Annotated in this window: 40 protein-coding genes and 2 pseudogenes; 13 read left to right on the top strand and 29 right to left on the bottom strand. The window is 66.5% G+C overall.

The features are described from left to right. The 7 genes from AB0L58_RS38590 to AB0L58_RS38560 all read right to left on the bottom strand — a co-directional run. Window positions 1-1,808: type I polyketide synthase (locus AB0L58_RS38590; RefSeq protein WP_364395404.1), on the bottom strand; the 1,808-nt coding region annotated here is incomplete at its 3' end. Window positions 1,809-1,829: 21 nt separating this feature from the next. Then, entirely contained in the window at window positions 1,830-7,181 is a 5,352-nt protein-coding gene (locus tag AB0L58_RS38585) for a type I polyketide synthase (RefSeq protein ID WP_364395402.1), read from the bottom strand. Beyond that, window positions 7,178-12,856: a type I polyketide synthase gene (locus AB0L58_RS38580; RefSeq protein ID WP_364395400.1), complete on the bottom strand. Its 5,679-nt coding sequence runs from the start codon at window positions 12,854-12,856 to the stop codon at window positions 7,178-7,180. Before AB0L58_RS38580 ends, AB0L58_RS38585 begins: the two co-directional genes overlap by 4 nt. Before the next feature lie 118 nt (window positions 12,857-12,974). Beyond that, window positions 12,975-18,209, bottom strand: a complete 5,235-nt coding sequence (locus AB0L58_RS38575) for a type I polyketide synthase (protein ID WP_364395398.1) — start codon at window positions 18,207-18,209, stop codon at window positions 12,975-12,977. Between the two features lie 64 nt (window positions 18,210-18,273). Beyond that, window positions 18,274-24,564: a type I polyketide synthase gene (locus AB0L58_RS38570; protein ID WP_364395396.1), complete on the bottom strand. Its 6,291-nt coding sequence runs from the start codon at window positions 24,562-24,564 to the stop codon at window positions 18,274-18,276. 37 nt (window positions 24,565-24,601) lie between these two features. Next, a complete protein-coding gene (locus AB0L58_RS38565) occupies window positions 24,602-36,367 on the bottom strand; it encodes an SDR family NAD(P)-dependent oxidoreductase (protein ID WP_364395394.1) in 11,766 nt (3,921 codons plus the stop codon). A 256-nt stretch (window positions 36,368-36,623) separates the two neighbouring features. Further along, the gene (locus AB0L58_RS38560) at window positions 36,624-39,125 is read right to left on the bottom strand and encodes an FtsX-like permease family protein (RefSeq protein WP_364395393.1); all 2,502 of its coding nucleotides are present in this window, start codon (window positions 39,123-39,125) and stop codon (window positions 36,624-36,626) included. 270 nt (window positions 39,126-39,395) lie between these two features. On the opposite strand from AB0L58_RS38560, the gene AB0L58_RS38555 reads away from it, so the two are divergent. After that, window positions 39,396-39,764, top strand: coding sequence for a hypothetical protein (locus AB0L58_RS38555; protein ID WP_364395391.1), 369 nt, complete (start codon window positions 39,396-39,398; stop codon window positions 39,762-39,764). Between the two features lie 827 nt (window positions 39,765-40,591). Here AB0L58_RS38555 and AB0L58_RS38550 read toward each other — a convergent pair. Then, on the bottom strand, window positions 40,592-41,746 hold the full coding sequence (locus AB0L58_RS38550; RefSeq protein WP_364395389.1) for a hypothetical protein: 1,155 nt from the start codon (window positions 41,744-41,746) through the stop codon (window positions 40,592-40,594). A 443-nt stretch (window positions 41,747-42,189) separates the two neighbouring features. Beyond that, window positions 42,190-42,534, bottom strand: coding sequence for a hypothetical protein (locus tag AB0L58_RS38545; RefSeq protein WP_364395406.1), 345 nt, complete (start codon window positions 42,532-42,534; stop codon window positions 42,190-42,192). Here AB0L58_RS38545 and AB0L58_RS38540 point away from each other — a divergent pair. Next, window positions 42,498-42,998 carry a tetratricopeptide repeat protein gene (locus AB0L58_RS38540; RefSeq protein ID WP_364395387.1) on the top strand — a complete coding sequence of 167 codons (501 nt, stop codon included), beginning with the start codon at window positions 42,498-42,500 and terminating at the stop codon, window positions 42,996-42,998. The two genes, AB0L58_RS38545 and AB0L58_RS38540, sit on opposite strands and share 37 nt — an antisense overlap. A 261-nt stretch (window positions 42,999-43,259) precedes the next feature. Here the strand turns inward: AB0L58_RS38540 and AB0L58_RS38535 are convergent, their stop codons facing one another. The 3 genes and pseudogenes from AB0L58_RS38535 to AB0L58_RS38525 all read right to left on the bottom strand — a co-directional run. Continuing rightward, window positions 43,260-43,763 (bottom strand): hypothetical protein, encoded by a 504-nt coding sequence (locus tag AB0L58_RS38535; protein ID WP_364395385.1) that lies wholly within the window; start codon window positions 43,761-43,763, stop codon window positions 43,260-43,262. A 198-nt stretch (window positions 43,764-43,961) separates the two neighbouring features. Then, entirely contained in the window at window positions 43,962-44,360 is a 399-nt protein-coding gene (locus AB0L58_RS38530; protein WP_364395383.1) for a DUF4870 domain-containing protein, read from the bottom strand. 11 nt (window positions 44,361-44,371) lie between these two features. Then, window positions 44,372-44,979 (bottom strand): annotated as a pseudogene (locus AB0L58_RS38525) (transposase); the annotation flags it as partial. 461 nt (window positions 44,980-45,440) lie between these two features. Between AB0L58_RS38525 and AB0L58_RS38520 the strand changes: the two are divergent. Together AB0L58_RS38520 and AB0L58_RS38515 are read left to right on the top strand one after the other, a co-directional pair. Continuing rightward, on the top strand, window positions 45,441-46,877 hold the full coding sequence (locus AB0L58_RS38520) for a trypsin-like peptidase domain-containing protein (protein WP_364395381.1): 1,437 nt from the start codon (window positions 45,441-45,443) through the stop codon (window positions 46,875-46,877). A gap of 224 nt (window positions 46,878-47,101) precedes the next feature. After that, window positions 47,102-47,251 carry a hypothetical protein gene (locus AB0L58_RS38515; protein ID WP_364395379.1) on the top strand — a complete coding sequence of 50 codons (150 nt, stop codon included), beginning with the start codon at window positions 47,102-47,104 and terminating at the stop codon, window positions 47,249-47,251. 27 nt (window positions 47,252-47,278) lie between these two features. Here AB0L58_RS38515 and AB0L58_RS38510 read toward each other — a convergent pair whose 3' ends face one another. The 10 genes and pseudogenes from AB0L58_RS38510 to AB0L58_RS38465 form a co-directional block, all read right to left on the bottom strand. After that, window positions 47,279-48,169 (bottom strand): helix-turn-helix transcriptional regulator, encoded by an 891-nt coding sequence (locus tag AB0L58_RS38510; protein WP_364395377.1) that lies wholly within the window; start codon window positions 48,167-48,169, stop codon window positions 47,279-47,281. Window positions 48,170-48,235: 66 nt separating this feature from the next. Further along, complete coding sequence (locus AB0L58_RS38505; protein ID WP_364395375.1) at window positions 48,236-48,790, bottom strand: hemerythrin domain-containing protein; 555 nt, start codon at window positions 48,788-48,790, stop codon at window positions 48,236-48,238. Between the two features lie 394 nt (window positions 48,791-49,184). Further along, window positions 49,185-49,349 carry a hypothetical protein gene (locus AB0L58_RS38500; protein WP_364395373.1) on the bottom strand — a complete coding sequence of 55 codons (165 nt, stop codon included), beginning with the start codon at window positions 49,347-49,349 and terminating at the stop codon, window positions 49,185-49,187. A 178-nt stretch (window positions 49,350-49,527) separates the two neighbouring features. After that, on the bottom strand, window positions 49,528-51,186 hold the full coding sequence (locus AB0L58_RS38495) for a protein kinase (protein ID WP_364395371.1): 1,659 nt from the start codon (window positions 51,184-51,186) through the stop codon (window positions 49,528-49,530). A 574-nt stretch (window positions 51,187-51,760) separates the two neighbouring features. After that, window positions 51,761-53,176, bottom strand: coding sequence for a S8 family serine peptidase (locus AB0L58_RS38490; RefSeq protein ID WP_364395369.1), 1,416 nt, complete (start codon window positions 53,174-53,176; stop codon window positions 51,761-51,763). Between the two features lie 979 nt (window positions 53,177-54,155). Then, complete coding sequence (locus AB0L58_RS38485; protein ID WP_364395367.1) at window positions 54,156-55,583, bottom strand: aldehyde dehydrogenase family protein; 1,428 nt, start codon at window positions 55,581-55,583, stop codon at window positions 54,156-54,158. A 29-nt stretch (window positions 55,584-55,612) separates the two neighbouring features. Further along, the gene (locus tag AB0L58_RS38480) at window positions 55,613-57,019 is read right to left on the bottom strand and encodes a carotenoid oxygenase family protein (protein ID WP_364395365.1); all 1,407 of its coding nucleotides are present in this window, start codon (window positions 57,017-57,019) and stop codon (window positions 55,613-55,615) included. Window positions 57,020-57,043: 24 nt separating this feature from the next. Beyond that, window positions 57,044-57,829, bottom strand: coding sequence for a lycopene cyclase domain-containing protein (locus AB0L58_RS38475; protein WP_364395363.1), 786 nt, complete (start codon window positions 57,827-57,829; stop codon window positions 57,044-57,046). Continuing rightward, the gene (locus AB0L58_RS38470) at window positions 57,826-58,383 is read right to left on the bottom strand and encodes a squalene/phytoene synthase family protein (RefSeq protein WP_364395361.1); all 558 of its coding nucleotides are present in this window, start codon (window positions 58,381-58,383) and stop codon (window positions 57,826-57,828) included. The genes AB0L58_RS38475 and AB0L58_RS38470 overlap by 4 nt, the downstream gene beginning before the upstream one ends. After that, window positions 58,380-58,589 (bottom strand): annotated as a pseudogene (locus AB0L58_RS38465) (phytoene desaturase); the annotation flags it as partial. The pseudogene AB0L58_RS38465 and the gene AB0L58_RS38470, both read right to left, overlap by 4 nt. Window positions 58,590-59,790: 1,201 nt before the next feature. Between AB0L58_RS38465 and AB0L58_RS38460 the strand changes: the two are divergent. The 3 genes from AB0L58_RS38460 to AB0L58_RS38450 are packed head-to-tail and all read left to right on the top strand — an operon-like array spanning window position 59,791 to window position 62,786. Next, window positions 59,791-61,269: an NAD(P)/FAD-dependent oxidoreductase gene (locus AB0L58_RS38460; protein ID WP_364395359.1), complete on the top strand. Its 1,479-nt coding sequence runs from the start codon at window positions 59,791-59,793 to the stop codon at window positions 61,267-61,269. Beyond that, window positions 61,266-62,150 carry an SDR family oxidoreductase gene (locus tag AB0L58_RS38455; protein ID WP_364395357.1) on the top strand — a complete coding sequence of 295 codons (885 nt, stop codon included), beginning with the start codon at window positions 61,266-61,268 and terminating at the stop codon, window positions 62,148-62,150. Before AB0L58_RS38460 ends, AB0L58_RS38455 begins: the two co-directional genes overlap by 4 nt. A gap of 12 nt (window positions 62,151-62,162) precedes the next feature. Next, window positions 62,163-62,786, top strand: a complete 624-nt coding sequence (locus tag AB0L58_RS38450; RefSeq protein ID WP_364395355.1) for a TetR/AcrR family transcriptional regulator — start codon at window positions 62,163-62,165, stop codon at window positions 62,784-62,786. Here AB0L58_RS38450 and car read toward each other — a convergent pair whose 3' ends face one another. Next, window positions 62,787-66,266, bottom strand: a complete 3,480-nt coding sequence (gene car / locus AB0L58_RS38445; RefSeq protein ID WP_364395353.1) for a carboxylic acid reductase — start codon at window positions 66,264-66,266, stop codon at window positions 62,787-62,789. It lies immediately after the preceding gene. 166 nt (window positions 66,267-66,432) lie between these two features. On the opposite strand from car, the gene def reads away from it, so the two are divergent. Then, window positions 66,433-67,089, top strand: coding sequence for a peptide deformylase (gene def / locus AB0L58_RS38440; RefSeq protein WP_364395351.1), 657 nt, complete (start codon window positions 66,433-66,435; stop codon window positions 67,087-67,089). A gap of 92 nt (window positions 67,090-67,181) precedes the next feature. Here the strand turns inward: def and AB0L58_RS38435 are convergent, their stop codons facing one another. The 5 genes from AB0L58_RS38435 to AB0L58_RS38415 are packed head-to-tail and all read right to left on the bottom strand — an operon-like array spanning window position 67,182 to window position 73,539. After that, window positions 67,182-69,659 (bottom strand): Hsp70 family protein, encoded by a 2,478-nt coding sequence (locus AB0L58_RS38435; RefSeq protein WP_364395349.1) that lies wholly within the window; start codon window positions 69,657-69,659, stop codon window positions 67,182-67,184. Then, the gene (locus AB0L58_RS38430; protein ID WP_364395347.1) at window positions 69,656-70,066 is read right to left on the bottom strand and encodes a hypothetical protein; all 411 of its coding nucleotides are present in this window, start codon (window positions 70,064-70,066) and stop codon (window positions 69,656-69,658) included. Before AB0L58_RS38430 ends, AB0L58_RS38435 begins: the two co-directional genes overlap by 4 nt. Next, a complete protein-coding gene (locus AB0L58_RS38425; RefSeq protein WP_364395345.1) occupies window positions 70,063-71,718 on the bottom strand; it encodes a hypothetical protein in 1,656 nt (551 codons plus the stop codon). Before AB0L58_RS38425 ends, AB0L58_RS38430 begins: the two co-directional genes overlap by 4 nt. A 37-nt stretch (window positions 71,719-71,755) precedes the next feature. Then, window positions 71,756-73,015 carry a DUF4328 domain-containing protein gene (locus AB0L58_RS38420; RefSeq protein WP_364395343.1) on the bottom strand — a complete coding sequence of 420 codons (1,260 nt, stop codon included), beginning with the start codon at window positions 73,013-73,015 and terminating at the stop codon, window positions 71,756-71,758. Next, window positions 73,012-73,539 (bottom strand): hypothetical protein, encoded by a 528-nt coding sequence (locus AB0L58_RS38415; RefSeq protein WP_364395341.1) that lies wholly within the window; start codon window positions 73,537-73,539, stop codon window positions 73,012-73,014. The genes AB0L58_RS38420 and AB0L58_RS38415 overlap by 4 nt, the downstream gene beginning before the upstream one ends. Window positions 73,540-73,646: 107 nt before the next feature. Here AB0L58_RS38415 and AB0L58_RS38410 point away from each other — a divergent pair, with 107 nt between their 5' ends. Then, the gene (locus tag AB0L58_RS38410; RefSeq protein ID WP_364395339.1) at window positions 73,647-74,312 is read left to right on the top strand and encodes a sigma-70 family RNA polymerase sigma factor; all 666 of its coding nucleotides are present in this window, start codon (window positions 73,647-73,649) and stop codon (window positions 74,310-74,312) included. 26 nt (window positions 74,313-74,338) lie between these two features. Here AB0L58_RS38410 and AB0L58_RS38405 read toward each other — a convergent pair whose 3' ends face one another. Beyond that, a complete protein-coding gene (locus AB0L58_RS38405; RefSeq protein ID WP_364395337.1) occupies window positions 74,339-78,499 on the bottom strand; it encodes a trypsin-like peptidase domain-containing protein in 4,161 nt (1,386 codons plus the stop codon). Between the two features lie 161 nt (window positions 78,500-78,660). Between AB0L58_RS38405 and AB0L58_RS38400 the strand changes: the two genes are divergently transcribed. The 4 genes from AB0L58_RS38400 to AB0L58_RS38385 all read left to right on the top strand — a co-directional run bounded on the left by AB0L58_RS38400 (window position 78,661) and on the right by AB0L58_RS38385 (window position 84,390). Further along, window positions 78,661-80,112 carry an MFS transporter gene (locus AB0L58_RS38400; protein ID WP_364395335.1) on the top strand — a complete coding sequence of 484 codons (1,452 nt, stop codon included), beginning with the start codon at window positions 78,661-78,663 and terminating at the stop codon, window positions 80,110-80,112. Between the two features lie 132 nt (window positions 80,113-80,244). After that, window positions 80,245-81,312, top strand: a complete 1,068-nt coding sequence (locus AB0L58_RS38395; protein ID WP_364395333.1) for an LLM class flavin-dependent oxidoreductase — start codon at window positions 80,245-80,247, stop codon at window positions 81,310-81,312. Beyond that, window positions 81,312-82,673, top strand: a complete 1,362-nt coding sequence (locus AB0L58_RS38390; protein ID WP_364395331.1) for an NtaA/DmoA family FMN-dependent monooxygenase — start codon at window positions 81,312-81,314, stop codon at window positions 82,671-82,673. The genes AB0L58_RS38395 and AB0L58_RS38390 overlap by 1 nt, the downstream gene beginning before the upstream one ends. A 118-nt stretch (window positions 82,674-82,791) precedes the next feature. After that, window positions 82,792-84,390 carry a GMC family oxidoreductase N-terminal domain-containing protein gene (locus tag AB0L58_RS38385; protein WP_364395329.1) on the top strand — a complete coding sequence of 533 codons (1,599 nt, stop codon included), beginning with the start codon at window positions 82,792-82,794 and terminating at the stop codon, window positions 84,388-84,390. Window positions 84,391-85,181 lie beyond the last annotated feature (791 nt).

Below are 85,181 nucleotides of genomic sequence, written 5' to 3'. Positions count from 1 at the left end.
GGATCACAAACCTGACGAACTGATTCCGCGAAAACCGGGAACGCCTCGTACAGTTCGCGTCCCATCCCGGCATACTGCGCACCTTGCCCCGGGAACACGAACACGGTCTTGCCGCCGGTCACACGCACCGGCACGACGTCAGCCAATTCGGACCGATCCAAAACCGCCGCCCGCCACGGCAGATGCGCCCGTGTCGTCGCCAACGAAAAGCCCACATCCAACACGGACATCTCCCCCAACGCCGACAGCCGGTCCGCCTGTGCCACAACAGCATCGGCGGACCGTCCGGAAATCAGCCACGGCACGGCCCCACCCTGTGGCGATTCGGTCCCCACCGCCGATGGCGCCAACCCGGCCCCGATCAGCGGCGCCCGCTCGGTCCCCGCTTCCGGCCCCCACGATTCGGCCCCCACCTGCGGCCCCGAGTCGGCCGGAGCTTCCTCCACGATCACATGCGCATTCGTCCCGCTGATCCCGAACGACGACACCGCGGCACGCCGAGGCTCCGCGGACTTCCACGCTCGTGCCTCGGTCAACAACCGCACGGCCCCGGCCGACCAATCCACCTGCGAACTCGGCGCGTCCACATGCAACGTCGCAGGCATCATCTCGTGCCGCATCGCCTCGACCACCTTGATCACCCCGGCAACCCCCGCCGCCGCCTGAGTGTGCCCCATATTCGACTTGATCGAACCCAACCACACCGGCTCACCTCGACCCTGACCATAGGTGGCCAACAACGCCTGAGCCTCGATCGGATCACCCAGCGTCGTACCCGTCCCATGCCCCTCGATCAAATCCACATCCGAGGCCGACAACCCCGCATTCTCGAGCGCCGCCCGAATCACCCGCTCCTGCGACGGACCATTCGGCGCCGTCAAACCATTCGACGCACCATCCTGATTCACCGCACTACCACGAACCACACCGAGAACCCGATGCCCCTCAGCACGAGCATCCGACAACCGCTCGAGCACCAACATGCCGACACCTTCACCCCAGGACACACCGTCGGCAGCGTCCGCGAACGACTTACAGCGACCATCCGGCGCCAGACCACGCTGACGCGAAAACTCCAGGAACATCGCGGGTGTAGCGAGCACGGTAACGCCACCAGCCAATGCCAGACCACACTCCCCCATGCGCAAGGCTGTACAGGCCTGGTGCAAGGTCACCAGCGAGGACGAACACGCCGTGTCCACCGAGATCGCCGGTCCGACCAACCCGAGGACATAGGCGATGCGCCCCGACACCACACTGCCCCCGCCACCCGCACTCAGGTAGCCCTCCAGCTCGGCGCCGCGGTCGCTCGTCGCGGCGGCGAACAGGTAGTCGTGGTACATGACTCCGGCGAACACACCGGTGTCGCTGCCGCGCAACGACATCGGATCGATGCGGGCGTCCTCGAGTGCCTCCCAGGCGACTTCCAGCAGCAACCGTTGCTGCGGGTCCATCGCCAACGCCTCGCGCGGCCCGATCCCGAAAAATCCGGCATCGAAATCACCTGCGTCGTAAAGGAACCCACCGGACCGGGCATAGGACTTGCCGCGCACCTCGGGATCCGGGTCGAACAGTCCCTCGGCATCCCAGCCTCGATCGCGCGGCAACTCACCGATGACGTCGCGACCTTCGGCCACCAACTCCCACAACGCTTCCCGCGACTCGATGCCGCCCGGGAAACGGCAACCCACACCCACGATCGCCACCGGCTCGCGGCCCTGCTGCTCGACCTCCTGGAGCCGGCGCCGCAGATTGCGCAATTCCAGCGCGGAGCGCTTCAGGTAGTCGATGTGCTTGTCGTTGTCCATGGTTTCCTTCTCGGGGCGGCGCTAGCCGAGTTCACCGTCGAGCAGTTCGAACAGCTCGTCCTCGGTCGCGCTTCGAATGTCGTCGTCAGGGTCACCGGTCGGTCCGGATCCTCCGTTCTCGATATCGGCGAGCAAACGGCGCAGGCGTTTCCCGGCCCGCCGCCGGTCGTCGATGGTCATGGGTACGGTGTCGAGCCGTGCGGCAAGCGCTTCGAGCGCATGCTCGAACGACTGCTCCGGATGGCCGGTCGACAGTTCCGCTACGAGGTGAGCGGTGAGGTCGGTCGGGGTCGGGTAATCGAACGCGACGGTCGCGGGCAGGGTGATGCCGGACGCATGGGCCACTCGATTGCGCAACTCGACCGCGGCCAGCGAGTCGAATCCGAGTTCCTGGAAGGACAATTCAGGATCGACTGCCGCAGGCCCAGGATGGCCGAGCACCGCCGCCACATGCGTGCACACCAGATCCGACAGCAGGCGTTGTCGCTCATCGCCGGACAATCCGGAGAGCCGTTCGGCCAGCTGCGCCGCAGCTTGCGCGGTTCGGGCGCCGTCGAGCCTCGGCGCCGCGGGCGCACGGACCAGTCCGCGCAGCATCGGCGGCACCAACCCCATCGCCGCCGCCTGGGCTTGCATGCCGGGCCGATCGAATCGTGCCGCCACGATCGCCGCACGTCCGCCCGTCATCGTCGCATCCCAGAGCGCCATGGCCTCCGACGGCGTCATCGCGGCCAGACCACCTCGGCGCAGCCGTTCCCGGCCGGTCCCGTCGAGGCTGCCGGCCATCCCCTCGGTCAGGTCCCACAGTCCCCATGCGATCGAAAGTCCCGGGAGCCCTTGGGCCCGCCGGTGTTCGGCGAGGGCATCCAGAAATGAGTTCGCCGCGGCGTAATTCGCCTGTCCGGGCGCGCCGACGGTGCCCGCCACCGACGAGAACAGCACGAACCCGGCCAGCTCGAGATCAAGCGTCAGTTCATGCAGATGCCAGGCGCCCGCGATCTTCGGGGCCAGGACCTTCTCGATTCGGTCGGGCGTGAGCGTCGCGATCACCCCGTCGTCGAGGACCCCCGCGGCATGTACGACAGCCGTCACCGGATGTGCCGCATCGACATTCGCCAGGGTCCGCGCGATCGACGACCGGTCCGTCACATCGCAGGCCGCCCACTGGATCTGTGCTCCATACTCGGCCAGTTCGGCCATCAGCTGTCCGGCGCTGTCCGGTGCCTCGCCGCGCCTGCTCGCCAGCACCAGGTGCCGCATGCCGTGCTCGAGCACCAGGTGACGTGCGACCGCGAGGCCGAGCGCACCGCCTCCGCCCGTGATCAATACGGTGCCCCTGGTGTTCCATTTCGCGCTCGCGTCCGGCTGGATTTCGGCCGGCAGCAGGCGCGGCGCCAGGACTCGTCCGTTCCGTACCGCCAGTTGCGATTCCACGCCCGATACCGCGATCGGCCAAACGTTCTCGACCCCGGCACCGTCGACGATGACGAACCGGCCTGGATACTCCAGTTGCGCGCTGCGCAACAAACCCCAGGCCGCGGCCTGGGCGATACTCGGCAGAGTGTCGTCGGCACCGGTCACGACCGCGCCCTCGGTGACGACCACCAACGGGATCGACGCGAGGCTCGGATGCCGCATCCACTCCTGTAACAGCTGTGCCGTGGCCACCACGATGTCGCGTGCCACACCCGCACCGAAGCCCTTGCGGCACGGCAGCACGACCGCAACGGGAGGCGATGCGTCCGGCACCGCAACGGCCACGCTCGCGACGTCCGCGAACCACCGCACCTCCGCGCCGAGATCCGGGGACGGAGCGCCGATACCCCACACCGGTCCCGACAGTGCGGCCGCGGCCGGGACCGGAGTCCATTCAACGGCGAACAGCGCGTCTTGATTGCCGTACGCCGCCAACTGTTTCCGCGACACCGCGGCCACAATCGCCGATTCGATCGTTGCCAGCGGCTGCCCGACACCGTCGGCCACTGCGGCCGCCAGCCGATCGCCGTCGCGCCGCAGCCGCACCCGCAAACGCGAACCGCCGGTGCGGACAATCGATATGCCCTGGAATGCGAACGGCAGCAACACCTTTCCCGGTTCGAGCAGATCGTCGGCAGCGGCGATCGCGACGTGGAATGCCGCATCGAGCAGCGCCGGATGAACCCAGCCCCCCGTTTCGAGCCCTGCCGATGGCGCCTCGACCTCGACGTAGATATTGTCGCCGCATTGCCACGCGGCGCGCACACCGTGGAACGCGGGACCGTAGTCGTACCCCAGGTCGGCCAGGTCGGCATAAAGATCCGCCACCGGCACAGGCATCGCATCGGACGGAGGCCAATCCGCTTCCGGCAAAGACATGCCCACGTCAGGTGCGACGGTACCGGCGGCGTGGCGGGTCCAGGATGCCGGTTCACCGTCGATATCGGGCCCCGAGAAGACCACCACCGCGCAGCGGCCACGCTCGTCCGGTGCGGTGATATTGATCTGGACGGCCACCATTACCCCGGTGTCGAAGACCAGCGGTGATTCGAGCACCAGTTCCTCGATGCGTGGACAGTCCACCAACCGACCAGCCGCCGAAACCAACTCGACCAGCCCAGTACCCGGCAGCAACACCGAACCGAATACGACATGGTCAGCCAGCCAAGGCTGCGACGCCACGGACAACCGACCGGTGACGACGCGCTCACCGGACCCGGCCACCGACACCACCGCCGACAGCAACGGATGATCGACACGTTCCAGCCCGAGCCCCCCCACGTCCCCGACCGGTGCCGACGGCGACAACCAGAAGCGTTGCCGCTGAAACGCATACGTCGGCAGGTCCACTCGCCGGGCACCAGTCCCCGCATAGAACCGCGACCAGTCGACATCGACACCGGCGCAGTGTGCTTCGGCAACCGCACGAACGAGGGTTTCGACCTCCTGGCGGCCGCGGCGCTGGGTCGCGATCACCGCGGGCACATCGATCAATCCGGCCAGAACGGCGTCGGGTCCGATTTCGAGGAATCGGGTGCCGCCCGCCTGCCGCAATGTGGTGATGCCGTCGGCGAACCGGACCGGCTCGCGCACCTGCCGCACCCAGTACCGTGGGTCACACAGCAGCTCCGGCTCGAACGCGCCGGTCAGGTTGGCTGCGATCGGGATCTGCGGTGGCTGTAGCGTCAAATCCGCGACCACACGGCCGAATTCGTCGAGCATCGGTTCCATCAACACTGAATGGAACGCGTGACTCACCGTCATCCGACGGGTGCGGCGATTCGCCCACCGTGCCTCGAGTTCGGCGATCCCCGCCTCCGGGCCCGACACCACCACCGAACCCGGCGCATTGATCGCGGCCACCGACACACCGTCCGGCAGATCGTCCACCTCATCGATCTCGACTGCCAGCATCGCCCCACCGGCCGGTAGCGCAGCCATCAGCGTTCCCCGGGCTCGGACAAGACGCACCGCGTCCGCGAGCGACAACACCCCAGCCACATGCGCAGCAGTGATCTCACCAACCGAATGCCCGATCACCAAATCCGGCCTCACACCCCACGACTCGAGCAACCGAACCAACGCAACCTCGAACGCGAACACACCCAACTGCGTATTATCCGTACGATCCAAATCGGTACCGGACGCGAAAAGCCATCCCGGATCACAGATCTCGCACACCGCGCCAGCGAACACCGGGAACGCCTCGAACAACTCACGGCCCATCCCCACGTACTGCGCGCCCTGCCCCGGGAACACGAAAACCGTCTTACCCCCGGTCACTCGCACCGGCACCACATCAGCCAACTCGAGGCGATCCAAAACCGCCGCCCGCCACGGCAAATGAGCCCGCGTCGCCGCCAACGAAAAGCCCACGTCCAACGCCGGCACCTCACCCAGCGCCGACAGCCGGTTCGCCTGTGCCACAACAGCTTCGGCCGATCGACCGGAAATCAGCCACGGCACCACCACCCCCGCCGCAGCGAGCGGCGCCGATTCGGCCCCCACCTCCGACGGCGCCATCTCGGTCCCCGGCGATTCGATCCCCACCTGCGGCCCCGACCCAGCCGGAGCTTCCTCCACGATCACATGCGCATTCGTCCCGCTGATCCCGAACGACGACACCCCCGCCCGCCGTGGCCGCCCCACCGACTCCCACGACCGAGCCTCACCCAACAACGCCACACCGCCGGAATTCCAATCCACGTGCGAACTCGGCGCGTCCACATGCAACGTCGCAGGCATCATCTCGTGCCGCATCGCCTCGACCACCTTGATCACCCCGGCGACCCCCGCAGCGGCCTGGGTGTGCCCCATATTCGACTTGATCGAACCCAACCACACCGGCTCACTACGCCCCTGACCATAGGTGGCCAACAACGCCTGAGCCTCGATCGGATCACCCAGCGTCGTACCCGTCCCATGCCCCTCGATCAAATCCACATCCGAGGCCGACAACCCCGCATTCTCGAGCGCCGCCCGAATCACCCGCTCCTGCGACGGACCATTCGGCGCCGTCAAACCATTCGACGCACCATCCTGATTCACCGCACTACCACGAACCACACCGAGAACCCGGTGACCACGAGACCGGGCATCCGAAAGACGCTCCAGCACAAGCAAACCCGCACCCTCGGCCCACCCCACCCCGTCAGCGGCCTCGGCAAACGACTTGCACCGGCCATCCGTGGAAAGCGCTCGCTGCCTGGTGAATTCGACGAACAGCCACGGTGTGGCCATGATCGTCACACCGCCGGCCAGCGCGGTCCCGCACTCACCCCGCCGCAGGGCCACACACGCTTGATGGATCGCGACCAATGACGACGAGCACGCCGTATCCACCGACACCGCCGGTCCTTCGAGCCCCAGAACGTAGGCGAGCCGGCCCGATACGAGCGATCCGGCGCCACCGACACCGGCATAGTCATGGTGCATGACGCCGGTGAACACCCCGGTATCGCTGCCCCGCAACGACACCGGATCGATCCCCGCATCCTCGAGCGCCGCCCACGCCACTTCGAGCACGACACGTTGTTGCGGGTCCATCGCCTCGGCTTCGCGCGGCCCGATCCCGAAGAATCCGGCATCGAAATCACCCGCGTCGTAAAGGAACCCGCCCGACCGAGTAGACGACCGCCCGGGGCCGCCGGCCGGGTCGTACAGGTCCGGACCCCAGCCGCGGTCTCGCGGGAACGCGTCCACGACGTCACGCTTCGCTGCGACCAGCTCCCATAGCGTCGCGCGTGAATCCACGCCGCCGGGGTAGCGGCAGCCGATGCCGACAATCGCGATCGGTTCGGCGTCGCGTCGGCGCAGCGCCGCGATCTCCTTCTGCAGATACGCGTTCTCCTTCGCGGCGACGCGCAGCGCGTTCAGCAATTCGTCGGTCGCGGTCATGATTGCTCCCGGTCCGGTCGTTGCTGCGAGGTGAGGATATGGCGGATCAGCTCGTCGGAATCCATCTCATCGATCGACGGCTCGTCGCCGGTCTCGGGTTCCACCGGTTCGCCCGGTGTCGCCAGCCGTAGCAACGCGTCGAGCATGCCGCTGCTGCGCAGCGTCGCGATGGGAATCGTGGCCAGCCGCTTGCGGATATCGGCGTCGGTCGCGCGGTCGTCCTGTCGCTCGTCGCCGAATCCCAGGCTCTGCGCCAGCCACCCGGACAGTTTGGTGACCGTCGGGTAGTCGAACACCACCGCGACGCCGGCATTGAGACCGGTGGCGGCCCTGAGTTTGTTCCTCAGCTCGATAGCGGCCAGCGAGTCGAAACCCAGCTCGCTGAAGGCGGTTTCGGGATCGATGTCCGATGCTGAGCCGTGCCCGAGTACGTCGGCGACCATTCGGCGCATCAGCTCGATCAGGTGGTCGCGGCGCTCACCGCTCGGCACCGCAGCCAGTTTCGCCCGCACGGCAGCGGGCGCGTCGTCGGATTCGGCCCGCCGTCGGCCGGCGGGCACCAGACCGCGAAGCAGTGCGGGCAGTTCCGCGGTGCTGCGGCGCAGCGCCGAGCGATCGATGTGCGCGGGCATTACCACCGCGTCGGGTCCGGTGGCCGCCGCGTCGAACAGCCGCATCGCGGTCTCGGGCGCGAGCGGCAGCACGCCGCTGCGGCGGATGCGCTGCAGCTGTAAGCCGGTGAGCGCCAAACCCATTCGTGTGTCCTCCCACGGACCCCACGCCAGCGAAGTCGCGGGCAGGCCCGCGGCCCGCCGATGCGCGGCGAGGGCGTCGAGGAATACGTTGGCCGCCGCGTAGCCACCCTGACCGGTCGGCAGAATCAGCCCGCCGACCGATGAGAACAGCACGAACAGCTCGAGCCTCGCGTCCTCGGTCAGCTCGTGCAGGTGCCAGGCGCCGTCGACTTTCGCCGCGAACACGGTGTCCAGTCGCTCGTCGGTGAGCGAGCCGAGGACTCCGTCGTCGAGCACACCCGCCGCGTGCACCACGCCGACCAAGGGTCGCGTCGCCGGCATGCCGGAAAGCAACGCGCGCAAGGCATCTCGATCGGCGGCGTCACACGCGGCGATATCCGCATCGGCGCCGAGCTCGCGCAAACGGTCCAGCAGTTCGTCGGCACCATCGGCTGCGGCGCCACGACGGCCGACGAGCAACAGGTGCCGCGCACCGTGTACCCGTACCAGGTGCTCGGCGACCTGTGCGCCCAGCGCGCCCGTACCGCCGGTGACCAGCACGGTGCCCGCCGCGAGTCCCGAACCCGCTGTTTCCTCGCTGCCGACCGCCCGCACGACGCCCTCGGCGACCTGCGCCCCGAACCCGTCGGCGACCGAAACAGTGCCCGCCGCACGTCCCGAACCCGCCGCTTCCTCGGTACCGACCGCCCGCACCACACGCTCGGCGACCTCCACCCCGAGCACACCAGCGCCAACGGTGACCGACACGGTGCCCACCACATGACCAGAACCCGCCGTTTCCTCGCTGCCGACCGCCCGCACTTCGCGCTCGGCGACCTGTCTCCCGAGCGCGTCGGTCCCACCCGCGACGGGCACGTGGCCCGCCGCATGTTCCGGACCCGCTGTTTCCGAGTTGTCGACCGGGACGAGCCGAGGCACGAAGTATCGCCCCGCGCGGATGACGATTTCGGGTTCGTCCGTGGCGACCAGCGCATCGATCGGCGCGTCGATTTCGACGTCGGCGAGCATGATCCGGCCGGGTTGCTCGGCCTGCGCCGCGCGGACCAAGCCCCAGGCCGCCGCGGCGGCGAGATCCGCGATGTCCTCGCCGGGCAGCGCCACTGCGCCGTGGGTCAGCACCACCAAGTGGCTGTCGGCGAACCGGCCCTCGCTCAGGAACGCTTGCAGGATGGTGAGCATCCGCCCTGCCGTCGCGCGGACCTGCGCAGGCACGGTGGCTGATCCGCCTGCACAACGAACGACGACCACCGGCGCGACCGGGTCGGATGCCGCGGCCTCCTCCCACGGCTGCCACGCCGCGCCCGCGTCGACACCCGGATCGACCGGACGCCATTCGATTCGGAACAGCGAATCCCGTTCCTGTGCTCGGCTGTTCAGCTGGTCCAGCGAGATCGGCCGCGCAACGATCCGGCGCGCGGAAAACACCGGGCGTCCGGCTTCATCGGTAACGAGGACCGAGATGCCCGCATCACCGGTCGGGCTGATACGAACCCGGACAGTGCTCGCTCTGACCGCGTGCAGGGCAACGTCCTGCCAGGCGAACGGCAGCGCGGTGGCCTCGCTTCGCAATGCGAGCAAACCTGCGTGCAGTACGGCGTCCAGCAGTGCGGGATGGATGCCGAACCCTTCGGGATCGCCCGCAGCGGACGGGAGGACGGCCTCGGCAAAGATCTCGTCGCCGAGTCGCCACAGCCGTTGCACCCCGCGGAAGGCGGGGCCATAGCCGTACCCGCGCTCGGCGAGGTGCTCGTAACCGGCCGTGACATCGAGCGCCGTCGCCCTGTCCGGCGGCCAGGCAGACGACGGTGGCACCGAGTGTGCTGCCGCCGAATTCGCCTCCCTCGCCCCGTCCGGCGGCCAGGCGGACGGTTGTGGCGCAGACGACGCCGTCGACTTCACCAGCGTACCTTCGGCATGCAGCGCCCAGTCCGGTGCATGGTCGCGTCGCGAGTAGACCGCGATCGCGCGGCGACCGTCGGTGTCCGCGCCGTCGACGACGACCTGCACAGCAACGCCGCCGGTCTCCGGAATCGGCAGCGGTGCCCGAATCGTCATGTCCTGTACGACGGAACAGTCGACTTCGTCGCCGGCGCGCATCAGCAGTTCGGCGAATCCCGCACCGGGCAGCAAGGCGCGGCCGAAGATGCGGTGGCCGGCCAGCCACGGCTGCGATTGCAGCGACAGCCGGCCGGTCAGCACGACGCCACCGGAGGCAGGCGAGGCCACCACCGCGGCGACCAACGGGTGCCCGGAGGAATCCAGACCGGCACCCGTCATGTCGCGGCCCGTGCTCACCGCCCAGAAGCGTTCTCGCTGGAATGGATACAACGGCAGGTCGACGCGGCGCGCGTTCGTACCGGCGAAGTAGCTGGTCCAGTCCACGGTACCGCCGGCGACGTCAAGGCGGCCGAGCCCCGCGACCAATGATTCGACCTCGTCGCCGGCACCGCGCAGCAGCGGCACCGATACGACCGCAGCGTCGACAGCGGCGATCATCGCGGTCAACGCAGCGCCAGGGCCCACTTCGACGAACCGCACCGCGCCGTCGGCGGCCGCGGTGGCGACACCATCGGCGAACAGTACCGGTTGCCGCAGATGCCGCCGCCAGTACTGCGGGCTACCGAAATCCTCGGGTGCGAACTCGCCGGTCAGGTTCGAAACGACCGGCAACTGTTGGGGGCCGACGGTGATGTCCGCGACGGTTGCGGTGAACTCGTCGAGGATCGAATCCATTGCCGCCGAGTGAAAAGCGTGCGAGACCGAGAGTGTGGTGGTCTTCCAGTCGCGGCGGGCGAATTCCGCTGCCGCCGTGGCCAATTGGTCGGCATCACCCGAGAGGACCACGGCGGCTGGTCCGTTCACCGCGGCGATCTCGACACCGTCCGGTAGGAGCGGCAGCACGTCGCCCGCGGTCGCCGCGACGGCGAGCATCGCGCCGCCTGTGGGCAGAGCCTGCATCAGCGTGCCACGCGCCGCCACGACCTTCGCGGCGCCGTCCAGCGTGAGGACCCCGGCGACGTGCGCGGCGACGACCTCACCGACCGAGTGACCGAGCACGAGATCCGGCCGCACACCCCACGATTCGAGCAGCGCGGCGAGTGCTACCTCGACCGCGAACAAGCCGCTCTGCGCGAACATCGTCCGCGTCAGCGCCTGCTCGTCGACACCCCATAGCACGGGCCGCAACTCGGCGGACAGGTGCTGCTCGACAGCAGCCACAGCGTCGTCGAAGGCAGTGCGGAACACCGGGAACGCAGCGTGCAGCCTGCGTCCCATCGCCACTCGCTGCGAGCCCTGGCCCGGAAAGGCGAACGCGGTCTTCCCCGACATCGCCTGGCTCACGATCGGATGAGCGAGGGCAGCAAGCAAGTCCGTGCGGTCGGTGCCGAGCACCACGGTCCGGTGCTCGAGCCGGGCACGGTCCGCGAGGGACACGCCGACATCGGCCGCAGCGGCCTCTGGTGTGGCCACGACCCAGTCGCGGATCCGGTCCGCCTGCGCGGTGACCGCTTCCGCGGTCTTCCCGGAGATCACCCACGGCACGACCGGCGGTGCGGGCATGTCGCCGGCCGCGACCGGCTCCGCCGGCGGCTCTTCCAGGATCACGTGGGCATTCGTACCGCTGATGCCGAACGACGACACCGCGGCCCGCCGCGGCCGCTCCCCCGACGGCCACGGCTGTGGTTCGGTGAGCAGGCGCACCGTGCCGGCGGACCAGTCCACGTGCGGGCTCGGCGCATCGACGTGCAGCGTCGAAGGCATTGTCTGGTGCCGCATCGCCATTGCCATCTTGATCACGCCGGTGACACCCGCCGCCGCTTGCGTGTGACCGATATTGGACTTGATCGAGCCCAGCCAGAGCGGCCGATCCCGCTTCCTGCCGTACGTCGCGACGAGCGCTCGCGCCTCGATCGGGTCCCCGAGCGTGGTTCCGGTGCCGTGACCCTCGACGACGTCGACATCCTCGATGCCCAGCCCGGCGTTGGCCAGCGCGGCCTGGATAACCCGTTCCTGCGCTGGTCCGTTCGGTGCCGTCAGCCCGTTGCTGGTGCCGTCCTGATTCACCGCGGATCCCCGGACGACGGCCAGGATGCGCCTGCCGTTGCGCCGGGCACTCGAAAGCCGTTCGACGACGAGCATTGCCGCACCCTCGGACCAGCCGACACCCTCGGCAGCGGCGGCGTAGGACTTGCAGCGCCCGTCCCGCGATAGCCCGCGCTGCCGCGACATCTCGACGAAGACACCCGGCGTCGCCATCACCGACACACCGCCGACCAGGGCGAGACCGCACTCACCTGCCCGCAACGCCGCTACCGCCTGATGCAGCGCCACCAGCGAGGAGGAGCATGCGGTATCGATGGTGACCGCCGGACCGGTCAGGCCGAACGAGTAGGCGATTCGGCCGGAGACGATCGAGCCGAGTTGGTTCATCTGCCCGTAATCGTGGTACATCGCCCCCACGAACACACCGGTGTCGCTGTCCCGCAACGAGTTCGGATCGAGTCGCGCATCCTCGAGCGCCTCCCACGAGACCTCGAGTAACAACCGCTGCTGCGGGTCGGTGGCGCGGGCTTCCCGTGGACCGATGCCGAAGAATCCGGCATCGAAATCGCCTGCGTCGTAGAGGAACCCGCCCTCGCACACATAGGACCGGCCGACCGCTTCCGGGTCGGGGTCGTAGAGGTTGGGGTCCCAGCCGCGGTCGATCGGGAACTCGCCGATCGTGTCGCGGCGGTCGGCGACCAGGTCCCACAACTGATCTCGTGACGCCACGCCACCGGGCAGGCGGCAGGCGGCTCCGACGATCGCGATGGGCTCGGCGAGTGCGGCCGTCAACCGCTGATTCGTTGCCCGCAGTTCGTCGTTTTCCAGGACCGAGCGCCGTAGCGCCGCTACCAGTCGGGTATCCGAGCCGCTCACGTTGTGTCCATTCCGGCATGCGCGTGGCTGCGCACCTGACCACGCATGGCTGCGCCCATATCGACGTGAGCGGGGCGCTGTATGGCTACGCTCCGCTGCCACCTACCCGCCGCGCCGCTCATGCCGGGTCGTCCGAATCGCCGAGGACCATGCGAATCAAGCTCTCCTCGTCCATGTCTCGGATCTGCTCGGCTCGACTGCCGTCCACCGCGCCGGGTGCCGACCCGCCTCCGGCCAGTTCGAGCAGCCGGTCGAGCAACCCGGCCTGGCGCAGCTGCTCGAGCGGGATAGCGCCGATCGCCGCGCGGATCCGTTCGTCCTCGCCGACAGCCGGATCGATGTCGCGCCCGGCGAATTCAGCCGCGAGATATGCACCGATCGCCGCGGGCGTCGGGTAGTCGAAAACGACCGTAGCCGCGATATCGACGCCGGTCACCGCTCTCAGTCGGTTGCGAAGCTCTACCGCCGCGAGCGAGTCGACACCCAACTCCTGGAACGGCCGGTCCGCTGCGATCGCGGCCGGGCCGGGATGCCCGAGTACCGCTGCGGTGTGTATGCGGACGAGCTCGAGGATCTTCGCACGACGTTTCGCGGGCGAGAGGCCGGCGAGTTCGGCTGTGGGCTCGGCTGCGACCCGCGCGATGGCGCGCCGTGCCGGCGCCAGTGCGGCGAAGATCGGCGGCAGCAGCGAGGCGACGTCCGCGGCCGCGAGATCCAGGCGGACCGGCACGACCACCGGATGCGGTGCGCGCAGGGCTTCGTCGAAGGCGAACAGCGCGGCCTCAGCGGCCAGATCACGAATACCGGTGCGGGCGAATCGCTTCCGCGCTGCGTCGTCGAGCCGGCCGCTCATACCGTCCGGGCTCCGCCATGGTCCGAACGCCATCGCGACACCGACCGCACCGCGTGCCCGGCGGTACGACGCGAGCGCATCGAGATATGCGTTCGCGGCGGCGTAGTTGCCCTGTCCCGGCCCGCCGAGCACGCCTGCGGCCGACGAGATGAGCACGAACATCGACAGATTCGACCGCGCGGTCGCCTCGTGCAGGTGCCATGCGCCCGACACCTTCGGCGCCAGGACCGCGTCGACTCGATCCGGGGTCAGGGACGTGATGACACCATCGTCCAGGATACCCGCGGCGTGGACCACGCCGACGAGCGGCCGTTCGGCGACAATCTCGGACACCAACCGTTCCACCGCATTCCGGTCCGTGACGTCGCAGCGCTCGACGCGCACGCGGGCACCCACCGCGCGGAGTTCGTCGGCGACGGAGGATACCTCGCCACGGCGGCTCGCCAGCACGATGTCGCGAACACCGTGCTTCGCGACAAGATGCCTCGCGACCGCAGTACCGAGATCTCCTGTTCCGCCGGTGATCAGCACCGCACCGCTGGTGAGCGGCTCGAGTGACCTCGGTTCGTCCGAATCCATCCGTACCAGGCGTATGGCACGGATTACATTGCCGCGCAATATGACCTGCGGTTCCCTCGCGCCGGTCACCCGCGCGATCGATTCGTCATCGATATCGATGTCGAGATCGGCGAGCACGAATCGATCCGGGTGTTCGGCCTGCGCGGACCGTACCAGTCCCCATACCGCGGCACCGGCGAGATCGGTGACGCCCGCACCGGCAGGGGCGACCGCGCCGGATGTCACCACGACGAGTCGCGCGTGCACGTACCGCTCGTCACTCGTCCACTCCTGCAACATCGTCAGCGCGTTCGCTGTTGCGGACCGGACATCGGACGGGAGCGCCGGAGCCGGATCGGTTCGCCGGAAATCCGCGACCACGACATCGGGTACTGTGTCGTCTCCCCATGCCGCCCAAACCACCGGTGCGGCCGAGGGCGCCTCGACCGGCCGCCAGTCCACCACATGCAGCGTCCGCTCGATTCGGTCGACCGACGCCCGACGCATCGTCAACGACCGCACCGACAGCACCGGGACGTCCGCCTCGTCGGTGATGTCGATCGCCACGCCACCCTGCCGCACCGGAGTGAGCCGGGCGCGCACGACGCCCCGGCCGACCGATCGCACCACGATGCCTTCCCAGGCGAACGGCACCATCGGTTCGAGCCGGTCTATTCCATCGGCGAGGGCTTGCGTATGCAGCACCGCATCGAACAAGCCCGGATGCATCGCGAATTGCTCTGCACCGGTGATGGTTTCGTCCACCGATGCCTCGGCGAACAAGACATCGTCACGCCGCCACACCCGACGCAGCCCGCGAAATGCGGGGCCGTATTCGAGGCCAGCGTCGGCGAGCCTTTCGTAGGTGTCGGCCGCATCGACCTCGATTGCCCCGGCAGGTGGCCAGGCGTCGAATCCCGCGAAGCTCGCATCCGCTGGTTGCTCCGCGACCACACCTTCCGCGTGGCAGGTCCAAACACCGGCGGAGTTCGCGTAAACGGCGAAGGCACGCTCGTCGGTCCCGTCATCGTCACGCACCGACACCTGCACCGTGACCGAACCCGACTCCGGAATCGCCAACGGTGCCCGCAGTGTCAGCTCACGCACCACGGGGTACCCGCAGGCCGCGCCCGCCTGCAGTGCCAGCTCCACGAAACCCGTTGCCGGATAGATCGCGTGCCCCAGAATGCGATGATCGGCCAGCCACGGCTGCGCTGTCGAGGACAGCTGTCCGATGAGGCGCAACCCGCCGGATTCGGGTTCCTCGATCATCGCCGTCAGGATCGGATGCGACAGCCCGGCATCCGAGCGGCCGTGCGCCGACGATGCCATCCAATAGCGTTGCCGCTCGAAGGCGTACAGCGGCAGATCGACCCGGCGCGCGCGTGTGCCCGCGAAAACGGCCGCCCAGTCCACCTCCGCGCCTGCGGTGAACAGCCGGCCGACACCGGCCATGACCGACCTGGCCGCGGAGTGCTCGCGCCGCAGCAACGCGACTGTCACGACATCGGGATCAACCGTCCCGGCGACCATCGCCGACGCCGAACTGCCCGGCCCGATCTCGACGAACCGGGCGCCACCGGCCGCCACCGCCGCTGCCACCCCGTCGCCGAATCGAACCGGCTCCCGTACCTGCCGCACCCAGTAGTTCGGATCGGTGAACAGTTCGGACTCGAAGCGTCCGGTCACATTCGACGCGACCGGTATCCGCGGCGGCCGCAACGTCAATTTCCCTACCACCGCCGCGAATTCGGGCAGCATCGGCTCCATCGACCCGGAATGGAATGCGTGCGACACGCGCAACCGCCGCGTGCGACGGTCGGCCCACCGCGACTCGAGTTCCGCGATGGCGGCCGCCGAACCGGACACCACGACCGACCCGGGCGCATTCACCGCCGCCAGCGAAACTCCGCTCGGCAGCGCGCCGATCTCGTCGATTTCGACGGCCAGCATGGCACCGTCGGCAGGCAACTCCGCCATGAGCCTGCCGCGCGCGGTCACCAATTCCACGGCATCCTCGAGCGACAACACCCCGGCGACATGCGCCGCAGTGATCTCGCCGACGGAATGCCCGATCAGCAGATCCGGTGTGCTGCCCCAGGATTCGAGCAGCCGGAACAAGGCGGTCTCGACGGCGAACAGTGCGAGCTGGGCATGGTCGGTGCGGTCGAGATCGGTACCGGGATCGAACAACCATCCGGGGTCGCAGATCGTGCGGACCGTGTCCGAGAACACCGGGAATGTGTCGAAGAGCTCCTTGCCCATCCCGGCCCACTGCGCACCCTGCCCGGGAAAGACGAATACCGTTTCGCCCGAAGGACCCCGTGCCGCAACGATTTCGAACAGTTCCGCAGCCAGTTCCATGCGATCGGCCCCGATCAGGACCGCCCGCTGCTCGAGGCGCGACCGTCGGGCCAGGGCCGCGCCGACATCCAGCGCCGACGCTCCCGGGTTGTCGGCGAGCCACCGGCGCAGCCGATCGGCTTGCGCGGCCACCGCGCCCGCACTCCGACCGGACAGCACCCACGGCACAACCGGCAACGACCGGGCCGATTCGGATTCGGGCACCGGTGTCGGCGCCTCCTCCACGATCAGGTGCGCATTCGTGCCGCTGATCCCGAACGACGACACCCCCGCGCGCCGTGGCCGACCGGCCACGGGCTCCCATGGTCGTGCCTCGGTCAGCAGCCGGACGTCGCCTGCGCGCCAATCCACATGCGACGACGGCGCATCCACATGCAGCGTCCGTGGCAGCATCCGATGCCGCATCGCCTCGATCATCTTGATCACGCCCGCCATGCCGGCCGCGGCCTGCGCGTGCGCGATATTCGATTTCACCGAACCCAGCCATATCGGCTGCTCCCGGCCGCGGCCGTAGGTGGCAAGCAGGGCCTGCGCCTCGATCGGATCACCGAGCGTCGTTCCGGTGCCGTGCCCTTCGACAATGTCGACGTCCGCGGGCGACAGTCCGGCATTCGCCAGCGCGGCTCGGATCACCCGTTCCTGTGACGGGCCGTTGGGCGCGGTCAAGCCGTTGCTGCTCCCGTCCTGGTTGACCGCACTGCCGCGGATCACGCCGAGCACCCTATGCCCGTTGGCTTCGGCGTCCGAAAGCCGCTCCAGGACAAGCACTCCAGCGCCCTCACCCCAGGAAACGCCGTCGGCGGCATCGGCGAACGACTTACATCGGCCGTCGGGTGCGAGCCCGCGCTGTCGGCTGAAGTCGGTGAACATCGTCGGCATCGTCAGGACGGTCACCCCGCCCGCCAGTGCGAGGCCGCATTCGGCCGAGCGCAATGCGGCACACGCCTGATGGATCGCGACCAGCGACGACGAGCACGCGGTATCGACCGATACCGCGGGCCCGACCAAACCCAACGTATAGGCCACCCGCCCCGACACGATGCTCGGGAGATTACCGCTTATCCGGTAACCGTCGAGCGTGTCGTCCTCGCTGACCACGCCGTATACGCAGCCGCTTACGCCCGCGAATACGCCGGTATCGCTGCCCCGCAACGACATCGGGTCGATGCCGGCATCTTCGAGCGCTTCCCAGGTGACCTCGAGCAGCACCCGCTGTTGCGGATCCATCGCGGTCGCCTCACGCGGGCTGATCCCGAAGAATGCGGCATCGAATTCCGCTGCGTCATAGAGGAATCCACCGGCTCGGGAGTACGTTTTTCCGTGCGAATCAGGATCCGGGTCATACAGGTCGCCCCAGCCGCGGTCGGTCGGGAAATCACCGACGACGTCGCGTTCGTCGGCGACCAACTGCCATAGCGCATCCCGCGACCCGGCGCCACCCGGGAACCGGCAGCCGACGCCGACGATCGCGATCGGGCCGTGCAACTGCTCGAACTGCTTGAGCCGCCGTCGCGTGCTCTGCAGTTCGAGGGTCAGGCGTTTGAGGTAGGAGAGGGTCTTCTCATCGCGATCGGTCATAGCTGCGCCTCGCTTGCGCCCGGCTCCGCTGCGACCGTTGGTGCTGTGTTGTCGGTTCGCTCGCTCACATCAGCTCCTCGTCGATGAGGTCGAACATCTCGTCGAAGCCTGCCTCCTCGATCGCATCGGCGGAGATCGCGTCGCCGCGCTCGCCGTCGAGTTCGTTCAACGCGCGGACGAGACTGGCCGAGACCGCCTTTCGGGTGTCGTTGTCGAGCGATCGGTCACGCAGCAGCGCCAGCGTGCGGTCGAGCGCCGACATGATTTCGGTGTCGTCGTCAACGGTGGCCGTGTGTCCGAGTCGTGTCATCAGGTACTCGGCGATTGCGGTCGGCGTGGGCTGATCGAAGACGGTGGTCGCCGGAAGCTGGAGCCCGGTCGCCGCCGCGAGGCGGTTGCGGAGTTCGACCGACGTCAGCGAATCGAGCCCGAGATCACGGAAGTTCGCGTCGACATCGACCTGCTCGGGGTTGCGGTGCCCGAGCACGGTCGCAACCTGCGAGCGGACCAGTTCCATTAAGCGCTTGGCCTGCTGCTCGGGCGTCAAACCGGCGAGCTGCATTCCGTGATCCGCCTCCGTGCTGGTGTCGGCGGTCGGCCGCCCGCCCAGCGACTTACCCAACATCGGATGCAACGCAGTCACCTCTGCCGACGCGCGCAATCCGGCGAGATCGAAACTGGCGGCCACGATCGACGGCGCGGGCTGCCCCACGGCGGCATCGAACAGCGCCAGACCGGCTTCGACGTTCAACGGTGCCAGGCCACCTCGGCCGAACCGGGCGGCATCCGCGGTGTCCAGCGTGGCGCCCATCCCGGTTTCGGCCGTCCACAGGCCCCAATCGATCGACACCGCCGGTAGGCCCGCCGCCTGCCGCTCGACTGCCAGTTCATCCAGAAAAGCGTTCGCCGCGGCGTAATTGGCCTGCCCCGGTGAACCGAGTACGCCCGCGACCGAGGAGAACAGCACGAACCACGCCAGATCCATATCGCGCGTCAACTCGTGCAGATGACGGCCGCCATCGACCTTGGGTGCCAGCACCTTTCGCAGTCGCTCGGGCGTCAACGCCGCCACAACTCCGTCGTCGAGCACGCCGGCGGCGTGTACTACGGCGGTCAACGGATGTGTGGCCGGTATCGCGGCCAGCAGGTGCGCGCATGCGTCACGATCGGCCACATCGCATGCGACCACCTGCACGGTCGCGCCCGAGGCGGTCAATTCCGCCTGCAATTCCATCGCTCCGGTCGCATCCGGCCCTCGGCGGCTGGCCAGGATCAAGTGGCGCAGCCCGTGCGCGGTCACCAGATGCCGCGCCAACAACGCACCCAACCCACCCGTACCGCCGGTAATCAGCACCGTCCCGTCCGGATCCGGTCGCCGAGGCACCGTCAACACGACCTTGCCGACGTGACGGGCCTGCCCGAAATACCGGAACGCCGCACGCGCCTGCCGCACATCCCACGCCGACACCGGCAACGGAACCAGTACACGCTTGTCGAAGAGCTCGCTCAACTCGCCGAACATCCCAGCGATCCGATCAGCATCGACACGAGTCAAATCGACCGCCCGGTAACGCACACCCGAATAGACCGCCCCAACCGTTTCCGAGTCCCGGATATCGGTCTTACCCATCTCCACGAACCAGCCACCCCGCGGCAGCAACCGCAACCCCGCATCAACGAACTCACCCGCCAGCGAATCCAACACCACATCCATCCCCGCACCACCGGTCGCGGCCAGGAACTGCCGCTCGAAACCAGTAGTCCGCGAATCACCGATCCGACCAGCATCCACACCCAACCCACGCACCGTCGCCCACTTACCACGACTCGCCGTCGCAAACACCTCGAGCCCGAGATACCGCGCCAATGCCACTGCCGCCATACCCACCCCACCAGCAGCCGCGTGGACCAACAGCCGCTGCCCCGCCCGAACCCGCGCCACATCCACCAACGCCAACCACGCAGTCAAATAAACCGTCGGAACACCCGCAGCCTCACCGAACGACCAACCCGACGGAACACGCACCAACAGACGACGATCCGTAACCACCGATGACCCACCCGACGGCGCAAGCCCCATCACAGCATCGCCCACCCGCAGATCCGCCACCCCCGAACCGACCTCGACCACCACACCAGCCACATCCGAAACCAGACCCACCCCGTCCGCGACCACACCCAAACACACCAACACATCCCGGAAATTCACCCCCAACGCCCGAACCGCCACCCGCACCATCCCAACACCCAGCACCGATCCGGACACCGAAACCCCCACCACCCCAACACCATCCAACACACCACTATTCGACACCACCAGCCCCCACTCCCCCGCCGGCAGCGCAAGCGCACCACTGCCTGCCGGCGCCAATCTCGGCACCGATACTTCGCCGTCGCGGACCGCGACCTCCGGTTCGCCCAGCTCCCGCAGCCCCGCGAAATCCAGCTCGCCCGCATCGCCGCGCAGGTGCACCAACAGGATTCGCCCCGGCTCCTCTGCTTGGGCAGATCGCACCAGACCGCGCACCGCACCGCCGGCGAGTCCACCGGTCACAACGACCAGCCGCGACCGGTTCAACCGCTCGTCCGCCAGGAACCCCTGCACGAGTCCCAAAGTGTCGACGACCGCGTCCGAAACGCTGTCCTCATCAATACAATTCACCACGAACAAGTCCGGCGCCGCGCCATGTACGGCCGAGCGCCAGTCCGCCAGGTCCACGACTCGAACGGATTCGCCGCCGGCCCCGTCGTGGCGACCGGTCACCGCGAGCCACTGCACCTGTTGCAGCGCAGTCGATTTCCGATCGACACCATAGCCGAGCTGCTCCACGGTCACCGGCCGCGTCACCAATCGCTGCACCGACACGACCGGACGTCCCGCACCGTCGAACGTATACAACCGCTCGATACTGTTGCCCGACAGTCCGATTCGGACGCGAAGGCGACGCGCGTCACCGGCCGACAACGCGGTCCCCTCCCACCCGAACGGCACCTGCAACTCCGTGCCCGTATCCGCCGACCCCAGCGCGGCCGCATGCACCGCCGCATCCAGCAACGCCGGATGGATGCCGAACCCGGCCACCGCCACCGAATCGGGCAGGGCCACCTCTGCGAAGACCTCGTCCTGGTTGCGCCAGATACGCTGCACCGCACGGAAAGCCGGACCGTACCCGTATCCGGCTGCCGCCAGCCGCTCATACCCGGCCCGCACGTCCATTTCGACCGCATCCACGGGCGGCCATGCCGCCGGGTCCATGCCGACCGATACCGTCTGTTCCGCGACCAGCAGCCCCTCGGCGTGACGCACCCACCCGTGGTCGCTGCTGCCTTCGACTCTCGAGTAGACCGACAGCGAGCGCTCGCCCACACCGGCATCGCCGCCGACGACCACTTGCACCGCAACCGCGCCCTGATCCGGAATCACCAGTGGTGCTTGCAATATCAGCTCACGCACAACCGGGCAGTCGCACGCCGAACCAGCCTGTAACGCCAGCTCCACGAAACCCGTCGCGGGAAACAGCGTGTACCCCAGCATCCGGTGATCGGCCAGCCACGGTTGCCCCGCCAGCGAAAGCCGGCCGGTCAGGCGCAGCCCACCCGAATCCGGTTCCGCCAGTGCGGCGGCCAACACCGGATGCTGCCACCGGGCCAACCCGGAACCCGACACATCACCTCGCGACGCGGTCAGCCAATAGTGCTGCCGCTGAAACGCATACGTCGGCAGGTCCACCCGCCGCGCCCCCGTTCCCGCGAAGTAGGCGCCCCAGTCGACCGCACCACCTGAGGTGAATAGCCTGCCGACTCCGGCCACCACCGAGCGCGCTTCCGGTCGGCCGTGTCGCATCAGCGGGATCGTCACCGCCGCAACGGGATCCACTGTTTCGGCAACCATCGCTGATGCCGAGCTGCCCGGCCCGATCTCGACGAACCTGGTGCCGCCGGCAGCCACCGCCGCCGCCACGCCGTCGGCGAACCGAACCGGCTCCCGCACATGCCGCACCCAGTATTCGACTGTGCCGTACTCGGCGTCGGCCAACCGACCGGTCACATTCGACACCACCGCGATTCGCGCCCGCGCCGGCGAGATCCCGGCGATTCCGGCCGCGAACTCGCCGAGCATCGGCTCCATCAGCGCGGAATGGAATGCGTGACCGACCCGCAGCCGCTTGGGCCCGCGGTCCGCCCACCGCCGCTCGAGTTCGGCGATCCCGGCCTCCGGACCCGAAACCACCACCATCCCAGGCGCGTTCGCCGCCGCTATCGACACTCCCGCAGGCAGCTCACTGATCTCGTCGACAGTCACCGCGATCGATGTCATGGCACCGCCGCCGGGCAGCCCGGCCATCAACCGCGCACGTACGCCGACCACGCGTGCCGCATCCTCGAGCGACAAGACCCCGGCGATGTGGGCGGCGGTGATCTCACCCACCGAGTGCCCGAGCACCAGCGCAGGCTGGACTCCCCACGAGGCCAGCAGCCGCGATAGTCCCACGCCCATCGCGAACAGCCCGCATTGCGCGACGATTGTCGCAGCGACCGCTTGCTCATCGTTGCCCCACAGCGTATTTCGCATGGAAACACCGCCGACAATTGGATCTACCGCTGCCAGCGCGGCGTCGAAGCCGACCGCGAACACCGGGAACACGTCGGCGAGAGCGCGGCCCATGCCCACCCACTGCGCGCCCTGGCCGGGGAAGACGAATATTGTTTCGCCGGAAAGACCACGCGCCGTGGCGATTTCGGTCAACCCGGTGACCAATTCGGCGCGGTCGGTGCCGACTATTACCGCGCGATGCCCCAGCTGCGCTCGTCCGGCGAGCGAGACTCCGACGTCGAGTGCCGACGCCGTGGGGTTGGCCGGCAGCCAGCTCCGCAGCCGATCAACTTGCGCGCCAATCGCTTCCGGCGATCGGCCCGACAGCACCCACGGCACTACCGGCAGCGCCGCCACCGGTTCCGTATCGGACTGCGTCGGCGCCTCCTCGACGATCACATGCGCGTTCGTGCCACTGATCCCGAACGATGAAACAGCCGCCCGCCGCGGCCGCTCCGGCGACTCCCACACCCGCGACTCGGTGAGCAGCTCCACATTGCCCGCGCCCCAATCCACATGGGAGGTCGGCGCGTCCACATGCAGCGTGCGCGGCATCACCCGATGGCGCAGCGCCTCCACGATCTTGATTACGCCGGCGATACCGGCAGCACCCTGAGTGTGGCCCATATTCGATTTCACCGAACCCAGCCACACCGGCTGATCCCGGTTTCGCCCGTAGGTGGCCAGCAACGCCTGCGCCTCGATCGGATCACCCAGGCGCGTCCCGGTCCCGTGTGCTTCCACGAGATCGACATCGCCGGTCGCCAGACCCGCATTCGCCAAGGCCGTCCTGATGACTCGTTCCTGCGACGGGCCGTTCGGCGCGGTCAAACCATTACTCGCACCGTCCTGGTTGACCGCACTTCCACGGATCAGGCCCAGTACCCGGCGCCCCTTCGCTTCGGCATCCGAAAGCCGTTCCAGCACAACGAGCCCCGCGCCTTCGGCCCACGCCACGCCGTCGGCGGACTCAGCGAAGGACTTGCACCGCCCGTCGGGCGCCAGCGCGCCCTGCCTGCTGAACTCGACGAACATCGGTTCGGCAGTGGCCATCACCGTGACTCCACCGGCCAGCGCCATGGCACAGTCACCGGAGCGCAGCGCCTGACATGCCTGATGCAGCGCCACCAACGAGGATGAACACGCGGTGTCCACCGTTATGGCCGGGCCGATCAAGCCGAGCGCGTAGGCAATTCGCCCCGAGACGACGCTTGCCGTCGCGCCGACGGTGATATAGCCCTCCACTTCATCGCGACGCTCACTGCGCAAGGCCGCGAACCCATAATCATGCTGCATGACACCGGCGAATACGCCGGTGTCGCTATCGCGCAACGAGTTCGGGTCGATATACGCGTCTTCGAGTGCCTCCCAGGCGGTTTCGAGCAGCAGTCGCTGCTGTGGGTCCATCGCCGCCGCCTCGCGTGGGCTGATGCCGAAGAAATCGGCATCGAATTCGGCTGCGTCATAGAGGAATCCACCGGTCTTGGTGTACGACTTGCCGCGTGCTCCGGGATCCGGATCGTAGATGTCGTCGGCCCAGCCGCGGTCGACCGGGAACTCGCCGACGACATCGCGGCCTGCGACGACCAGGTCCCACAAGCCGCTGCGCGACGACACCGCGCCCGGGAAACGGCAGCCGATGCCGATGATCGCCACCGGCTCACGCGCGGCGTCGATGAGGTCGCGCTCGCGCTGGCGAACCTTGCGCAGCTCGGCCGTGACCCACCGAAGATTCTCGAGGAGCTCGTTCTCGGTAACCACTACGGTGCACTCGCCTTTCCCATGGCTCGCACGCAGCTCATGATTTCCCGAACTCGCGTCGGATGAAGTCGACGAGTTCGTCCGCACTCGCCGACTGCAGATGTTCGTCGTCGGCCGGTTTCGGCCGCCCGCGCGAACCGACGGCACCTACCAGCGCCTCCAGCCGTGCGGACACCTCGCCCAGGACTTCGTCGCCCGGCTCGAGCTGTGCCAGCGACGCTTCCAGCCGAGTCAGCTCCCGCAATACCCCGTCGGACCGATCGCCGTTGACCTGCCGGTGCAGGAACTGCGCCAGCGCGGTGGGTGTCGGGTGGTCGTAGACCGCGGTCGCCGGAAGTTGCAGCGCGGTCACGGATTTGAGTCGGTTGCGGAGTTCGACCGAGGTCAGCGAGTCGAATCCGAGGTCGCGGAAGTTCGCGACCGGATCGACCTGGTCGGAACGCCGATGCCCGAGCACGATAGCGATCTGCGCCTGGACGGTCGCCAGCAATCGCTTGGCCTGATCGTCGGCCGTCAGCCCGGCAAGCTGCAACGGAGCCTGCGAAACCGACCCCGGCTGCGCAGTTGGTCGACCTCCGACGAAATCTTCGAGCAGCGGCGGCACACGGGCGGCATCGCGGAGCGCGGACCGATCGAAGTCGGCGGCGACCACCGCGGCATCAGCCTGTGCCACGGCTGCATCGAACAAGGCCAGCCCCGCCTCGGTCGACAGCGGCCGTACGCCGTCACGACCGATGCGGGCGGTGCCGCCGGTATCGAGGGTGCCACCCATGCCGGCTTCGGCCGTCCACAGACCCCAATCGATCGACACCGCCGACAACCCCGACCGCCGCCGGAATGCCGCCAGGTCGTCCAGAAAGGCGTTGGCCGCCGCGTAATTGGCCTGCCCCGGTGAACCGAGTACGCCCGCGACGGACGAGAACAGCACGAACCAGGCCGGATCCAGGTCGCGGGTCAACTCGTGCAGATGCCACGCAGCCTCGACCTTCGGCGCCAATACATTCCGCAAACGCTTCGGATTCAGTGCACCGAGGATGCCGTCGTCGAGCACACCGGCCGCGTGAACAACGGCGGTCAACGGGTGCTCCCGCGGGATCTGCGATAGCAGCTGGCGGCACGAATCACGGTCGGCGACATCGCATTCCACAATGCGCACCTGCGCGCCCAGCTCGGTCAGTTCGGTGTGCAACTGTTCGGCGTCCGGTGCCCCCCAGCCTCGGCGGCTGGCCAGGACCAGGTGGCGCAATCCGTGCGCGGTCACCAGATGCCGCGCCAGCAGCGCACCCAACCCACCCGTGCCACCGGTAATCAGCACCGTCCCGCCCGGATCGGGCTGCCGGGGAACGGTCAGTATGATCTTGCCGACGTGACGGGCCTGCCCGAAATACCGGAACGCCGCACGCGCCTGCCGCACATCCCACGCCGACATCGGCAAGGCTCTCATGTCACCGTTGCCGAAGAGTTCGCTCAGCTCACCGAACATCCGAGCGGTCCGATCAGCATCGACACGAGTCAAATCGACCGCCCGGTAACGCACACCCGGATAGATGGCTGCGATCGTTTCCGGGTCGCGAATGTCTGTCTTGCCCATCTCCACGAACCAGCCGCCACGCGGCAATAACCGCAATCCCGCGTCGACGAACTCACCCGCCAGCGAATCCAATACGACATCCATCCCGGCACCATCGGTCGCGGTCAGAAATTGCTGTTCGAAGTCGGTTGTCCGTGAATCACCGATCCGATCACCATCCACGCCCAGGCCCAGCAGAGTCGGCCACTTGCCACGACTCGCTGTCGCAAATACCTCGAGACCAAGGTGCCGCGCCAACGCCACTGCCGCCATACCCACCCCACCAGCAGCCGCGTGGACCAACAGCCGCTGCCCCGCCCGGACCCGCGCCACATCCACCAACGCCAACCACGCCGTCAGATACACCGTGGGGACACCAGCGGCTTCGCCGAACGACCAACCCGACGGAACACGCACCAACAGGCGACGATCGGTGACCACCGTCGACCCACCGGAAGGCGCGAGCCCCATCACGGCATCGCCCACCCTCAGATCCGCCACCTCCGAACCGACCTCGACCACGACACCGGCCACATCCGAAACCAGTCCTACCCCGTCGGCGACCACACCCAAAGACACCAGCACATCCCGGAAATTCACCCCCAATGCCCGAACTGCCACCCGCACCATCCCAGCACCGAGCTCCCGAACGGACTCCGAAACCTCCACCACCCCAACACCATCCAGCACACCGCTGTTCGTCACTGTCAGCTGCCAGTCCCCCTCGGGCAGCGCCAGCGCGTCGGCGTCAGCGGCACCTAGTCGCGGAACGAAGACCTCACCATCCCGAACCGACAGCTCCGGCTCGTCGAGCGCCGATAGGTGTGCGAAATCGACTCCTTGTGCAGAGCCGTGCAAGTCCACGACCGTCATTCGGCCCGGCTCCTCGGCTTGCGCGGATCGCAGCAGGCCCCGCACCGCGCTCCCCGCCAGTCCGCGCGTGAGCATCACCAGTTGCGAGCGGTCGAACCGGCTATCGGCGACGAAACGCTGCACGAGCCGCAACGCGTCATCGAGCAACACATGCGCTTCGGCCACGACATCGGAAGCGGCCACCCGGAGAACGCATTCCACGACAAGCACGGCAGGAACGTCCGTTGCGGCTGTGACCACGGTGAGCGCGTCCGCTAGACCGAGGATGGGTACAGCGCTCTCGCCACCACGATCCGGCACCGCGATCCAATGTAGCGCCTGCAGACTCGAAGATCGGCGCGTGACCGTGCGCATCAGCTGCGCGAGCGGGACGGGCCGCGCGACCAACCGACGCACCGTCACCACCGCGCGCCCCGACGCATCGAATGCCTCGAATCTCCCCGCGTCACCGCCGGTCACGCCGATCCGCGCCCGCAACCGCCGGGCACCGGTAACGTGCAACGCCACGTCCTCCCACGCGAAAGGCAACATCACTTCGCCATCGGCCGATGCCTCGTCCGAGCCGAGCACCCGCGCATGCACGATGGCGTCGAGCATCGCCGGATGGATGCCGAATCCGGCGTCGTCGACCGAATCGGGCAGCGCGATATCCGCGTACAATGTGTCGTCGTGCCGCCAAAGGCGTTGCACACCAGCGAATGCAGCGCCATACCGATATCCCGACGCAGCCAGTCGTGCGTAGCCTGTGGAAACGTCCACCTCGGTCGACCCTGACGGTGGCCAGGCGCCCGACTCGAGGCGGGCCACGACAGATGGCCGCGCGGCCATCGCACCCTCGGCGTGCAAAACCCACTCGGTATCGGAGCGTTCCGGTCGCGAGTACACCGAGACCGACCGCTCGCGCAGCACCACTTGTACCGCGACCGCACCGTCCTGCGGCAGCACCATGGGTGCCTGCAGCGTCAGCTCCTCGAGCTGCCCGAACCCGCCTTCGTCGCCGGCGCGAATCACCCATTCCACCAGGGCCGCAGCCGGCAACAGGATCGCGTCGCCGATCATATGATCGGCCAGCCACGGCTGTGCTGCCACCGACAGGCGACCGGTGAACACCAGATCGCCGCCCGGGACCCCGGCCATTGTGCGGAGAATCGGATGGTTCACCTCGGTGAGACCCAAGCTGCCGACGTCACCGAATGCCTCGGACGTCGTGAGCCAGTAGCGTTGTCGCTGAAATGCATACGTGGGCAGATCCACCCGCCGGGCACTGGTCGGCGCATAGAACCGTGACCAGTCGACATCGACACCGGCGCAATGCATTTCACCGACCGCACGAACCAGGGTTTCGACCTGGCCACGGTTACGGCGCTGCGTCGCGACCACCGCCTCCGCATCAATCAACCCCGCCAGCACCGCATCCGGGCCGACCTCGACGAACCTGGCACCACCGGCCTGCCGCAACGCGGCAATACCATCAGCGAACCGCACCGGCTCACGCACCTGACGCACCCAATACCCCGGATCAGCCAACAACTCCGCCTCGAGCTCACCAGTCACATTCGACGCGACCCGGATCCGGGGCGACTCCCACACTAGTTCTGCGCACACCGCGGCGAATTCGTCGAGCATCGGCTCCATCAACACCGAATGAAACCCATGACTCACCGCCAGCCGCTTGGTCCGGCGGTCAGCCCACCGTGCCTCGAGTTCGGCGATGCCCGCCTCCGGGCCCGACACCACAACCGAACCCGGCGCATTTATCGCGGCCACCGAAACCCCAACCGGTAACTCACCCACGGTGGCCACCACATCAACGCGTGCTGCCGAGCCGACGCCCATCTCACCGATCTCGCCGACCTGACCTACCGTGCCGCCCGCGCCGATCTCGTCCACCACGCCGAGTTCGGCGGCTAGCATCGCCCCACCCGCCGGAAGCGCAGCCATCAGCGTTCCCCGGGCTCGGACAAGACGCACCGCGTCCGCGAGCGACAACACCCCAGCCACATGCGCAGCAGTGATCTCACCAACCGAATGCCCGATCACCAAATCCGGCCTCACACCCCACGACTCGAGCAACCGAACCAACGCAACCTCGAACGCGAACACACCCAACTGCGTATTATCCGTACGATCCAATTCCGTATCGGGACCGAAAAGCCATGCCGGATCACAGATCTCACGCACCGCATCAGCGAAAACTACGAACCGGTCGAACAACTCGCGGCCCATCCCCGCATACTGTGCACCCTGCCCCGGGAATACGAACACGGTCTTACCCCCGACCACCCGCCGCGGCGCTACCTCAGCCAGCTCGGAGCGGTCCAGTACGGCGGCGCGCCACGGCAGATGCGCGCGCGTCATCGCCAATGAAAATCCCACATCCAATGCCGAAGAATCCAGCGTTTGCAACCGATCCGACTGCGCCACAACAGCTTCAGCGGATCGACCAGAAATCACCCACGGCACTACCAAACCCGCCCCAGCCCGCAGCGCCGCCTCGTCCCCTACCTCCGACGAAGCCAGCCCGACCGGAGCCAGCGGCACCGACTCGACCTCGAACGGCGCCGATCCTGCCGCAACCAACGGCCCTGACCGGACCCCAACCTCCGACAGCGTCGACCCGGCCCCTGCCCGCGACTCCGACCCCGACTTCAACTCCGACGAAGCTTCCTCCACGATCACATGCGCATTCGTCCCACTGATCCCGAACGACGACACCCCCGCCCGCCGCGGCCGCCCCACCGACTCCCAGACACGGGCCTCAGCCAATAACCGCACATCCCCCACTGACCAATCCACATGTGACGACGGCACATCCACATGCAAACTGCGCGGCATCATCGCGTGCCGCATCGCCTCGACCACCTTGATCACCCCGGCGACCCCCGCCGCCGCCTGAGTGTGCCCCATATTCGACTTGATCGAACCCAACCACACCGGCTCACTACGCCCCCGACCATAGGTCGCCAACAACGCCTGAGCCTCGATCGGATCACCCAGCGTCGTCCCCGTCCCATGCCCCTCGACCACATCAACATCCGACGCCGACAAACCCGCATTCTCGAGCGCCGCCCGAATCACCCGCTCCTGCGACGGACCATTCGGCGCCGTCAAACCATTCGACGCACCATCCTGATTCACCGCACTACCACGAACCACACCGAGAACCCGGTGACCACGAGACCGGGCATCCGAAAGACGCTCCAAGACCACCATGCCGACACCTTCACCCCAGGACACACCGTCGGCAGCTTCCGCGAACGACTTACAGCGACCATCCGGTGCCAGACCACGCTGACGCGAAAACTCCACGAACACTGCCGGTGTACCCATCACCGTCACGCCACCGGCCAACGCCAGACCGCACTCCCCCATACGCAACGCCGCACACGCCTGATGCATGGCGACCAGTGACGACGAACACGCCGTGTCCACCGAAACGGCCGGTCCGAGCAGCCCGAGCGAATAGGCGACCCGGCCGGTCACCAGCGATCCGGCAGGCGTCTGCGCCCCGTAGTCGTGGTACATCACGCCCGCGAACACGCCGGTGTCGCTGCCCCGCAACGAGATCGGATCGATTCCGGCGTCTTCGAGCGCCTCCCACGCCACCTCGAGCAGAATGCGCTGCTGCGGGTCCGTCGTCAACGCCTCGCGCGGGCTGATTCCGAAGAATGCCGCATCGAAATCACCTGCGTTGTAAAGGAATCCACCGGCACGAGTGTAGGACTTGCCCTGTGCATCCGGATCCGGGTCGTACAGGTTCTCGGCCCAACCGCGATCGACCGGGAATTCGCCGATCACGTCGCGCCCGTCGACGACCAACTGCCACAGGTCTTCCCGAGATGCCACGCCGCCGGGATAGCGACATCCCACACCGACGATCGCGATCGGCTCCGCCATTTCGACGACCCGCACCGCATCGGTACGGACCGGTTCACCAGCGCCACCGAGCCGTTCGATGACGTGCTCGGCGAGCGCGGTGGGCGTCGGGTAGTCGAAGATCGCCGTTGCGCGCAGCGGTAGGCCGATCGTCTGGACGAGTCGGTTGCGGACTTCGAGCGCCGTCAGCGAGTCGAATCCGAGGTCCCGGAAGTTCCGATCGGCTTCGACGCGGTCCGGTCCGCTGTGCCCGAGCACCGTCGCGATTTCGGTCCGGACCATGTCGAGCATCCGCGAAAGCTGCTCTGCCGCAGTGCCGTTCGTGTCAGCGATGTACCGACGGGATTGCGCCGTGGGTCGCCGGACCGCAGCGATGGTATGCCAGATCGGTGGTCGAACCTGGCTGGGCCGCATATCGATTGCCGCGGCGACTACCTCGGGGGTGCCCGAGCCGATCGCGGCATCGAACAGTGCCAGCCCGTCGCGCTTCGACATCGGCGTGAACCCGAGGCGCTGGAGGCGGGCGGTATCGCTCGCACCGAGCGCGGCCGTCATCCCCTGATCGGTGGTCCACGGCCCCCATGCGATCGAGATCGCCACCGCACCGGCCATGCGACGATGCCGGGCGAGAGCATCGAGAACTGCGTTCGCCGCAGCGTAATTCGCTTGTCCGGGAGAACCGACGACGCCCGCGGCTGACGAAAACAGCACGAACAGACGCAAGTCGCCGGTGAGCGTATGCAGGTGCCAGGCCCCGTCGACCTTCGGGCGCAGCACGCGATCCAGCTGGTCGGAGCCGAGTGTGTCGAGCACACCATCCGCGAGCACGCCGGCGGCATGCACGACACCGATCAACGGCACATCGTCAGGTACCGAAGCCAGGAGCTCGGCGACTGCGGCGCGATCGGCGATATCGCACGCGACGATCCGCGTGTCGGCCCCGGCGGCGGTCAGTTCGGCCTGTAGTTCGACCGCACTCGGCGTCGCCGCACCGCTGCGGCTCACCAGCAGCAGGTGCCGAACGCCGTACTCCCGCACCAGATGTCGCGCGACGACCGCACCCAGGCCGCCGGTACCGCCGGCGATCAGCACGGTTCCGGTTGTCAGGTCCGGTACGGACGGGTCGGTCGGCGCGGCGGTGCGAGCCAGCCGCGGTACGTACACCGTCGCGCTCCGCAGTGCGAGTTGCGGTTCTTTCGAAGCCGCGGCGACGGCGACGATCTCGGCGAGCTCCGCTGCTTCTGTGTCGACGAGTACAACCCGCCCCGGCTCTTCTGCCTGTGCCGATCGCACGAATCCCCAGACCGCGGCCGCGGCAAGGTCGGCCGGTTCGGTGTCGGTGACGGACACAGCGCCACGCGTCAACACGACCAGACTGCTCTCGCCGAATCGCTGATCGCCCAGGAAGTCTTGCAGCACAGTCAGTATCGCCCGCGTCGTCGCGTGGACGGCCGCGACAGTGCCGGTGTCGGCAGGGTTGCCCGTGTCAGCGACGTTGCCAATGCCGCCGGCGTTACCGATCCCAGTGACATTGCCAGTCCCAACGGCGCTACCGGTGTCGGTGTCGGCGGTGTCGGCGGTGTCGGCGGTGTCGGTGCCGGCGTCGGCGTCGGCGTCGGCGTCGGCCGCGATGCCAGCGACCGTCTCGACGGCGGCGATGTCGACGGTGCAGGCGGCGACTGTATCAGCGACAGCGCTGCCGGCGTCGGCAGTAGGAGCGGCGGCACCAGCAGCGGCGGCATCGACGGTGCCGACGGCGTCAGCAGCAGCAGCAGCGGTGTCGGCGACGGAGCCGGAAGCGGCGACGGGTCGAAGATCCACGACGACGAAGGCCGGTACCGAACCGTCGCCCAGCCGCTCCCACTCGACGTACGACACCGGCTTCGCCGATATCTCCCTCGGCTGCCATTCGATGCCGACCAGCGCTGCCGGATGCACCCCGGCTCGTTCGGTCGGCGCGGGCCATGCCGTGAACTCGCCGATCGACAGCACCGCATTACCCTGCGGATCGGTGATCTGCACTGCCATCCCGCCGTTCGCCGTCGGCGCGATGCGTGCGCGCACCGCCGCCGCACCGGATGCGTGCATCGTCACGCGTTCCCAGGTGAACGGCAATAGCACCGCATCGTCGGCCGGACGGGTCACCAGGTGCGCGTGCAGGACCGCGTCGAGCAGGGCCGGGTGCAATCCGAATCGACTCGCGTCCGCCGAATCCGGAAGTGCCGCTTCGACGAACAGTTCATCGCCGCGTTGCCATACCGCGGTCAGACCGCGAAAAGCGTTGCCGTAGTGGTACCCGGCGGCGGCGAGTCGCTCGTACGCGCCGGTCAGATCGACCGGATCGACATCCGCGGGCGGCCATGCGATCGGCTCGGCCGCCGCGGCGTGGTTGTCGGGAACGAGCGTGCCATGCGCATGCAGGGTCCAGTCGTCCGCAGACCCGTCGGCCCGCGCGTACACCGAAACCGGCCGGCCGCCCGATTCGCTCGTCCCGCCGACGATCGCGTGGACGATCACGCCGCTCTCATCGGGCAGATACAGCGGTGCCGTCACCGACAGCTCGCGGATGGTCGGGCAGCCCACCTCGTCACCAGCCCGGACGGCGAGCTCGACGAAGCCGGTACCGGCGAGCATGACGCGGTCGCCGATCCGATGGTCGGCCAACCACGGCTGTGTCGCAGTCGAGAGCTGCCCGGTCAGTACCACGCCACCCGAATCCGGGTTTGCTACCAGCGCGCTCACCAATGGATGGCCGGTGGCGCGCAACCCGGCCGGCGAATTTTCGGGCCGGCCCGGCACGGCCCAATAGCGTTCGCGCGCAAAGGCATACGGCGGCAGTGGCACACCTTGCGCGCCCCGGCCGTCGAGCACCGCGCGCCACTGCACACCTGTACCGCTGACCGCCAACGCCGCCACGGCAGCGACGGTCGCCATGACGTCGCCGCGGTCCTTGCGCAGCATCGGCACCGACACCACCTCGCCCGACCGCACCGATTCCGCTATCAAGGCGGCGAATCCGCCGTCGGGACCCGGCACAAGGAATCGAACGGCGCCGGCGTCCTCGAGTGCACGCACTGCGTCGGCGAATGCGACCGGCTCGCGCACCTGCCGGACCCAATGGTCCGCCGTCGCGATGTACTGTCCCCACGCGGCGCCGGACATGGTGCTGACGATCGGAATCGACGGCACCGCGTAGCTGATGGCGCTGGCGGTCACAGCGAACTCGTCGAGCATCGGTTCGACGAGCGCCGAATGGAATGCGTGCGACACCGGCAGCCGAGTCACCCTGTGCCCGCGTCGTTCCAGTTCCGCGACCACATCGTCGACCGACGCCGCCGACCCGGAGACCACCACCGACCTCGGTCCGTTGATGGCCGCGATCTCGGCACCGACGACGAGCGCCGACCCGACCTCGGCCGCGGTGGCATGCACGGCGACCATCGCGCCACCGTCCGGGAGCGCCGCCATCAAGCGCCCCCGCGCCGACACGATCCGGGCAGCGTCGGCGAGACCGAACACACCGGCGACATGGGCGGCCGCGATCTCGCCGATCGAATGTCCGGCCACGAAATCCGGCCGCACGCCCCAGGATTCGATCAGCCGGTACGCCGCGACACCGATCGCGAACAAAGCCGACTGCGCGAAATCGGTGCGGTTCAACAGGTTCCGATCGGCGCCCCACAGCACGTCGCGGATCGGCTGCGCCAGCGCGGCCTCCGCCGCGTCGAATGCTGCCGCGAACACGGGAAACATGGCGTACAGCTCACGTCCCATACCGAGGTACTGGGCGCCCTGGCCCGGAAAGACGAATGCCGTCTTACCCGCGACCGCACCGACCAGCGACCGTTGCCCGGCAAGCGCGTCGAGTCCATCGAGCAGTTCGGTTCGGTCTGCTCCGACGACGACCGCCGTACGTTCCTGGCTCGACCGGTTCGCGAGCGACCACGCGATATCGACGGCAGATGCGTCCTCATGCGCTCGCAGCCAGCCCCTCAGCCGCGCGGCCTGCCGGGCGAGCCCGGCCGTGTCCCGGGCCGTAACCACCCACGGCAGTACCGGTAACTCGGGACCGCTGGCATCTCGCGCCGCCAGCGGTGCCGGCTCCTCCAGGATGAGATGTGCGTTCGTCCCGCTGATGCCGAACGATGACACCGCCGCACGCCGAGGCCGGTCACCGGCGTCCCACGGCGTGGCTTCGACCGCCAGTTCCACTGCGCCGGTGGACCAGTCGATCTGCGGACTCGGCGCATCGATGTGTAGCGATTTCGGCAGCATACGGTGCCGCATCGCCTCGATCATCTTGATCACGCCCGCGACACCGGCCGCCGCTTGGGTGTGGCCGATATTCGACTTGAGCGATCCGAGGATCAGTGCCTGGCTCGATCCGCGGTCCTGACCGTAGGTGGCCAGCACCGCGTGCGCCTCGATCGGATCGCCTAGCGGCGTCCCCGTTCCGTGTGCCTCGACGACGTCGACATCACGCGCCGCGAGACCTGCCGCGTCCAGTGCCGCCCGGATAACCTGCTGCTGCGAAAGCCCGTTCGGCGCGGTCAGCCCGTTGCTCGCGCCGTCGTGGTTTATCGCGCTACCGCGTATGACGGCGTGCACCGTGCGCCCGTTTCGCTGGGCGTCCGAAAGCCGTTCCAGCAGTAGCACGCCGACGCCTTCGGACCACGCGACACCGTCGGCCGCGGCCGAGAACGACTTACACCGACCGTCGGCGGCGAGTCCACGTTGACGCGAGAAGTACTGGAACATCCCGGGAGTCGCCAATACTGTCACACCGCCGGCGAGCGCGATGTCACACTCCCGTGACCGCAGCGATTGGCTCGCCTCGTGTATCGCCACCAGCGATGACGAGCACGCGGTATCGATGGACAGTGCTGGACCGTGCAGGCCCAGGTGATAGGCGATGCGGCCGGATACGACACTGATCGTGCTTCCGGTCAGCCAATGGCCCTCGATCTGCGGCCACGCGTCGGTATCGAGCAGCCGCGCCGCATAATCGTTGGCGCTCGCGCCTGCGAATACACCAGTTCGACTACCGCGCAGCGACTCCGGATCTATGCCGGCATCTTCGATTGCCTCCCATGAGGTCTCCAGCAGCACCCGCTGCTGCGGATCCATCGCGAGCGCCTCGCGAGGTGAGATGCCGAAGAAAGCGGCGTCGAATTCGGCAGCGCCGTCGAGGAAACCGGCTTCGCGCGCGTAGACCCGTCCGGGTGCGTCCGGGTCCGCATCAAACAGGTCGGCCAGATTCCAGCCGCGGTCGCGCGGGAACGGGCCGATCGCGTCATGCTCGCCGACCACGAGGTCCCAGAGCTCGGCGGGCGTCGTCACACCGCCCGGAAACCGGCACGCCATCCCGACTATTGCGATCGGCTCGGAGCGCTCCGCACGCAGGCGGCTCAACTCGCTTCGCGCCTCGCGTGCCTCCCCCAGCGTCCGCTTCAGATACTCCCTGAGCTTATCTTCGTTCGACACGACGTCGTCAGCCAGTCATTGGGCACGGCGGGAGGCCGTCACCGATCCGACGTCACGCAGAATAATCGACCTCCATCTTCGCGGGCGGCACAAGATCATCAACGCTGCCAGAGACACCGCGTCCGCATCGTAACTCAGCTCATCGGCCGCGAGGCACACATCGTGCAAACCCGCGTACCGCAATTTGCGGACCGGCACCTGTCGACCACGGAGTCGCTTGCGGCGGCGTTGCTTTCGATGTACCGCACCGCACGAATCATTCGATCTCCACCGCATCGATGATGTTGAGCCGGGCCGCGTGCAAGGCTGGTGGAATCGCCCCTGCCAGGCACAACAACAACGCTCCCAGTCCGAAGACCACGGTCGCCGGCGTGAGCCCGAAGGCGATATCCAGCCCGAGGACATGAGTGAACGCAACCGTGTTCACGTATTGGTTCGCCACACCGATCACCAGACCGCAGCTGCCGCCGACTACCCCGATCCCGACCGCCTCCGCGAGCACCATGCGCATCGTGAACCGCCGTGACGATCCCATCGCTCTGAGGACACCGATCTCGCGGCGGCGTTCGAGCACCGACAGCATCAACGTATTCACCAGGGCGACAGCCGCGACGAATACCACGATCCAAGTGATGGCACTGATCAGGACGGTTGCCTGCTGCAGGCTCGAGGTAGTCCCGGCCAGCTCCTCGGCCCCCGAGTACACGTGCACCGACGTCGGGACGGTGGCCCCGATCGCATGCTGCACCGCAGCCCGGTCCGCTCCCGGCCACACGGTCACCTCGAGCAGGGTCGAACCGGGTCGGTCGAACCACTGCTGCAGCCGGGACAGGCTCATCCCGACGAATCCGGTCAGTGCGGAGAAGTAAGGGAACACCTCGAGCACCTGGACGTGCTGGAAACCGTGCGGCGTCGGCATCGTCAGGTCGTCGCCGGCTCCGACGCCGAGCGTGCGCGCGATGTCGCGCGACAAAACCACCCCGTCTCCGGCCAGCATCCCCGCGCGCGCCCGATCGCTCAACGACTCGTAGAGCGGATGCCGGGTTCCCGCCGCGAGACCCTGAACGATCACCTTCGCCCCGTTGATCGACGCATACGCCATCTGTCCCGGCACGACACCCGCGACGCCGGACACCGCGGCGATCGTCTGCTCGATTCCGTGCGGGAGCAACGGTCCGGTCGGAAATACCTCGTTGGAGGTCGGCTGGACCCACACGTCGACCGCGGCTGCCGGGCGGAACGCGTCGACGGCCGAATCGATCCCGTTCTTGTTCGATCCGGTGATCGACACGGTCATCGATACGGCGATCAGAACCGAGATCACGGTGACCCAGCTCCGCCGTGGCGCACGCTCGATGGTGGCCGCCGCGAGTGCGCCCGGCGCTCCGAAGAACCTGGCGACCGCGACGGTCGCCGCGACCAACTGGTCGAAGAACGCGAAGCAGAGGAAAACGGCGCCGTCGAGGAACAGCGCCACCGCGCCGATCGACCAGAGGCCGAGATCGATTGCCGCGGCGGCAATCGACACGACAATGGAACCCACGCCGACGACCGCCGCGACGATCCGCAATGACGGGCGGATCCGGTCCGCCGACGAGACGCCGACGGGCGCGAGCGCTTCGATCGGCGCCACCTTGTACACCTGTCGCGCCGCGACCGCCGCCGCACCGACGCACGAGACCACGCAGGCGGCGAGCACCAGCGGCACGGTGAACCGCGGTAGCGAGTATCCGATCTGTATCTGCAAGGACTGGATGAGAGCCGCAGGCAGCAGACTGATCGTCCAGCGGCCCATGAGAATCCCGATGCCGACGCCGATCACCCCGCCGATCGCGCCGAGCACCGCGGCCTCGGCGAGCAGGTCGCGAACGATGACCTGCTTGCGGCCACCGATGGCGCGCAGCATCGAAATGACGTTGCGGCGCTGGTTGATCGCCATACTCATCGCGTTGTAGATGAGGAATCCCGCGACGACGAGGCCGAGCCCGGCGGCCATCAGCGTCGTGGATTTCAGCACCGCGATGACGCCGCCCGCCTGCACGGCGCGGAAGCTCGGGTCGGCCACCACCGCGCGTCCGGCGACCACATTGTCGACCGCGGACCGCACCCGCCCCACATCGGCACCGGGCTCGGCGACCACCAGTAACGAGTCGATCGCGCCGGTGCGGCCGGTGATCTGCTGTGCCAGGCCGAGCGTCGCCATGATGAAGTGGCCGTTGTTGATCCCTTTCGCCGCTGCGGCGTCGACCACCGCGGCGACGGTGACGTCGGTATCGCCGACCGCGAAGGTCTGGCCCTCGGACCGGCCGGTGCCGGACCCGACGACCACACCGTTGGGCACCGTGATCAGCTTCGCGCCACCACCGGTCTGCGCGAAAACGGCACGTTGTAGTTCGCTGTGCAGCGACGCGGCCGAGAAAGGATCGACTCCGATCAGCAGCACGTGGGTGTCCCCGGACCCGACATCGGCACGGATCATCGGCACGGCCGCGGCCACGCCCGACACCCGCGCGACCTCCGACTGCAGCGCCTGGCCGAACCCGGCATCGGTAACGCCGGACACCTCGAGCGCCGCGTTCCCGGCGATATCGGCGCCGAGCCGATTCACCGACTCTGTAATAGACCCGGAGATCCCGAACACCGCCACCAGCAACGCAGCCGATACCGCGATCACCGCCACTGACATCGCGGTTCGACTCCGGTGCACGAATAGTTCACGAATGTTGAACAGCCGCAGCCGATCCACCGTCGCGAACATCACGCATTCCCGACTTTCGCTACCGCCCCATAGCCGACGTCCGCCATCGTGACAGACAGTGGCACTGAACTCCCGACGACATCGACCGCTGGCGGCATGGTTCGGAGCATGCCACACCTGAACCACGGGTAGCCGGCCGAAGCCGGGTCCTCGACGAACTCGAGCATGGGTGGCCAGCCTTCACCCCTCGGGTGGCTTTCGCCGCGTCGCGCCGACACCCGAAACTATCGATGTCGGGACCCACGATCGAAGTAGAGAGGATTTTGCGACATGCCGATTCTGGAGTTCGAGGTCGAGGAGGTAACTGTCATCTTCGAGTTTTCCGACGATCCCGATGATGGTGTGCACAGCGGCGGGTTCGGCGGTGGTACGGGCGCAGGAAACGCGGTTGCTGTCGGCGGTGGATCCGGAGCGGATGGTGGCGGCAGTGCGCCTCCTCCCACGCCCCGCGTGATGGTATTTCGGCCGGGGACGAAGATCGCGCAAGGTGAAGGCGGTTTCGGTACGTGGCGGTTTTCCGCTGAGGTGAACGGGCGGGTCGGACTCATCAGTTGCATTGCAAAGAGCGAGGCCGACGCCGCCGACTGTTGCAAGAGAGCTCTCGAGACGAACCCCGACCTCATCCAAGGCATATCGTGAGCCTCGATGTCGACGCTGTCGCCTCGGCCGCGTCCCGACGTAACGTCTCTAGGCTCCCTTCGGGCAACCAGCCCTGGGCCTATGGGGGCTACTCCGGTCCTAACTACGGTCAGTGAACGCGAAGAGCGCGAACCGGGCGGCGGCGGAGGTCTCGAGCGAACGAGGCGGTGGCCGTAGGAGATTCCTTCTCGACGACGAATAGCCTGTATCTGGTCATCCGACGACGGCCACCATCGCACCGATACCCACCAAAAATGCCCTCCAATACATCCCATAACAAAGCCGCTCACCCGAACGACCCGCATCAAACCTTTTGGAGTGGCTGGAATCGCATCCCCGTGACGGTCTCACGTTCTGGAAGCCAGGTGAGGCCCATGACCGCCCGGCGTGACGAGAGCTGATTGTGGGTTCTCGAACCATCCTGGAGGGCAACCGGTTACGGTGTCCGGGTGCATTCGGATCGGTGCTGTCCAACTCGACGCCCTGCTCGCAGAGCACCGGCGCAGACATCGGAGATGGCCGTTCGGCTGGATACTCCGGTGAACAGTGTCTGCTGTCGAGGCGCAACGGTACTCACAACTGCGACGCGCCGAAGCATGGTAAAGCTGAACATCCGGTAATCGGCCATGAGGGTGCGTTCGGCGTCCGCGTGGGGAGTGCCGGTGCTTGGTGTCGCGTCGCAGTCCAACCTCTGGCGAGTTCTGTGGTGCACCCGCTGCAGGCGACGCCGACAGCTTGTCATTCATTGATCCAGTGAGTTCCGCAGCAGCGCTGGCCTTTTCGGGAGTAACGGGCCGCATACGAGTTCACGCCGGGGCGCGGGCCGCTCAGCGGTGCCCGCCGGTGTGATCGTGGGAGCAGGTGTCGGTGCGGCGGCCGTCCACGGTGGTGGCTGCCTGCCCTGCGCCGTGGCCTTCGAGGGCCGCGAACGGTCCGCACTGGTTGGCGGTGATCCAGACATGGATCATCGGATTGCCCGCGCCGGGGTTGATCGAGTTGGGTGGGCAGTTGCCCTGGGCGTCGGTGACACCGGCGACCTGAGGACCGTCGGCGCCGGTCTTCCAGCAGAGGTTGTCGTGGACGTGCCACTGCATCAGGGGCCCGCCGTAGTCCACCAGATCGGTGTCGTCGATCTTCTTGCCCTTGGCGATGTACATCGCCGAGACCAGGGTCCGATCGGCGCCGTCGACCCGATAAACCAGCGACTCCGGGTGGGTGGCGTCGAGGAATCGGTCGTCGCGGATGTAGCCGGTGTTGATGTAGTGCTCGTAACCGGTGGCCGAGTCGCCGATGGAGCGAAAGCCCAGTGCGCCGATGGAACCGACGTCGGCGAACGCGGGCAGCTGGTCGAGGGTGCTGCGTATCAGGGCGGTCGCGCGCTGCTCCTGCGCGGCGGTCACGCCCGGCACGCCGGACATATCGACCGGGGTCGCCGGATCCCACGGCCGCGGCCATGCGGTGCCGGTCCCGTGGTCGGTGTGGTCGCCGCCGGCATGGGTATGGTCGCCGGCGTCGTGGCTGTGCACGTGTCCGGCGCCGCCGAGCATCGCCGCCACGGCGAGGGCGCCGGCCAGACCGGCGGCGGTCGCGGTCGATGCCGTGGGCAGTGTCGCTCCGGGGCGCGCCAGGGCGACGGTTGCACCGGCGATCGCGAGCAGCCCCAGCGCCGCGCACGTGCTGTCGAGGAACTGCGGCGCCTCCGCCGTGTCGAGGCCGTCGGGCCATGGCAGCCCCGCGAACCGGGTGTACCCCCAGATCGCGATCGCAACGAGGTTCACCCCGATCACCGTGACCGGCATAGCCTTTCGCGTGCTCACCGACGCCAGCAGCCCGGCCGCGCATTGTGCTGCCGCGAGCACGACCATCAGCCGGGCGAGGGTGGCGTGCTCGGTATGCAGTCCCGCGGCGAACAGGTGCAACGCACCCGCCCCGACCGACGCCGCACCACCGAGCAGCAGGAATCCGTTGCGCCCACCAGTCATGTCCGATCTCCTTCGTTCGCCCTGGACGCTACTGGGCCGGGTCGGGCCTCGCTCCCATGACTTGTGAGAGATCTCTGTGGTTTCGAGCCCTGTCACGGCGCCAGGCCGCGGTACACGATCCCGAGACGGCGACCCTCCTGCGTGCGCGGTCATCGGCATCACCGCGCGTTCGTCGGACGCTTCCGTCGCTGACACGACTTTCACTGACTCGGCCATCCCTGAACGTCCGCTCGGCGACATATGGGCCAGCCGGTCCGACGCCGGGGCACCAGCACGGCTTCGCCGGGAATAGCCGCACTCCCCGAATACATGACCTTCACCCAGTGGCTGCGCCGCTAACCCCATCGGACCAGGAGCCCCATCGTGCAGGAGTACTACGCCCCCTGGGATATCGACGTCAGCGCTGACGATCCTGTCTCGGCAGCGTTCGCGGCGTTCGACATCTATCGTGCGCCCGACTCGAAAACCACTGTTTCGACGTCATCGAACCCGACGGCGACACCTACCGCGCCGACCCGATCACCGCACATCCGATCAGAAAACGCGCGCGCCGACGACCAGTAGCGCGGCGTCTGGCCCGGATACCACCCGCGCGGGCGCCGCTGGGCTGCCGCCTGGTGCACTGCGGTGTCCACCGTCTTGCGGCAGCACGGCTGATCACCCGAGTCCCGCCACACCCCGAACTCGTCCACCTCCAGATAGGCGGGGGCGGCGGGCCCGTACGCCGACTTCTCTACGGTCGTCGTCGATCGTGATCGCCTCACCGTCGGCGCGGCATGGTTCGACACCCTCCTCCATCACGACTGGGCTTCCCGCGCTGCGCCTGCGGGCCCGCGGCCCGTCAAGCGCTGGACCTATTCGTGGAGTTCGGGGTCGGCACGGCACCGCGAGCACCTACCACCAGCTGGGCATCGTGGCTCAGAATCAGGGGCGTTTCGGGCAGACCGAGGACCACTACCGCCGAGCCCTGCAGGCATACCGGGATAACGGCGACGTCCGCAGCGCCTCCTGGGCGGCCGCCGCACTGGGCCGGTTGCTGGCCGAGATCGGCCGCCGTGGCGAGGCGTTCACCGTGCTCCTCGACGCCACCCTCAGCTGGCGGGACCTGACCGGCAACTTCGACCCCCGTGATATCCGCCTGCTCACCGAGCAACGCCGACATCTCCCCGACCACACCGTGCAGACTGCACTCGATGCTCTCGACCCCGCCACCGCCCTCCGCCAACACCTCGACCAAGCCAGAGAACCGTAACCGAACTACTCACCACGACCGCCATCCGTGCTCCTGCCGAACGTCCGTATTCGGCAGGAGCACGCGTGCACGTGGCTGAGATGATCTCGCCGCGTTGACCTTTGGCCCTACAGCGACAGTTCGAGCCGCGCCTCGAGCTCGAACAGAAACCACTACCTCATCGGCAATCGCGACCGGCTGCCTCCACCCCTAGCTGAACCGGGTTCAGCGAATCGGGCCGGAAACACCTTTGGATCCACCGTCCCGCACCCAGGCTCCGCGTCAACCTGCCGCCGCCACCGCCCTCCACGCCTTTCTGGCACGTGAGCGGACCCGCGGAGCGGCGAATTCGATTCGCCGACGCGCCTCGGAGGCACTGATCCGCAGCAGATCACTCAAGAGCTCCGCTGTGTCCCGGTAGCCGGTGTCGGCGGCGAGACCACGGCGCTCGGCCTCGGCGACGGCCGCGACCATGGCCGCACCCAATCGACGCTGGCGGCGTTCGGTTTCGACGAGGGTGCGCAGCAAGTCGACATCGGCCAGTTCTGACCATCCTCGCGCCGGAGCATCCGGTGCCAATGCAGTCGAATGTGTGTTCACCCGAGCCAGCCTACCCCATTCTCGAACATTTGTTCGATACTTGGCTTGGATGGGTCCGCCATGTTCGAGCAGCACCCCGACGGAGTATTGGTGATGGCCGGGCCGGATGCTCGAGCTGTAGTCACGCACCGTGCCGAGTTCACCCGAATCCGACCCCGCCGCTTCGCCGATCGACAGAACGCACATCGGGAAACGTTGCCGGCCAACCCATTTCGGGTAGTCAGTGGCCATGCAGTAATCGGCAGTTCCGCACGTTTCGCGTGGACGCCAACGGCCCGAGATAGCCTCGGGCCGTTGATCTTCGGACTGTTGCATCTGGCCGCCGGCAGGGCTGCCGACGGCATCCTCGATGACGAAATCCAGCTGGGGACTTCGAATATGCCGCTACTTGATCGAGTTGGCCAAGTGATCGGCATATGGGGCGGTGAATTTTCCGATAATGGGGAGCTCTGCGCGGACACCGCCGGTGTTGTTCGCCTGGACCATGGCCATGATCCAGACGACGAGCGCGAAGACCGCGACTGCGAGTCCGGCGAGGCTGAAGATGATCCCGAGGGCTCCGAGGAGCGAGCCGACGATGCTCAGCACAATATTGACCACCGAGACCGCCCCGAAGAAGACGATCGATTGCGAAGCATGGAATTTCACATCGGGATCGTTCTTTCCCACGAATAGGAAGATGATTCCGGTGAGCCACCCCAGTGCGTAGGACAGGATCGCGCTGGTCTTTTTGTCCAAGCCGGCGGGCTGTGGTTGGTTCGTGGGAGGTTGAGAAGATGTCATGGGGTAAGTAGATGCCGCGCGCGCCTCCTACCGATCCCAGGTTTCAGCACGAAACCTTCCTCGCGCCAGAGCCGGTGCACCCGTTTCTTGTTCACCTCGCTGCCCTCGTCGAACCGCAGCGCCGCCCAGGCCCGACGGAACCCGTGACCCGGATGTTTCACCGCGTAGTAACGCAGCCAGACCCGCAACCCGGCATCCGGATCGGCGAGGGTCAGCGCGACCGGCAGCCGCCGATACGTGGACCGAGCCAGCCCAACCACCTTGCACGCGAACCGTTCCGACATGCCCAACACCTGCCTGAGCATCTCAACAGCCCGCCGCTTGCCAGCCGGGCCTAAAATTTTCCCTTCGCGATCTCCCGCAACGCGTCCTTCTCCAGCTCCGCGTCCGCCAGCAGCCGCTTCAACCTGGCGTTCTGCTCCCGCAGCTCTTTGAGTTCCTTCGCGGCGTCGGTGTCGACCCCGCCGTACTGGCGGCGCCAGTTGTACAACGTCGCCGCCGACACCCCCCCCGATCAGCCGCGATCTGCTCACCCGTCTGCCCGGCAGCGGCCAACTCGTCGGCACGGCGCAGCTTCGCCCACGATGTCCTCCGCGGAATGCCGCTTACGTCCTGCCATGTCCCTCAATGTCCCCTCCAACCCTCACCAGGGCCAACAGGACTCTAAAACCGAGAGGTCTCATTCAATGGGAACAGGCCACCACGACATCTCGCCGCGCCACCGAGAAGTATCCCGCAATATCGGAGACACGATGAAGACTGGGACGAAACAATTCGACGCGCGGCCCTTGCTCGACAGATCACTCTCCTATCGGGCATGCGTGTAGCCGGCAGTAGTCCGAGCAGGGTAGGGATATCACCACCTAGGGTCCGTTTTCTCGGTGCCGATTGTTCTCGACCATAGATGTGCAGGCCGACACCCCTTGGAAATAAAAGCGCGACCACAGTTTCCGGCAGCACCGCGATGCTGCTGCAGGGTCATCGGTAGGCCGGCCGATCAGCCGCTCCTGCTCCGGATGTCCATCCGGCGAGCGCAGTTCGATCGTCGAATTCGCATAGAACCCACCCCGAGGAGAATCCATGTCCCGTCGTTGGTCGCGGTCCAAGATCGCCGCCGTTTCGACTCTATCGCTGCTGTTGCTGGGTGCCGGCACGGCATGCTCCACCACCGACGTCGGCGCCAGGCCCGCCGATCTGCATCCGCCCAATCAGATGGAGAAGGCCACCGCGTTGATTCGGCCGGCGATCACGTCCATCGACATGCACGTCAGTGGCTACGTCGTCGATGAGCAGGGCAACGTGTTCAACAGCGGACAGCCGTACACGTTCGATGGGAGCTGCACCGGGTTCGTAGTCAACCCCGATGGTTATATCGCCACAGCCGGACATTGCGTCGACACCGGACCCGGATCGCAGTCCCTCCGCGACGCCTACATTCAGCAGGCCGCGCTGGATGCGCACGGCCGCCGCCCGCAGGTCAGCGCCGAAGAATTCTACGAGTTCGGCTCGAAGAACTGGACCGTGGAAGGCGATTCCAAGGGGTCGCCGCTCGATCTTCAGATGACGGTGCATCTCGGCCGCGGGAAGGGCGAGGCGTTGCCCGCCCGTGTCGTCGATTACCGCTCGCTCGGCCAAGGCGATGTCGCCCTGTTGAAGGTGGAGGCGCACAACCTCGCCTCGGCCGAGCTCGCAACGGACACTGATGTCAGGATCGGCGATCAGGTGATGTCGGTCGGCTACCCCGCCAGCACCAACCTGGTGACGGACGAGTCCTCGGAGCCGTCGAACAAGGAAGGTGCGGTCAGCTCGAAGAAGACCCAGGGCAGCGTGCCGGTGTACGAGATCAGCGCCCCCGTGTCTCCAGGCATGAGCGGTGGTCCGACCGTTGGAGACGACGGTCGAGTGATCGGGGTGAACAGCTTCACCATCGTCGGCGAGTCTCAGCCGTTCAACTTCATCGCGCCGGCCACCGGGTTGTCGGAATTGATGAAGCGCAACGGCGTCCAGCCGGCACGGGCAGCAGTGGACACCGCCTACCGTGACGGGTTGACCGCGTACTACTCCGGCAAGTACACCGACGCGATCACGGACTTCTATCAGGTGTCGTCATTGTCGCCGAATCACCCGAAGGCGGGCGAAATGCGGACATCGGCCGCGCAGATGCGCGACAAGTTCGGCGACTGGGGCAACCCGTCCCGGAACAACATGCTCTGGTACCTGATCGCCGGTGGCACCGCGGCGGGCGTCGCAGCGATCGGCGGGATCGTGCTGCTGATCCGCGGTCGTCGTCGGCCGGCCGAACAGAACCAGTACCCGGTCGCACAGTCCGGGGCACCGGGCACCGGGGTGGCCGCGGGTGTTGCGGAAACGCCGTGGGCGAGCGCGCAGGCCGTGCCGTCGAACGCCGGGGTGGCGACCATGCAGTCGCCGACCACACACCCCGACTTCTGCGGGAACTGTGGAACCAAGGCGGAGCCCGTCGCCAAGTTCTGCCGCTCCTGCGGTCAGGTGCTCTAACCGTGTAACTCTGTGTCCCGCCCTGCCGGAACAAGTCCGGCAGGGCGGCGGACCGGCTGTCTCAGCACGACTGGTCGGTCCACCGCGTCACCCCCTTCGACCTGGCCGTCACCTACGGTCGCCCGAGCGCCGGCCTGCCCGCCGAGCTGCTCGACCGTATGCGGCAGGCGTCTTATATATCCGCCGAGAAGAGCCGGTGAACGCAGCGCCTTGATGGTGACGCGGTGGACCAGCGCTGGGCTCCTGGATATCTCGAGATCGATGTGGTTCGGTCTGGAGTCCTCGAACGGTACCGCAAGAACAGCGTCGTGCCCGAACCCGCTTCGGTCGATGAGCTGTCCGATAGCACAAAGGAAATCAAGGATCTGCGCTGAGACGCGGACGGATGAACGACTCCGCCGCTACCCCGCGGCGGCGTGGTACTGCTCGCGATGCTCGATCCAAGGCCGTTGCCGCTCCTCCTCGCTCATCGCCAACAACTCCCGCAACTTCCCCCAAGCCACCTCATCGGTCGGGGTATAAATCTGTATCCACGCATGCGGAACCGACGGCAACGACATACTCGTCAAATACATTTCGAGCTCACCGACCGCCAAATTACGGACCTGCTTGGTCCGACTCGCCGGAACAGCCACATCATTCCTGGCCCACAAAGACGCGAAAGCCTCACTCTCCGAACACAAATCGGCGATGAAACCCTCCCAGCCAGGATCACCCAGATTCTTCGCGTACGCACCACGCAGATAGCCGACCATACGACGCAGATCATCCCAATTGTGGTGATAGGTATTGCAGCATTGCGGGGTCAAGAAAATACGACGGGCAACGTTGCGCTCACCGAGCAGGAAACCCGGACACAGAGCCTCGTACGGCTTGTTATGGGCGAGCACATCATAACGCGCACTCAACACCACACCAGGCAACGGCTCCAAATGATCCAGAATCACCTGAAGCTCCTCCGGCAAAGCGGTTCCCGTATGCGCGGTCGGCACCGTCGGCACATCCGCGAGCCGATACAGGTGAGCCTTCTCCGCAGCATCCAGAGACAAGGTCCGCGCCACCGCATTCAAAACCTGCACACTGACATTGATCTGGCGGCCCTGCTCGAGCCACGTATACCACGTCACGCCTATCCCGGCCAGTTGGGCGACCTCCTCGCGGCGCAGGCCAGGGGTACGACGACGAGGGCCGGGCGGGAGGCCGACATCCTCGGGCGTAATCCGGGCGCGCCGTGATTTCAGGAAGGCGCCCAGCTCAGCACGCCGAGCCTTGCGTACGGCCCGCACATCCACAACATCCGTCATCCCCTGATCGTCCCGTACCGGGCTACAGGTATCCAGGTGCTGTCAGTAATAGTTTCAGCGCGAGCGCATATCGCGCAGGGCGTCCCTGGCTCGGTCGAATACGGCCAGCGGCGGGCTCGTCACCAGGTTCGCCAGACCGGTTTCGCCGGCATGCGGATGTGGTCGGGTCGGGGCGACTCTCTCGGCGGCGCGCACCATGCCCGCCCAGCGCTCGAGTTGGTTCACCGAGAACTGTTTGAGCAGGAAGGGGAATTCCTCGGTCTCCTCGTGTGCGGCGTGGTCGGTGACCTTATCGGCGAATTCGGCGAGTTTCGCTTCGAAATCGGGATGGTCCACACCCATGTCGTACAGTTCGGCCAGCGCCTGCTTGACCGCGTTTTCCTCGGCCAATCTGGGTCTGATGATGTCGTCGGCGCCGAAGGACGCGCGTCGTGCCACCGAGTGCACGACCTCCTCTTCGGCGGTTTCGTGCACGGCCATCAGGCGCACCAGCTCGGTGAACAGTTCCCGCTTGTCGTCCTGGCCCGATTTCAGCTTGTCGAGCAGGCGCCGGATCTGCTCGTGCTGGGCAGTCAGCAGATCGATCACATTCTGATCCAGCTTTCCCATCGTGCACCTCATTTCTGCGGCGGAGTACTACACATCTTCCTCCGAAGGCCGACCAGCGCGCCACGGGCAAACCCGCCAGCCGAGCCGTTCGCCCGCTGCATCCCTGGGTAGGCCCACACTATGGACCGTGCCGGAGCTCCTCTAGTCGATGCCCTGGCCGAATGCTATGACCTGGGCCTATACGGTTTCACCCCGCCCGGCCACCGACAGCGGCGCGGCGCGGACCCGCGCGTGCGGCGAATCCGTCGTCGCGGACCGACGCACCGATCAACTCGGATCGATCCGACGGAACAGGGTGAGTGTCGCGGGGCGGCTGGTGAAGGTGAAGTCATTGCCACGGGTATCGACCTCGCCGTCGGCGGCCAAGGCGACCGGGCCGTCGTCGACGTGCAGGTCAGCCGATCGGCGCGACGGTCGACGTAGGTCGCGGAGCGATTCCGGCGAGGTTGTCGGCCTCGGCGAAGCCGTCGTCCTGCGCCGGCTCGCAACAGTGCTGGGCCTGCCGGTAGATGTCGAACAGGCCACTGCGCGGGTCGGCGACCGCAACGGCCTCAGCCACCCGACCCACCAATCCGCTACGCGAGGAGCCGACGCATCGGTGGTCCGCCGCGATGTCGCGTCCAGAACCAGCTGGGGCCGAGCGGATCTTCTGGTGGCGGTCCCATTGCCGAAGCCCTGCTCGACGCTGCCGCACACTCGACAGCGAACTGCGCCAACGCCTTCGGGGCGGACGTGCGTCACATACTGAGCGGCATGGACTTCCAGAGAGACAGCTTCTGATCGTCGTCGGAGGGGGTCTCGTACTGCTGGATTTCCACCGTGAACCGGTTGCGGTCGGAATCCATGCTGAATCCGGTGTAGATCACGCTGGCCCGATTGTACCGATCCGTGGGGTCGGTGAATATCAGCTTCATCGGTTCGGGGACGTCGGGGTGGATTTCGGTGCGCGGCTGTTCGTGCGTGGACGGCGCGTGGATATCCTGGTCCGCGGCCTCGGGGGTGTCGAAATAGCGCAGGGTGAGGCGGAAATTCTTGTCCGCGCTGACGCAGTAGATTTCTGCCTTCTCATAGTTGTCAGAGGACCCCGCGCAGGTGGTGTCGTGCCAGCCGGGCTGTTTCGGCTTGCCGGGCGCCAGTTTCGGGAAGGCTGCTGCGATGCGCTGCTGGTCACTGTTCCAACTGGGATGCTTCGAGTCGTACACCGCGTACCCCACAACACCCGCCACGGCCAGCGCCAGTACCGTCACAACGGATCCCAGTCCGATGATCAGAGAGCGACAACCGCTGGCCTCGCGCGGGGGTGCCGCTGGGAACGGGGTGCCGGGGATCGCGGTGGACAGAATCGCTCCTGCCGGAACCGCCGCTGCCGGAAGCGATCCGGGTGGAGTCTGCCTCGAACGCATGGCCGCGGTAGGGGTCTGCGCAACCATAGGTGACCCGGCGCCGATTACCGTTGGCGGTGTCGTGACATGCCGCGCCGCCGTGGCTTGCTGCGATGCGGTCGGATACCCCTGCGCCACAATGGTTTCCGCCATGCGCGCAGCTTCCGCCGCCGGCCGTCCTCGCAACGCATTCTGCACGGCCGCGGCGAATTCCACGCAGCTGCCGAACCGCTGCTCGCGCTCCTTGGCCATGCCCCGGGCCAGCACCTGATCCAGCGTGGGCGGCAGATCGGGGCGGAATCGGGTTACCGGCGGTGCCGGCATGCTCAGGTGTCCGGCGATGACCTGCGCGGGATGTTCGGCATCGAAGGGCGTGCGGTGGGCCAGCAGCGTGAAAAGCGTACAGGCCAAGGAATATTGGTCGGTGCGATGATCCACTTCGGAACTGGCCAGCTGTTCCGGCGCCGCGAAAGCGAGGGTGGCCGTGAAGGTTCCGGTCGCGGTGAGCCGGGTGGCGGCGCCCAATACCCGCGCGATCCCGAAATCGGTGAGCACCGCGCGTTCCTCGAGCCCGGTCTCCGGGGCGGCGAGCAGAATGTTCGCCGGTTTGATGTCGCGGTGCAGCACAGCGCGCGAGTGCGCGTAATCGAGCGCGGCGGCGCAGCCGGTGAGGATCCGCAGCACTCGCTCGATAGTCAGCTGATCCGGTGACAGTTGCGCGGCATCGGTACCGTGGATGTACTGCATGGCGATCCACAGCTGTTCGTCGTGGATCCCGCGATCGTAGATCCCCACGATTCCCGGATGTTCCATGCGGGCAACGACACTGGCTTCCTGCTCGAAGCGGCGGCGCATCTCCGGGTCGGCACAGACCTCCCGATTCAGCAGCTTGAGCGCGAGTTGCCGCGGCAGCCGCGGATGCCGGGCCAGATACACCGAGCCCATGCCGCCTCGGCCCAAAACCCCCTCGATAGCGAAGTCCGCGAAGGTCGATCCGATATCAAGTTGCGCCACCAACTCCCCCGTTTCCTACACCGCACGGCGTCGCGAGCATATCCGAACCCGGCCGTGCTGGGCGCCCGGTCGAGCCGGTCCGCGATCCGGGGCACCCGCAAACGGGCTGGGCGTCAACGCGATCTCGCGACCCGCGCCGAGCAGATCCAGACCGCGCTACGCGGCGAGCACCTACCCGCGACCGGCACGGCCACCACCGCAGACGAGCCGGACCAGCTCGGATATCGGCAGGGTGGACGGCTACCAGACGATAGATTCCCAGGGTTGTGGTGCGTTGCTGGGCGGCGTATGCCGCCTGGATGACGGTCGTCGCTGATGGTTGCGAGTGGTGGGTGACGCGAAATAGATTGCCAGGCAACATATTCGGCGGATCGAGGTGATAGGCGGGCGAGGGTGTCGTAGATCCAGGTTGTGAGCAATGACGTAGACGCGCCTCGCCACCGCTCTGTATGTCAGAACCGACGATCTGTTGAAACTTCGCCCGGACAGGAAACCAGGCTCGCTTCTCCCGCGTACGCCGAGCGCGCAATGAGGATTTTCGGTACTCCCGCGGTCAGGCGCCCGGTCGGTCTCGCTACTGGCCGCCCGACCGGCCATATCCGGCGGGTGGACCGTGATCTGGCGGCTCGAGAGACGGCCTCGATCCGTCGCGTGGGGGCTCCTGCGTCTCCGACGGTCCGAATGCGGGCGGAGGTCCCTGATTCGACGGCCCGTACGCCGGGTGCGGGCCGGCGCCCGGCAGTGGACCCGACTGCTGTGGTCCGAATGGCGGCGACCCCTCTGCCGGGTATCGGCCGTAGCCGGATGAGAAGGGGCCTGGTGCTGGAGGCGACGGCGGCCGACGGCTGCTCTTGATGACGGTGGCGATCACGATGCCCAGGATGATGACTGCGAAAACGACGACGAAGGTGAGGACGGTGGAAAGCGGCGACGAGCCATTTGTATGCGACGCAGCGGGCGTGCTCGTGCCGGCGACCGGTGTCGTGCCCTGCGCGGCGAGTGCCTTGTCCAGGCGTTCGTAGACCGGGTTGGGCGCGGTGGTCGGAACGTTCTGCCGCAACGCATTGCGCAGGCTGAGGGCTCCATAGCCCGTCTGATCGTCCCTGCCGGAGGGGCCCACGTCGGTGACTGTCGCCGTGATCCGCTGCACGATCCGCCGTGCGGACTCGTCAGGGAACTCCGAGCGGATCAACGCCACCGCACCCGCGACGAGCGCCGTCGCCTGGCTGGTCCCGTACCCGTGGTGGTAGAGCCGGCCGTCCTTGCCGATCGACCCGACATCGACACCCGGTCCGGCGACCGTGACGTAGTCCTGCCGCTGTGTCTTCTCCCACGCATCGCCCTCGTGGTCGTACGCGCCGACCGCTACGACGCCGGGACAGGCGGCCGGATATTGAGGGTCGTTACCGCCGTCGCCGTCATTCCCGGCGCCGGCAACGAGAACGGCATCCTTCTTCGCCGCGTACGCGACCGCATCGAGAACCTGGGGAGGGCAATGATCGGGGTAGGCGGTCGCGATGTCGGCGTGCGACATGCTGACGACCTTCGCCCCATGGTCTACGGCATAACGAATGGACCGGGCTTCCACGTCGGGTGACGATTCTCGGTCGACGACTGGGAGGATCCGCGCTTCAGGGGCGATCCCCACCCAGTTGGTCGGTCCCCCAACTTGCGCGGCGATCAGACTCGCCATGCCGGTACCGTGGCCGCTCTCCGGATCGATATCCCGCCTGCCGTCCGTCCCGGTCCCTTCGAAATCGGCACCGGGCAGCACCACACCGTCGAACTCGGGCAGATCCGCGTTCACGCCGGTGTCCAATACGGCAACGGTGACGCCGGCGCCCGTCGTCAGCGGCCAGACGATGCTCTCGATGGCGAAGGAATCGAACCACCACTCTTCCGAGTCCGGCCCAGGGGTCGCTTCAGCGGGACTGCCGAGGGGCGTCAGGAGGGCACAGCTCGCCAACACCGCAAGCACTGATCGCATCATCCGTCGCACTGACTCACCTCGATCGACTCGCCGGTCTCGAGACTGCCGTCCCAGAGGTCGTCGCCGTGCTGCAGCCACATGGACGTTCGCGCCCCTTCTCCCCCCGGCCGCGGCCGGGATGCATCGGCGGCATCATTTTGCCGGACCCAGCGATGCGCCCGGCCGCGGCCGCGCCGGCTCCGACACCCACCCAGCAGGCGTTCTCGTTGTCCTCGCTCATCGTTATCCTCTCACCGCTCGACTTTCGCACTTTCGAGAAAGTCGGCGACCGGGCGGTGACGGCGGCTTCGCCGTCAGGATTACTGCGACGTAACAGCGTGTCGTGCAAGTATTTCGGGGTTTGACTGGTGGAGCGTCGGCGGTGCATGTACAACCCGTCGCTGACGATAGCGTGTTCCACCGATGCTCTGGGCCCTCACCATACCGGGCACCCATATGCGTGTCCTGGCTACATTCCGGATGTGTTTCACCGCACCGACTTTCGAGACGTTCACGATTATGTTGGCCGGCCTGTGCGCCAACCGGGTGGAGCAGACCGTGTGCGGATGCGCACCCGGGGGTGGCCCGGATATGGCGCCACAGCCGCGCCCTCCGATTCTTCTCCAACGCGCGGTGGAACCCTCAGTATGTCGCCCTCGTTATGGCGGAACTGATTGTGTCCCAGCTACTTACCATTGGTGCGCCGATCACGGTCGCGGTCGACGACACGCTGTCTCGCCGTCGTGCCCGCCGTGTTCACGCGGCGGGCTGGTTCCACGCCGGGCAAGGCGAAACTCGGGTTCGGCAATAACTGAGCGATGCTGGCCATCGTGGTGTGGTTGCCGGTTTGGTTCCCAGGTCGGGATTCGCGGTATAGGCAGCGGCCAGGGTTCGGCTGCGCCGGGTGCGGATCTGGCGGGCTCTGCCGTCGTGAACCGTTGCAGGAGTGTGTAATCCGATTTCAGAATGTCAGTGGTGGTCGTCGTAGTAGCTTTCCGGTTCAGCGGCGGAATCGACGGCGGCCGGTGGCAGCGAGGGCTCGCAGGGTGCGGCCGAGCACGTTGGTGCGGAAGTCGGTGTATGGATACCAGAGGAGGTGCCGCTGGAGCGGGATCGGGGCGCGGGGTTTCGTGATCGTCTGGGGGCGGCAGTATTTGACGATGCCGTCGGCGCCGCCGAGGCGGCTGCCCAGTCCGGATTCCTTCCAACCAGCCATGGGTGCGGCGAAGAAGAACAGGTTGGCGTGGACGTCGTTGATATTCACCGCACCCACGTCGAGCTGGGCGGCGACCCGTTCGGCATGCCGGATATCGCGCGACCACACGCTGGCCGATAACCCATAGGTGGTGGTATTGGCCAGGCGCACGGCCTCGCTCTCGTCGCCGACACGAACGATGGGGATGAGTGGGCCGAAGGTTTCCTCACGTAGGCAGGTCATGGTCTGGTCGACGTCGACCAGCACAGTAGGTTCCACCCATCGCTGCGCGGGTTCTGTCCCACCCCCAGCGAGCACTCGAGCACCGGAAGTCGTCGCGTCGGCGAGATGGCGGCTTACCACTTCGAACTGCTCGGCAGTCACCAATGAACTGACGTCCAGGTCGCGCCGCAGGGAGCGGACATGCGTGGCAAGGGTTTCCACGAACGAGTCGTAGATCGAATCCATGACGTACACCCGTTCAACCGAGGTGCACATCTGTCCGGCGTTGATCAGCGCACCCCAGGCGATGCCGTGGGCGGCCAGTTCCACATCGGCGTCGGCGAGCACGATCGCCGGATCCTTACCGCCGAGTTCGAGCCCACACGGGATCAGCCGTTCGGCACATCGCTGTGCGATCTTCCTGCCGGTCGCGGTGGACCCGGTGAATTGGACGTAATCGGCCTCGTCCACCAATAGGCGCCCGGCGTCGTCATCTCCGGCGATCGCGGTGAACACCGGGGGCGCACCGATTTCCGCCCATCCTTCGACGGCGGCGACAACCGTGTTCGGAGTGGCCGGCGCGGGTTTCACCACCACCGCGGCCCCGGCCAGCAATGCCGGAATCGCATCGAGGAGAGATAACCCCAGGGGGAAGTTCCACGGCGTGATCACCGCGACCACCGGGTAGGGCCGGTGCACGACATCGACGCGTTTGACGGCGTTGAGCAGATTCGGGGGCGCGGGATGCCGAGTACGCAACGATTTTTCGGCCTGCCGACAGTAATACTTGATGATGTCGATCGGAACGGTGACTTCGACCTTCGCTTCCACCAAGGGTTTCCCGCACTCGGAGACGAGCGACTCGGTGAGACGATCGGCGTTGTCCAGCAGCCAGTTCGCGTATCGGCGCACCCAGCGCACGCGACCGGTGACACCGAGGGACTCCCAATCGGATTGCACCACACGCATTTCGGAAACGCATTTGGACACATCGATGAGTTCGTCGGACATGTCAGGCCCTTTCAGTTGTCGGTAGTCGCTCATTGCGAGGAAGTGTCGGTGCGGTCGAAGTCGTCCGCTTCGATCCAGGAACAGTGGAAGCCCACCGGGATCCGGATCGGCAGCACGATGGTGGCGACGGGTTCGCCGGCGAAGTCCGCGGCATGCAGCCAGACCAGCTTCGTGGTGTCGGTGTTCGGGTCGTGCTGGTAGTACGCCACCCAGCCCTCGTCCTCTCCCGGCCGGTCCGGGTGGGGGACGAAGACGGGTTCGGATGCAGCGTGGCCCGGTGGTAGTCGGCGTACCAGCGGTTCTCCGGTGTGGAAGTCGTGCCGGAGCAGCGCATGCGGGTGATATACCGGCGCATCGGTCGCACCATCTACCGTGAGGGCGTAGTAGTGGCGCATCGGTTGGCCGACCAGTCGCGGGTCGCTGCGCGGCAGTTCATTCGGACGATCACCGATCTGATCGGCGGTGGCAGTGCCCTGATTCAGATCGACGGTCCAGCGCCACAGGTGCCCGCGGTTGGCGATCGGGTCCTCCTCGGCGCCGTCGAAGAGGCGGTCGTAGCAGATTGCCGTGAGTTCGATATGCGCCGGATCCGGCTCATGGGCTCCCACCATGTGAAAGACGAACCCGTCCGGGATGTCGAACCAGCGCAACCGGGCATCGACGCCCGGCCTCGGCAGTACACCCAACCGTGTCCGATGCCCGTCGTGCCACGTGTAGGGGAGAGCGCCGCGAACGGCCGCCTCGAGGCTGAACCGCACTGGCGTGTCGAAGAACAGAACGTAGTGTGGCGTCAGAGCGATATCGTGCACCATCGGCCGGCCACCCAACGGGACGCGTTGGCGATGGCAGACAGTGCTGTCGGGGGTGAGCACCAGGTATTCGGCCCATCGGCGCAGCGCCGAGTAGGCCAAGAGGTGAAGCTCTCCGGTCACCGGGTCGAGCTTCGGATGAGCGGATACACCGTGTTGCAGGCCGCCACCGAGATCGGTGTACTCCATCGTCTCGAGCGTGCTGCTGAGGTGCGCTGGCAGACAGCCGGTTTCCACAAGGGCGAGCAAGAGTCCGTTGTGGGCGATGACGTTGGTGTTGACGGTGTCGACCGGAAAGTGTCGCGGTCCGGGTGGCCGGCGTTCACCGAGAGCCCTGACCACGCGGCGGGAACGCACCCATCGGTTACGGAACCAACGGGCACCGCCGTCCTGGATGCGCACGCCGCTCACCATCCCGTCCTGGGCGAACCAGGAATACCGTTCGAGCGTCGAATGCTTCGGTGGTTGCACGGGGTTGGGGCCGATCTGTGTGAACAGGCCGTCGAGTTCTGCGGGAATCCGGCCTTCGACCGGCAGATCGTAGGCTGTGACCTCGCGGTCGACCGGAGCGAAGGCACCCTGCAGGTATGGGCTGACTGTGCCGGCTCGGCTGATTGCGGTGGACACGGGTAACTCCTCGGGGTGTCGGAATCAAGCCCGAATGGCTTGCCGCGCAGGGCGTTTCGGGTATCGCGCACGCAGTCGAGCGTGGACCGCGGGGTCGGTGGTGAGCATCAGGGCGTTGGTCACCAGCACGGAAGTGATGAGGAAGAACACAATCTCTTCGAACGGCAGTCCCTGGATCTCGATCCCGTAGGTCGAGGCAGGCGAGATGTGCCAGACACCGGCACCGATGGCGATACGGTCCGTCACACACAGATAGGCAAGCAGCGGAATCAACGTCCACACTCGCGTTCGGCGTCGGGACATCAGGAGATCGGCCCCGACGGCACTCTGGAGAGCGAGCGGTGGGGCGAACCACAGCAGCGTGGCGCCGAGATACGTGCCATGTCGGTCGACCAGCACCAGGCCGAGACCTGCCGCAGCGGCTGCTGCCCAGGCGACCGCGAAGGACACCCGCCAGGTGCGATGCGGTTCGCGAGGCGGCGGCTCGGGTGTGCGTGCGAGGTTCCACGTCGTCCACAGCCCCGCGACGGCTGCCTGAGCGGCCATGAACACGAACTCCTCGTATGGAACGTGGAACAGGGCGGCGAGGAATCGCCCCTGCCCGTACGACCACACCCCATGCCGAATGATCCAGCTGTCCCACGGCACGGTCCACACCCAGGCGGTCGGTATGAGTAGCGCCAGGGTGAGTGGACCGAACCGCCGCAGCGGGGTTCCCGGCTCCTGCTGCCGTAGCGCGCGGACCGCCAGCGTTGCCGTGAGCACCAGCGGCGGCAGGAGGAAAAAAGCGAGGAACTCGAAATATGTCATCGGCCGGCCTCCCAGCTGCGCAGCTGGAATGCCTCACCCAACGCGCGGACGCGCGGATATGCCTCGTCATGCAGGGGACCGAGGAAGGGAACCATCTGCAGCCCGATGACTGCCGCCGAGCCGTACATGTACCGGTTGAAATCCTCGATCGTCTCGTAGGCGCTTACTGTGCGATCAGCCCACATCGAGCCGAGAAACGCCGTGACGTGCTCGATCGGAATATCCCAGCGCCGCATGGTGTCTCGCAATGCCATCGTGACGTCGTCGGCCGATCCGTTTCCGTCGGTCGGCGCATCGAGCACCTGTCGTGACCAGCCGGCGAAATGCGCGGCGCGACTGGTCGCCGATTCGGTGTCGACTATCTCATCGGCAAATCGCGCGAAGCCGTACAGTGCGTGCGCATACGGCCGCTTCCACGGCGGCAGCAACAGAATCGCCAGATAGTAGCTGCGCCCATGGCGCGCGTGTAGGCGGCGGCAGCGTGCATATGCTTGCCGCAGTCCAGGATCGGTGATCCTTGCGGCGCCGAGGATGCGGCGGTCGGTGCGATTCATCGGTGTCTGCCCGGCGCGGTACGGGCGACGGGCACCGAGGTGCCCGTGCTGCGTTCGGCGGCGAGTCGGCCACGGATCAGCGCCGTGGGAACTCCGACGCCGGGATGGGTGCCCGCCCCAGCGAGAATGATGTTGTCGCCGATGCGATTCGGAGTCCGAAACGGCCCGGTCTGCCAGAAGGTGTGAGCGGCGCGGAACGGAGTGCCGCCGGGACAGCCCCGTGCCTGCCACTCCTGTTGCGTCAGAACATGTTCGGCCTGTGGTCGCTGTGTGAGGTTTGTGGAGAAGTTGTGAAATGACTCGACCGCGGCGGCGGCCGCTGGGTCGCCACCGCAGACGGTGGCTGCGGTCAGTGCGAGGGCCGGCCGGAGGGCCTTCCCTGATGCGTCCGGTGTCGGGGTCCCTGCCGCGTCCCACCACCCGAGGTGGTAGGCGGCCATCCGGCGCAACGGATCGGCCAGCAAACCCACCGAAACATGCAGGACTGGCTCGATCAACGCGCGTACGGATCAGTACCTCCTGTGCTGGCAGCTCTCTGACCGGTGGATCTGTTTCCGTCGCCGGCATTGCAATCACCTCCGGCTGCCGACCATTTCGATCTTCGGGGGTGCAGCAGCAACCCGGATCTTAGAGCGTGTTTCGAGAACTCGAGCTTCCAGCGTGTGACGCCCGAGATGTGAGTTAACTCCTGATAGAGGAGTGACTGCTGAAGTTGGTTAACGATGCGTTCGCGGAGGATGTACTGGCGCAACACGGTTCGTGATCCGTGTCGATCGACCACGGACCATTCGGGCCCACTGGGAGTTCCACGAGACCGTGTATGAGCGAACCGGTCTGCCACTGCCGCGTGAAAGCCTGATCCGCAGACCGTGCGTGAACGGCTGCGCCGATTCGCTCCTGAAACGCCGAATACTGTTCGATCGCACCGCCCAAATATCCCCGCGCGAACAGCAATAGCGCATCACCGACACTGTCCATGCTACCGGACATTATCAGGAACGATCTGTAATAATTTGCCCCCCAACAACTTTCCATCTTGCGGCGCCGTCCCGTGGCCTTCGATGACCCCAAGCCATTCCATAGCCGTCGATCAGTTGCCGACGATGGGCAAATTATCGACGCGTAGGCAGACGAGATACATCGGCAGTCGATAAACCGGGCAGGTGTCTCCCCAACGATTTTCGGTCGACAGCGATTGCGGCAGCTATGACACAGCCCTGAAGAAGTGAGCTGGGTGGTGCGTCGACGAGGGCGGGTGCCCGGGTAGGTCATTGCTGGGTCCGAAGCGACCGCTGCGATAACACCGCTCGACCTTGACACCCGACCAGCCGTAGAGGAATCATCTGATTCCATTGGAATCGGCCGATTCCAATGAGCTCGAGTGCGGACCCGTCCGAAGGAGCGCAGATGGACCACCCGACGACGCGACCCGACCATGTGCCGATCGTTGTCATCGGAGCCGGGTTCGCCGGTATCGGGTTGGCGGTACAGCTGCGCGAGGCCGGGTTCCGCGACTTCGTCATCCTCGAACGCAGCCGCGACCTCGGCGGCACCTGGAGCGCCAACACCTATCCGGGCTGTGCGTGCGACGTGCCTTCGATGCTGTATTCGTATTCGTTCGCCCCGAATCCGAATTGGTCGCGCCGCTATGGCACCCAACCGGAGATCCTCGATTACCTCCGTGGTGTCGCGAATAAATACAATGTGCCACAACATATTCGGTACGACACCGAAGTACTCGACGCCGTGTGGGACGAGGCCACCGGGCGATGGCGCATTCGCACCGGGCGCGCGACGCTGACCGCCGATGTCCTGGTTTCGGCGATCGGTCCGTTCAGCGAGGCACAGATCCCGCGCCTGCCTGGTATCGCGAATTTCACCGGCACCCAGTTCCATTCCCTGCATTGGGATCACGACCACGATTTATCCGGCGAGCGGGTCGCGGTGATCGGCACCGGTGCGTCCGCAGTGCAGTTCATTCCGGAGATCCAGCCCGTGGTAGAACGGCTGACGGTGTTCCAGCGTTCGGCGCCGTGGATCGTGCCGCGCATGGACTGGGCGACCAGCGCCGTCGAGCGCACACTCGTGCGCCGAATGCCCTTACTGGGCACGATGATCCGCGCCGCATACTTCACCGGCATCGAGGGATTCGGGTTGGTCGGGTTCGTGGACAAGCGGTTCCGTCATCCGTTCGAGGCGCTGGGCCGATTGCAGCTGCGTCGGCAGGTTCCCGATCCGCGATTGCGCCGGAAGCTGACGCCCGACTACATGATCGGCTGTAAACGCGCGATCTTCTCCGATGCCTACTATCCCGCGGTGTCCAAGCCCAATGTCGAGGTGGCGACCGCCGGGATCGCCGAGGTCCGATCGCGATCGATCGTTACCGTAGACGGCACCGAACACGAGATCGACACGATCATCTGGGGCACCGGATTCGGAGTGCCACCAAGGATATTCGAGGTCATCAACGACACCACGGGCCGCAGCCTCGCACAGCTGTATCGTGAACGTCCACAGAGCTATCTCGGCACCGCCGTCACCGGATTTCCGAACTTCTTCACCACTCTCGGCCCGTTCGGCGCGGCCGGAAACCAGTCGGCGATCTTCATGATCGAGGCCCAGATCCGCTATATCGTGGACGCGGTAAAGAATATGCGCGACAACGGACTTCGCCGGATCGAGGTGCGGCCACAGGTGCAGCGGGACTTCGTCGAGGAAATGGAGCGACGCAGCCGCGATACGGTATGGGTCACCGGCGGCTGCCGCAGCTATTACCAGACCGCCGACGGCCGGCACAACGCCGGGTTGTATCCGAACTGGAGCTTCGAATATGCCAGGCGCACTATGCGATTCGATTCCGACGCCTACCTGATCGAGGCATCATGAACCTGCTGAGGCTGCTGCCGACCAATGACACCTTCGACGTGGCCGACAAGGTTGTGGTGATCACCGGCGCCGGACGCGGCATCGGTGCGGAACTGGCGCAGATCCTGCACCGCCGCCGCGCGCGGATCGTCATGCTCGACTTGGACGAGGCCGAAGTCCACACTTCCGCATCGCGATTGGGATCGCGTGCGGTCCCGCTACGCGCCGATGTCGCCGACCGCGACAGTATGGTCGCCGCGATGGCGACGGTCCGTGACCGCTTCGGCCGCATCGATCTCGTAATCGCCAATGCCGGTATCACCCCGACGCCCGCCACGCTGCGCACGATGGATCCCACCGATTTCGACCGGGTCATCGGGGTCAACCTGACCGGCGTCTTCAATACCGTCCGACCGGCACTCGACGATATCGTCGCCACGCGCGGCCACGTCGTGGTGGTCTCCTCCTGCGCGGCATTCGCGCCCGGAATGGGCGGATCCCCGTACATGATCAGCAAGGCCGGTGTGGAACAACTGGGCCGCGCGCTGCGGGTCGAACTCGCCGCCACCGGCGCCACCGCCGGGGTCGCCTATTTCGGCATCGTCGATACCGCCATGACCCATCACACGCTCGACGAGGACGAATTCGGCCGCGCGGCCGATGCCATGCTGCCCTGGCCGCTCAACCAGCGCATCAGCGCCACCCAAGCCGCCATGGCCATCGCCGATGGCATCGCCCACCGCGCTGCGCGCACCATCGCCCCCCGCGTCTGGGAGCCCTACGCCCTGCTGCGGGGCGCCATCAATGTGCTGATGGACCAGTACCTCAGCACCGATGAACAGCTGCGGGTACTGCTGCGCAAGCTGGAACAACGCCCGCGCGGCGAATCCAACGGCACATGACATGATCAACCCGTGAGAAGGTCAGCCACCACCTGGCGCGGCAGCACCATGGCCAGCCGCGCCGCCGAGCGCCGCGAGCAACTCGTGCGCGCCGGCTATGCGCTGCTCGGCAGCGAGGGGGCGGCGGCGATCACCATGCGGGCGGTCTGCCGCGAAGCGGGCCTGAGCCTGCGCTACTTCTACGAGAACTTCGCCGACCGCGAAGCCCTGCTCATCGAGATCTACAACCGGACCGCACAGGGGCTCGCCGCGGCGGTCACCACCCGGCTGAGCGACGCGCCCGTCGATCAAACGGCCCGTGCCCGAACGGCTTTCGATGCCGCAGCGCAATATTTCGCGGACGATCCGCGCCGCGGGCGGATCATGTTCCGTGAAACCCTGGCCGATGACACGCTGCGCGCCCGCGGTACCGACGCGCTGCCCGCGTTCGTCACGCTCGTCGCCGCGCAACTGGCACCGGATCAGGCCGCACGCTTCACATCCGCATCCGGTCGGATTCCGCTGCCGGTCAGTGCGATATCCGGCGCACTCGTCGCACTGTTCCTCGATTGGCTCGACGGGGATGTCGAGGCCAATCGTGACGAGGTGGTCGACTATGCCACCCGACTCACCATCACCATTCTCGGGCTCAGCTGACTACAGCAGTCCGCGCAAGCGCAGATCGCTGACGTACTTGTCGATCAGTGCGGGAGTCAGATGCGGAATATCATGTTCGGCACCGACTTTCGCGGCGTGGACGGCGGCGGTGAACCCCTCGGCCGGGATGGCGCCGCCGCGGATCGGCCGCTCGGGATGACTGTAGGCGTGCAGCAGCGGTAGCAGCGAGGCGTGTCGCTGCTTGTCGGGGAGCCCGCGCAGCGCGGTTTCGAATCGGCGCAACCATTCCTGATAGTCGTCGATCCGCCGGATGGGGTGGCCGGATTCGATGAGCCAGTCCACGAATTCGTCGAGGGAAATGCCGTCGTCGTGCGGATTGAGGACGTCGAAGGTGTGGTACTCGGTGCGCTCCTCGGTGCCGATGGCGGTGATCGCCTCGGCGGTGAAATCGACGGGCAGACCGTCGTAGTGTGCGCGTTGGCGTTTGCCGTCGGCATCGGTCTCGTAGAAGGAGTACGGAGCGATGCCGGTGGCCACCAGGCTGAGCAGCAGCCGGGTGAACATATCCGGAACGTTGAGCTGACCGGCGAATCGGCTGTGCGCCAGGATCATATCGGATCGGAAGACGGCCACGGGAAGTCCGCACAGGTCGTGCGCCTCCCGCAGCAGGACCTCACCCGCCCATTTGCTGTTGCCGTAGCCATTGGCGTAGCTGTCGTCGATGGCACGCGTCGGGCTGATTTCACGGATATCGCCGTCCTCCTCGAAGGACGATGGACGGATCTGGGCGGCGACGGCCACAGTGGACAGATTCGTGACCGGCTTGATCCGCGAGCTGATGGCCAGGCGGATAATTTCCGCGGTACCGACGACATTCGGTCCGAACAGCTGGTCGTAGGGCAGGACATGGTTGACCAATGCGGCGGGGTGCACGATCAGATCGACGGTGTCGGCCAGCCGATGCCAGGTCGCGTCGTCCAAGCCGAGATTCGGCTCGCCGATATCACCGGGCAGCACTTCGAGGCGGCGCGCGGCCAGCTCGCGGTAATGCCGCAGCAGCTCCGGATCACCGCTGTCGAAAGCCTCGTCGAGTCGTTTCCGGGCCGCCGCGGCGTCTCTGCCACGAATGATGCAGATGAGTGTGCCGTCCGACTTGTCCAGTCGCTCCAGCCATTCCAGGCACAGGAACCGGCCGAGGTAGCCGTTGGCACCCGTCAGCAGCACCGTACGCGTCTCGGTTGTGCGCGGGAGAGTCGTTGCAGCGGAGAGGATTTGCGCGTCGATGAACTTGTCCAGTGTCAGCTCATCGGCACGTGCGACGTTGCCGTGCGTGTGGACCGCGGCGAAGGTCGGCCGGATCGCACCGGATTGCTGCGCCGATTCGACATACTCGGCCAATTCGCGCAATCCGTTGGCCGGGCTGACGATAACGCCAACAGGAACGTCGACGGCGAAGATATCGCGGAGCAGATTCGAAAATGACAGCGCGGACAGCGAATCGCCGCCCAGATCGGTGAAATGCGCATCCGGTCGCAGATCGGTTGTCGCACAACCGAGCAATGCGCGGGCGGCCCGGCTCACGGTTTCCAGAACCGGCAGGTCGGCGGCCTCGCGGCGCAGTGTGACCAATTCGTTCGCTTGCCCTTGCGCCAGTTCGGCATAGAGCTGCTGCAGGCGCTCGCCGTAGCGTTCGATCAGTTTGGGACGCAACAACTTGCCGATGCCGGAGAGCAGACCGTTCTCCGTGGTGAACGGTTCGGTTTCGATGAGGAAATCGCGGGGGATCTCATATGACTCGAGATCGGCTTCCTTGGCGATGTGCTGGAGCGAATCACTCAGTGCCGCTTTGGGATCGGCGAGGCGTAACGTCTCCTCGGTCGGGACGATGACCGCGAGCAGATAGGCGCGCTCACTGCTGCCGTAGACGAAGATCTGCTCCAGCAGCGGGCTGCTGGCATAGACGGCCTCCAGGTGCGCGACCGCGACGAATTCGCCCTGGGACAGCTTCAGCACATTGTTGCGGCGGTCGAGGTAGACGAGTTCATCGGGTGCGAATTCGGCAACGACGTCGCCTGTCCGGTAGAAACCGTCCGAGTCGAAGATCTCCGCGGTGACCTCGGGACGCTTGTAGTACCCGGGAATCATGGTGGTGGTCTTGAGCAGCAGCTCACCGCGCGGATGCGGCTGGTCGGTGCCGAAATATCCCAGCTCCGGCACGTCCACCAGCTTGTAATCGAGCACGGGTGGACGGTGGATCACATTATCGACCATGATGGCGCCGCCCGCCTCGGTCGAACCGTAACCATCATGCAGGTCCATCTCGAGGACCGATTCCATGAAGGTCTTCATCTCGGCGGCCAGCGGTGCACTGCCGACGATGGCCGAGATGAATCGGCCGCCCAGGAAGTCTTCGCGCAGTTCGGTTTTCACCGCACGGTCGAGTTCGGCGAGGTCGGAACCCGGTTCGGCACGACGTTCCATCTCGCTCTGATAGCGCTGGAAGACCATATCGCACACGCGTGGCACGAAGAACACCTCGGACGGCCGGACCAGGCCGAAATCCTCGAACAGCGTCGAGATATCGCTCTTGGCCGTGAAATACGCGGTGCCGCCACGGGCCAACACGCCGTAGAGCGATAGACGTCCGGCCACATGACTCATCGGCAAGTAGTTCAGGCTGATCCCGGCGACATCGGGCTGGGACGCCCACATCGAGGTCACCAACCGGCCGGTGTACATGGCGCCCTTGGGTGTGCCGGTGCTGCCGGAGGTGTAGATCAGCAGGTCCAGGGCTTCGTCGTCGGGTACGAACAGCGGTGCGGGCGGCAGAGTACGACCGCGCTCGAGAACCGAATCCAGCGATTCCACCACAATCGGAGTGTTCGCCAAGCGATCGCGCGCGGATTCGAATGCGTCGCGCTGATCATCGTCCTCGGGGTGGTAGTCGAAGACCACGACGCGTTCCGGCGCCGGTCCGGTGCGGACGCATGCCACCGCGGCCGCGAGATTTTCGGGGGTCGCGGCGAGGATGCGGGGGGCGGTCTCGGCGATGATCGCAGACAGTTGCTTCGGCGCGGCACCGGCCTGCAGTGGTACGGCAACCGCGCCGAGATACAGACACGCCAGATCGAGCGTGGTGTAGTCGGCGCTGGTGAAGCCGAGTGTCGCGATGAAATCGCCGGCTTCGATGGGATTGTCGGGATTGTGATGCCATGCTGTGGCGATCGCACCGACGCGCGCCCACAACTCGCCGTAGGTAATGGTGGCGAATTCGGGCAGCGGTCGCAGCGTGCGCCGCCCGGACGCGTCTGTGGCGGGTTCGAGGACCCGGTGCCCGAGCGCGGGACGATCGGCGTAGGCCGCCATGACCGTCGCCACGATCTGTGATGGCCGGATTCCGGGTTCTCGGATCGCGGCGGAAGTCTCCGGTTTCGGTTGCGCGTCGCGAATGTCCGGATAGGTCGCGTACAGGTCGGCGATGCGACTCATTACCCGTTCCATATGCGTATCAATAATCATCACCAGCCTCCTTCGGTCGTATGCCGACCGTCGGTTGTTCTGTGCAGATTGAAGACGCCTATATCCAGTAACATGTTAGCTTGGCTAAATACTCCAACGCGGTAAATATTCGGCAACGGGTCCGGCCAGATCATGGCGCCCCGCGGCGCCTTGCGATGCTGAAACCATGACGATCCCGCTCCCCGATCTTGTCGAGACGCTGCTCGATGGTCCTCTCTCCATTGTTACCGCAGGCGATCCTGTGCTACGCGCGCCGGCCGCACGCTACGACGGACAGCTGACGGAGGCGCAATTGGACCGGCTGGTGCGGGCGATGCGGGAGACGATGCATGCCGCACCGGGTGTCGGATTGGCCGCACCACAGGTCGGGATACCGCTGCGGCTGGCCGTCCTGGAGGATCCGGCCGAGGTGACCGATGAGGTGCGCGCGGCTCGCGGGCGGGTCCCGCTACCCTTCCGCGTCCTGGTCAACCCGAGCTACCACCCCCTCGGCGCCGCGCACGCCGCATTCTTCGAGGGCTGCCTGAGCGTTCCGGGCTGGCAGGCTGTCGTCCCGCGACACGCCCACGTGCGCCTGCGCGGCCAGGACGAACGCGGCCGCGAACTGGACGAGGAGGTTTCCGGCTGGCCCGCCCGCATCGTCCAGCACGAAACCGACCACCTCGACGGCACCCTCTACATCGATCGTGCCATCACCCGCTCACTGACCTCCAGCCAAACCCTGATCGACCGTTGGTCCCAACCAACCCCCGCCGCCGCGGCCGAGGCCCTGGGCTTCGACCTGCCTGAGCTCGCGGCTCGTCGACAAGGTCATCGGGCGTAGCGCGGCGGCAATCGCATGAGCCGCGCAGGCCGCTGGCCAAGCGAGCGTTCGGGGCCGGTTGGCAGCGCATATTCGGCGGCGACAGCTGGAGCTCAGTACGACGGACGAACCGTGCTGAACGGATCGCCTGCTGCCTGCGATGCCGTCGGCAGCAAGGCAAGGAGCTGGCTGTTGATCGTTCGCAACGGCGCGGTGTCGTCACGGTCCAAGGCGGCGTAACCCTGCGCTATGAGGCGATCGGTATGTAGCGGGCTGCCCATCTCGGCTCGGCGGGCAGCGAGCTGGTGAAAAAGCCCGACCTGGAAAATACCTGCGCGATCGAGTACCTGACCGATGAGGCGGCCGAGGGCGTTCGTGTGCCGGCGCAGCGCCGTCGAGTCGCGGGTGTCGATCGCATCTTCGATCGCGAGCGTCGCTGCGCGCATAGCAGTCGCGTCATCGGCATTCCCATGTGCGGCAACGATATCGGTGGCGTCGGCGCGAGCCGAACGAGCCTGGGCCACAAGTTCGGGCCACTGCAGCGCATCCTCGGCTTCGTCGAGAGCGACGTGTAGGTCGCGCACCTGCGCATCGCAACTTCGTGCGGCGTCGGTGTCGTCGAGCGCTGCGGCGAGCCATTGTTCGATTGTCTCGGTTCGGCCCGCCTCGTCGATCTGCATCAACACCATGCCGGCGACCGGATCGCCAGCCTGCCGTTGACGAGATCGCAACGACGCCAATCGTTCCCGGATCTCACGCACTCGGCCGACGAGCTCGGCGTGGGTGGGTGCCGTCTCGGATTCGAGATCGGCGACCTGGTCGAACTCCTCGTCCAGCATCGGCACGTAGGCGCGGGCGGTCACCAGCCGTGACGTGTCGATCTCCACGATGAACTCGATAGCCGAGCCGAGCGGCAGCGGCCGCGAGACCTGCTTGGCACGCACCTCCAGGCAGCCCACCCGCCGATTCCGATCCGCCCTCGGCTGTTCGCCTTCGAGGATCGGGATGCGGATCACGCCGCTCGCGACATCGGGCGCAACGGTCATCGTGGTCCGAAGTTTCGCACGGCAACGCACCGGCAACGTGGCGCCTTTGGCCGCGAGCGGCAGCAATGTATTGTCGGCGAGGCCGATTCCGATGGAATGGATCATCGGTTGCCGGGTCTGCACCGCGCCGACGGTGTAGGTGAATGTGTCCGGGCCGACCTGGTGGCGGTTGCCGAGCGCATCGTACAACCACACTCGAAACATGTTGAGCCGCCCACGCTCTGCGAGCACCCGCGTCGCGAACGTGCCGTCCGGCGCGACCAAGATACGGCCGCTGCGCCATGGCGGGCGGGATGCGGGATTGCCGAACTCGATGGACAGACCGTGGTCGACCGGTTCGATGTGGCCGCGGATCAGCGGATCGCAGTCCGGCCCGACCGCCTGGTAGTCCAGTGTGAGTGCAAAGCCACCGCCCGCGACCGGTGGTGCCGAAACAGCCTCGTAGCGTTGCGTTCCCGCGAAGATCGCGGCGCCGCGCGCGACGACCGTGAGCGGATCCTCGGAGTGATCGAGTGCGATACCCAACCCGGATTCCGGGTCGGCGAGATAGTCCCGGACAAACGGCGAAAGCGTCGGCCCGCCGACGAGGATCACGCGTTCGATGTCGTCGCGGCCCAGATTCTTCTCGGCCAGCGCTCGTCGGCACAATTCGACCGTGCGTGCGATCACCGGGCCGGCGAGGCGCTCGAGATCAGCGCGGCACAACTCGAATTCGAACTCGTAGCGCCGCAGCCCATCCGGCCCGACAAGTTCGGCGACGATCTCGGTACTCACCTGACGAGACAGGCGGGTCTTGGCGCGTTCGGCCTCGAGCTTGAGCGTATTCAGTGTCGCCCGCCAGCGGGCATCGCCACGTCGTACATCGACCCCGTGCCGCTGCGCGAGGGCGGGCAGCAGGAGCTTCTCGACGACCCGCCAGTCGATGTCCTTGCCGCCCAGATGATTATCACCGGCGTGGGTGACAATGCTGAACTCGCCGTCGCGCAGCCGGACGACGGCCGCGTCGAACGTGCCGCCACCGAGGTCGTACACCAACCAGCGCACGCCGTCCGCACTCGATTGGAATCCGTGCGCCACCGCCGCCGCGGCCGGCTCCTGCAATAACGGAACCTGCCGCAGACCGGCGAGTTCGGCTGCGCGGCGGGTCGCGTGGCAAGCGTTCAGATCGAACGCGGCGGGCACCGTTATCACTGCGGCGTCCACCTTGTCACCGAGCCGCTGCAGCACGTCCGCTCGCAGCGATCTGAGCACCTCCGCCGACAATTCCTCCGCACCGAGGCTCCGGCCGGAACCGGCGAAGTGCTTGACGGCGCCGGAAAGTCCCATGTGCCGCTTGAACTCCACCGCCGTGTTGTCCGGATCGATTTCCGCCTTGGCCTTCGCCGCCCGACCGACGTGCAGCCCGCCGTGTCTGCTGATCCAGACCGCCGACGGCGTGGTGTCGAAGTCTTCGTTGTTCTTGACGATCTCGGTGTCGATACCGCGCAGTACGGCGATCGCACTGTTCGTGGTACCGAGGTCGATGCCGAAGTTGATTGCGTTCATAACGCACCTCCCGTGGGAATGCCGACGATCACCTCGCCGGTCTGGATGAGTTTCGTCGTGCAGACACACGCTCGGCCGGAGCGTCTGCACCACGGTCGCCCGATCGATGCCCGGCATCTCCTGCCGGCAACCACTTCCAGCCCCTGACCAGCGACGAATTCGGCACCGGCGTGATCCTGCACGTCGACACCGGCCTCGGCGAGATATTCGAGCGTGGCACGGATCTGGCGCCGCAGCGGCGGCAGTTCGACCCCGTCCAGCCTGCGCTGTGCGGTCGCGATCGCCGCGACGACGTCGGGTGCGAGCACACCGCAGCGGTGCTCCGGTACGGGTGCGGGCGGATTCAGGCGTGCGTACACCAGTGCGACCGAGCTGCGGGCCGCTGAAACCACGCTGTCGCGTATCACTTTCGCACCGCCATGATCGCCCGCACCCGGGTATCCGTGAGCTCCCTGGCGACAGTCGGATGTTCTCGCATGCGTTCGTCGATTTGTCGCGCACCGTACCCGGCAATTCGTGTTCCGGCGTAAGCGACGACATAGGCACCGAAGGCAGGAAGGTAAAAGCCCAAACCGATTACGCCGAACAACCCCAGCACAGCAAGGACGACTACGAAGACCAAGACCAGCGGGAGCACGATCAGGTTCATCGCACCGAGGACCCGCGATATGCGATTCCACGCCTGCTGACACGATGGACATCGCTCGATATCCACCACCGTCTGCTCGGTTGTCGTGCGTCTTCGTATCAACCGCACCTGGGCGGTGGATTCCGGTGCGTTCGGCTGCCCGCAGAACCAGCAGCGCTGACCTACTTCGTGCCCGATCGTCGCGGCCATGCGAGCCGCATCGACGAGAACCCGGGTGTCGTCGGTCGCCGCGAGCGCCTCTGCGCGGCGCAACAACACCTCCGCGCTCCGGAAATCGCACACCGTCGGCAAACCCAACGCCACAGCGGTGACAACGGACAGCGCGACTGCGTCACTGCTACTGCGGAATACTTCCGTCGACATGCCCGGAACTCCGGCGAGCAGGTGGAGCGCGTCTTCCGCCGAATCCAGCAGCGTCGCAATATCCGTCAACTCGTAATCGGGTTGGATACCAGCGGGGGCGCGCATACGGTCACAGATCACGCTGAGCTCGTTGCTCAGGAAAGTACCTCTGTCCCCGTCGATATCACGGACCGCCACGATGTTGTCGGTGAGTGCGCGCGCCCGCACGAGCAACTGCGCGCACAGGCGGGAATCGCCCGTCTCGTTGCCGTAGGCGGCGATGCACACTCGTGCGGCGGCGGCGATCTCGTCGCAAAGCGTCGCCACCAGCGCGCGGCCCGGCGTGTCGCCGATAACCCCGGATAAGTCTTCGGCCTGCGCGATCAACTGCTGGGCGACGACCAATCCGCGTCGAGGGTCCGCCGTCACCTGACCCCGTGCCGCGACCGCGCGGCGCCGGATGTCGTCGAGCAAGGGCTCGATCGCTGTTGCGATCTCCGCACCGGCCAACCGCTCGTCGCCGGATGCCATCCGCACGGTTGCACGCACCTGATCCGCGGCCGCCGCATCGTCCCCGCGTTCGATCGCGCGGGCAAATAGGGCGGCGTTGATCGAAACCAGCAACGCAGGCAGCAGCCGCCGCAACTGGTCGACGAAATCGGGGCGGATCTCCGGCTCGTCCAACTGGAGAATCCGGTCGCGCACATAGTTCCAGCCGGACTCTTCACTGCTGGCTTCATGCCAGAGCAACCGCACCCCCGCCCAGTCGACACCATCCGTCGGATCGGCCAGTGCCTTCGCGTGCGCATCGACCGCGCGATTATGCGCGTCGTATCCCGGCCAGTGCCAGAAGAATTCGTCGACGATCCGGTGCATCGGGTCACCCAGTTGCCGACCGGCCTCGATAATCCGCTCATTGCCTCGGGCCTCCTCGGCGCGCCGCCGGATCGCACGAGCCGACGCCGTGACGTCCAATCCGGTCAAGCGAAAGCCATTGCGCTGGTATATCTCCGGGCCAACGAGACGGCGCAGGCCGGTTTCGTGGCCGGGCTCGATTGTTCGGCTCATCGGATCTCCTCGAACTTCGCCGATAACCACCCTGTCGTCATCGACTCCACGATCGAGCTCGGATGTCACTCGGATTGCCGACCAGTGCCCGCGAGCGCTGCCAGTTGCCGATGCGAGTGATGATCACCGCCGCACACGCTCCGGCAACCACCATCGACAGCGCCACGACAGCGGCCCGCGCCGGTGACAGGAAGTCGGAATCGACCGGCCAGAAAAGCACGGTCCACGTGACCAACCACGCCGACCACCACACACCGACCAACAACCCGCCAGGGCGCCCACGAAGGTCCGGCGCATCCGTCGGTGTCCGCGGATCACTGGCGCGCAGGACGTCGGTGAGGCTCGTCGCGGGAAACCACAGGCTGACCAGCGGGCAGAACCAGCCGCCGACCACCCACCCGATCGGTAGCCGATGCCGTGCCGCACACAACGCATCGGCGTTGGTGCGGGCCCGCCATAGCCACGTCAGGAACACGATCCCCGTGCCGAGCAATGCCATGAGCACGACGACCATGGCCGAACCGACAATCATGCTCCAGTCATGAAACTCATTGCGGGCTGTTGCATTCGGATACTCCCCGCGATAGTGGTCGAGCGCGCGATAGCCCAGCGCCTCGGCGTTCACAAAGACGAGCAGTGCAGCTGTGGTACAGCCGATCAATCCGATCGACCAACGCCCGAGCGCGTCGATCGGTCGTACGGCCCGCACTGTGCCGAGCGCGGCGGCGGGGGTGACAGCGGGCGACACCTGGCCCTGGTGCTGCCCAGGTTCGGCCCGGCGGCTCGCCGAGTTCCGCGAGCTGTCGTATTCGAGCCAACGCGTCGTGGCGGTGGCCATGGTCGATCCGATCGTGACGACCGGGAAGATGACCCCGATCGTCACCAGCACGGGACTGCCGATCAAGATCAGATCGCCACTACTCGCGGCAACAGCCTGCACAATCGCGAATTCGATTATCCCATAAGCGATATCGGCCGCGCAGGCGATGACGACGAAGGCACGGCCCGCCCGGCTGCGGCGGAGCAGTTGAATGCCGCCGACAACCAGCAGCACGCCGATCATCGAGAAGATCGGGGCAGAGATCAGCAAGATCGTCCGCATCGGGCGATCCGCCTCGCGAAGCAGTTCACTGCCCGTGCCGAGAAATATGAACAGGCCGACCGCCAGCATCGCGCTCAGCAGCCGATGCGCCGCGCCGAGCAATGCCAGCACTCCCGCCGCGATCGCGGTGCCGCCACTTGGTCGGTGTCCGCCCTGCGGATTCGGCCGGGTACCGGGATACGGTTGGTATGTCATTTTTCGTCCGTTCCCAGAGGCTGCACCGGGCGGTGGTCGAGCCAGCGCTTGGTCGCCGGAGCCGCGGCGAGTGCGAGCGTGATCAGCGCCGGGGTCTGGACTGCGAGAGTGGCCAATACGGAAGGACCGACCTCCAAGCTGACCGTGCTGTCGGCTCCGAAACCGGCAATTGCAAGGTACGCCAGCATGATCCAGCCGACCGATATGTTCAGCGTGCACGCCACCAGCACTTGCCTGCGACCAACCGTCCGTCTGCGGAACAGCTGGACAGCTCCCGTGGCCAACAGGACTCCGACGGTGAGCCCGAAGAGACCGATCAGGACGAGCACCGGTTCGAACCAGTACGGCCACTCGCCGTCCAGTCCGGCATCGGCTGGTGTCGAACCGAGTACGAGGCCGACGAGGATGACTCCGAGCAGGTGCGAGGCGGCGCCGAGACCAGCCAACACACCTGCGGTGATCGCGGTGAAGCCACTGGGCGGATTATCGGAATGCTGCGCAGGCGTTGCAGGATACGGTTTCATGCCTCCCACAACTCGGTGACGGGGCAAACGGTTGCCCACGTTTCGTGCCCAACTTTTTCGGGCACGGACCTGTTGTAGTTCGGTAAGGGCACAGGAAGGCGATTCGGATGAGCACGGCAGACGATGGCGATTGGGTACGTGATGTTGCACTGATCGCGCTGCTGGGCGAGGTGCTGCGGGGGTGTGCGAGGGAACCGCTGTCATTGCTCGCGAGCGCTCCGGAGACGTCGGTGATTCGGATCGGGCGTGGCGGCGCCGATTCGGCGCGGACATTCGACGACCTGCTGATCGAGGCGTACGAATCGACCAAGGACATGCTGTTGGCCTCGGTGACCAAACAGGTCGGGAGCCGCACCGACGCGGAAGACATCGTCCAGACCGCATTCATGCGCGTCTACGCCGCGCGCCCCGATATCAGCGACCCCGAGGACTTGCGCCGCTACATCTGGACCGCCGCGAAGAACCTGACCCGCGATACCTGGCGGCGCGCCGCCAACGATCGCGAACGCCTCGATCCCGACGGCGAGACGCGGATCGCGCAGCTGGCAGACGGTGCCGGACTGGCGTTCGACGATGTGATCGCTTTGCGGCACATGCTGATCGCCGCGCTGAACGCCGTCCCCGCACGCGAGCGCGAGGCAGTGGTCGTGCGCGCGTTCGAGGGAAACACCTATGCCGAAACAGCCGCGATCATGGGCGTGGGAGACGGGACCGTAAAGGCCTATGTGCACGCCGCGCTCAAACGGCTCCGCGCGAACCTCGAAGCCGCCTGATACACAATCGAATCAACGCTTCAGCATCAGCCGCTCGCGCATGGCGGCTCGGTGTCGACGCCGCGCGGGACCTTGTCGCGTTCGGCATCGGTGTAGTCACGACTGCTGATCGCGCACAGCCGTTGCTGAATATTGTTGCGGTCGAGGTTGATTCGGATTGGTCCGAGATCGGAAAGACCAATGAGCATCGTTCCGATGAGCTTCCAGACCATGGTGGACCCAGGCACGCTGAATTTCGTGCTGGTGCCCGTCCGGGTGTCCCACACTTCGACTTCGGACTTGTTGCCGAACACGACAAGACCGTCCGGTGACCAGCCAGCGACCACGGAGTCATGCGGTACCAGCGGTATGTCCAACTTCGCCGATTCGCCGGTGGCAGTGTTCCATCGGAACAACGCACCCGAGTCGTCCTGGACCAGCACATCGGCCTGCCCTGGATTCATATGGACACTCACCACGCGTGCGCCCTGACGAACGAACGAACGAACCAGCGTGCCGCTCTCGAGATTCCACAGCTGCAGCGACACGTTGGCGACGTTGACGACAACCGAGTCCGGCGACGCATAACCGACCAGGGTCGACGCTTTCGCGGTAATCCGTAAATCCTCGAGGTTCTTGCTGAGCAGGACCTGACCGCCGATCTGTCGACCGTCGCTGATACGCCTGCGCGTGATGGCCCCCGCGTACAGCGCGGCCACTTCGTCGTCGGTACGGATGGCGAAGGTTATGAACGACTCATGTGCCGGATCCAATCCCGAGGGTGTGGGGAGCTGTATCCGACCTATCTCGTCGAAGTCCGGCATGAGCACAACGGCGACATTCGACGTGCCGGTCCACATCATGGCGTGCCGCCCGTCGGGAGTGAAGGCGAGCATCGCGTGTGGCCACTCCCGAAGCATATAACCGGGCAGGCTGAAGACACGACGCATCGACTTCAGGTCGATGACTTCGAACGTTTCACCGCGATCGCCTGCGACATAACGACCGTCGGGGCTCCACAGGGATGTGACGGCGTCGGGCGTGATCTCGGGCCAATCAGGGTTGGACTCCGCTGCCGGAGTGTATCGCTCGATGCCGTTGGTCGTCGCGTGGATCAACAACGGACCGCCCGAGGTCAGATGCACCGCGGGGACGACCGCCTCGGAACTGTATCGAACCTGGACCTGATAGAGGCGTCCAGTCGCAATGTGGACCAGCTTTGCGATCCCGAACGAATCCCTTTCTCCTACGTGGTATTCGATCGCGAATCGGCCTGTACTGTCGAGCCGGATCGATCCGCAACCGCCGAGACCCACACTGCGCAGCTGCGCACCGTCGGCGCCGCGAATGATCAGCGTCTTCGCGTCATCGGCGCATTCGATTGTCAGTCCGTCCGGGGTGACGGCGCGCCCCCGCCATTCACCAACTGGCCGACCGCTTCTCAGATCGTAAATGATCCGGTGATCTTTGAAATCGACGTCCGTCTCTGTAAGCCACAGGGTCTCGTTCACGGAGTCGACTCGTTCGACCTCCCGTGTCGGCATGCCGTCGGCGGGAATGTCAGGGAGGCGGCGAGGTTGCCCCGACACGTCATATCGTTCGACGACATCAGGAGCGCCGAAATAGGTGCCATAATCCCGCTTCGGATCGACAGAAACGAACAACTGTCTGCCATCCTCGGAGAACATCGGGACGAGCGCCGTTCTTCCCACCACATCCGCGCCGTCGGGACGAACAGTGACAGGACCGGATCGCGTCGACACGTCCCACAGCGTGATGCCGCCACGATCGTTGAAAACCACAAGTTTGCCGCCATCGGGGCTCACGCGTGCACTCAGGACATTCGGCACCGTGGCCACCCGCCATGGCGACGGCGATCCGGTGAGAAATCCCGTCCAGACCGTGACACCGCCGTCCGATTCGGCAGTTGCCAAGACCGACGCATCCGCGCTGAAGCCCACTGCCTTCACATCGGACCACAGATGGCCATACGCGACCTCCAATGAGCCCAGCCGAACCTGCTCGAGCAGTTGATCCGCACGAACATCAGCATTTCCCGGGGCGAATCTTCCTGCGGCTTGCGCGAATTGGAGCGCCCCCGACGGATCGGTGTTACCGAGCACTTCCGATTGCTGAGCGAGGTTGATTCCGGCCTGCTCGCGCAACTGTGCCGTCCGTTCCTGGCTGGTGCGATAGGCGACGACCGCAGTGCCGGAGGCGACCATGGCGAGCACGGTGACCACCGCGGTGACGCTCCACAAGCGCCGCACCGCACGTCGGCGGAGTCGGCGGGATGCGGCGATATACAGCCGATGCGCCGCGGGGACTTCGGGTTTGCGCCTGTCCACCCATTCGAGCGCATCCTCCAGCGCCCTGCCGTGCAACAGCGCGCCGTTGTCGTGCTCGGACTGCTCCCACTTCCGACGGTCCTGCTCGAGTTGCTGCTGCCAGGCGCGGAAGTCGCGGTCGTCCTGCAGCCAGCCGCGCAGCCGCGACCAGTTGTCGATGAGGGCCTGATGGGCCAGTTCGACGGTATCGGTTCCGTGCGAGTCGCGTCCGACGACGACCAGCCGATCGCGCGCCAATCGTCCAGCGACACTGCGCAGTTCAGGAAAATCACCCATCGACACCACGGACCGGACGAAACCGTCTCCGCTCGAAACGGGAGCGGCGAGCAGCTTGAGCAAGCGCTGCACGTCGAATGTTTCCAGCGGATCGGTGAACTGGGCCAGCACATGGTCGGCGCGGTCGGTGAAGAAACCTGTTGCGCGGCCCGCTCTTTCGTAGTCTTCGATGGTGATCGATGCACCGGCCCGTCGATCCCACAGTTGCGTCATGGTCGACTCGAGCAGTGGCAGTGCGCCCGGCTCGCCCACCGTATCGTCCACGAGACGCTCGACAAGCGCTGGCTGCAGATCGACTCCCGGTGCGCGGGCCGCCGGCTGCCGAATAGCGTCGCGGAGCTGGTCACGACCCATCGGTGCCAGCGCCACCGTCGCGCCGTCGAGAAATCCGGCCAGTTCCGCGTCGATCAGGTTGGTGAGCGCATCCCACCGCAACGTGAGCAGAATGCGGATGCGCCCGTCGGTATCGGCGCGGGTGAGTTCCATCAGCCATTGCAGCACCGCACGCGCCCGCTCCGGCGCGGTCGCGGCCAAGTCCTCGAACTGATCCGCGAACAGCACCAAGCCCTCCGGCGGCACGCGTTCGATCAGCCGCGCCACCGAATCGTCTTCGCTCCCCGGCTCGCGCGCCGCCTGCTCCACCAGGAGCGTCGCGAGCTGGCCACCGTCGGGAAGACCGAATCGCGGGGTCACCGCACGGACGGCCGCAATGGCGGCGGCGTCCGGCGATACTTCGCCGGCGAGCCGGACGGTCGCGATCCGGCGGCCCTGGGCGCGGAGGCGGGGAATCGCCCCCGCACGGATGAGCGAGGATTTGCCGATGCCCGACGGTCCGGCCACCGCGACGAGCGGTCGCTGCCGCAGTGCCGACAACACACGTTCGACATCGTCGTCTCGACCGTAGAAGTAGTCCGTGTGTTCCTCGTCGAACGGCTCCAGCCCACGATATGGATTGGGGACGAACGAGGGGTCCATACCGAGCACTTCGGAGATCGGGATCATGAATGCGGTGCCGGTGTACCCACGCGGGTCGGCAACCGCAGCCATCCCCACGATCGCGTCGGTTCCACTGTCCCACACCGGTGCACCGCTGAACCCCCGCGTGATCGGCTGACCGCCGACCCGCTGCAGTTGCAGCCAGCCGGTACCCTGCCGCTCCCGGAACTCGCCGGACGCCCAGACACCGTCGGACAACTCGGCAGGAAAGCCGAACATCCGGAACTCGCGTCCCCACGGGTCATTGGCACGCCAAAACGGTGGTGCAACCGAATCGCCCACGGCGTCGTCCAGCTCCAGAATCGCGATATCACCTCGGCCATCCTCGGCGATCGGTGTCCACCGGCGCACGCGCGCCTGCCGAGACCCGGCCGACGGCAGCAACGGGAAGTCCACCGCCACAATCGAGTCTGGCGGCTGCACATCATCGGGATCGGTACCGGCCGCGTATGCGATCACGTGCGCGCACGTCGCGACGACGTTCGGGCCCACCAGGAATCCCGCGCCGACGACCTGACCCGTGGTCGTGCGGATGCGCGCGTGCGCCGAGCCGAATCGCGCGACAGCGCTCGAACCACCTGCAGTCATAGCCCTCCCTCTGTACCCGAACGAACATATCGCGGTACAACAGGGTTCGAGATCGAATGCGAGATCATCTCGCCGCCTCCACCCGTCGACATCCAGGTGTTGCCAGTACCAGTGTCAACGGACTCCTGTTACTGGTGTCGGATCGGACGCAAGCTCATGAGATGACTCAGACCTTGCAGCCAGGTACCGCTGCGGCCACGTCGGCCGCTGCGGGGTCGGCAGTTCAACCTGCCGCGTTCGGTGCGCGGCGGACCATCGCGGTGCTCGCGGTGTTGCTCACGGGGCAGTTCATGGCGGTGCTCGATGCCTCGATCGTGAATGTCGCCATACCTTCTATTCGTACTTCGTTGCATACCAGCGGATCCGCATTGCAGTTGATCGTCGCGGGGTATGTGATCGCCTATGCGGTTCTGCTCGTGACCGGTGCTCGGCTGGGTGATCGGTTCACCCAGCGTCATACCTTCATCACCGGCCTCGCAGTGTTCACCGTCGCCTCGCTCGCCTGCGGGTTGGCGTGGAATGAGTTCTCGCTCATCGTCTTCCGGTTCCTACAGGGTGCGGGCGCCGCGGCGATGATCCCGCAGATCATGACCATGATCCAGCGGAATTTCACCGGCAATGCCAGGGCCAAGGCGCTCAGCGCGTACTCGGCGATCATTTCCGGCGGTATGGTCGTCGGTCAGGTGGCGGGCGGTTTGATCGTCAATGCCGACCTGTTCGGGAGTAGTTGGCGCGGCGTATTCCTGGTGAATGTGCCGATCGGTGCAGTGTTGCTCCTGATCGCGCCGCGGGTATTGCCCACGGCCACCGCGCGATTCGATCGGAAGCTGGATCTGGCGGGGCTGACCATGCTCACCCTCTCGGTGCTGCTGCTGGTCCTCCCGCTGGTATTGGGGCATGAGCAGGATTGGCCGCTGTGGACGTGGATCGCATTGGGCGCCAGCGTGATCGGTGTAGGTGTATTCGTGGTGATCGAGCGGGCCGTCGCGGCACGAGACGGTGAGCCGCTGTTCGCGCGGCGTGTGCTGACCTCGCCCGGTTTGGCGCTCACGGCGGGCACGCTGTTCACGATCATGGCCACCTTCGGTGGGTGGATGTTCGTCATGGCGATCCACCTGCAGAGCACGCTCGGATATACCGCACTGCACGCTGGTCTGCTGTTCATCCCGATGGGCGTGACCTTCGCGCTGGCCAGTCTGAATTGGGAGCGCATCCCATCTCGCCTGCACGCCGCCATGATTCCGTTCGGCTTGCTGCTCGGTGCGGCCACCATGGTGGTGCTGGGCACCATCCTGCGCAATGGCGCCGAATTCGGGCCGCTGCCGCTGGTGGTCTTCGGGATCCAGGGCATCGGCTTCGGTCTCGCCTTCAGCCCGCTGATGACCCGCACCCTGGCCAGGATTCCCGTGGCCCTCGCGGCCGATGCCAGCGGCATTCTGGTGACGAGTGTGCAGCTCGGCATCGTGGTCGGGATCGCCTGCTTCGGATCGGTATTCCTCGGCCTCGTAGGCAGCACGGCACTGTCGGCCGCACACGCGTTGGGCGGCACCGCGATCGCGGAGGGCGTCACGGTGCTGGTTGCCGCGGCGCTGTCCGCTCGCGCCGCAGGGTAGGTGCGGCAACGATCCCGGATTCGCCAGCTGGCGAATCCGGGATCACCAGACGATCGAAAGCCGCGCGATGGGTTCGGATCATCGCGACGCAAACCATGGCGGTGGCGGACCGGTTTGACGATCGTCATACCAATGAGCGGAACTGGCTTCGCGGTGGGCATCGAATTGGATGGCGAGGGATATCACCCGGCCGCGTGGCGGCGGGCCGCACATGCGCCCGACACCTTGCTGACCGGCGATACGCTGCGCAATCGGGTGCGCGCGGCGGAGAATGCCGGTTTCACTCTGGCCACCTTCGACGATTCCATCCTGCCGCCCGCGCGACATCCGGCGGGGCGGATCGACGCGGTGACGCGGGCTTCATTCGTCGCGGGGACAACCAGCACCATCGGACTGGTCGCCACGGTCGCGACCACCTACGCCGAGCCGTTCCACACCTCGTCACAACTGGCCACGCTCGACTACGCCTCCCGTGGGCGCGGCGGGTGGATCGCGACGACCGACGCGGCGGCCGCCACCACCTGGGGACGTCCCGCACGCACTGCCGAAGCGGAACTCGCACGCGAACAACGGGATTCGATCGAGGTCGCACGTCGGCTGTGGGATTCGTGGGAAGACGACGCGGTGGTGCGTGACTATGCGTCGAGCCGGTTCCTGGATCGGGACAAGCTGCACTACATCGACTTCAGCGGCGAAACGTTCTCGGTGAAGGGTCCGGCGATCGTGCCTCGGCCGCCACAGGGGCAGGTGGTCGTCTTCGCACGTGACGCCGATGGCGCCGACGTCATCCTGGTCACCGCAAGCGATCTCGCTCGGACGCTCGCCGCCGCCGAACGCGCGCGGGCCACCGGCGCCCAGGTGTTCGCGGAACTCGATGTCGCCCTCGATATTCCGGATGCGACCGCCGCCGAACGCCTTGCGGATCTGGACGGGCACACGGCCGCGAACCGCACCGAGCGCCTGACGTTCTCGGGCTCCCCCACCGAACTCGTGCGCCGCATCACCGAACTCGCTCACCACGTCGACGGTGTGCGCCTGCATCCGGCCGTCATCGACGAAGACCTCCCGGCGCTGGCACGCTACGTCCTGCCCGCACTCTTCCGCGCCGGTGTGACCCACCGCCCGGTACCGGGTTCGACCCTGCGCGCCAATCTCGGCCTGGTGCGGCCGATCAACCGCTATGCGAAGGCTGAGCACTGATGTCCGAGATTCCGTTTCCCGACGCACAGGTCCACTTCGGCGTCTTCTTCCAGGGCGTCAATCACAGCACCATCTGGTCGGATCCGAGCAGCGGCTCACAGATCGACTTCGAAACTTTCCGGCATATCGTCACCACGGCCGAGCGGGGACTCTTCGACGCATTCTTCCTCGGCGAGGGGCTGCGCCTGCGCGAGCAGAACGGCCAGCTGCTCGACACCGATATCGCCGGGCGTCCCGACGCCATTGCCCAGCTGGCGGCGCTGGCCGGAATCACCAGCCGGATCGGTCTGGTCGCCACCCAGAACACCACCTACAACGAACCCGCCGATCTCGCCCGCCGACTCGCGGGTCTGGATCTGCTGTCCGGCGGCCGCGCCGGCTGGAATGCGGTCACCACCGACAATGCCTGGACCGGCGAGAATTTCCGACGCGGCGGCTTCCTCGACCACGCGCAGCGCTACGAGCGCGCGGGCGAATTCATTCGGACCGCCCGCGCGATCTGGGATGCCTGGGCCGATGATGCGATCGCGACTTCGCGCCACGCTACCGACTGGGCCGCACCGGATTCCGTACCGACCGTGACCCGGGACAACGAACACTTCCAGGTCTCGATCACACCGACACTGCCGCGCAGTCCGCAGAGCCATCCGGTCATCTTCCAGGCCGGTGATTCATCCGCGGGCCGCGATTTCGCGGCGGCCGACGCCGAAGTCATCTTCTCCAGGCACGGAACACATTTCGACGCCGCCCTGGCCTTCGCGAACGATATTCGCGCCCGCCTGGAACGCGCGGGCCGACCGGCCGATGACATCAAGATCCTGCCCGGTACCCAGATCGTGCTGGCGGAGCGGGAATCCGAGGTCGAGGAGAAGGCACGGTGGGTGTTGGAGGGCCAATTCACCGGTCAGACCGCGCTTTCCCTGGTCGGCCAGGTGTGGGGTCGTGATCTTTCGGACCTCGATCCAGACGGTCCGCTGCCCGCGGACGACCCGCGGCCCCGGGCGATTTCGGGTGAGCGCGGCGCACAACGCGACGGTCAGGATCCGGTGGCGATCGCCCGGGAGTGGCGTGCGCTGGCCGAGGCCAAGAAGCTGTCGCTGCGCCAGGTTGCCATCGAGACCACGCAGCGGTCCGGTTTCGCCGGGACACCTCGCCAGGTCGCCGACGAGCTCACACGGTGGGTCCGCCACGGCGCGACCCACGGGTTCAACATCTCGCCGTATCTGGTGCCCACCGGACTCGACGAGATCGTGGACTGGCTGATTCCGGAATTGCAGGAGCGCGGGTCGTACCGGACCGAGTACACGGGCACCACACTGCGCGAACATCTCGGCCTGCGGCCGCCGCTGACCAGGCGTTGATCGTGCACCGGTAGCCGGGGCCGATCCACGAAAGACGGCCGGTTTGTCACCGAAACCGAACCCGGGTCCGCGTGTTGCTCGTATGTTGGCCATACGCAGCGCAGATCGGAGTGGGACAGTGCAAGCAGGAGTTACCGCGGATTATGTGATCATCGGCTCCGGATCGGCCGGTGCGGTCCTGGCCAACCGGCTCAGTGTCGATCCGAATGTTTCGGTGGTGGTGCTCGAGGCCGGGCCGCCGGACAAGAACAAATTCGCGCATATTCCGGCGGCGTTCGCGAAACTGTTCCGCTCGGAGGTGGATTGGGATTACCTGACCGAACCGCAGCCCGAGCTGAAGAATCGGCAGATCTACTGGCCGCGCGGCAAGATGTTCGGTGGATCGTCATCGATGAACGCGATGATGTGGGTGCGCGGATTCCGTGCCGATTATGACGAGTGGGCATTGCTGGCCGGGGATGAATGGGGGTTCGCCGCGGCGGTCGAGCAGTTCCGCAAGATCGAGACCGTCGAGGACGCCCAGTATCCGGATGAGGGCGCGACCGGGCCGCTGCATATCTCGCGACAGCGCAGTCCGCGCGCGCTCACCGCGGCGTACCTGGCCGCGGTCGAGGAATCCGGATTCACAGTCGAGCCGCCGAACCGGCCGCAGCCGGAGGGCTTCAGCCAGACCATGGTCACCCAGCACGGTGGCAGGCGGTGGAGTACCGCCGACGCGTATCTGAAGCCAGCGATGCGCCGTCCGAATCTCACCGTATATGCCGAGGCGCTCGCGTCACGGATCATCTTCGAGACCTCGCCGACCGGTGGGCCACGCGCGACCGGTGTGGAGTATCGCAAGGACGGCGTCACGCACACCGTGGCCGCCCGGCGCGAGGTGGTGCTCTGTGGTGGGGCGATCAACAGCCCGCAGCTGCTGATGCTCTCCGGCATCGGCGACGAGGACGAGCTTGCGCGCCACCACATTCCGCTGGTGCACCACGCACCCGAGGTGGGCGCCAATCTGCAGGACCACCTGGTGGCTGCACTCGGCTACGGTGTCGAATCCGATTCGCTCTTCGCGGCCGAGAAACCACTTCAGCTGCTCGATTATCTGATCCGGCACCGCGGCATGCTCACCTCCAATGTCGGTGAGGCCTACGGGTTCGTCCGCAGCCGATCCGATCTCGAATTGCCGGATCTGGAGCTGATTTTCGCGCCCGCGCCGTTCTTCTACGAGGGCCTCGAGGATCCGACCGAGCACGGGGTCGTGCTGGCGACGGTGCTGTTGCGACCGCATAGTCGCGGCCGGATCTCGCTGGGTTCCGGAGATCCCGCGGCCAAACCGGTTATCGATCCGCGCTACCTGTCCGATAGCGGTGGCGCGGATCGCGCCGCGATAATGTCGGGTCTGCGCGTGTGCGCAGAACTGGCCGCGGCTCCGGCGCTGAAGGCGGCACTCGGGCCGCTGATCTATCCACCGCAGGCTCCGGCCGAGCTCGAGGCCGCGATGGAATTGACATTGAACGGCTATTCGCACACCCTGTATCACCCGGTCGGTACCTGCCGGATGGGCACCGATGCGGGCAGTGTTGTCACGCCGCGACTGGAAGTGCGTGGAGTGCAAGGACTCCGCGTTGCGGACGCGTCGGTGATGCCGTTGCTGATCCGGGGACACACGCATGCGCCGAGCGTATTCATCGGTGAGCAGGCGGCGCAGTTCATTCATCGTGGTTAGCGCGCTGTCCCAGCCGAAGGTACTCGATGCCGCCGGGTCGCGATCGAGCGTATTGCCGAATCGGATCCACAGAACGCCGCGCGAGAATGCGCGGGGCGGACAAGTGAATCCGTGATCCAGAACAGCGGTGCCGCAAAAGTAAGGCTCGAAATGGCATGTGGTGCAATATCGCATTGCATGCGTGTGCACATACGATGCTGCGCCGCACCGAATGTCAGCCCGCCATGCCCACCCGATTGTTTGCGCTCGCACCACGCCACCACACGGCCGCGCTGAACCGACAAACAGCGGGCGGGTACCGACAGCCAACTCGACACCACCATTCCAACACCGCGATGGCCGTTGCGCCGTGGTCTTCGCTCGCCGCGCAAGACGCAGTGCCGAGTCAGTAGCCGAAACCGCCTACACCGCAAGATGATCCACCGACATCGCGGTCTGATCCGGGGCGGTGATCGTGGTCTGCCAGAGATCACCGAGCTCGCTCCGATAACGTCATCGCACTGCCCCGGGGCATGGCGGAACGGCCGCCATGCCCCCTGGCCTTCGTCAAACCAGCACCGCGAGCATTGCGGCACTGACTCGCAGCACGGTTCCAACGACGCCGAAACCGCGAAGCACAGCGTCGGCTGGATGGGTCTTCCCGAGCAGCGCCGAAGACACCTGTGTCGAAGCCACAGATCACCGCAAGCTCCAGCCACATGTGGGATCTGTCAGCTCTGTGTCAGCGGTCGTGTCAGCACGGGAACAGTGCGGTGTCAGCACAGCGGGCGATTGTTGCTTCCGTAATCAGT

It is taken from the genome of Nocardia sp. NPDC052112, assembly GCF_040680135.1.
In the GTDB taxonomy this organism is placed as follows: domain Bacteria; phylum Actinomycetota; class Actinomycetes; order Mycobacteriales; family Mycobacteriaceae; genus Nocardia.
This window is presented reverse-complemented; position numbering and strand designations above follow the sequence as displayed.

Coding starts and splice junctions, on each gene's coding strand:
- AB0L58_RS38390 (WP_364395331.1), top strand. CDS start 81,312: ATGTCCGAGATTCCGTTTCCCGACGCACAGGTCCACTTCGGCGTCTTC.
- AB0L58_RS38530 (WP_364395383.1), bottom strand. CDS start 44,360: ATGACATCTTCTCAACCTCCCACGAACCAACCACAGCCCGCCGGCTTG.
- AB0L58_RS38395 (WP_364395333.1), top strand. CDS start 80,245: ATGAGCGGAACTGGCTTCGCGGTGGGCATCGAATTGGATGGCGAGGGA.
- AB0L58_RS38470 (WP_364395361.1), bottom strand. CDS start 58,383: ATGAATCGCACCGACCGCCGCATCCTCGGCGCCGCAAGGATCACCGAT.
- AB0L58_RS38550 (WP_364395389.1), bottom strand. CDS start 41,746: ATGACTGGTGGGCGCAACGGATTCCTGCTGCTCGGTGGTGCGGCGTCG.
- AB0L58_RS38535 (WP_364395385.1), bottom strand. CDS start 43,763: ATGTGCGTTCTGTCGATCGGCGAAGCGGCGGGGTCGGATTCGGGTGAA.
- AB0L58_RS38455 (WP_364395357.1), top strand. CDS start 61,266: ATGAACCTGCTGAGGCTGCTGCCGACCAATGACACCTTCGACGTGGCC.
- AB0L58_RS38520 (WP_364395381.1), top strand. CDS start 45,441: ATGTCCCGTCGTTGGTCGCGGTCCAAGATCGCCGCCGTTTCGACTCTA.
- AB0L58_RS38425 (WP_364395345.1), bottom strand. CDS start 71,718: ATGAGCCGAACAATCGAGCCCGGCCACGAAACCGGCCTGCGCCGTCTC.
- AB0L58_RS38475 (WP_364395363.1), bottom strand. CDS start 57,829: ATGACATATTTCGAGTTCCTCGCTTTTTTCCTCCTGCCGCCGCTGGTG.
- AB0L58_RS38555 (WP_364395391.1), top strand. CDS start 39,396: ATGCCGATTCTGGAGTTCGAGGTCGAGGAGGTAACTGTCATCTTCGAG.
- AB0L58_RS38585 (WP_364395402.1), bottom strand. CDS start 7,181: ATGACCGCGACCGACGAATTGCTGAACGCGCTGCGCGTCGCCGCGAAG.
- AB0L58_RS38505 (WP_364395375.1), bottom strand. CDS start 48,790: ATGGGAAAGCTGGATCAGAATGTGATCGATCTGCTGACTGCCCAGCAC.
- AB0L58_RS38560 (WP_364395393.1), bottom strand. CDS start 39,125: ATGTTCGCGACGGTGGATCGGCTGCGGCTGTTCAACATTCGTGAACTA.
- AB0L58_RS38490 (WP_364395369.1), bottom strand. CDS start 53,176: ATGATGCGATCAGTGCTTGCGGTGTTGGCGAGCTGTGCCCTCCTGACG.
- AB0L58_RS38400 (WP_364395335.1), top strand. CDS start 78,661: ATGACTCAGACCTTGCAGCCAGGTACCGCTGCGGCCACGTCGGCCGCT.
- AB0L58_RS38485 (WP_364395367.1), bottom strand. CDS start 55,583: ATGTCCGACGAACTCATCGATGTGTCCAAATGCGTTTCCGAAATGCGT.
- AB0L58_RS38405 (WP_364395337.1), bottom strand. CDS start 78,499: ATGACTGCAGGTGGTTCGAGCGCTGTCGCGCGATTCGGCTCGGCGCAC.
- AB0L58_RS38435 (WP_364395349.1), bottom strand. CDS start 69,659: ATGAACGCAATCAACTTCGGCATCGACCTCGGTACCACGAACAGTGCG.
- AB0L58_RS38415 (WP_364395341.1), bottom strand. CDS start 73,539: ATGAAACCGTATCCTGCAACGCCTGCGCAGCATTCCGATAATCCGCCC.
- AB0L58_RS38575 (WP_364395398.1), bottom strand. CDS start 18,209: ATGACCGATCGCGATGAGAAGACCCTCTCCTACCTCAAACGCCTGACC.
- AB0L58_RS38410 (WP_364395339.1), top strand. CDS start 73,647: ATGAGCACGGCAGACGATGGCGATTGGGTACGTGATGTTGCACTGATC.
- AB0L58_RS38420 (WP_364395343.1), bottom strand. CDS start 73,015: ATGACATACCAACCGTATCCCGGTACCCGGCCGAATCCGCAGGGCGGA.
- AB0L58_RS38460 (WP_364395359.1), top strand. CDS start 59,791: ATGGACCACCCGACGACGCGACCCGACCATGTGCCGATCGTTGTCATC.
- car (WP_364395353.1), bottom strand. CDS start 66,266: ATGATTATTGATACGCATATGGAACGGGTAATGAGTCGCATCGCCGAC.
- def (WP_364395351.1), top strand. CDS start 66,433: ATGACGATCCCGCTCCCCGATCTTGTCGAGACGCTGCTCGATGGTCCT.